Raw genomic sequence first — 113813 nt, 5'->3', positions numbered from 1 at the left:
ATGACCGACATCTACGGCAAGACCATCACGGCCAAGAACATCAAACTGCTCCCGCAGCAGAAGCAGACCACATCGGTACGGTTCGCCAACGGCACCAGCACCAACGTCGAAGCAGCGCCGAAGCCGGCCAAGAAGAAGGCCACGCCGTCCCCGAAGCCGAAGAAGGCATCCCCGTCCCCGAGCGTCACATCCTCGTCGGCGGCGCCGGCCCCGGTGCTGGAAGCGACGGAAGCGGCGCCGGATCAGGCCGGCGACGTGGCGCTGGCCGCGGCGGAACCGGCCGTGAAAGCGGCATCCTGCGGCTGACCCAGATCCAGCCACATGAACAGCTCATCCCGATCATCACCGGGGGCGATGCGCAGCGCACCCGGGACGCGGCCGACCTCGCGATAGCCGAGACGACGGTAGAAACCGTCCAACCCGTGCCCGTCCCGGACGGTGACCTGAAGGCCTGCGAGGCCGAGCCCTGAGGCAACGGCGGCGGCCTCGCGCATGAGGGCAGCGCCGTAGCCCCGGCCCTGACTGCCGGGTAGGACCATGACGCGCTTGAGGACGCGCCAGTGCGCCTTGAGCGGGAACCGGTTGTCGGCGATGAAAAGCAGCGCGACCAGGCGGCCGTCGTCGACGCCGATCAGCAGCCGGTCGATCCCCTGGGCGACTCCGGCGAGGGTGGTCTCGGCAACCGGCCGCACATCATCCTGGGTGACAGGAGCGACGAAACCAACGGCACCGCCGGCGTTGGTGACATCGGTCCAGAGCGTGACGATGTCGGCCCGCAGGGCATCGGTCAACGGCGGATCAAGGACGAACGACAACGGCATGGGGCCATCCTTGCGCCCGCCGATCCGAACGGACCGACGGGCGACCAGGATGGTGCGCGGCACCACACGGTGCGGAAGGGGGGACTTGAACCCCCACTCTCTCTCGAGAACCAAATCCTAAGTCTGGCGCGTCTGCCTGTTCCGCCACTTCCGCCCGATTTGCCCATCTGGGCTATCGTGCCGAACATTCTAGACGGTGGCCGGCGGGTCAAGCTTCGCAGCTGCGGCCTTCCGGTCCTCCGCCTTAGACAATCCGACAGTCTTGAGAATGTTGTGGATCGTCGTTGACGACACGGAGATGCCACCGTCTTCCCCCTGGCGCAGTGCCGCGGCAATGTTCCGGTCGCCCATCGAGGGGTGCTGGAGAGCGAAGGCGACGACGGCATCGCGATGGGCTTGCGAGATCCGGTTGCTGCGCGGACTGCGGGCAAGTGAGCCACGTTCTTTGAGCCGGCGTTGAAGGTTGTAGACATGGTTGCGATCGCAGCCGATCAGTCTCGCGGCGTCTGTCACCGTGACTTCCTTCAGGTCGACGCGCGCCAGCACCTCAACCTTCTCCTCATCGCTGAGTGCCTGGACCGGTCCGCTCAGGTCCACGGCGTTGCCCTGAGCGTCCACCCGAATGGTGCTGGCTGAGGATCGCTGCCGGTTGCGTCCGGCATATGTGGCCGTCTGACCGTGGCAATTCGGGCACAGGAACCGCAGGTTGTCGATGCGGCAATCCCAGAACTGTCCGTCGATGTGATCGACATGCAGGGTAAGGGGCGGCCGTTCCAGCTGTCGCCGATGCCGCATTCCGCGCAGATATACGGGCGGCCCGTTTCCTCCAGGGCTCGCCTGAGGGCCTTCGGCTTCTCGCGCTTGGCCTCCACCGGCCGCAGCACCAGGACCTGGGTGTGGTGGCGCCGCCTCGGACCGCCGCCGTTCTGGGGTAGGCCGAGATGGCGCAGAACCCCGGCCATGGAGGTCGAGGCGGCGACCGCCTCGCTCAGCATTTCCCGGGTGTACTTGACGTAAGCCATGTGGAGTTTGTCCCTACCAGTTCGTGACGACAAAGGCAGGTGGTCGATGTGGTGCACTGACCGGCGGGGGCGCGGCATGGTTCTCGGGGTGACGCCCGACCACTAGTCACGGGTAAAGGCTACTCCGGCACTCATCGCGGTGTCCATCCCGCATGCGCACGGCACGGCGGCCGCCTCGCGGATCGAGCCGCATGACGGCCGCCGTGGGATGGCGGTCCCCGCAGGGATCAGTAGCGGAACATCGCCAGGCTCTGCTGCAGGTCGTGGGCCACCCGGGCGAGTTCGTCCGCCGCCGCGGCCGTGTTCGCCGCCGCGCTCGTCGTTTCCGCCGCCGCTTCGGCCACCTCGGCCACGTTCGAGGAGATCTCGGTGGAGCCCGCGGCCACCTCGCCCACGTTGCGGCCCATCTCGTTGGTGGTCGCGGTCTGTTCCTCGACCGCGGCCGCGATCGCCGTCTGGGTCGCGTTGATCTGGTCGATGACCGCGCCGATCTCGGCGATGGCGGCGACGGCCGCGGTCGAGTCGGTCTGGATCGCGTCGACCCGGGTGCGGATGTCCTCGGTGGCCCGGGCGGTTTCCTGGGCCAGTTCCTTGACCTCGCCGGCCACGACGGCGAAGCCCTTGCCCATCTCGCCGGCGCGGGCCGCCTCGATGGTCGCGTTCAGGGCCAGCAGGTTGGTCTGGGCCGCGATTCCGGTGATGATTTTGATGACCGAGACGATCTCGGCCGAGGACTCGCCGAGTTTGCGCAGGATCGCGTCGGCCTCGCCGGAGATCCGGACCGCCTGGCCGGCCACGTCGGCCGCGTTGGAGGTGCTGCGGGCGATCTCGGTGATCGAGCTGCCGATCTCGTCGGCGCCGGCGGAGACCGTGGCGATGTTGGCGCTGATCTCCTCGGAGGCGGTGGACACCGCGTGGGCGCGGCCGGCCGAGCGGGCCGCGGACGCGTTCATCCGGCCGGCCACGCCGGTGAGGTCCTCCGAGGAGGACGCCAGGGTGGTGACGTTGGTGCCGATGTCGCGCAGGGCCGCGGTGAGCCGGTCGAGGGCGGTGTTGAGCGCCTCGCCCATCCGGCCGACCTCGTCGCGGCCCCTGACCTCGAGGCGCTGGTCCAGGCGGCCTTCGGCGAGTGCTTCGAGGACCTTGACCGTCTGGCCGAGCGGGCGGGCGATGGCCCGGCTGACCACGACGGCGATGACGGCGGCGAAGGCCATGGCGCCGGCGATCAGCGCCAGGATGAGGATGCGGGCCATGGTGGCGTTGCTGCGGGCGTCCGCCATCTGCTGCTGGGCGGCTTTGTCCTCGATGCCGGCCAGGTTGTTCAGCGCCACGGTGATCTTGCTGGTGAGCGGGTCGATGTAGTTGTTCTGTACGCCCAGGTAGGTGCCGAGGCTGTTGGCCGTGGCCGCCGGGACGAGCTGCTGGTCGCGGATCTTGCGGTATTCGGCCAGGCCGGCCGTGAACGCGCCGCGGTCGGTCTCGGTGCCGGCGGCCGGGTTGGCCGTGTACGCCGCCCAGGTGGCGTCGATGTCGCTGTCGAGCCGTTCGATCGCCATCCGCACGTTGCTGACGTCGGCCAGCGGGGAGCGCAGGATCAGTTTGGCGGACAGCGAGGTGGCCTGCTGGACGTCGGCGCGGACCTCGCCGAGCCGGGCGATGGCCTGCACGTTCTCCCGGTACATGGTTTCGAGCCGGTTGTTGGAGCCACGCAGCTGGGCGAGGCCGGTCAGCCCGACCGCGATGACGAGCAGGCTGAGCACGCCGAAGGAGGCGAACAGCTTCTGCGACACCCGCAGGTTCCGCAGCAGACCGCCGCCCTGGCCCTTCTCGCCGGAGGAGGGCCGGGTGCGGGGACGGCGGGGCTTGGCGAGCGGCATCGTCAGTCTCCGGAGGGGCTGGTCAACAGGTGCCGCTCTAATCGGCACCGGCCCTCAGCATCCGCGAAGTTTGCCGCAAAAGTCAGTCGATACCGAGATCCCGGCGCAGCTTGGCGACGTGCCCGGTGGCCTTGACGTTGTAGAAGGCGTGCTCAATGGCGCCGTCGGTGTTGATGACGAACGTGGACCGGATGACGCCGGTCACCGTCTTGCCGTACATCTGCTTCTCACCGAAGGCGCCGTACGCGGTCAGCACGCTCTTGTCCTGGTCGCTGACCAGCGGGAAGGTGATCGAATCGCGCTCGCGGAACTTGGCCAGCTTGGCCGGGACGTCCGGGGAGATGCCGACGACCTCGTAGCCGGCCGCCTGGAGCGAGCCCAGCGAGTCGCGGAAGTCGCACGCCTGGGTGGTGCAGCCGGGGGTCATCGCCGCCGGGTACACGTACAGGATGACCTTGCGGCCGCGGAGGTCCTTCAGCGTCAGGGTGTCGCCGTTGTCGGTGGGCAGGGTGAACTCGGGGGCCGGGTCTCCCGGGGTGAGGCGCTCAGTCATGGTCCGAAGATAGCGGGGCTGCCCGCAGCCGCAGCACGCCCGTCGCCGCCATAGCCACGCCGGCCCCGATCGCGACCAGCACGGCGGCCCGGGCGGTCCAGGACGGGCCGGGGAACGCGACCACGGCCTGGCGGAGAACCCCCGCGTCGGCGAAGCCGCCGAAGACGGTCAGCAGCGCGCCGGCCAGGGCCAGCAAAAACGGCGTACGGCCGCGCAGGGTCAGCACGCCCGCGGCCACGGCCAGCAGCGCCGCCACGATCGCCGGGGCCTGGCCGCCCGCGCCGAGGGTCATCCGCGTCACCGCGTACCCCAGGGTGATCGTGCCCGCGATCAGCGCGACCGGTCCCAGCAGCCGGGCGCGGCGCCGGCCCAGGGCCGTCAGGCCGGCAGCCAGCGCGAGCGCGCCGACCCACCACAGCCAGGCCGGGGGCGGCGGCTCCCAGGTCAGGGTGCCGCGGACCTCGATCATTCGCACGCCGTCGCGCAGCGGCACGACCCAGTCGCTGATCCGGTGGCTGCGGGACGGGTCGGCCTGCGCCTGCGGCGGCAGTTCGTCGTCGAGCCAGCGGGTGCGCTGGTCGTGCCAGCGCACGGTGGTGCCGGTGGAGACGCGGCGCCACTGCGGGGCCGCGGTGGGGGAGGCGCCGGCGGGCACCGGGGTGTCGCCGTCGAGGGTCCGGTTCGTGTACGTGGCCGGCGAGTTCACGTTCTCGTACGTGCCGTCGGGCCGTACCTCCAGGTAGGGCTCCTCCTGGTAACCGAGCACCTCGACCGTACGGCCGGTGTCGTTGACCAGCTCCAGCCGCGCGCCGGCCTCGACGACCCGGACGCTCAGTCCGGGCTCGGCCGGGCTGAGCCCGGTCACCTCCGTGCGGTACGCGGTCGCGTCCGGGCCCTCACCGCCGTGGGCGGAGGCCGGGCCGGCCGGCACGAGCAACGCACCGGCCAGCACGGCGACGAACAGGGTGGTACGCCTCACGCGCCGGCCGCCCCCACCGCGGCGATCAGGGCCTGCGCCGTGGGCGACTCGAGGGCCTTGCCGCCGACCATGACGGTCGGTGTGCTGTTGACCCCGCGCGCGCCCGCGGTGTCGGTCACCTTGGTGGCCCAAGCCTTGTACGTGCCGTTGTCGATCGCGTCGGCGAACGCGGCGTCGGTGAGGCCGACGGATTTGCCCAGCTCGATCAGCTTGGCGTCGTCGAGGCCGGCGCTGCCCTCGGCGGGCTGGTTGGCGAACAGCACCTTGTGGTACTCGGCGAACTTGCCGCCCTGTGCCGCGGCGGCCGAGGCGGCGGCGGCCCGGGTCGAGTATTCGGTGCTGGAGGCGCGGTCCAGGATCGCGATCGGGTGGTACTGCACCGTCACCTTGTTCGCGGCGACGAGCTGGTCGATCGTGCTCGCCGCGCCGGCCTCGAACTGGCCGCAGGCGGGACAGATGAAGTCCTCGTAGATGTCGATCTTCACGGGGCCGGTGCCGACCGCGAAGGCCGTACCCTCGTCGACCGCCACGCTCGGCGTGGTCAGGCCGGCCGTCTTGTCGCTCTCCTGGTTGGCCGCCACGCCCCAGCCGATCAGGCCGACGACGACCAGCAGGACCACGACGCCGAGGCTGGTCCAGAGGGTGACCCGGCGCCGGCGTTCCTTGGCCAGCTGCTCCTGGACGACCCGCTTGGCCTTGGCCTTGTCTCGGTTGCCGCTCACTGTTCCCCCATCAGGACACCATCGATCGAGTAGCGGGTCCGCGGTCGCCACAGCAGGATCCCGGCGAGCAGCAGGAAACCGGCGTCCCGGACGAGATCCCACGTGTACTGCGGGGTCTGCCCCGCGCCCAGCTCCCCGCCCGTGCTGAAGCAGCCGCAGTCGATCTGCAGGCCGCGCGCCCAGGCGGAGATGATGCCGGCGATGAAGATCACCAGCAGGCCGGCGGAGATGCCGGCGCTGAGCCGCACCGCGAGCCCGGCCAGCAGCAGCAGGCCGAGGGCGATCTCCAGGAACGGCTGGGCCGCCCCGATGACCTTCGCCACCTCGTACGGGAAGAGGTCGTAGGCGTTCACCGCCCGGCCTGAAGCGGCCAGGTCACCGACCTTGAGCCCGCCGGCGATCAGCCACACCGCGGCCAGACCCAGCCGGGCGGCCGTGGAGATCCACAGCCAGCCGGTCGTCGTGCGGGCGGACTGCCCGATCTCCATGCTCACGCCCCCTTAGTCGGCGCTCGCCGCCGCCTGGTTCCGTCCTACCGCCTGGGGGTTTGCTGTGTGATGGGCCGAAAGTCCCGGAATGATCAGCTGGCCTGGGCGGCGGCAACCGCGGCGACCAGTTCCTCGCGGGCCCGGGCGACCCGGGAGCGGATGGTGCCCACCGGGACCTCCTCGACCTCCGCGGCCTCGGCGTAGGACATGCCGAGCACCTGGGTGAGCACGAACGCGGTGCGGCGTTCCTCGCCGAGCCGGCTCAGCAGGTCGGCGGCGCCGAGCCGGTGCGCGGGATCCGGCTGCCGCGGCACATCGGCCCAGGCCTGCGCGGCCAGCCGGGCGTCGAGCCGGCGCCGGCGCACCACGGCCCGCAGGTGGTCGGCGCAGGTGCGCCGGGCGATGCCGAGCAGCCAGGTGCGGACCGTGGCCCGGCCCTCGAAGCCGGGCAGCGCCTTGAAGGCGCGCAGGTAGGTCTCCTGGGTGAGATCGTCGGCGGCGCCGGGATCCACCAGCGCGGCGGTGAACCGCCACACCTCGGCCTGGGTGCCGCGCACGAGCGCGGCCTGCGCGTCCGCGTCGCCGCTGCGGGCGGCGAGGGCGAGCGCGGTGAGGGGGTCGGCCGCTGTCACAACCGGAGATGGTACGCCGGAGGAAAATGTCAGAGGTTCCGGGAACTATCGACCCCGTGCCGACGACAATCTCCTGTCCTCACATTTCCGCCCGCCGCGGGCCTGTGCCGCGACCTTGGTGCGGGGGCCGCCGAGCCATCGGGGAGCATTGCCCGCATGACCGTTGATCGACCCGGCGCAATCGAACGACTCCGGCGAGCCCGCGCGGTTGCCGGCGGGCCCCCCGGCCGGACCGTCTCGGCTGCCTCCTCTGTCGGCTCTTCCGCCCGGTTGGGGCCGGCGGTGCGGGCCGGGCGGGGTCGGCGGCTCGCCGCCGCGGCGGCCGGGCTGCTGGTCGGGTTGTTCTGTGTGCTGCTCGGGCCGACGGCGCCGGCCAGCGCGCATGCCGCGCTGGTGGGCAGCGACCCGGCGAACGGCACGATCGTGCCCGACGCGCCCAACAAGATCACGCTCAGCTTCAGCGAGTCCGTCCAACTGGTCTCCGGCAAGATCCAGGTGCTGGCCCCGGACGGCAGCCGCGCCGACCAGGGCGAACCGCAGGCTGCGGGCGGCACGGTCACCGTCCCGCTGCGCACGGGCAGCGGCCGGGGCACCTACCTGGTGAGCTACCGGGTCGTCTCGGCGGACAGCCACCCCGTCGCGGGCAGCCTGACCTTCTCGGTCGGCGCCGCCTCCACCCCACCGACGGAGTCCGCGGCCGCCGAGTCGGTCGACCCGGTGGTGCGGGCCCTGATCCCGGTCGGCAAATACCTGGGGTACGCCGGCCTGGTGCTGCTCGTCGGCCCGGTGCTGGTGCTGGCCCTGCTGTGGCCGCACCGGCTGTCCCGGCAGGGCGCGTCCCGGCTGGTCTGGACCGGTGTCGGCCTGGTTCTCGGCAGCACGGTGCTGGCCCTGTGGCTGCAAGCGCCGTACACGACGGGAAGCGGGTTGTTCGGGGTCTCCGGTGACGACCTGCAGGATGTGCTGGGCAGCACGTTCGGCGCGGTCATGCTGGTCCGGCTCGGGGTGATCGTGGCGGCCGGCTTCCTGCTGCGCCCGCTGCTGCGCGGCGAGGGCGGCGAGTCGAAGGCCGACCTGGCCCTGCTCGGCGTCCTGGGCGTGGCCGCGCTGGCCACCTGGCCGCTGACCGGGCACCCGACGGCGTCCCCGGTGGCCGGGGTCTCCGTGGTCGTCGACGCGATCCACCTGGCCGCGATGTCGGTCTGGCTGGGTGGGCTGGTCATGCTGGTCGGCTTCCTGCTGCGCCGGGCCAACGAGCGTGAGCTGGGCGCGATCCTGCCGATCTGGTCCCGCTGGGCGGCGACCGCGGTGGCCGCGCTGATCATCGCGGGCTCGGTGCAGGCGCTGATCGAGGTCGCCTCGTTCAAGGGGCTCTACGCCAGCACGTACGGGCGGCTGATCCTGGTCAAGATCGGGCTGGCCGCGGTGGTGATCGGCATGGCGGCGTTCTCCCGGCGGCTGGTCCGCAGCCGGACCGCCGAGACCGGGCCGGGGCTGCTGCGCAAGATCGTGGTGGCCGAGCTGGCGGTCACCGCGGTGGTGCTGGGAGTCACCGCGGCGCTGGTCCAGATCCCGCCGCCGCGGACGGCCAGCGCGGCGGAGAGCGCCTCCACGTCGACGACCATCTCGCAGACGATCACCGACAAATCGGTGTCGTTGCAGGTGGACGTGTTCCCGGCGACCGTGGGCAACAATTCACTGCACCTGTATGCGTACACGCCGGACAACAAGCCGCTGCCGGTCGTCGAGTGGACCGCCACGGCGGCGCTGCCGGCCAAGGGGATCGAACCGATCGAGGTGCCGCTGCTGCGGATCACCGACTTCCACGCGATCGGGGACATCGCGCTGCCGGCCGCGGGGGACTGGACGCTGAAGTTCACCGTACGCACGAGCGACATCGACCAGTCCACCCTGACCATGACCGCCAAGATCTCCTGACACCCGCTCTTCCCGATGGCCCGGTCCGCACCCGCGGACCGGGCCATCGTCATACCTCTCGGGGCCTAAGTAACTGTTTATCCAATTTGGTGTTATTTCGGTCTGTATGGTCTGCGCAGTACCACCGAGAAGGGGGAGATCGAGATGCGGGTGTTCCGCACGATCCTCGGCATGCTGTTGCTGACAGCCGGACTACCGACGCTGCTGGTGGGGTCCGCATTCTGGGCCGCCATGCAGCACCGCGACCCGGGCGGCGCCTTCACCGGCGACCTGCAGCGCGTGGCCACATCCGGGTACGCCCTGGTCGTCGACGACTTCGACGGGCTGCTCCGCAAGGACGCCCCGTTCGTCCGGCTCGGCGACACCCGCCTGCGCCTGACGGCCGAGTCCAGCGGCGCACCGGCGTTCCTGGGCATCGCCCCCGCCGCGGCGGTCGACCGCTACCTGGCCGACGTGCCGCACATCGCGGTCTCCTCGATCGACCTGGGCACCGGCGCGCTGCCCGTGACCGGCAAACTGCGCCCGGGCACCATCGCCCCGGAACAGCTGCCGGGCCGCCAGGCCTTCTGGCTGAAGGCGGGCACGGGCACCCTCGACTGGAACCCGAGCGAACTGCGCGACACCCGGTACAGCCTGGTGGTGATGAACCCGGCGGCCCAGCCCGGCGTACGCCTGGAAAGCTCGGCCAGCATCCTGCCCGGCTGGCTCAACCAGGCGACCTGGGCCCTGCTGATCCTGGGCAGCCTCCTGGTGATGATCGGCATGATCGTCCTGGGCTGGCCGTCCCGCCGCCGCGAGGTCGTCTACGTGGTGGAGCCGAGCCAGGTCCCGGACCTGATGCAGGCGATCGGCGCACCCCTGCCCCTGAGCCGTACGGGCGGCGGCCGGCACGCGGGCACCCACCGCCCCCGCACCCTGGCGGACTCCCAGCCGCGATCCCGCCCACCGCTGAGCTGGCCGCCCTCCTCGTCCTCGCGGCCGTCCTCCGGCCACGGCGCGGCGATCCCGATGCCGGCCGCCGCGACCATGACGTCGCCGGCCCCTGCCCAGGTCGGCGCGTCGTCGCCCATTTCGCCCCCGGCAGCCCGTCCCGCCGCCGAAATGGTCGAGGCCGCCGCGTCGTCGCCCGTTTCGGCGCCGGCAGCGCGTCCCGCGGCCGAAACGGTCGAGGTCGCCGCGTCCGTCGAGTCGACGCCGGCACCCGGTGAGCCGCTCGACCTCATCGCGAACCGCCCGGCGCCGGGCTCTGCGGCGGACCCGTCGCCGCTGAACGACCCGCTGTTCGGCCGCGGAACCGACCGCCAGGGCCGGCGCCGCACAACGACCCCGCAACCGACCAACCTCCCGATCTTCGAGGCGTCGGCGGTGGGTGCGTGGGTGGCGGAGACGGCGGCGGCTCGGGCCCGCGAGACCGAGGTACGGGCCGCGGCGGCGATCAACGCGGCTCGTAAGCCGACGGCTACGTCGGAGATCTTGAACACCCCGCAGGGCGTTGTGAAGCCGGCCGAGACTCAGTTGCCGGTGGAGACCTCACCTTCGGACGAGCAGGCGGTTGCTGCCTCGTCGGAAGCGCCGGAATCGGCTGAGGTCGGCGCCAAGGGTGGTCAGGCGTCTGGGCCTGGTGTTGCGGTGTCCCAGGCGGCTGCGGCCAGCAGCGCTGCGCTGCGGGCTACTGCTGCGGGTGCTGCGGCTGTTCGGGCTGCTGCTGCAGCACCGGACGAATCGGCGGCGAAGGCAGCAGTCGGCTCGTCCGAAGCTGCCGCATCTCCGGCTGCTGGCGGATCATCGGCTACCGGGGCTCGGGCAGCCGGCGGATCTTCCGCCGCCGTCGCATCTCCGGCGGCTGGTGAGTCTTCCTCGACTGCAGGGTCCCGGGCGGCTGGTGCTTCTCCGTCGGCCCCCGCGACTTCGGCTGCTGGTGCGTCTCTCCCGGCCGCCACGTCTTCGGTTGCTGGTGCGTCTCTCCCGGCCGCCACGTCTTCGGTTGCTGGTGCGTCTCTCCCGGCCGCCACGTCTTCGGCTGCTGGTGCGTCTCTCCCGGCCGCCACGTCTTCGGCTGCTGGTGGGTCACCCTCGGCTGCCGCGTCTTCGGCTGCTGGTGGGTCACCCTCGGCTGCCGCATCTCAGGCTGCTGGCGCTCCTTCTGCGGCTCCCGCGCACAAACTCACCGGCACCTCTTCGGAGGCCGCCGGGTCCCAGGTGCCTGGTGGTTCGCCCGCAGCTGCGGCGTCCCAGGCGGCAGTTGGTGGGCCCTCGGCTGCCGCGCCTCGGGTGGCTGGCTCTTCAGCTGAAGCTCCGGCGGCCAAGACAGCTGTGGGTTCGCCCAAGGCTGCCGCTGACTCTGCCGCGCCGGCAGCATCCAAGGCTGTTGCCGGCACGGCCGGCCCGCTTGCTGCTTCTGGCGTCGAATCCCGTGAGCCCGAGGTCGCGGGGACGGACGTCGGATCCGGTGCGGTAGCGCCGGCCAAGGCTGCGCGACCGGCGGATGCCACGCCACGGAATGCCCTGTTCGGCGGGTCCTCTTCGCCGGGATGGGCGGCCACCGGCCTGACCCGCGCAGACTCCGGGCGGGTCGGCCTGACCAGGAACCAGCCCAAGAGCGCTGACCAGGCAGCGACCGCTTCGCGCCGCCCCGAGGACAAGCCCGCTGCCGGCCAACCGGCTGCCTCGGGTGACGGCTCAGCAGCGGCAAGCGCCACCAGCCCGGCCACCAAGGGACCAGCTCCGGACAAGAACAGCCCGGAATCGAACGCTCGGACGGCGCCGACGACACCGCGCCCCGCTGTCCCCGCATCGACGGCGAAGCCGACAGGGCCGGTTTCCACGCCGGCCAAGCCCGGTCGACCGGCGGCCGAGCAAGTTCAGCCCCGGGATCCGGCGAAGGCTGCCCAGCCCGAGCCGGCAACGACGGCAGGCAAGTCGATCCGGCCGGAGGCCCCGGCCACCCGGCCCGGCACTCCGGCTCCGGCTCCGGCTCCGGCTCCGGTCCAGCCTGCGGCATCGAGTGCGAACCCGGTCGCGCCGGGCGGAACGACGACCCCGACCCAGCCGACCGGCTCGGCCCGGACCTCGTTGACCACCACGCCGCAGCCGCACCACGTCGCTCCCGCTGCATCCGGCGGGGCTTCGGGGCCGGCCAGCTCCGGATCTCAGCCGGTCGCAGCGCAGACCCAGGCGCAGCCGGGGCCGAGGGGCACTGCGCCGACCCCCACCAGGCCGGCGCCGACGGGGCCGACTCCGGTCCCGCCGAGCAGTCCCACGACCCCGCGCCCGTCGGTGCCCGGCCCGTCCCGGCCGGCCGACCCGGACCGCGAGCCGGTGCCGTCCAGCTCTGGCAGCACCACCACTACGGTTCGGCCCCCGGCCTCCTCCACGACCACGGACCAGCAGGCGACTGCCGGCCGCACGCCGCCGGCGTGGCCCGCGGCGAGGCCGAGCACGCCGAGCAGCCCGGCCCCGCGAACGGAGCAGACTGCGGCTCAGACGTCTCGGGCCGAGCCGACGCAATCAGTGACGGCGCGGTCCGAGCCGATGCAGGCGGAGCGGATCCGGGCAGAGGCCACCCAAGCGGAGACGGCCGGGGCAGAGGCGGTCAAGGCGGGGAAGTCCGAACCGCACATCACCGAGCAGCGCACCCGCCCGATCAGCGCGCAGGCGCAGCCGGACGCCGTCACCCGCCCGGCTGACACCCGCGCAGTGGATGCCCGCCCGGCTGACACCCGCGCAGCGGATGGCCGCCCGGCTGACGCCCGCGCAGTGGATGCCCGCCCGGCTGACACCCGCGCAGCGGATGGCCGCCCGGCGGATGCCCGCCCGGCGGATGCCCGTCCGGCTGACGCCCGCCCGGCGGATGCCCGCCTGGCGGATGCCCGCCCTGCCGATGGTGCGGAAGCGACCGACAAGGCCAAGTCGACCGGGCTTGACGCTGACAAGGTCGGAGCGCACCAGGTCGATGCAGACAAGGCCGAGCGGGACAGGGCTGAGCAGGACAAGGTCGAGCGAGACAAGGCTGAGGCGGACAAGGCGGCGGCGGGCAAGGCTGAGGCCGACAAGGGCGACAAGGTCAAGCGCAAGCCGGACGGTTCTCTTTCGCGGCTGGCCGCGTACAAGGCGGAGGTTGCGGAGTTGCTCGGGGGTGACTCGGCCGCTCGGCGGCGGCGGAAGAATGTCACCGCTTCCGGGCTTCCCGCGCCTGATCCGGCTACCCAGGAGCCGCCGATCAAGGTCACCCGGCCGCCGCGTAAGGGTGGCTCGCGTTCGAAGGACTGACCGGGCGTAAGCCGGGGCGGCCGTCACCCTTTGCGGTTACGGCCGCCCAGTGCGTCCGGCGTCACAACTTCAGACATCCGAAAAGGGCCCTCCGCGCTGCCGACGCGGAGGGCCCTTTTACCGGGGGAACGGAGTAACCGAAGGGGGGCTTCGTCCGTTAAGTACACTTTAGCTCCTGGACGGCCGAACTGGGTAGTCCTGGGGCTAATACGGACAATCCAGGGTGAACGTGCCCGGTGCGGGTGTGGTGTCCCCGGCGGGTGGGTACGGCGGACGCGGCGACACGGTTTCCGCCCGGCGCGTAGGCTGAGCGGGTGGCGGATCTTCTGGTGTGGATCGACTGTGAGATGACGGGTCTCGACCTGGGCAAAGACGCCTTGATCGAGGTGGCCGCGTTGGTGACCGGTCCCGATCTCGACGTTCTCGGCGACGGCATTGACCTCGTCATCCATGCCGACGACGCGGCCCTGGACGCGATGCCGGAGGTCGTGCGCGACATGCACGCCAAGTCCGGCCTCACCGACGAGGTACGCCGTTCCACCGTCACCATGGCGGAGGCCGAAGAGGCCGTCCTCGCGTACATCAAGCAGTTTGTGCCCAATCCCCGCTCGGCGCCGCTGTGTGGCAATTCCATCGCCACCGACCGGGGTTTCCTGGCCCGCGACATGCCGGCGCTGGACGATTTCCTGCACTACCGCATGATCGACGTCTCCTCGATCAAGGAACTGGCCCGCCGCTGGTACCCGCGGGTGTACTTCGGCCAGCCGCAGAAGGGCCTGGCGCACCGGGCCCTCGCCGACATCCGCGAGAGCATCCGCGAGCTGGAGTACTACCGCCGCACGGTGTTCGTGCCGCTGCCGGGACCGGACGTCGACCAGGCCCGGGCCATCGCGGCGGAGCTCTGAGCCACGCCGAGCGGTAACCCGGTCGACGACTCGGCGGGTACTGCCGCTATGCTTGTCCGGCACGCGCCGCGGGGTTCCGCGGCAAGGCGGCATGGTGGTCGTAGCTCAGCTGGTAGAGCACCGGGTTGTGGTCCCGGGGGTCGCGGGTTCAAGTCCCGTCGGTCACCCCAGAGCAGTCAGGTCGGAAGGGTCAGTCGCGTGATGCGGCTGACCCTTCCGCCGTTTGTGCGTGAGCGGGTCGCTGATGAGGTCGCTCGGCGCGCTGAGGTGGGGATCCGAGTCGCCGTTGACCGCAGGATCCAGCGCGCTGGGAGTTGCCCCGAAAGCATGTCAGCAGCGCCCGATCGATCACCCGACGGTCGTGAGGCCGCCGGGGACAGCGACAGGACGACCGCGGCGGGGCGCCGATCGGCAAAAGATCGACGCCCGCGGGAAAGCGCCGCCTACTCGCCCGCGCGATCCCGGAAAGTCCAAGCAGCCCCACCCGTCGGCATCCGCCGCCCGTTGGGTCCCTGCTGCGGCGCCGGCTCGTACAGGTCGTCGTCGTTCTCGCGCTCCAGCCGCGCGGCCAGGTACGCGGCCGCCGCCCGGTCTTCCTCGGTCGGTGCCGCCATCAGGGCGTACACCAGGCCCAGGACGCCGAAGATCACCGTCAGGCCGATCGGGATGAGCAGCGTGCTCGCGTTCGCCCCCGTCACCGACGCCCCGGTTGCTCCGGGGTCCGGCTGGACCGACATCGCCGACATGCCCGTGAAGTGCATGCCGTTGACCGCGATACCCATGACCAGCGCGGACGCCAGAATCGCCAGGGGGCGCTGGACCGTCATGGCCAGCCACAGCGCCACGGTCGCCGCCACCACCGCGATCGCCACGGCCGCTACGACTCGGCTGGTCATGTAGTCGATGGTGCCGTCGAGGTGCATCGCGTACATGCCGGTGAAGTGCATCGCTGCCACGCCCAGGCCGGCGAAGAGGCCGCCGATGATCAGGCGGGCGCCCTGGATCTTTGTGCCGCGGGCGGCGATCGACAGGCCGATGGCGACGGCGCCGATGGCGATCAGGGCGCTCAGGGCGGTCACCGGGACGTCGTACCGGATCGGCATGCCCACCACGCTGAAGCCCAGCATCGCCACGAAGTGCATGGTCCAGATGCCGGTGCCGCCGATCGCCACCGCAGCGAGGGTGAGCCACCAGGCGCGCCAGCCGGCGCTCGGCGCCGTGCGCAGCCGGACGGCGCACACCAGCCCGAGCAGTGAGCCCAGCACGGACAGCGTGTAGCTGAACGTCGGCGTCAGCCAACCGTGCTCGAAGTGGTGGATCTGCGCCATGCCTGGTCACTCCCTTGATGGACCTACCGATGCATCCTCCCTGGCTTATTCACGTTCGGCACCGTGCTGAAGGGCGCCCGGGGCGGAAATCGACGTTGGTAGGGGGCATTCCTGACTGTTCGGTGGCCCGGGGTGACCGTCGACCGGAACGATCGGTCAGGATGGACGAGGAGGTTGTTGCCCGAGGTAATCGGCGACTGGACCGAGGGTGATCACGCCGCTGCCGGCTCCGGCGAGCTCTCCGGCGGCTGGGCGGAGTTCCGCGCGGACCCGGGCGAGGGTGTCCTGCTCGTCGAGGGCCTGGGCGGCGCGGGCCACCAGACACAGTCGCGCTTCCCATAGGAGGTCGTGCGGCGACTCAGGGACCGCGCGTAGGGCAGTGGCCGCCCGCTCCCGATCGCTGTCGGCGGCCACGCCGCCGGTGACCGCGTGGCCAGCGGGCGCGTGGCCGGCGAGCAGGACCAAGGGCCGGGCCCAAGGCTCGTACGGGCCGAAGTCACCATCAGGCGCACCGTCCAGGTCCAGGCTCAGCAGGGCCAGCGCAAGCAGCCCGTCCGCCATCCCCGGCATGCCGCTGCCGTTCAACCGGGCCTGAGCCGCCCGGTACGCGACCGCCGCCTCGCCGGTCCGCCTGTCCATGGCCAGCCGCAGCGCGCGGTACCACTGGGTCAGCACCCCGACCAGCGGCAGGTCGTAGCGCTCGGCAAGCTGGTCGGCGGCCTGCGCGTGGGTATCGGCGACAGCGGGCTCGCCGAGCGCGCTGTGTGCCTGGACCAGGATGAGATGACCGAGCACCTCGAAGGTGACCAGCTCATGCCGGGCGGCCACCGCGACCAGTTCAGCGCCGATCCCGGCCCGCTCCCGAGCCAGCCCGGTCCGGCTGAACGTGTGCATGAACCGCGCGTTGAGCGCAAACGCCAGCAGCCCCGGATCCCCGGTACGCCGGGCGATGGCCTCGGCCTCCCGTGCTGCCCGGTCTCCGCGGTCGGTGGTGGTGCCGCGCAGCTCCAGCGCGATCGTGCTGAGCAGCCGGCTGCGCTGCTCCGGCCGGTCCGGGCCGAGGGCGGCCAGGGTGCGTTCGGCCAGCTCGACGATCCGCGCGGAGAGCCGGTCGTCGTCGTTGCGGGTCCAGACCGCCGGCACGTCGAAGGCGGCGAGGACGCTCGCGGCCAGGTCCGGGTCGTCGACCTGCTGGACGGCGGCGACAGCCTCGGCCCGGTGCCGGCGCGCCTCATCCAGATGCCCGGTCACGGCCAGGGCCCGCCCCAACCCCATAACAGCCGCCAACCGCCCCCGGCCGCCGTCAGCGAACTGGTCCGGGCCGCCGTCAGTGAGCCCGCCCGGGCCGCCGCCAGCCGACCGGCCCGGACCGCCGTAAGCGAGCTGGTCCGGGCCGCCGTCAGCCGGCCGGCCCTGGCCGTCGGCCATCCGGGCGGGGCCGCTGGCGGCGAGCCGGGCGGCGCCACGGTCAGCCGACGGGCCCGGGCCGCCTTCAGCCAGGCGGCCCGGGCCGTCCGCCTGCGCAATGCGGTCGTACGCGTCCAGCGCCTGTCGCCACAACCGAACCGCCTCATGCGGCCGTGAGCCACGCTCCGCCAGCTCAGCCGCCACCCCGCTGTAGTGGGCAGCCCTCACCGCAGTCCCCGGCGTCCCCGCGCGGGAGAAGTGATGGGCAAGCGCAGTGACGTCCTGAGGACGCAGCCGTTCCAACACCGCACCCGCAGCGGCATGCCAATGAGCGCGGCGCAACGCCGACAGGTCGCCATAAACCGTGTCCCGAACCAGCACATGAGTGAACCGGAGCTGCCCACCAGGCCCGTCCTCGGCAAGCAGACCGGCCCGCAGACCGGCGTCGAGGCCATCCAAGGCGTCTTCGGCCAGCCCGGGGAGCGCCGCCAACACGTCCGCGTCAACGTCACGGCCGAGCACCGAAGCCTGTCGCAGCACGGCCTGCGCGGGCTCAGGCAGCCGGGCGAGGCGGTGCCGGATGACGTCGCGAACCCCGGCCGGCACCTGCTCCAGGGCCGCTTCACCCTCGGCGACGACCAGCCGCGCCAGCTCACGCACGAAGAACGGATTCCCACCGCTCCGGCGATGGATCAACCGCGCTGCCGGCGCGTCCAGGCCGGCCCCCGCGACGGTACGGGCCAGCGCCACCGTCCCCGCCTCGTCAAGCCCGCTCAGGTACACCCGCACCGGCTCGGTCCGAGCGAACCTGGCCAGCGCCGCCGTCAGCTCCGGCGTGATCTCGGTCGCCCGGAACGTCCCCACCACCAGCACCGGCACCGGCTCCACCGCCAGCGCGGCGACCAGATCCAGTGTCGCCTCATCGGCCAGGTGCAGGTCGTCAGCGACCAGCAGCACCGGCCCGTGCGCCGCGGGTGCGGTCAACTGGGCCACCGCAGCCTGCCGCCGCCGAAGCCGGGCCACGGCGGGATCCCCGGCCGGCTCCGCCGCGTCCCGCAGTCCCGGCCAGGTCACCGGCGCGCCCTCGTAGTCGGGGCTGCGTCCCCAGGTGGCCGTCCAGCCGAGCTTGGCCAGCCGGTGGCTCAAAGCCTCGGCCAGGGCGGTCTTGCCGGCACCGGCTTCCCCGGAGATCAGCGCGAGCCCGGACCGGCCGCGCGCGGCGACGCCCTCGGCCGCCCGCACCAACTGGGCCAGCTCGTCCTCACGGCCTACGAGCGCCGGTTCAGGCGACGCGACGGGCTCGGGCGACGCGCCGGGCTCGGGCGACGCGCCGGGCTCGGGCGGCGTGGCGGGCTCGGGCGGCGTGGCGGGCTCGGGCGGCGTGGCGGGCTCGGGCGGCGTGACGGGCTCAGGCGGCGTGACGGGCTCGGGCGGGCTCAGGTGCGGCGCCTGGGCCAGGATGTCGGTCTCGAGTTTGCGCAGGCGCGGGCCGGGATCCACGCCGAGCTCGGTGGCCAGCGTCGTGCGGATCCGGCGGAGGGCGGCCAGCGCCTCGCCCTGGCGTCCGGCCCGGTAGAGGGCGGTGGCCAGCAGCTGCCAGGCGTCCTCGCGGAGCGGCTGGGCGGTGGCGTGGGCCTGCAGGTCGGAGGCGGCGTCGGCGGGCCGGCCCAGGGCGAGCAGGGCCTCGGCGCGGCGTTCGGTCGCCAGCATGCGCAGCTCGTCGAGGCGGTCGGTCTCGGCGCGGGCCCAGTGCTGGTCGGCGTACTCCGCGTACGCGGGTCCTTGCCAGAGCGCGAGCGCCGCGTCCAGCTCGGCCAGCGCCCGGGCCGCGTCGCCGGCGGTGAGCAGATCGCCCGACGCGAGCACCGCCGCCTCGAACCGCCAGGCGTCCACCGCGTCCGCGGCCGCCGTCAGCGCGTACCCCGGCGGTGCGGTGACCAGCAGCCGGGCCGGCTGCCGCGGTGGGCGGTCGGGCTCCAGCGCCCGGCGCAGGTCCGACACGAAGGTGCGCAGGGCCGGGACCGCCCCCGGCGGGGGCTGCTCCCACAGGTCGTCGACCAGCAGGTCGACCGGCACGACCCGGCCGCGGGCGATCAGCAGGCGGGCCAGCACGGCCCGGTGCCGGGGACCCTTCAGCGGTACGGGGCCCAGCGCGGTGCTCGCCCGCACGGGTCCGAGCACGCCGAAGGCCACCATGACCCCATCTAAGCAGCGTGCTGATCCGTTGCTGATCCACTGCTGATCACGCCTGGGCAGCCTGGTCGGCATGAACCCTTCGATCACCGGATTCGACTACCAGCGGGTCACCGTCGCCGAGGACGTGGCGCTCAACGTCGCGGTCGGCGGCTCGGGCAGCCCGATCGTGCTGCTGCACGGCTTCCCGCAGACCCACCTGATGTGGCGGCACGTCGCCGCCGACCTCGCCGCCGACCACACCGTGATCTGCCCCGACCTGCGTGGCTACGGCGCGAGTGACAAGCCCGCCGGCGACGCGTACGCGAAGCGGACCATGGCCGCCGACATCGTGGCGCTGGCCCGCGCGCTGGGCCACGACCGTTTCGCCCTGGCCGGGCACGACCGTGGTGCGCTGGTCGCCATCCGGGCCGGGCTCGACCACCCGGAAGCGGTCACCCACCTGGCCTCGCTGGACGTGCTTCCGACGCTGGACATGTGGGACGTCATGCACGGCGTCAGCGCCGCGGTGGGCTTCCACCTGTACCTGATGGCGCAGCCGCCCGGCCTGCCCGAGGAGCTGATCGGTGCCGCCCCGGACGCCTTCTTCGGCCACTTCCTCGACATCTGGACCCAGGACCCGCAGGCGATCCCGCCCGAGATTCGCGCCGCGTACCTGCGGGCCTGCCGCGAGGCGGTCCCGTCGATCGTCGCGGACTACCGCGCCTCGGCCGGCGTCGACGTGGAGCACGACCGCGCCGACCGGGCGGCCGGCAGGCAGCTGCGGATGCCGGTCACGGTGCTGCAGCAGGACTGGGGTGCGGCGCTGGGCTTCGACGCGGCGGCGATCTGGCGGGCCTGGGCGCCGGACCTGGAGCACCGTACGGTCTCGTGCGGCCACTACATGGCGGAGGAGGCCCCGGCCGAGGTGGTCAAGGCGTTGCGCGGTCTGCTGAGCCGGTAGCGGAACGGGCGGCCAGGTGGTCCTGCAGCAGGTTGTGGCGGAACTGGTAGACGCCACCGGCCTGCCGCAGGACCCCGCGGTCGTGCGCCTCGGCGAGGAAGCCCATCAGCCGTAGGGGAGCCTGTCCGCACAGGAACAGCGCAGCACGGGCCGCGCAGAACTGACCCCAGGCGCTGGAGAGCACCACCGCGGCCGGCAGGAGAAGCCACAGGACGCCGAAGAACACGGCGTCGAGCACCGGCTCGCCGCTGGACGCCCCCAGGCTGAACCAGACCGTGGCGGCGAACAGGAGAGTGGGCGCCAGAGCCACGAAAGCGGAGGCGCGGTCGTCGGCCAGCAGCGCAGCGGGACTCAGCCCGCGCTGCTCGTTGCCGCCCGCGTGGATGCTTCCGGACACCAGGGGTGCGCCCAGCCCCGCGGTCAGGGTGCCGAGGATGGCTGCCACCGGCTCCCCGGCGAGGACGGCCACCACTCCGATCGGGCAGGCGAGCAACAGCCAGGCGGCGCGGCTCTGCGAGAACTGGATGCGCCGCGGATGGCGCGGACTCTCGAAGACCCGGCGGATCAGACCCGTCGCGACCGCGACGGCGAGGCCCGCGTTGAGCCCGCTCCACAGCCAGCCCAGATGGGGGTACATCCCCCGGATGTCCACCACGCCGATGATGCCGATGAGGCAGGCGGTCAGAGCTATGAGAGTGGCGACACCGGTGACCGGGATCATCATGGCCTGCACGGCGGGGCCGGGCGGAACCTCGTTCAGCTGCCACCAGGCCAGGTCGTAGGTCTGCTCGCGACGCAGGTGCCGGGCCAGCGTGGTGAGGCGGCGCCGGGCCCGGTCCGCCTCTGCGGGGGTACGGCCGGGACGACCGCCGACCGCCGCCGTGTACGCCGCCGGGACCAGCTGTTGCAGCAGATGCTTCTCGATGCCGGCCCGCGAGGTCGCCCAGCCGGCGCTGACCAGCTCGCCGGGATCGCTGTCGCGGTGCTGGTGGACCACCCGAGCGAGCCAGATCATCAGCGGCGTGGACAGGGTCTGCGCCAGCGGCGAGTCGTCACCGGCGGCCAGCTGGGCCAGCACCGGGTTCCACCGGGGGATCGGCTGGTCGGTGCCGTCCGTCAGGTAGCGGGCCGCGTCGCCGGGGGTCATCGGTTGCAGCTCGACCACCGGCGTACGGGCCAGCGGCGTCGAGTCGTGCACCGCCCGCTCGTACGCTCTGGTGCGGCTGGTCAGCACGAACCTGGCGCCGGACCCGGCGGCCGAGGAGATCGCGGTGAGCGCGCGGCTGTGGTGGCTCGGGCCGATTTCGTCGAGGCCGTCCAGGATCGGCAGGATCATGCCGCGGGCCACCATTTCGCGGGCCAGCGTGCGCCGGGTGCCGCCGGGGGCCTCGACCACCGTGGACAGCAGCCGGTGATCGGTGGCCAGCCGGGCGGCGATCCACTCGTCCAGCGGCTGCGCCGGGTCCCAGCCCGCCACCGGCAGCAGCACCGGCACCGGATCGTGCTCGCCCCGGCGGTGCAGCAGTTGCAGCGTCAGGTGCAGGACCAGCATGGACTTGCCGGCCCCGGGCTCGCCGAGCACGACCAGGCGGCGCGGCGAGTCCGGGTGGTCGAAGACGTCGGCGACCCGGTCGTAGGTGCCCTCGAGCGGGATCTCGCCGGCGTCCGGCGCGCCCCGGACCGCCGCCCAGCTGGCCATGACCAGCCGGGCCCGGCGGCTCACCCGCCATCGCACCCGCAGCGGCCACGGGTCCTGGATCTGGCGCGCGACCTCCTCGGCCGTCCACTGCTCGATCTGGGCGCGGGCCAGCACGGCCTGGGCCGCCGCCAGCCGGTCCGGGGTCACCGTCCCGGCCGGGCCGGCGTCCTGCAACCACAGCCAGCGCAGGGCCGTCACCAGCACGGCGGCGGCCGCGGTGCCGCCGAAGATGATGCTCGACCACTGGTCGGCGTGCTGGCGGCCCTCCCCGGTGAGGAACCAGGACAGCGCCGCCGCGGCGGAGACGGCGATGATCAAAAGGACGAAGAACCACACCCGGGGACGTTTCCACCACATCGGCACCACGACATGATGGCCAAGCGGCTCGTGCGGGCGTACCGGCCGTACGGCCAGTCTCAGGAGTCGAAGCCGAGGCCGACCTTGTCCAATGTGCGCAGCCAGACGTTGCGGCGGCCCTCGTGGGAGTCGGCCCGGGCGATCGACCAGCGGGTCAGCTCGATCACCCCGGACCGCACCGGCTCCGGCGGGAACGGGACCGGCTTGCGGCGCACCATCTTCAGCCGGGTCAGCTCGGTACGTTCGCCGGTGAGCAGGTCCAGCATCACGTTGGCGCCGAAGCGGGTGGCTCCCACGCCCAGCCCGGTGTAGCCCACCGCGTAGGCGAGCCGGCCGCTGTGCGCCGTACCGAAGAATCCGCTGAACCGGCTGCACGTGTCGATCACGCCGCCCCACTTGTGCGTGAAACGCACGCCGTCGAGCTGCGGGAAGGTCTGCGCGAAGTGCTCGGCCAGCAGCGCGAAGGTGGCCTCGCGCTGGTCGCGTTCCGGGCTGATCCGCCCGCCCCGGTAGTAGATCGCGTCGTAGCCGCCCCACAGGATCCGGTTGTCCGCGGTGAGCCGGTAGTAGTGGAACTGGTTGCCCGCGTCGCCCACCCCCTGCCGCCGCTGCCAGCCCACCGACGCGAGCTGCGCGGCCGTCAGCGGCTCGGTCATCAGCACGTAGTCGTAGATCGGGACCACGTAGTGGTGCAGCCGGCGCAGCAGGTTGCCGTGCGCGCCGGTGGCCAGCGCGACCTTCGCCGCGTCCAGCCGGCCGCGCCAGGTGTGCAGGCTGAGCCCGGTGCGGGTGGTGCTGATCCGCTCGACCGGGGAGTTCTCGTGGATCCGGACGCCCAGCTCCAGGCAGGCCCGGCGCAGCCCCCAGACCAGGCGGGCCGGGTCAACCATCGCGCAGCCGGTACGGTCCCAGACCCCGCCGAGATAGGTGGGGGAGTGGACCTCGGCGCGGACCTGGTCGCGGTCCAGCAGCGTGACGTCCAGCCCCCGGGCGGTCGCCTCGGCGTGGTACGCGGCCAGCTCCCGTACCTGCCAGTCCGCGGTCGCCACGTTGAGTTCCCCGGTACGGGCGAAGTCGCACTCGATCCCGTACCGGTGCACGGTCTGCTCGATGTCGTCCAGGTTCGCCCGGCCGAGCCGCTCGAGGGTGTCCATCTCGTCGGGGAAACGGCTCAGTCCGTTGTCGAAGCCGTGGGTGAGGCTGGCCGCGCAGAACCCGCCGTTGCGCCCCGAGGCCGCCCAGCCCGCCGTACCGGCCTCGATCACCACGACGTCGCGGCCGGGGTCGCGTTCCTTGGCCAGCAGCGCCGACCACAGTCCGCTGTAGCCGGCGCCGACCACGGCCAGGTCCGCCGTGCCGATCCCGTCCAGCGGGTCGGCGGCCGGCGGCGCGTCCGCCTGCCCGAGCCAGTAGGGCTCGGGCACCGCGTCGGCGAGCGCGCGCGCCACCATGCTCAGGAGTTCCTCCGGGGCCGCGACCGCACGCTGCTCACCACCGCGATCAGCACCCCGCCCACGAAGATCAGCGTGCCCATCACGTTGACCTGCGGCGGCAGGCCGACCCGGGTCGCGCCCCAGATCCACAGCGGGAACGTCGTGGTGGTGCCGGCGGTGAAGTTGGTGACCACGAAGTCGTCGATGCTCAGGGCGAAGGCCAGCAGCATGCCCGACATCACCGCGGGCATGATGATCGGGAAGGTGATCCGCCAGAACGTGGTCCACGGGTTGGCGCCCAGGTCCGCCGCGGCCTCCTCGACCGAGCGGTCCAGGGTGAGCACCCGGGCCCGCACCACCACCGCGACGAACGAGATCGAGAACATGATGTGCGCGATGGTGATCGTCGTTGTGCCCAGCCCGACGCCCAGGGAGACGAAGAGCGTCAGCAGCGAGGCGCCCATCACCAGCTCGGGTGAGGACATGGTGGCGAACATGATCAGGTTCACCGTGCCCGAGCCGCGGAACCGGTAGCGGCCCAGCGCATAGCCGATGCCGGTGCCCAGCGCGCCCGCGACGACCGCGGTGAGCACGGCTACGACCAGCGAGATCACCAAGGCCTTGGTCAGCTCGTCGAGGGCGAAGACCCGGCCGTACCACTTGAGCGTGAAGCCCTCCCAGGTCTGGTTGTAGCGGCCCGGGGTGTCGTTGAAGCCGAACAGGATCATGATGAGCACCGGCAGCGTCAGCCACGCGATGATCACCCAGGTGTAGATGTACAGGGCCCGCCCGCCGGTCAGCCGGGACCGGCGCGGGGTGACCGCGGGGGCTTCCTCGACCATGGTCATCGCGCGGCCACCTTCATCACGTCCTCCGTGCCCAGCGCCCGGGCGTAGGCGAAGACACCGATCAGCAGCACCGCCATCAGCGTGAAGGACAGAGCCGAGGCCGTCGGATAGTTGGAGCTGGTCAGGTACTGCGACTGGATGACCTGCCCGATCATCGTGGTCGACGAGCTGCCCAGCACCGCCGAGTTGACGTAGTCGGAGCTGGCCGGCACGAACGTCATCAGCACACCGGCGAAGACCCCGGGCAGGGCCAGCGGCAGGATCACCTTGCGGAAAGCGGTCGCCGGGTCCGCGTACAGGTCCCGGGCGGCCTCGACCACCCGCGGGTCGATGCGTTCCAGGGCCACGTAGACCGGCAGGATCATGAACGGCAGGAAGTTGTAGACCAGCCCGCCGATCACCGCCACCGGGGTGCCGAGGATGTGGAAGCTGTCCGGCAGCACCCCGGCGCTCTTCAACGGGCCGAGCAGCATGCCCTCGTCGGTGAGGATGTAGCGCCACGAGATGGTGCGCAGCACGAACGACACGAAGAACGGCAGCAGCAGCAGGAACAGGTAGGTCGGCTTGCGCCGGCCCCCGTAGAACGCGATCCAGTACGCCACCGGGAACGCCAGCACGATCAGGATGACCGTGGTGATCGCCCCGTAGATCAGCGAGCGGACCAGTTGCGTGCGGTAGTTGCCGATCGCGTCCACGTAGGTCTGCCAGTGACCGGTGAACACGTACCCGGAGACGACGTCACCCTCTTGCAGCGACAGCGACAGCATCGTCACCATCGGGATCACGAAGAACAGCAGCAGCCACAGACCCCCCGGCAGGATCAGCAGGTAGGGCGCGAGCACCCGGCGTGAACGCGACACGGCTCAGGCCAGCACGATCGGTTCGAAGATGCTCTGGAACTGCTGCTGCTCGGCGGTCGTCTTGAAGTCGACGTAGTAGTGCAGCTTCGCGTAGTCGCTCTGCGCCGGGAAGACGAGCGGGCTGGTGGCGACCGCCTCCATGGCCTTTTTGTCGTCGCCCGACAGCTTGGCCGCGTCCTTCTTGATCTGCTCCTGCGCGGCCGGCACCGGGCAGACGTAGTTGATGTACTCGGCCAGCGTGGCCGCGTTCTCCACGTCGTAGAAGAAGTCCATCAGCTTGATCGCGTCCAGCGGGTTCTGCGCGGTGATCGGGATGGCGAAGTTGTCCGTCCAGATCGTGCCGCCCTCCTCCGGGATCACGAACTTGAAGTCGGTGCCGTCGGAGACGTTCTTCTGGAAGATGTCGCCGGACCAGGCCTGGGTGATCCACACCTCGCCCTTGCCGAGGGCGTCCACGTAGCTCTGGTCGTAGTAGTTGCGCACCAGGCCCGCGCTCTTCTGCTCCTTGAGCTTCTCGGCGGCCTTCTTCCAGTCCTCCGGGGTGGACTCGTCCGGGTTGAGGCCGAGCGCCATCAGGCCGAAGTTGGCCAGCTCCTGGGTGTCGGAGTACATGCCGACCTTGCCCTTGAACGCGGGGTCCCATAGGTCGGCCAGCTTGGTGATGGGCCGGGTGATCTTCTTCGGGTCGTACGCGATGCCGGTGATCCCGGAGGTCCACGGCACGGAGTAGACGTTGCCCTTGTCGTAGGCGCTGTTGGCGTACGACGGGTCGGCGTTGGCCACGTAGTTCGGCAGCTTGGAGTGGTCCAGCGGGGCCAGGAAGCCGGAGTCCACGAACTGCTTGAACTGGATGCCGTTGGTGATCACCATGAGGTCGTAGCCGATCGACTGACCGGCCGCGAGCTGCGGCTGGACCTTGGCGAACCAGGGCCCCATCTCCTGGATGACCTCCTGGTACTTCACCGTGACGCCGGTGGCCTTGGTGAACTTCTTCAGCTCCGGCTGCTCGGGGTCCATGTAGAGCGGCCAGTTGGCGAAGTTCACGTTGCCGTTGCTGGTCTTGCCGGCCCAGTACTTGGCCACCGCGTCGGGGGCGGGGGCGCTCGGCGCGGTCGATCCGGTGCCCTTGACGCCGCAGGCGGCCAGCGCCATGGCGAACGCCGACAGGCCGGACACCCGCAAGGCGTCGCGGCGGCCGAGCCGCCGCTGGGTCATGCCGCGGATCAGGGAGGGGTCGGGGAGGTTCGACTGCACGATCAGACTCCGATCGGGTAAGAGTGCTGAGGGCTCCAGCTGAGGTACACGCGGTCGCCGGGGCCGGCGAGGTCCTCGGCGGAGTAGGCGTTCTGATCGAAGATGACCAGGTCGGGGCCGGCCGAGGTCTTGACCGTGTAGTTGGTCGAGGTGCCGTGGTAGACGACCTCGGTCACCACGCCGGTGAGCACGCTGGTGCCGGTCCCGGCGGGGGCTTCCTGGGACAGGTCGATCTTCTCCGGCCGCACGGAGACCTCGAGGTCGTCGCCGGCCTCCATGGCCCCGCTCACCGGGACCAGCACCCGCTCGCCCTCGCCGTAGCTCAGCAGGGCGACGTCGCCGGCGATGCTCTCCACCGTGCCGTCGAGCAGGTTCGAGGTGCCGATGAAGCCGGCCACGAAGCGGGTCGCCGGCCGTTCGTAGATCTCGCGCGGTGAGCCGAGCTGGTCGATGCGGCCCGCGTCCATGACCGCGATGCGGTCCGACATGGTCAGCGCCTCGCCCTGGTCGTGCGTCACGTAGACGAAGGTGATGCCCACCTCGCGCTGGATGCGCTTGAGCTCGACCTGCATCTGCTGGCGCAGCTTGAGGTCCAGCGCGCCCAGCGGCTCGTCGAGCAGCAGCGCCCGCGGCCGGTTGACCAGCGCCCGGGCCAGCGCCACCCGCTGTTGCTGGCCGCCGGACATCTCCCGCGGGGCCCGCTTCTCCATGCCGGTCAGCGAGACGATCTCCATGATCTCGCCGCACCGGCGGCGGATCTCGGCCTTGTCGACCTTCTTGCGCTCCAACCCGAAAGCCACGTTCTGGTACGCGTTCAGGTGCGGGAACAACGCGTACGACTGGAACACCATGTTGACGTCGCGCTTGTTGGGCGAGACGCGGGTGACGTCCCGGCCGTCCAGGAACACGGTGCCGCCGGTGGGCTCCTCGAAGCCGGCGATCATCCGCATCGTGGTGGTCTTGCCGCAGCCCGACGGGCCCAGCAGGGAGAAGAACTCGCCCTGGGCGATGCTCAGGTCCAGCCGGCGGACGGCCTGCACCGTCTCGCCGTGCGACAGGTAGTCCTTGTGCACGCCGGCGAGCTCGATGGCCGGCCGGCCGGGGTCCTCGTCAACAGCAGTGGTCATTCATACCTCTTCAGGCCAGATTGCTCATCACGTGCTTGATCCGGGTGTATTCCTCGAAGCCGTACATGGACAGGTCCTTGCCGTAACCGGAGTGGCCGTAGCCACCGTGCGGCATCTCCGACACGAACGGCAGATGGGTGTTGATCCACACCGCGCCGAAGTTCAGCCGGCGCGACACCCGCATCGCCCGGCCGTGGTCGCGGGTCCAGACGCTGGCGCTCAGGCCGAAGCGCACGTCGTTGGCCCAGCGCACGGCGCCGTCCTCGGAGTCGAACTCCTGCACCGTGATGACCGGGCCGAAGATCTCGTCCTGGATCATCTCGTCGCGCTGGCGCAGTCCGGCCACGACGGTCGGCTCGACGAAGTACCCGCGGTCACCGATGCGCCGTCCGCCGGCGACCACCCGGGCGTGGTCGGGCGTGCGGTCCAGGAAGCCGCGCACCCGGTCCAGCTGGGCGACGTTGTTGACCGGCCCGAAGTAGGCGTCCGGGTCGGCCGGGCCGCCGACCTTGGTGTCCCTGGCCGCGGCGGCCAGGGCGTCGGTGAAGTCGGCCGCGACCCGGGCGTGCACCAGCACGCGGGTGGCGGCGGTGCAGTCCTGCCCGGCGTTGAAGTAGCCGGCGCCGGCCACGGCGGCGGCGGTCGCTTCCAGGTCGACGTCGTCGAAGACGATGACCGGAGCCTTGCCGCCCAGCTCCAGGTGGACCTTCTTGAGGTCGGCGGCGGCCGCGGCGGCGACCTCCATACCGGCCCGGGTGGAGCCGGTGATCGAGACGAGCTGCGGGGTGGGGTGCACCACCAGCGCGCGGCCGGTGTCGCGGTCACCGCAGACGACGTTCAGCACGCCCGGCGGCAGGAACTCGGCGGCGATCTCGGCGAGCAGCAGGGTGCTGACCGGCGTGGTGTCGGAGGGCTTGAGCACCACCGCGTTGCCGGCCGCGATCGCCGGGGCGAACTTCCACACGGCCATGACCATCGGATAGTTCCACGGCGTCACCTGGGCGCAGACGCCGATCGGCTCCCGCCGGACCCACGAGGTGTGGTCGCGCAGGTACTCCCCGGCGGACTTGCCCTCCAGCATCCGGGCGGCGCCGGCGAAGAAGCGCAGCTCGTCCAGCAGCGGTGCCATCTCCTCCTGTCGGGTGGCCTCGACCGGTTTGCCGGTGTTGCGGCATTCGGCGGCGATGATCTCGTCGGCCCGAGCCTCGACGGCGTCGGCGATGCGCAACAGGGCGCGCTGCCGTTCGGCCGGTGTGCTGTCCCGCCACACCTCGAAGCCGGCCTCCGCGGCCTGCATCGCCTCGGCGACATCGCCGGCGGAGGAGACCGGGGCGTACGCGTACGCGTCACCGGTGCACGGGTCGACGACCGCTGACGTCACGCCGTCGGCGGTGTCCGAGCCGGACCCGCCGATGAAGTTGCGCAGGACCGGTAGGTCGGTGCTCACGGAAATCGGACCTCCCGCCCCGGGGCTTGTGACAGCCCCCACACGAAGAGGTGGACCTTGACATAGCCGAAGACCTAAAGACAAGGGAATCCGAGGGATTTTGCAAGACCGAAACGGAATCAGGAGCGCGCACCCACGCGCAACTACGCAATCCGGCGCGGGTGAGCGTTGTTGAACCCGTTTCCGCAGCGCGATCCGGGCGTCCGCGCCGGCCCGACAATCCGGTGCATCTCGCTCCCTTGCCAAGCCGATGTACCGTCTGCGAGCGCCGTTCGGATCGGAGATCATCTCTGGACGGCTATCGATGTGCCGAGGATCGGCTCGAACAGCTAAGGGGAACCGGTGGACGGACGCAGGCTCCTGCCCCGCGCGCTCGTGGGAATGTCGGTCGTGGCGGCGCTGGCCGGCTGCTCCGGGTCGTCCGACGAGGCCGAGACTCCCGGACTGGAGCCCCGCGGCACCGTGCTGACCACGGTCCAGCCGACCCGCCAGGACCTCACCAACAAGATCAGCCTCAGCGGCAAGGTGGCGATCAACCCGGTCTACGGCATCGTCGCGCCGGCCGACGGGGAGCTGCGCTACGTGCAGCGGCAGCCCTCGACCACGGCCAGCACCCAGGCGACCTGGGTGGCCACGGTCTGGGACCACGGCACGCCGCACAAGGTGCTCATGCCCAAGAACTCCATCCTGGCCGGCCGGCTGCTCGACGACCGGACCACGGTCACCGCGGGGATGCCGGTGATCTCCGCCAAGCGCGCCGGGTATGCGGTCGTCGCGGACATCGACAGCGCGCTGGCGTACCGGATCTCCGGCTCGGCGAAATCCGTCCAGGGCCAGATCAAGAACGGGCCGGGACCGTTCCCCTGCAAGCCGCTCGGCACCATCGCCGCCCTGCCGGCCGGGACCATCCCCGAGCCGCCGCCGGCCACGCCGTCCCCGGGCGCCACCGGCGAGCCCGCCGCGCAGCCCGAGCAGCCGCCCGCGGGCGGCGGCGAAGGTTCCGAGCCGACCGGCCTGCGGCTGGTCTGCACCGCCAGCAAAGGCATCAAGCTCATCAACGGCGCCGCGGTGACCCTGGAGATGGTCACCGGCAAGGCCAGCGACGTGCTGGTGCTGCCGGTCGAGGCGGTCGCCGGCACCCAGGGCAAGGGCAAGGTCGACGTGGTCGGGGCGGATCGGGTCCGCAAGACCGTCGACGTGGTGCTGGGCCTCACCGACGGCAAGGTCGTGGAGATCAAGAAGGGCCTCAAGGGCGACGAGACCGTGGCGATCCCCGGCCCCAACCTGCCCGCCGCTCCCGAGAACCCGAACCCCGGCGACCAGCCCTCCGGGGCCGTGGGATGACCGCGCTGATCGAGCTCACCGGCATCACCAAGGTCCTCAAGGGCCAGCAGCAGCCGCGCACCATCCTCGACGGCGTCGACCTGACCGTGCATTCCGGCGAGAGCGTGGCCATCGTCGGCCGGTCCGGCTCCGGCAAGAGCACCCTGCTCAGCGTCCTGGGCCTGTTCGACCGCCCGGACGCGGGCAGCTACCTGCTCGCCGGCCAGGACATCAGCCGGCTGCCCGAGCGCAAGGCCGCGAAGCTGCGCAGCTCCCACTTCGGCTTCGTGTTCCAGCGCTTCTTCCTCCTCAAGCACCTGACCGCGGCCCAGAACGTATCCATGGCGCTGGTCAACGGCCAGGGCTGGCTGCCCCGGCGGGAACGCCGGGCCCGCGTCCTGCAGGCCCTCGACCAGGTCGGCATCGCCCACCTGGCCAAGAACCGCCCGGCCCGGATGTCCGGCGGTGAGCAGCAGCGGGTGGCGATCGCCCGGGCCCTGGTCCGCGACCCGGTGGTGCTGCTGGCCGACGAGCCGACCGGCGCCCTGGACACCGAGACCGGCACCGCGGTGATCGACGCCCTGCTCGCCGCGACCACGCGGGGCTGCGGCCTGGTGCTGGTCACCCACGACCGGGACCACGCCGCCCGGATGGGCCGCACGCTGGACCTGGTCGACGGCGTCCTCACCGAGCGGGTGAGCGCGTGAGGCGGCTCTCCGGCCGGTTCCGGTCGGCGCTGATCATCGGCCTGCAGGGCATCCGCGCCCGCAAGATGCGCACCCTGCTGTCGATGGTGAGCCTCTTCCTCGGCGTGCTCGCCGTTGTCGTCGTGCAGGCCGGCGCCAGCATCGCGGACAAGGCGCTGCTGTCGGACATCGAGCTCACCTCGGCCGTCGACGGCACCACCATCATCAACCTGCCGATGCAGCCCAAGGCCACCGACATCGTGCTCGACACGGTGGACGGCCGCACCGACGCGGTGGCCATGCTCGGCCTCCAGGCGATCATCGGCGAGCCGAACGTCGCGCCGGTCAATCCGGGCGCCTCGCCGTTCGACGAGGACTGGGGCGGTGGCATGGTCTGCTACGGCAACGGGCCCTGCGAGCCGGCCGACGCCCAGCCCAAGGGCCAGGCGGTCGAGGTCCGGCTGACCGCCATGACCGGTGACGTGCGCCCGTTCCGGCCGCTGCGCCCGCGTACCGGCGAGTGGCTCGAGTTCAGCTCGGTGCCGTCGATGGCGCCGCGGATCATCGTCAACCGGGAGGCCGCGAAGGGCTTCGAGCGGTACAAGGTGCCCGCCGAGATGCGGATCCCCGGCGCGTCCGCCAACATCACCCCGCAATTCGTCGGCGTGGTCGACGACGGTGACATCCAGCCGCGCGCGTACGTCCGCCTCGACGAGCTGACCACGTGGCTGCCGGGCGGCACCGCGGCCGACCCGAACGCCGGCGGCGAGATGCAGGTGCTGGTGTCGCCGGGCAGCCCGGTCGAGCAGGTGCTCAGCACCAAGCTCAAGGCCATCGGCTCGGAGACCTGGGTCGAGACCGTCGACGCCAAGAAGCAGATGGAGAGCCAGCTCAAGCTGCTGCGCCTGGTCTTCCTCGCGATGGCCAGCCTGGTGCTGCTCATCGGCGTGGCCGGCATCCTCAACGTCGGCCTGGCCACCGTGGGGGAACGGGTCGAGGAGTTCGCCCTGCGCCGGGCGGTCGGCACCCCGCGGATGCTGCTGGCCGGCATCGTGCTTGCTGAGACGTTGCTCACCGGCCTGTTCACCGCGGCCGTGGCGATCGGGCTCAGCGCGGCCGGCCTGCGGGCCGTCTCGATGCTGTTCGGCGACTCCGAGCCGTTCCTGCAGGACCTGCAGTTCCCGTGGGAGGCCGGCATCGCCGGCATCATCGCGGGTCTGGTCGCCGGCATCCTCGGCGGTTTCATCCCGGCGCTGCGGGCCGCCGGCATCCCGATCGCCACCGTCATGCGTGCTTGACCCGGCGGCCGATCACCGGAGAATGCACCAGTGGACTACGTGAACTTCGGCTCGACCGGCCTGCGGGTCTCCCGCCTCTGCCTCGGCGCGATGAGCTACGGCGCCCCCGACCGCGGCAACCACCCGTGGTCACTGCCCGAGGAGCAGGCCCGGCCGTTCATCCGGCAGGCGCTGGACCTGGGTGTCACGTTCTTCGACACGGCCAACGTCTACTCCGACGGCACCAGCGAGGAGATCCTCGGGCGCGCGCTGAAGGACTTCGCCGACCGGGACGACGTGGTGATCGCGACCAAGGTCCACGGCCGGATGCGCCCGGGCCCGAACGGCGCCGGCCTGTCCCGCAAGCACATCATGACCGAGATCGACAACAGCCTGCGCCGGCTCGGCACCGACTACGTCGACCTCTACCAGATCCACCGCCTGGACCCCGGCACCCCGATCGAGGAGACCCTCGAGGCGCTGCACGACCTGGTCAAGGCGGGCAAGGTCCGCTACCTCGGCGCCTCGTCGATGTGGGCGTGGCAGTTCGCCCAGGCGCTGTACCTGGCCGACCGGCACGGCTGGACCCGGTTCGCGTCCATGCAGAACCACTACAACCTGCTCTACCGCGAGGAGGAACGGGAGATGCTGCCGCTTTGCCTGGACCAGGGCGTCGCGGTGATCCCGTGGAGCCCGCTGGCCCGCGGCAAGCTGACCCGGCCCTGGCAGCAGGACACCACCCGCTCCGGCACGGACGAATTCGGCAAGACCCTGTACGCGGGCGCCGAGGACAACGACCGGCAGATCGTCGACGCCGTGGCCACGGTCGCGGAGAGGCGCGGAGTCCCGCGGGCGCAGGTCGCCCTGGCCTGGGTGGCCAGCAACCCGGCCGTGACGGCACCGATCGTGGGCGCGACCGAACCGCACCACCTCGACGACGCGGTCGCCGCCCTGGAGCTGACCCTCACCGACGACGAGGTGGCGCTGCTCGAACGCGGTTACGCGCCCCGGCCCGTCGCCGGCTTCAACTGAGGCCCGCGATGACCATCACCATCGGCCTGGTCACCACCGACACCGAGCTGGTCAAGCAGCACGACCCGGACACCGCCGTGCTGCTGCGCGGCCTGACCGAGGCGGGCTTCCGGGCCACCGCCCCGCGCTGGCACGACCCGGCGGTCGACTGGGCGGCCTTCGACCTGCTGGTCATCCGCTCACCGTGGGACTACCCCGAGCGGTACGCGGAGTTCACCGCCTGGCTGGACCGTACGGCGGGGCGTACCCGCATCCTCAACGCGCCCGAGCTGATCCGCTGGAACATCGACAAGCGCTACCTCGATGACTTCCGCGCGCTGGACGTGCCGTGCGTGCCGTACACGTTCGGCACGACACCCGCCGAGGCCGAGGCCGCGATCGCCGCGCTGGCCGACAGCCGGGTGGTGGTCAAGCCGTCGGTCTCGGCCGGCGCCCGCGACACCGGCCTGTTCCAGCCGGACGATCCCCGGGCGGCCAAGCTGGCGGCCCACATCATCGCCTCGGGCAAGACAGCGATGATCCAGCCGGCTGTGGAATCGGTGATCGAGCACGGCGAGAACGCCCTGTTCTTCCTCAACGGCGAGTTCGCCTACGCCTGCCACAAGGGCCCCCTCCTGGCCCCGGGCGGCGGGTATCTGGGCGGCGAATACACCGAGGTCATCACTCGCGCGGACCCGTCCGCCGAGGAGATCGAGCTGGGCCGCCGGACGGTCGCCGCCATCGCCGGCATCGCGGCCCGCAAGGGTTATGGCGAGGACGCCGGACTGCCGCTCTACGCCCGCGTCGACATCGCCTCGCAGCAGGGCCGCGACCCGCTGATCCTCGAGGTCGAAGTGTTCGAGCCGTCCTACTTCACCGACGTGATCCCCGAAGCCACCGGCCACTTCGTGCAAGCCGTCGAGCGCCGCTGCCGATCGTGAGCCGAGCCGCGACGGGCGTCTCCCGCGCCGGCGTCCGCGTGGTTGCCCTCGGCGACGGCTCCGACGCCCTGCTGGAGGCGGCCGGACTGGTGGTCCGGGCCGGCAGCGACCGCGCGCCGGGCACACGCTGGAGCTACTACAACGGTAACTACTTCCTGGCCGGAGCGCTCCTCGCGGCGGTCAGCGGATCGACGGACGAGCAGGCCGTCGACCGGTTCGTGCGGGAACCGTGGGGGCTCGCGCACACCCGCTTCGCCACGCCGGACTACCCGCGCGGGCGCCGACCCAGCGGTGGCCTCTCGTCCACAGTCGCCGACCTGTTGACACTCGGCGAGCGGATCCTTGCCGACCAGCCGCTGCTGGAGCAGCTGCGCCGCGCGCGGACCACCCCCGAGGACCCGATGCGGTACGGCCTCGGCTGGGCTTTGGGACCGTCCGGCCAGATGTACCTCAACGGGCGCCTGCCCGGTTCCCGCGCGGCCCTGCTGATGCTGCCGGACCACGATTTCGTGGCGGTCGCCCTGGCCGACGACGAGCAGGCGCTGCCGGCGCTGGCCCGTACGCTCGACGACCTGCAACGCCCCCTGACCGTCGACCGCCTCGCGGCCGCGATCGAGGCCTTCGCCGCCTGAAAATGCCTTCTCACCGCGAGCGACGCGGTGGTACGGTCCCCGGCGATGAATACCTCGTGTGTGCGATTGGGGGTCCTGTCCGCCAAAGGTGAGTGCTGATGCCCTCACGGAACGCGGACGGAGAATCCCGTCTGTCCCTCTGGCTGCGCGTGCGCGAGTTCGCCGTGCCGCCTTCGATGATCGAGGCTGCGACCGCCCGCCGGGCCGAGCACGACTGGGCGGCGGCGTGTGCGGCGGCCCGGATCGATGTCGAGTTCAACCTGCGGCTGCTGGCCCGTACCCGGGGCGCGGAGCTCGCCGCCCGGATCCGGGCCGATCTGCGGAATCTCGCTCCTGACCTGCTGCGCTGGCATCTGCCGAGGATCGCCCCGGACGGGTTGCTGCGGCCCGGTCTGACGATCTCCCTGGCCCGCTACGACGGCCTGCATCTCGTCGTGCGTACCCCGCCGGCCTGGGCGAACGCCGGGCAGCGGTGCAGCCTCGCGCTGTGGGACCGGGCCGGTCCGGGCGGTCCGCGTCCTGACCGGCGGTTCCGGCTGGATCTGCACCGCCACCTGTGGGACGCGAGCCGGGCCGGTGAGCTCTGCGAGCGGTCCATCGTGGATCGGGAGGCCCGCTGGGCGGCCGAGGCGGCGATTCTGCTGCGCTCGGAGGGGCGGAGCAGCGGTGCGGTGACCGTACGGTTCGGCGGCCGGCGGCGGCTGCTGCTGGAGCTCTCCGGGACAAGCGCACTCACGGTGTCGCCGTATCCGGGGTGGGGCTGGGCGGCTGCGTTGCCGGTGCTGCCGGACGCGGCGACCTGGGAGCTGCCCGATCGGGCGTTGCTGCGGCACGGGCTGATCGAGCCGGACCGGTTGCATCCGCTGGTCGCGGCCGCGCTCGCTCCGGCCCATCCCCGGGGTACGGCCCCAGCACCGCAGCCCGGAGCCGGTCCCCGCCTGGTGGAGTGCCGGGGCGCCACCCACCGGATCGCTCTCGTGGACGGGGTGCTGGCCCCGCTGGACCACAGCCCGGACGAGATCCGCCGCGAGGAGTTGCTGGCCGCTCTGACCGGCACCCCGGTGGCCTGCCTGGAGGCCATCGACGAGGCGCACCGCGGCCCGGCGGAGCTCGCCGACGTCCGCGCCCGCCTCGATCACGGCGACGCCGCCGGGGCTCTGGCCGTCGTCGAGTCGCTGCTGGGGCCGGAGGCGGTCCTGCGCGGCGGTGGCCTGCGCGACGAACTCGAGACCGCCGTCCTGCGGCGGATCACCCACGGACTGTTCCGGGCCGGGCTGACCGGGCGCGGACCGCTGTCGACCTGTCGCGAGCAGCGCAGCCGGCATCGCGGCCATCCGCGTCTGGCCGGCGCCCGCTGACCTCACCCGTTCCTTCTCTCTTCCACCTCTCTTCCACCCAAGGTGATCACCATGTCTTCCGCTGCCCGGAACTCCGCCCTGGACACCGCCGCCGACCTGCTGGCGTTACTGCGCGACACGACCACCGAGCCCCGCCGCGACCCGCAGCTGGAGGCGCTGACCCTGGCCGTGGCCGCCGATCTGCCCGTACTGCTGTGGGGTGAGCCGGGGATCGGCAAGACCGCGGCCCTGCAGCAGCTCGCCACCTCCCTTGATCTGCCCCTGACCACGGTGATCGCCAGCGTGCACGAGCCGTCCGACTTCTCCGGGCTGCCCGTGGTCGGTGATGATCCGGCCGTGCAGGGTGTCCCGATGGCCCCGCCGGACTGGGCCGTGCGCCTGGTCCGCGAGGGCCGTGGCCTGCTCTTCCTGGACGAGCTCTCGACCGCGCCGCCGGCGGTGCAGGCCGCGCTGCTGCGGCTGGTGCTGGAGCGCCGGGTCGGCGCCCTGAAACTGCCGCCGGGGGTACGGATCGTCGCCGCCGCCAACCCGCGATCCTCGGCGGCCGACGGCTGGGAGCTGAGTCCGCCGCTGGCCAACCGTTTCGTGCATCTCCAGTGGCTGCACGACCACGACGTCGTCGTCCGGGGCCTTGGCGGGACGTGGCCGCGGGCCGCCCTGCCCGAACTCGATCCGCGGCGGCTGGCCGAGGCCGTGACGTTCGCCCGCCGGGCGGTGTGCGGGTTCCTCGGCGTACGGCCCGCCCTGGTGCACAAGCTGCCGGCCAACGAGCCTCGGCGCGGCGGCCCGTGGCCCTCGCCGCGGAGCTGGGAGATGGCCCTGTCGCTCACGGCCTTCGCCACTGCCGCGGGCACTTCCCGCGAGGTGCTGTCCATGCTGGTCCGCGGCACGGTCGGGGACGGACCCGGGCTGGAACTGCTGGCCTTCCTGGACCGGATGGACCTGCCCGACCCCGAGACGCTGCTGGCCGACCCGGCCGCGGCTCCGCTGCCCGAGCGCGGAGACCTGCGCCAGATCGTCCTCGACGGAGTGGTCGAGGCGCTGCGCAAGCGGCCGGACCGGCAGCGCTGGGACGCGGCGTGGGCCGTCATGGTCCGCGCCCTGGAGACCGGACCGCCGGACCTGGTGGTCGTGCCCGCCAGTGCGCTGGCGGCCCTGCGCCAGGACGGCTGGGACGTGCCGGCGGCGATCGACCGCCTGGCCGGAGCGGTCGCGCTGTCGCGGCGGGCGGACCGGGCCGGTGCCCGCGTCGTGGCCGCGGCGGGGAGCGGCCGATGAAGCTGGACCGCGACAAACTGTTCGCCGCCCGGTTGCAGGCCGTCCGGGCCCGGCCGTACCTGGCCACCGCGTTGTTCGCCCTGCACACGGTGGAGTCGCCGCGGGTGCCCACGATGGCCGTCGACCGGTACTGGCGGTGCTACGTCTCGCCGACGTTCGTCGCCCGGACCCCGGTCGAGGAGCTGGCCGGGGTGTGGGTGCACGAGGTCGCCCACCTGCTGCGTGACCATCACGGCCGCAGCGACCGGTACGCCGCGAAGCACGGCCTGAGCGGGCCGGGGGAGCGGCTGCGGATGAACATCGCCGCCGACTTCGAGATCAACGACGACGTGTACGGCGACGGGCTGGCCCGGCCGGCCGGCGTCGTCCTGCCCCGGCTGCTGCACCTGCCCGAGGACGAGCTGATGGAGGACTACCTGCACAGCGTGCAGCTGCGGTCGTACAGCCGGGACCTGATGTGGCTCGACTGCGGCAGTGGGGCCGACGGGCTGGACCGGGAGTGGGAGCTGGGACCGGAGGGCGCCGACGGTCTCACCGAGCAGGAACAGGACGCGGTGCGCTTCCGGGTGGCGCAGGGCATCAACGGCCGGCCGGGTGACGTCTCGAAGGGCTGGCGGCGGTGGGCGCAGGAGGCGTTGCATCCCCCGCAGCCGTGGCGGGACCTGCTGGGGGCGGCCATCCGGTCGGCCGCCGCGAGCTCCGGGGCGGGTGACGACTACTCGTACGGGCGTCCGGCGCGCCGGTCCGCCGGCCTGCCCGGCGTCGTCCTGCCCAGCCTGCGCCGCCGGCCGCCGCGGGTGTCCGTGGTCATCGACACGTCCGGCTCGGTCAGCGACGCCGAGCTGGGCAGCGCCGTCCTCGAGGTCGCGGCGATCGGTCATGCCGTGGGTGGCCGACGCGACCTGGTCACCGTGCTGCCGTGCGACGCGGCACCCCGGGTGGTGCACACGTTGTGCCGGGCCGAGGGCATCCCGCTGCTCGGCGGCGGCGGTACGGACATGCGCGCCGGCTTCTCCCGGGCGTTGCGCACGACGCCGAGGCCGGACGTCGTCGTGATCCTGACCGACGGGCAGACCCCGTGGCCGGTGGCGCAGCCGGCGTGCCGGACGGTGGTCGGCCTGTTCCGCCGGGGCCGCCAGGCGGAGTCGTGGGACGAGGCCTCCGAGTACGTGCCGTCCCGCCCGCCCACCTGGGCGCGGGTGGTCACCATCGCCTCGTGACCGGGACCTCCGTCTCGGCCGGCTGGTCCAGGTCGTACCAGGGGCGCTGCCGGGGCCCGGCGGGCTCCGCGGGGCGCGCCGGGACAGCGTCGCCGTCGGGGCGCTGCGGCTGGGTCCAGATCGGAGCCACCCGCGGGGGCGGGTGCCAGCCCAGCTGGGCCATCGGCTGCGTGGCGAGCGCCGCCTGGGCCCGCTGCGGCGGCTTCCAGATCGGTGGTGCTCCCCACCAGATGACCCGTTCGGCGTGCGGCTTCGGCGCGGGCTGCGCGGGCTGCGCGGCGGCGGCGATGGCGAGCGGCACCGGGGCGGCCTCGATGGCCTCCGGCGGCTGCGCGGTCTGCTCGTGTCCCGAAGCGCCGGCCAGCAGCACGGCGGCCCCGACGGTGACGAGGCCGGCCAGTAGGGCCGGCAGTTCCCAGCCCGGGCGTACGGCGTCGCCCATGACCAGCAGCGCGACGGCGGAGGGCGCGATGACCTCGGCGATCCACAGCACAGCCGTGACCGGCCCGACCGCGCCGTGCTGCAACGCGTGGGTGTAGAGCAACATGCCGCCGATCGCGAACACCAGCAGCGCCCAGATCAGTGGTTCGGTGGCGATACCCAGGGCCATGCCGCCCGGGTTCTCCATCCCGTGCGCGGGCATCGGCAGCGCCCGGCCGGCCAGCGCCGCCCCGCCCAGCGAGAGCCCGGCCAGGGCCGCGACGGCGCCGGGTGAGCCGCTGATCCGGGCCGTGCCCCAGCCGATCACGGCGATGCCGAGGGCGGCCGAGCAGAGCGCCCACCGCAGGCCGCCCGACGCGGCGACCTCCTCCTGCGGCCCGGCCGACATGGCCAGCACGGTCAGCGCGCCGACCGAGACCACGACAGCCACGACGTCGCGGGTGCGCAGCCGGGCCTTGAGGAAGATCCGGGCGGCCACCACGGTGATCGCCAGCGAGCTGGCCAGCACCGACTCGACCAGGTAGACCGCCAGCTCGCGCAGCGCGACCATCGACCCGACGAAGGACAGGATGTCCAGGCCGACGCCGATCAGATACAGCGGGTGGCCGAGGGCGCGGACGGTGGTGGTGCTGCGCCGGGCCCCGACGGCCTGCAGGATCGAGCCGGCGGCGTAACAGATGGCACCGAAGACGGCGATGGCCAGGGCGGCCCAGCCGGCGCCCGTCACGACGCGGTCCGCAGCACGGAGATGGTGTCGTCGTCGCCGTTGGACACGTACGCCATCCGGCCGTCGGGTGACACCGCGATCGTCCGCGGACTGCGCCCGACCCGGACGGTGGCGGTCACCGCGCCGGTGTGACCGTCCAGCACGGACACCGAGTTCCCACCCTCGTTGACCACGTACGCGTGCTCGCCGTCGGTGGCGAAGGCCACGCTCTGCGGCTGCTTGCCGACCTTGAACGGCCCGATGCGCCGCAGAGTGGCCGCGTCGATCAGGTCGGCGGCGTCCGCCTCGTACCCGGCGACCAGCACGGTCTTGCCGTCCGGGGAGACGGCGATGCTGTGCGGTGCCTTGCTGACCGGCACCGACTTGACCAGCCGGTCGTTGCGCATGTCGATGATCGCGACCGCGTTCGACTCGTGGTTCGGGGTGAACGCGCGCTTGAGCGGCCCGGAGAAGGCGACGGCGTGCGGGTTGGGCGGCACCAGCACCTCGCCCCGGGCCCGCATCCCGTCGGCGCCGTAGATCTCCACCCGCCGCTCACTGTGGATCGGCACCCAGACGCGCCCGTCGGGACCGACCGCCAACGTGTACGGCTGCACGCCGGTGTTCATGTACCGCAGCACCTTGCGGCTCGCGGCGTCCACCACGGCGACCCCGCTGCCGGTCTTGTCGTCCTCGTACATCGAGACGAAGACGAGGCGCCCGTCGCGGGACGTGGCGACGAATCGAGGGGTGTTGCGCAGCCGTACGGAGGTCACCCGCTCGCTGGCCACGTCCAGCACGGAGAGGATGCGGGAGCTCTGGTTGGCGATGTAGACCGTACGGTTGTCGGGCGAGACCACGACGCCCTCCGGCTCGTCGCCGACCCGGATCGTGCCCACCATCGTCGGCTTGGCCAGGCTGGAAACGCTCAGCGCCAGCGGTACCCGCGCCACCCCGGTCGGCCCGGGCGCGGCATTCTCAGCGGCCGGCGCTGTCGCCTCCGCGGTGGTCGGCGCCAGCGCGAGCGCCGGCGTGGGGACGGGCTCCTCCCCTCGGCTCAGCGCCACAGCGACGCCCGCGCCGCCGAGCAGCACTCCAGCGGCCAGCGCGGCGAGCAGGACCGGTGCCCGCCGCTGCCGACGGGCGGGCGGCGTGGACAGCACGGTCACGCGCGTCGCACCGGGAACCTCGGCGGGCTCGAACTGCTCCTCGACCTCACTCCGCGACATCGGTGCGGGTGCGGTGACCTGGCCGGTGACCTGGACATCGGCCCAACCGGCGGGACCACGCACGGTGACGGTGCCGTCGAGCCAGTCCGACGCGGGCAGCCAGCCGATCCGCAACCGGCGGCCGTTCAGCACGGCTCGCAACCCTGGCCCGGAGACGGTGACGGCGGCCGCGGCGGCCAGCGGCGGTCCTTCGACGAGGACCTCCGCGACCAGCCGGGGCGTTCCCGGTGCGACCCGGCCGAAGTGGACCTGATCCGGATTGAGCCGCAAGGCGGTCCGCTCCAGGGCGGCGGCAGCGGCAGCGGCGATGCTGCGACTGTCCTCCTGGGTCAGCCGCATCAACGTACGCCGGGCGGCAGCTGCCATGGCGAGATCGGACCCGTTCGCGAGCCGCTCCAGCTCGCCCACACCTTTCAGGCGAGTCTCACGGACCGAACTGTCGATCTCGGTCAGCACCTGCGTCGGCAAGACATTTTCACTCATAGTGTCCCCGGAGTCATTCTGCGTGACGATCGCCATCGACGGAACCCTCAGCCCGAAATTGGCACCTGACGATCAATCGACGCCACGGCGGCGCTCCGGCTATATTCAGTAGAGCTTTACTCTATTCAACTAGCGGGACGGGATCCGAACACGTGACCACACTCCAGCGCACGTCAGCGCTCACGGCCCTGATCCTCGGCGGCGTCACTGTCCTGTCCGGCTGCGGCGGCGCTGCGGAGCAGGCCGCCGACAAGGCCCCGCCCCCGGCGCAGGCGACGACCGCACCGGCCGAGGGGGACTGCGGCGACGTCGCGGCCACGGTCCGGAAGCACCTGGGCAGCTCCGACGTCTCCGACGTGATCGTGGAAGGGCAGTGCACGACCGTGGTGATCGCCACCGAGCTGGACGACGAGGACACCGCGACCGGCAAGGAACTGTGCGAGGCGGCCGGGAAGGTGGCGTACATCGGCGACATCAACTCGGTCAACGTGGTGAGCAAGGCGGGCACCGAGCTCTCCACCGGCATCCCCGGCGCGAGCTGCCTGCCGTAGCCCCGCTGGGGCAGACTGGGCGCGTGGTGACCTACGTCCGCTCGTACTGGCCGGAGCGCCGGCCGGAACGCAAGCGCCGCCGGGCCGACCGGGACGCGGCCCGGTGGACGTACGACGAGCTGGGCGCCGACGGGAAAGTGCTGCGCCACATCGAGATGCGCGCGGACGACGGGACCTACCTTGCCGCGGTGGACCACGTCGAGGAGCGCGGGGTCGGGGCGGACCCGCAGGAGATGGCGGCCGAGGGCTTCGAGGAGTTGTGGCGACTGGCCCGCTGTCAGCTCAACGGCGAGGTGGAGGTCCGGATCGAGGAGGTCTGCCCGGCCGTGGCGGACGGACTCCCGGTGGTCGTCCGCTGCGTCGGGGGCCGGGTCCGGCCGGGCAGCCGGTTCCTCCGGGTACGCGAGACCGGCGAGCCCGTGACCGTCACCGTGGCCCGGATCCAGCGCTACGACCGCGACGTCGACGAGCTGACCCCGCCGCACACCGGAGTGCTCATCCTGTCGGCGACCGGCGCCCCGCGGATACGAGCGGGCCACCACCTCGAGGGCCGTACGGTCTGATCGACGTCGGCCTATTGACACCGCTGCCTCCCCGGCGCAGAGTTCGCTGCACTGTGTGACGTGCTCGTTACGTGATCAGGGGGTCGGCCATGTCCCGGCATGTCGGTGGCACCCGTTTCGCGGGCCTTCTCGCCTTCTTGTTGCTCCTGGTGGCCACTCCCGGCACCGCGCTCGCCGCGCCCCGGGCGCCGGAGGTCCGCGGGCAGACTGTCCGGGCCGGTCACCTGCGCGTGCAGGTGCTCACTCCCTCCCTGCTGCGGCTGGAGTACGCGGCCGACGACGCTTTCGAGAACCGTCCGACCTTCAACGCCGTCAACCGCGATCCCGGGCGTACCTGGTTCACCGCCTCGACGCGGGGCGGTGAGCTGCGGGTGCGTACCGCCGCGGTGACCTTGCGCTATCGGCTCGGCAGCGGCCCGGTGTCAGCGGCGAACACCACGATGGAGCTGCGGGTCGGCCGGCGGACGACCAGCGTGCATCCGGAGTTCGGCTCGCCCGCGCGGGACGACGCGCTCGGAGGCTGGTACCGGGGCATGGACTACTACGAGGGGCAGGCCGGGCCGGTCGACCAGCTGATCCTGCACCCGGGCATGCTCAACCGCAGCGGCTGGTATCTGCTCGACGACACCCGCACCGCGGTGCGTACCGGTCAGGACTGGGTCGCCGCGCGGCCGGCGCGCACCGGCGCCTACCAGGACGGCTATCTGTTCGGTTACGGCCACGACTACCGGCACGGGCTGGCCGACCTCCGCACGCTCACCGGGCCGTCGCTGCTTCCGCCGAAGTGGGCGTTCGGCACCTGGTTCTCCAAGTACCAGGCCTACAGCGCCGAGGACTACGAGGAGCGGCTGCTGCCCGCCTTCCGCGAGCACGACGTGCCGCTCGACTCGCTGGTGCTCGACACGGACTGGAAGGCGCCGAACCAGTGGGCCGGCTGGAACTGGAACACCGAGCTCTTCCCGAAACCTGACGAGTTCCTCGACGGCCTGGACCGCCGGGGCATCGCCGCGACCCTGAACGTGCACGCCGCCATCTCCGGCGACGACCCGCGTTTCGCCGACGCGCAGGCCACCGCGAAGGGCAAGCTCACGCCGGCGGCGAGCAGCTTCGCGCCGAACCCGTACCGCTTCGACTGGACCGATCCGGACCAGGCCGCGGCCTGGACCCAGCTGCACAAACCCTTCGAGAATCAGGGCGTACGCCAGTGGTGGCTGGACTACTGCTGCGACGACAGCACAGTGGGCACGCCCGGTGTCACCGCTGACAGCTGGGTCAACGAGCTGTACCGGCGCGACGGGGAGGCACGCGGGCTGCGGGGTTTCTCGCTGTCGCGGATCGGGGCTTCCTTCCCGGCGTACACGACGCCCGGCCCGTCCGGCCCGTGGGCCGAGCACCGCAGCACCGTGCACTTCACCGGCGACACCCGGCCGGACTGGGAGACCCTGCGGTTCGCCGCGGCGATGACCCCGGCCGAGGCCAGCATCGGGGTGTCGTACGTCAGCCACGACATCGGCAGCTTCGCCGGCAAGCACCTGCCCGACGACCTCTACCTGCGGTGGGTGCAGCTGGGCGCGTTCCAGCCGATCCTGCGGCTGCACTCCGACCACGGCGACCGGCTGCCCTGGGAGTACGCGGACACGGTCGGCGAGCCGGCCGAGGACTTCCTGCGCCTGCGCGAGTCGCTGGTGCCGTACCTGTACACGGCGGCGCGGCAGACCTACGACACCGGACTGCCGATGGCCCGGGCGCTGTACCTCGACTGGCCCGAGCTCGGCGAGGCGTACCGGCACGACACCCAGTACCTGCTCGGCGATTCGCTGCTGGTCGCGCCGGTGACCGCGCCGGGGCTGAGCACCACCGCGCCGGTGTGGTTCCCGCCCGGCACGTGGACCGACATCTTCACCGGGGAGACGTTCCCCGGGCCGGCCACCCGTACGGTCGCCGCGACCCCGGACCACATGCCGGTGTACGCCCGCGCCGGCGGCATCGTGGCCGGAGCACACCCGGCCGCCAACGTGGCCGGGCAGGCCCGCGACCGCCTCCGGCTCACCGTCTACCCGCACGCGTCAGGCCGCACCACTGTGTACGACGACGCGGGCGAGGGCCTCGGCTACCGCAGCGGGCAGCACGCCCGGATCCCGGTGCGCTACGACGAAGGCCGCCGCTCGGCCCTCACCGTCGGCCCGGTCGCCGGCACCTACCCGGGTGCTCCGGCCGCCCGCCGCTACTCGGTCGAGTTCGCCGGCGTCTCGCGCCCGCACGTCGTCACCGTCGCCGGGCGTCCCGCACGGTTCACCTACGACACCGGCAAGCGCCTGCTCACCGTGGAGGTACCGGCCACGGCGGGCACCCGGTCGGTGACCGTCACCCACGACGGCCGCCCGCTCACCGTGGCGCAGCAGCCCGCCGTCGACCTGACCTTCACCGCACCGGACGGGCTGCAGTCGGGTGCGACCAGCCGGCTGGTGACGACCGCGCGCAATGCGGGGCCGGGGGCGATCAGCGCGCTCGCGGCCACGGTGACCGCGCCTTCGGGCTGGGTGATCACCCCGCGGACGCCGGTCACTGCGGCGTCGCTCGCGCCCGGTGCCACCTTCACCGTCACGTACGACGTCACGCCGGTGGGCCCGTCACCGCGTACCGCGAATGTCGTCGCCCGGCTCGCGTACCGCAATCCCGACGGCAGCAGCGCGAGCCTGCCGGCCTCCCTGAGCGTCCCGGTCCGGCCCGTCGATGTCACGTTCCGCGTGCGCGCCCCGGCGGGCACGCCGGCGGACGCGACGCTGTACGTGCCGGGCAACATCGCCCAGCTGGGCCCGTGGGATCCCGCCAAGCAGGCGATGACCAACCGCGGCGACGGGATCTGGGAGGCCACCATCACCGTGCTGGACGGCACCGACATCCAGTACAAGTACACCCGTGGCAGCTGGGAGACCGTCGAGGAGTGGGGATCGATCACCGGCACCAACAATCGCAACGTCACAGTGGACGGTGGCATCACCCGGACCATGCTGGTCGACGACACCTCCACCGCGTGGGGCGAGCCCGGCGTGCCGGACACCCACCTGGCCGTCCAGTACTGGCGTGATCCGCTGGTCGTGACCACCACCACGACCGCGACCGCGGCGACGATCGTGTTCCAGCGCGACATCCAGCCGGCCGGCGCCGACTACACCGGCTCGGTGACGGTCACCGGCCCGGGCGGCGCGGTGCCGGGCACGGTGGCCGAGACCACGCCGGGGACGTTGGTGTGGACGCCGTCGACCCCGCTGACGGCCGGTTCGTACACGATCACGGTCGCGCAGGTGAGCAGCACCGGAGCCGCGGGCGTGCCGATCCGCGAGCCGTACACGTCAACCTTCACGGTGGGCTGAGCGGCGGCCCTTTCAGTTCGTGGAACCCGGGCGTCGCGGCGACGAGGACAACGCCGTCCCACAACCGGCCGGCCGCCTCCCCGCGCGGCACCTCGGAGATCACCGGGCCGAAGAACGCGATCCGCTCACCGCCTGGGCCGTCGGTGGCGATCACCGGGGTGCCGACGTGCTCGCCGACCAGCGAGATCCCCTCGGCGTGCGAGGCCCGGACGGCTTCGTCGTACTCGTGCGTCCACGCCACCGTGGCGAGGTCCGGCGGCAGTCCCGCATCGGCCAGCGCACCCCGGAACTCGCCCCACTCGCCGCGCTCATGCACCCGGGTGCCGTACGCGGCGAAGAAGCGGGCCAGCGCCTCCTGCCCGTGCCCGCGTTCCACCGCGGCGCACACCCGTACCGGCCCCCACAGGTATCCGCCGGGGTCGCCTTCCGGGTCGACCTCGCGTCCCTCGTTGAGCACCGACAGGCTCATGACGTGCCAGCGGACGGCGAGCGGCCGTACCGTCGCGACCTCGACCACCCACCGCGACGTGAGCCACGTGTAAGGGCAGCTCGGGTCGAACCAGAACTCCACCGCCCGCGCGGTCACGGGCTGCCGCCGGCCAGTTCCGTGACGGCGTCGATGAGCTGCCGCCCGTCGAGTAGCGAAGCATCGTTGTGGTCCGCGCCCTCGACCACGACAACTCGTACCGGTCCCGCCGCGCTGTCAGCGACAGCTCTGCTCTGCGCCGGTGGGACGACGGAGTCGGCCGTTCCGTAGACGACGAGCGTCGGTGCCGTGATCCCGCCGATGTGGTCCCGCACCGGGAACCGGTCGCGCGCGAGCAGCCGTACCGGAAGGAACGGGTAGTGCTCCTGACCAGCCGCCGGCAGGTCGATGAACGGTGACCGCAGGATCAGCCCGGCCGGCGGCTGCCGGGTCGCCAGGGCCGTCACCACCGCCGCGCCCAAGCTCTCGCCGAAGTAGTACAGGCGCTCGGCGGGGATCCCGGCCCGGTCGACGAGGTAGGCCCGGGCCGCGTCGACGTCCTGGGCCAGGCCCTTCTCGGTCGGGCTGCCGGGATTGCCGCCGTAGCCGCGGTAGTCGACGAGCAGCACGGTGAGACCGCGGCCGGCCAGCGCCGCGGCGAGCGGCACGCGGGCGAGCCTGTTCCCGGCATTGCCGGGCGCCACGAGCACGCCCACCCGCCGGTCGGTCGTCCCCGGCGGGGGCCGGACCAGCCAGGCGCCCAGGTCCAACCCGTCACCGGTACGCAGGGAGACGTCCTGACCTCCGGCCAGCACCTGGGCCGCGGGCGGCGGCGCGGACCGGTCCGGGAAGTAGATCAGCCGCCGTTGCAGCAGCCACGCCAGTGCGATGAGCAGGGCCAGGAGCAGCAGCACGACGAGCGCTACGCGTACCACGACGGAAACTCTGACCACCATCCTATTGTCGCCGGGCACCATGGGGTCCGTGGATATCCGGGGACCCGCACGTTACCTCTGGTGGCTCGCCAGACAACTGAAAGGCCGGGTTCTGCTCGGCGCCATGTTCGGCTCGCTCTGGTTCGCCAGCCTCGCGTTCACGCCCTTCCTGCTGTCCCAGGCCATCGACCGTGGTCTCGGTCCGCGCCGGCCCGGCACCCTGCTCGCCTGGACGGCGGCGGTCCTGCTCGTCGGCCTGTCCAGTGCGGGGCTGGGCATCATGCGGCACCGGTCCATGACCAAGCTGCGGCTGGCCGCCGCGCTGCGGACCGCCGATGCGGTGCTGACCCACGCGACCCGGCTCGGCGCCGCCCTGCCCCGCCGGGTCACCTCCGGCGAGGTGGTCACCATCGGGATCGCCGACGTGTGGACGATCGGGCGGGCGATGAACGTCGGCGGCGTCGGGGTGGCCAGCGTGCTCGCGTACGCGGTGGTCGCGGTCCTGTTGTTCCGCACGTCGCCGCTGCTGGCGGTCGTCGTGCTGGCCGGCGTGCCGGTCCTCGCCCTGGCCGTGGGTCCGTTGCTGGTCCGGGTGCAGGCGGCCGGGGCCCGGTACCGGCGGCGGCAGGGCGCGCTGGCCACCCAGCTCGTCGACGTGCTCACCGGGCTGCGCATCCTCAACGGCCTCGGCGGCAAGGAGGGTCATCTGGCGCGGTACCGGAGCAACTCCGCCGGCCTGCGCGACCTCGGTTACCGGGTGGGCCGGGCGAGCAGCTGGGTCGGCGCGTTCGGTGAGGGCCTGCCCGGGGTCTTCCTCGCCGTGGTGGTCTGGCTGGCGGCGCGGCAGGCGGCCGCGGGTGAGCTCACGGCCGGCGAGCTGATCGCGGTGTACGGCTACACGGCCATGCTGGTCATCCCGGTCAACGTCATGATCTTCTGCGGGTTCGACATCACCCGCGGGCTGGTCGCCGCCCGGCACGTGGTCACCTATCTGCGCCTGCCGCCGGACGACACCACGGGCCGGCCCGCCCCGGACCGGCCCGCCGTCCTGCACGATCCGGTGTCCGGGGTCTCGGCCGAGCCGGGCCGGCTGACCGCGCTCGCGGCGGACCGGCCGGCCGACGCGGCCGCGGTGCTGGAACGGCTGGGCCGGTACGGCCCGACCGACGCGACCTGGGGCGGCGTCCGGCTCGACAGCATCGCGCGCGACGAGGTGCGCGCGCGGATCCTGCTCGCCGAGCACGAGGCCGACCTGTTCGCCGATCCGCTGCGCGACGTGGTCGCCGGCCGCGAAAGCCCGGAGCAGGAACGCTTCCGGGCATCGATCGAGGCCGCGGCGGCCCGTGACGTCGGCGAGCCGGACCATCCCGTCGAGTGGGGCGGCCGCAACCTCTCCGGCGGCCAGCGCCAGCGTGTGCGGCTGGCCCGGGCGCTCTACCAGCAGCCGGAGATGCTGCTGGCCGCCGACCCGACCTCGGCGGTGGACGCGCACACCGAGGCGGCGATCGCCGAACGGCTCCGGGCCGCCCGGGCCGGCCGCGGCACGGTCCTCGCCACCACCTCACCGGCGCTGCTGGACCGGGCCGACGTCGTGCACTACCTGGTCGACGGCCGGGTGGCGGCCAGCGGATCGCACCGGGAACTGCTGCACTCCGCGCCCGGCTACGTCCGGCTGGTCGCCCGGGTCTTCGGGGAGGAAGAGGCATGAGCGAGCTTGCGAGCGAATCATCAACTCTGCGCCCGACGAATGTCATCCCCGGAGCGCCAGCGGAGGGGATGGCATGAGCGAGCTTGCGAGCGAATCATCAACTCTGCGCCCGACGAATGTCATCCCCGGAGCGCCAGCGGAGGGGATGGCATGAGCGCCGCACTGCCGATCGCGGACCAGCGGCTGGTCACGCGGGCGGCCCGGCGGCTGCTGGCCGCCGACCGCCGCACCGTCGTGCTGATGCTCGTCCTCAACGCCCTGGCCGCGCTGGCCGGCCTGGGCGGTCCCTGGCTGCTCGGCCGGATCATCGACACGGTCACCGCCGGGTCCGGCGCCGGCCAGGTCGACCGGCTGGCCCTGGCGGTGCTGGCCTGCGCTGTCGCGCAGATGCTGCTTTCCCGGTACGCGCTCACGGTCGGCTACCGCTTCGGCGAACGCACCGCCGCCCGGGTCCGCGAGGAGTTCCTGCAACGGTCGCTGGACCTGCCGCCCGCGGTGGTCGAACGGGTACCGGCCGGCGACCTGACCGCCCGCGGCACGACCGATGTGGACGCGGTCGCCACGACCCTGCGGGACTCGCTGCCGCAGGTGTTCATCGCCGTCGTGCAGCTGCTGCTGATCGTCGCCGCGGTGGTGGTGGTCAGCCCGCCGCTCGGGGTGGCGGGCCTGCTGGGGTTCTCCGGCATCTGGTTCGTGACCCGCTGGTACCTGCGCCGGGCCCGGGACGCGTACCTCCGTGAAGGCGCGGCCAACTCGGTGATGGCCGACGAGCTCGCGGCCACGACCACGGGCGCCCGCACGATCGAGGCCTTCGACCTGCGCGAGCGCCGGCTGGTCAAGGGACACGCGGCGATCGCCGAGACCCGGCGCACCCGGCTGGCCACGCTGGGCCTGCGGACGGTGTTCTTCCCGGTGGTGGAGATGTCGTACGTGGTGCCGGTCGTGCTGGTGCTCCTGATCGGCGGCCCGCTGTACTTCGCCGGCTCGATCACCCTCGGCACGGTCGCCGCGGCGGTGCTGTACCTGCGCCAGCTCGTCGGGCCGATCGACAGCATCACGCTCTGGATCGAGCAGTTGCAGAGCAGCGCGGCGTCGTTCGCCCGCGTCGAAGGACTCGCCGCGGTGCCCGCGGACCGGACCCGCGCGATCCGGGCGCCGGACGGCGATCGGATCGAGGTACGGGCGGTGCGCTACGCGTACGAGTCGGGCCAGGACGTCCTGCACGACGTGGACCTGACCGTACGGCCGGGGGAGCGGCTCGCGATCGTCGGCCTCTCCGGCGCCGGCAAGTCGACCCTGGCCCGCCTGATCGCCGGCGTGGACCGCCCGGACGCCGGATCGGTGACCGTCGGCGGCGTGCCCATCGCCGACCTGCCCCCGGACGAGCTGCGCCGGCAGGTGGTGCTGGTGACGCAGGAACACCACGTCTTCCGCGAGTCCCTGCGGCAGAACCTGATGGTGCCGGCCCCGGACGACGTGCTGCGCCGGGCACTGAAGACGGTCGGCGCCGACTGGGCCGACGACCTCGACCGCGACCTCGGCGTGGACCCGCCCAGCGGCGGCCAGGCCCAGCAGCTCGCCCTGGCCCGGGTGGTGCTGGCCGACCCGCACACCGTGATCCTGGACGAGGCGACCGCATTGCTGGATCCGACGGCTGCCCGCAGCGCGGAACGGGCCCTGGCAGCGGTGCTGCACGACCGTACGGTCATCGCGATCGCCCATCGCCTCCAGACGTCGCACGACGCGGACCGGGTGGCGGTCATGGACGGCGGCCGGATCATCGAGCTGGGCAGCCACGACGAGCTCCTCGAGGCCGGCGGCCCGTACGCGTCCCTGTGGCGCACCTGGCACGGCACGTGAGTCTCCGCGGGGCACCGCGGCCGGCCCGGAGTTGTTAGCGTGCAGCCCATGGCCGATGAGGTGCGTGCCGACCCCGACGCGATCGTCCGGTTGGCGAAGGCCACCCTGGCGGGCGCCGACGCGATGACCGACGGCTGGTCGGCAGCCCAGGGCGGGGTCACGCCGCCGGGTGCCGCGTTCGGCAACGCGCTCGCCGGTCCCGCCTTCGCCGCGTCGGCCGCCGGGGCCGAGGCTGCCATGGACGCCACGTGGCGCCGCATCACCGGTGTCTACGAGGGTGACGTCGACCGGCTCTACCGGGTGGCGTTCGCCTACCAGCAGGCCGACTCCGAGGCCGCCGAACGGCAGCGCCGGGCCGGCGGCGGACGGCAGCCGATCTGATGACGTCCCCGCAGATCCCGCCGCCCGACCCGGTGACCCTCGACAACGTCTGGGAGCTGGAGGCCGACCCCGGCGCTCTGGACCGCGCCGCCGAGCAATGGCGGGGCTTCGCCCGGGCCGCCTCCGCCGCACGCGACTCGGTCGACGACGCGGCCGCACCGCTGCGGGGCGAGGCCTGGTCCGGCGACGCCGCGGATACGTACCACGACCACCGCGAGAAGCTCGGCCGCGCTGTGGACGAGGCGGTGGAGGCGGCCAACGGCTTCGGGGTGGCGCTCGGCAACGTCTCGGGCCTGCTCAGAACGGCCCAGAGCGCCCTGGCCGATGCCCTGGCCCGCGCCACGGCGGCCGTGCCGGCCACGGTGACCAGCGCCGGTGTCACGTTCCGGCCGCGCACCGCCGAGGACTTCGCGCCGATCAACACGGCCATCACCGAGGCCCAGCGGATCCGCGCCGACCTCGACAGCGACCTCGTCGTGCAGAACGGCAAGCTCGACACCGCCCGCCAGGAGGTCCAGAGCCTGGCCGGCACGTGGGAGCCCATCGCCGCCGGCCGGGACGACGGCTGGACCCTGCCACCCGAAGCGCGCGCCACCAGCTGGATCTACGACGGCGAATCCGTGGTCCTCAACACCGGGCCCGGCAACGACTCCGTCCAGGTGCGGGTCGATCCGCGTACGGGTGAACAGATCGTCACCGTGAACGGCGTCAGCACCACCTTCCCGCCGAACTACCAGCTCACCATCCGGGCCGGGGAGGGCAACGACAGCGTGGACGTCGCTCCCGGCACCCGGGTCCGGCTGACCCTGCTCGGCGGCGAGGGCGACGACGTGCTCAAAGGCGGCGACGGCAACGACCGCATCCTGGGCCTGGACGGCCGCGACCACATCGAGGGCCGCGGCGGCGATGACCGCCTCACCACCGGCGCGAGCCGGCAGCGGCTGCCCCACGAGACCGGCCCGGAGTGGAACGGCGTCGAGATCGTCGAGCACGTGCACGGCGGTGACGGCAACGACCGCGTCTACGGCGGCCTCGGCCGTGACTACGTGACCGGCGGCGCCGGCGACGACCTGCTGGAGGGCGGCGACAGCGACGACACCCTGGACGGGCAGGACGGCACGGACACCGTCCGCGGCAACGCCGGCACCGACAACCTGTACGGGCGAGTCGGAGCGGACACCCTCGACGGCGGCGACGGGCGCGACTACCTCGACGGCGGCGACGGCGACGATCGCCTGCGCGGGGGCCTGGGCGACGACACCGCGTACGGCCTGGGCGGCAACGACTCGGTCGACGGCGGCGCCGGCCAGGACTACCTCGAGGGCGGGGCCGGCAACGACGAGCTGACCGGCGGCGCGGGCAACGACATGATCTCCGGCGGCCGCGGCGACGACGTCCTGCGCGGCGGCACCGGCGACGACAAGTTCTACTCCGGCTGGGGCCGCGACACGGTCGTCGCGGGAGCGGGCGACGACCAGGTGTTCGGCCAGAGCGACGACACCGTGAGCGGGGCCGAGCGGGTGGTCAACGTGGAGGTCTCCGACGACGTCGACTTCATCAAGGTGACCGGCTCGCCGGACTTCGTGGCCCGGGTCGAGGCCGACCTGGACATGCTGCGGGCCTCGCCGACCGGTCAGCAGATGCTGGCCAACCTGCAGAAGGCCAGCGACGACAGCGCCAACTGGTTCTACGACGGCAACGGCCTGACGATCTCCGAGCTGACCGAGGAGAACGGCAAGGCCCCGTGGCCGGACGACAATCTGCTGTTCGGCGAGAAGTGGGCCATCGAATACAACCCGTCGTTCGACACCGTGCACAACAGCCCGCCGGTGACGGTCCTCTACCACGAGATGGCCCACGTCTACGACTACGCCAACGACACCCTGGACGAGGACACGTACCAGGGCCCGACCAACCAAGGCGTCCCCAACTACGAACGGGTGGCGGCGGGCCTGCCCATCGACCACGACGACGACCCGTCCACCCCGGAACAGATCGACCCGGACCACCCGCTGCAGTTCACGGAGAACGGCCTCCGCGAGGAACTGGGCGCGCCCCGGCGGCCGTCGTACTGACATGCGCCTCCACTCCCGCGCCGCCTCTGCCGTGCTCGCCACTGCCGTCCTGCTGGGCGCGGCCGCCTGCACCGAAGAAGCTCCCACGCTGCCCGACCGCCCCGGCCCGCCGGTGGCGGCCACCCTCACCGCGACATTCGCCCGTACGCCGACAGCGCTGACCTGGACATACACCCTGCGCAACGACGAACCGGCCGAGATCGCCGTCTTCAACGGCAGCTCCGCCGACACGGACGGCGGCGTGTCGAACTCGCCGGGTGCGTGGGTCGTGCCGCGCGACGAGGACACGATAGAGGTGTCGCAGCGGCTCTTCGCGCAGCCGCCGAAGGTGGGGCTGGCCCGGCCGTACACCCAGTTCGGGACGGTGCTTCCGGCCGGGGCTGAGCTGACCGGGTCGGCCACGGTGCGGCTGCCGCTCAAGGTCGCTCATCCGTACGGGTTCGCCTTCAAGCCCGCGTTGCAGCTCCCGGAGAATGCCGGGAAGGTGGTCTTCTGCGTGGGTGTGGCGCGGGCGAAGGACATTCCGCCGACGCCGTTCGAGACGTCCGCCAGCCCTCAGCCATCCCTCTACGCCTCACCCGACGGCCCGGCGCCGGCGGGGGCCCGCAAGGCCCGGTACGTGCACGCGGGCGGCGACCGCCAGCACCTGGCCTGCGCACCACCCGAAGACCGGCCCTGAACGGCAGCGGAGTCAATACGTTTCCGGTTGGTAGCAGGTCGGAGCGATCCTTGAGAAAGCCGTCGCCGCGACCGATGGGCGACGCATGGTCCAGAGAATTCTTCGTGGTGTGGTCGGCTCTGTCGTGGCTGCAGTGGTGGCCGTCGTGTCCGTGCCGGCGGCTTCGGCAACCGCCGCGCAGGCATTGACGGTCGGCATGGTCACCGGGTCGGCGGCAGCGGATGTCGACACATCGCGAGGGCCGGCCCAGCGGGGCGGCGGGGTCACGCAGAAGACGCTGGAACTGGCCTGGGACGCGTACCAGCCCGCGAACGGTACGTGGTCTGCGACCTATGCGGCAGCGAAACGGGCCGAGCTGGCGACCTACCGGGCTCAGGGGTTCGCCGTGGTGGCGGACCTCGGGATCCACTACACGCCGAAATGGGTCTTCGGGCTCGGCCGGCACACGCGATTCGTCGACCAGTACGGGAATGCGTATTCGTCCCAGGAGCCCGGTAAGGACGTCCCCGACGTCGTGTTCGATCCGGCGGTGCGGGCGGCGCTGGGGACGTACCTCAAGAAGGTTGTTCAAGACCTGGGTGCGGACAACCTGGCCGGGATCCGGGTCGGCGGCGGATGGTACGGGGAGTTGCATTACCCGATCTCCGGGGCCAACTCACTCTGGGGCTACAGCGGGAACGCGCTGAAGAGCAATCCGGTGCCGGGGTGGATCCCGAACCCGGTGGTGAACGGGACCTTCGAGGCCGGAACTGCCGGATGGACCTTGGCGGCGGGTGACAAAGTCGCGCCGAACCTGCAGAAGACAAGCGGCGTGACCAGCCAGAACGTGCGGGTCGCGGTCGGGCGGCAGTACACGCTCACGGCGCGGGTGAAGTCGGCGAACCGGGTCGCGCCCTGCGTGCGGATCGCGGGAACCACCGGCACCTGCGCCAAGGCCGGCACGGCCGGGGTCTGGACGACGGTGCGATCGACCTTCGTTGCGCGCAGTTCGACCGAGACGGTGCAATTGCTGGGCGCGGCGCCGGGCACTTTCTGGTACGACGACGTCTCCATCACGTCGGGCACCAGCGCGGCCGATTTCACCCACGCGAAGGCGCGGGCCTTCTGGAACTGGTACCGCAACGCATTGACCGGCTACCAGAACTGGCAGATCGCGACCTACCGCACGGCGGGTTTCCGCGGCACGTTGTACGTTCTCTACCCGTCGTACGGGGTCCGGACGCGGGCGAAGACGGATCAGGCCGCCGAGGCGATCAGCTTCGACCTCTCGGCGACCAGCACGGCGTCGCTGGGCCAGGACATCAGCCAGGGCACCGACTGGGCGGCGCAGGTGGCGGCCTACCCCGCCGGTGACGCGAACATCACGCCCTATACGACCTGGATCGACGGTCCCACCGCCTATCCGGGCGACGACGAGGGCGGGTGGAGCCCGGCGCGGGAGCTGTCCGCCATCGCCCGTGCGAACGGGCGTCCGGTCGCCGGGGAGAACACTGCCGGCGCGGACAGCGCCACCGTGCGAGCGGCATTCGCTGCCGCGGCGGACTACGGCTACAGCGCGGTCTTCTGGTTCAACGAAGACAAGTTCGCTTCCTAGGCGTTTCGCCGGCGCCGCCGGCCGCGGGCGAGAAGCCACAATGCTGCGGACACGGCGTAGAGGCAGGCGGCGGTGGTCCAGGCAGTCCGGGTGATGTCCGCGGCCATCGGTGTCAGCACCGTCGCCGTCAGCAGGACGCCGGCGCCGAGCAGTGACAACACCAGGCGGTACTGGCCGGTGGCCTGGAACCAGGTGGCGAGCAGGGTGAGCAGGCCGGCAGCGAAGCCGGCCAGCGCGACGGGCAGCAGCAGGTGGTGATGGACGCCGTAGGACGCCGGAAAGATCACGCGAGCGACCCCGGGCGGGAGCAACCCGATGATGAGGGTGAGAGCACCCGCAGCGATCAGATAGGTCCGCAACGATCGCCGGAACAGCGTCCAGGCGCGTCGGCTGCCGGCTTCTCGCGACAGGCGGGGAAACACCGCGATCGCGACGGCGCCCGCCAGGAAGACTGGTGTCCGACCGATCACCTGCATCGCCTGGTAGCCGGCCGCGGCAGTCGTGTTGCCCACCGCCAGCCCCAGAACGATGACGTCCATGGTCTGCAGCAGCGCGACCGCGCCTTGGACAGAGCCGATTCCCGCGGCGTGACGCCACAGGTCCCGGCCGAGCGCCGCATGCAGGGTGGGCCGGGTCAGCTCCGCCCGTACCAGCCAGAGCCCGTACAGCGCGCAGCCGACCGCGGCGACCGCGAATCCGGCGATGCCCGCCGTCGCCGAATGGGTGACGTAGGCGAGGCCCAGGCCCGTGGCCACCTTCGCGGCGACTTCGAGCAGGCGGAAGACGACCAGCCGGCCGAAGCGCTGCTCGCCCTGCAACTGCCCGGCCGCCACGGTCGAGACGAAGATCGCCACGCAGGCGGTGCTGCTGAGTGCCAGTAGTGCCGGGTCGGTGTAGCGCGATTGGAGCAGGGCGATGACGGCAGCGGCGAGCATGCCGCCGGACACCGACGCCACCAGGGCGAAGCTGACAGCTCGGCGCCGCCGCGCTGAGCGCGCGGCGCTGTTGCTGACCTCCCGGGCCACGACCCAGGGAATCGTGGCGGCGGCGACGGTGCCGGCGATCAGCAGCAGCGAGTTGAGCGATGCGACCTTGGCGAACTCGGGCGCCGGCAGCAGGACGATCAGCGCCAGCGAGTACAGGTAGTTCAGACCGCCGGTGAGCAGGGCGCCGGCCATCAGCAGGAAACCGCCCCCGAAGCGCCCGGGCGGCCCGCACGCCGCCGGGGGCAACGCCCGGGACTTCCCGCCGCGATCGAGCAGGGCCGGCAGGCGAGTCGGTCCGCGCCCGCCGATGAGCAGTCGGGTCACCACGAGTCCGGGTCGGTGATCCGGTAAACAGCGACTTCGCCGTAGGACCGGCCGACGTGCGAGAAGACCTTGGGGGAGCGATGGGTGAACCGGTCCACACTCGATCGGGAGGCGAAGGAATAACCCTGGTCGATGATCTTCTCGCAGGTCACCAGGTAGGTGACGTTCGCGCCGGCCATCCGGGCCGGCTTGTCGAGCGGCAACAGCACCAGGCCGGAACCTTGCAGTCCGTACTCCGTCAGCCCGTCGGTCCAGGCGACCTTGGTGCCGGCGGGTGCGTGGTCCTTCAACCACTGCACCGCGAGCTGATGCCCGTTGTCCGCGGTCGACCGGGTTCGCGCCCAGGAGACTGCGTTCAGGCAGAACAGCAGCACCAGGGCGGTGGCGACGACCGGCTTGGCCGCCGCGGTGAGGCGCGGGGTCAGCGTGATCTCATGACGCCAGAGGTGCGCGCCGACGACCGCCAGGGCGGCCAGGGCGGGCAGCTCGAGGAAGTAGAGGAAGTGCTCCTCGAACGTACCGAACAGACCGTTGTACCCGGTCATCAGTGCGGCGGCCGTCGTGAACAGGCCGAGGATCCGTTGCGCGGGGTTCGCCGACCGGACCAGCAGGAGGATGCCGGCCAGAGTGCCCAGGCCGACCAGCAGATAGCTGCCGCCGTAGAAGGATGCCCGGGACCACAGGACGCCGGCGAGCGACGGGGTGCCCGGCGCGTTGAATCCGGTGACGACGTGCGCGCCGAGCAGCCGGGCGAGCCCGGAAGTCTTGGCACTCCAGAAGGCGCCGCCGTATCCGCCGACGACCAGGCTCAGCGTGTACATCAGGTAGGCGGCCACCGGGATCAGCGCGGCGATCAGTGCTTCGGACCGGCGGACAACCGATGAGCGTACGGCGATGACGGCCATGGGGGCACCGGTGACGAGCAGAGCCATGTCCTTGGTCAGGACGGCCGTCGCGAACAGCAAGCCGATACTGAGCGCAACGAGCGTCCGCCGCTTGGTGCGGCCTTCGGCCAGGCGGGTCAGGAGCAGGTAGCCGGCCATGACGAAGGTGACCGTGGCGGTCTCGATCAGGACCCGGCCGTTCTGCCGCAGGATGAAGGCATCCAGCGCGAACAGCGCGGCGGCAACCACCGCCGGGCCGAATCCGGCCAGACGCAGGACGAGCCCGAACAGCAGGAGCGCGGTGGCGACAGCGAACGGCTGCTGCATCAGCCGCATCAGAATCATGTCGTGGTACAGGTCGCCGTCGACCGGCACGATGTCGCGCCACAGCGATTCGAGGAGGAAGAATCCGGGTGGGTGCAGCAGAAACGGCGTTCCGAAGTTCAGTGGCGGAAGGTGGCCGGCCGCCACCGACGCGCCCATCTGGGTGTAGAACGGCTCGTCGATGAAGGCGTCATAGGCGGTGCCGAGGCCGGTGACACGCAGTGCGAACACCGCCGCGGCGAGCGTCGCCACGACCAGCCAGAGAAGGTTGCGGGCGACGGGCCGGTGGGTGTCTCGGCGCGTGACCAGTGCCCATGGCCGGGAAACGAACGAGGTTGGCTGGAGGTCGTTCACGGATGGGGCTTTCACGCCAGACTCCGGATCTCGTCGGATGCGGCCGCCCGGCGGAACCGGGACCGGGGGAGAAGGTGGCGCGGGCGGTGCTCGCCCGCGGCCGAGAGATAGACACGTTCCTGCTGTGCGGCGAGGTGGTCCCAGTTGAAGCCGCGCGCGAACTCGCGGCCAGCCGAGCCGAGCCGGGCGGCCGCCGCCTCGTCCTGCAGGAGCGCGCACAACGCCTCGGCCAGCAGATCCGGGCGGTCCACCGGCACCCTGCACCCCACGGAGCCGGGAACCACCTGGCGCAGGCAGTCGATGTCCGAGGCCACCACCGGCGTGCCGGCGGCGAGCGCCTCGACGGCCACCATCCCGAAGGTCTCGAAGCGGGAGGGAACCGCGACGACGCCGGCGGCGGCGAGCAGATCGTATTTGGCCTGCCCCTCGACGCGGCCGAGCCAGCTGATCCGGGTGTCGACGCCGAGCGAGCGAGCGAGGCGCCGCAGCTCCGCCTCGTCGGGACCGTCACCGATCACCGCGAGCGAGCGCGCAGGCAGCAACGGCAGCGCCCGGATCAGTACGTCGAGGCCCTTCTGCGCGGTATCGATCCGGCCCAGGAAAGCGATCGACGGCCGGTCGCGCGGCGCCACGCGCCCGGCATCGGCAGCGAACGCGGCCTCCTCGACTCCGTTGGGGACGACGTCGACCCGGGTGCCAGGGCGCCGCGAGGCGAGGGTGCTCGCCAGGTCCTCCGAGACCGCGATGAAATGGCGGTGGGCCCGCACACCCAGGTGCTCGATCAGGTGCAGCGGTAACCGGTACTTCTTCGCCATGCGATCGGCGAACAGCCACTGCACCATGGCGACCACCGGCGTACCCGTGAACCACGGCAGGCCTACGGTGCTGATCGGGGCGCCGAAATCCTCGACGATCAGATCGGCGTCGGCGGTCATCGCGCGCCAGGGAAGCCGGGCGAAATAGGCCAGCGCCCTCGCCCGCGTGCGGCCCGAGCCGGCGTGCCGATAGCGGACGCCGTCCTCGACCCGGTCCGCCGCGCCCGGCCAGCCGGCGGCGACAACGGTGATGTCGTGGTTACGGGCGAGCCGCTTGTTGATCTCGTGGGTCCGGACCGAGCCACCGCCCGCTCCCGGCTGCCGTTTGTCCTCGTACGCGAAGTGGATGATCCGTAGGCGCCGCGGTCCGGCAGCCGCCTCGGGCGTCGTGCTCAACGTCATTCGATGGCGTTTCTTGATCGTCGGGAGGATCGAGGTCAGGCCGGTGCGGCGGGGGCGAGAATCTCCGGCCGACGAACGTCCAGCAGGTTGTGCGGCCAGCCCAGCAGTTCGAACGGGCGGGCGGGCCGCGCGGTCACGGGTCCTTCGACACCGCTGAGGCGCAGCCGTACGAGTGCGTCGTGCTCGTCACCGCCCAACATCAGCAACCGGACCGAGCCGGCGCCGAATTGGATCTGATCGGTGCCGGGGAGCTTGGTCAGATCCGCGCCGGACAGCCCGCTCACCGGCAGTTCGATGAGGGTGGTGGCATCACTGGCCCGCGCGGGACCGGCCGCACCGGCCCGGAGGCGGCCGGACTCACCGGACAAGACCGCGAACAGCCGGTCGGCGGTGGCTTTCCAGGTGAAGCGGCCGGCCCAGGCGCGGCAACGCTGTTCCATGGCGGCAGCCAGCACGGGATCGGTGAGCCGGTGCAGGGCGTCGACGACAGCGCTGCCCAGGTCGTCCACCTCATCGACCAGCCAGCCGGTGTGCCCGTCCAGGATGGAATCCCGCAGCCCCGGCACCCGCAGTCCGACGGCGGGCACACCGGCCGCGGCGGCCTCCACCATCGACAGGCCCCACCCTTCGCCGACCGAGCTGCCGACCGTGACCCAGGCGCTGCGCAGCAGCCGGTCACGGGCTTCATCACTGACGCGGCCGTGGAAGTGGACGGCGTCGGCGACTCCGCCGGCCTCGGCGAGCTGTCGCAGCTCACCGAGCTGGGCGCCATCACCGACGACGTGCAGCTCCGCGCCGGGGCACCGGGCCAGGATCGTGGGCATCGCCCGGACCAGCACGTCGAAGCGTTTGTGCCCGACCACGCGACCGACGACCACGATGCGCGGGCGCTCCGATCGGACCCGGTCCAGGCCGACGGGGCGGTCCTGCCCGCACGCCGCCACGAAGATCGGCCCGCGCAGGCGCAGCTGGCGGCGAACCTCGGTGCGTGAGGACGGCGAGACCACGCAGATCGCCCGCTCGCGGTACACCCGCCGGCTTGCGGTCTTCTCCAGCCACTGCCCGATCCGGTTCAGCGGCCAGCGGAAGTAAAGCATGAACTGGTGCTGGTGCACGTGATGGATCAGCAGGATCACCGGCGTGCTCCGGCGAACGGCCAGCGGCGAGAAGAACGGGATGCCGTTCTGCGAGTCGATGACGGCGTCGACCGAGCGCCGGTGCCACAGCAGCCACCACAGCGCGAACAGGTAAACGGTGAAGGTTCCGCCGCCGCGTACGGTTCGGCCGAAGTCGGTCTCCTCGGACCGGGCGGCACCCTTGGGACGCGAAGTAAGCAGAGTGACCTGGGCACCTCGTCGGCGCAACTGCTGCGCCACCCGCTCGCAGTAGAGCTCGGCCCCGCCGGCCTGGGTATGCCGGCTGTCGCGCCAGTTGCAGATCACGATATGCGCGTGCGGGTCGAGTCCCGGGTGCGGCTGAGCACGCGTCGTCACACCACCACCTGCGCCCAGGCCGGGGAGATACGCCGCAGCCGCCAGAGATCACCGGCGACTCGTACGCCGTCGCGCATCGGCGCAAAGGTGCTGCCGGGCTGGTCGCGCCACTCGACCGGCAGTTCGACCGTGCTCAGGCCCAGGGCGTGCGCCCGGGCCAGCACCTCGACGTCGAAGGCGAAGCCGTCCAGCTCGATACCGCTGAACAGCACGGACGCGACGAGACCGTCGAAGAACTTGAACCCGCATTGCGTGTCGGAGATCCCTCCCGTGTACCGGCGAGTCGCCCGGTGGAAGGCGGAACTCCCCAACCGCCGTACGAGCGGCTGCCGGGCGACGACCTGGGCCTGAGCGCAGCGACGCGAGCCGACGACCACCTGCCAGCCCCGCTCCAGCAACCGCACGGCGTCGGCGATGGCACTCGGATCGGTCGCGAGGTCCGCGTCGCAGAAGCCGACCCAGCGCGCGGCGCTGGTGACCATGCCGCGCGCGACGGCGGCGCCCTTACCCTGACGCGAGCAGCCGGAGACGGCGACCGGTACGCCGATGTCTCCCGCCTGGTCGACGATCTCGGCCGTCCGGTCGCAACTGCCGTTGTCGACAACACGCAGGCCGGCCGCTATCGGCATGTCCCGCAGCTGCCGTCCCAGGGCCACCAGCGTGGGCAGGATGCGGCGTTCCTCGTTGTAGGCCGGGACGACGATCTCGAGGTCGAGCCCGTCCGGTAGCCGAGGTTGCAGCGGGAGACACCGCATGTCCGCGCTTCGGGTGAACGGTTCGGGGATGGCGGGCTTCGTCGGCGAAGCGGAAGTCATGGAGTCCTCATCCATCAGGGAACGGCACGGCGGTCAGCGCTGGGCAACGAGCATCGTGGGCATCGGACGGAGGAGTCGCGACCGGATGCTTCCCGCCTCGCACCATTCTGCGATGAAATGCGGTTTGCGTGACTTAACACGCTGTATTCACCCTTTCGCCTACCCCCGTAGGCCCCGGCCGGTCCCCCGTTCAGCCATCGCGCTGCGCCGTTCGGTGCCGAGGAGGAACTTCCTGGCCAAGGTGGGTTTCCCGCAGCTCTGGAGTCGCGGAGTCCTGCCCGGCGAAAAGCAATGCCCAATTCAGGACCGGCAATCCCGGATCAGGACGCCATCGGGTGGCCTGTGGTTCGAACGCTATTCGCGCATGGTGGGCACGCGGCCGGTGAGCCCGATCCGGTGGGCGAGCGGCGCGGCCTCGGATGCCTGGAGCGACCGGTAGATCTCCAGTGCCGACCGCCAGTCCGCCATGGCCTGCTCCCGCCGGCCCTGCCCGGCCCGGATGTCGCCGATCGTCTCCAAAGTCCGCGCACGCCAGATGGGTATGTCGAGTTCGGTCCAGATCCGCAGGGCGCGGGTCAGCCCGTCCAGACCGGCGGCCAGATCGCCGGTGCTGCGGTGCAGGCTGCCGATGGCCCGCCAGGCCAGCCCGAGGCCGAACCGTTCACCGATCTCCTCGCACAGCTCACGCGAGGCGTCGAGCAAGGTGCCGGCGACGTCGGTGTCGCCTTGTTCGGCCCGTAACTCGCCGAGGTAACAGAGGGCGTACGCCTCGGTGGGCCGGTGCCCGACACTGCGGCTCAGTTCCAGGCTGCGGAGCAGGCTGGCATTCGCCTCCGCGGTTCGGCCGGCCAGCCGGAACACCACGCCGAGGCTGCAGGCCACCAGCGCCTCGGTGAGCCGGTCGCCGAGGTCCTCGAGCAGTGTGAGCGCGTGCTGGTAGCTGGCCGCGGCCGCGTCCAGGCGGCCCTGCTCGCGGTGGATGGCGCCCAGGCCGTGCTGCGCGCCGGCGATGCCGATCCGGTCATCGTGCTCGACGAACGTGGCCAGGGCGGTGTCGAGGCTCCGGCGGGCCTCGTCGATCTGGCCGACCATGCGCTGCGCCACGCCGGCGCTGCGCAGGACGTGGGCCTCGGCCAGCCGGTCGCCGACCCGGGCGAGGATGTCCCGGGCCTGGGTGAAACAGTCGAGCGCCTCCTCGTACTCGTCCTTGTTGGCATGCAGCTCCCCGAGCCGGTGCAGGATGAGTGCCTGCCCCGCGGCGGCGCCGTCACGACGGGCGGCGGTCAGGGCCGTACGGTGCGTGTTGTGCCAGTCGTCGTTGTGACTGCGGTTCTCGAAGAAGCCGGTCAGCCGGCTGGCCAGATCCCAGCTGAGGGCGTCCGCGCCCTCGTGGTGCGCCTGCTGCACGGCGGCCACCAGGGCGGTGCGTTCGGCTTCGAACCAGGTGAGCGGGTCGGTCCGCTGCCCGGAATCGGGGACGCGGCTGTCGTCGAGATCCCGCGTGGCCGCCGGCTCGCTGAACGCCGGCCGTGGCAGCCGGTGACCGAGCATGCGATCGGCCTGGCGGGCCCGGACGTACCAACCGGTGAGCGCGCGCAGCAGCGTCGTGCGTAGCTCCTCGTCACTGCCCGGCGCGCCGGCCTGCTCACGTGCGTAGATCCGCACCAGGTCGTGCAGACGGTAGCGGCGCTGCCCCAGCGGGTCCGGGGCGGTGACGTCGACGAGGTTGGTGTCGACGAGTTCGTCGACGGTGTCCTCGGCGGACTCGGCCGCGACGTCGAGCATCTCGGCGCAGGCCCAGCCCGGCACTTCGGGTGCCTGCAGCGCACCGAGGCAACGGAACAGCAGGGCCGCCGGCCGGCTCAGCCTGCGGTAGGACAGCTCCAGGCTGGCCCGTACCTCCAGATCCTCGAGGCGCAGCTCGTTGAGCCGCCGCCGGTCGTCGGCGAGGCGGTCGGCGAGCCAGCGCAGTGACCGGTGCGGGAGTCGCGCCAGCCGCCCGCCGGCGATCCGGATGGCGAGCGGGAGCGCCCCGCACAACCGGATGATCTCGTCCGCCGCGCCGGGCTCGGCGGCGACCCGCTGCGCCCCCACGAGGACCCGGAGCAGGTCGAGACCGACCGCATGGTCGAGCACGTCGAGGCGGACGCACCGGGCGCTGAGCCCGGCGAGCTGGCGGCGCCCGGTGGCCAGGACGGCGCAGGACGGGCTTCCGGGGAGCAACCTTCGTACCTGTCCCGCCCCGGCGGCGTTGTCGAGGACGACCAGCATCCGTCGCTGCGCCAGCTCGCCGCGGTAGAGCTCGGCGCGCTCGTCGAGGCGTTGCGGTACGGCGGATCCGTCCATGCCCAGCGCCCGGAGAAATCGGGCCAGCACCTCGGCCGGATCGACCGGCTCGGCCTCGTTGCCGTGCAGGTCGACGTAGAGCTGACCGTCGGGGAACGCCGCGCTCAGCAGGTGACCGGCGCGGGTGGCCAAGGCCGTCTTGCCGACCCCGGCACGCCCGGTGATCGCCACGATCCGGACCGCTGTCGGCGACCTGTCGACGTCCGAACAGTTCGAGAGGATCACTGCGAGCTGCTCGTCGCGCCCGGTGAAGTCCGCGACGTCGGGCGGCAGCTGACCCGGGCGGGGGTGCACCTGCGAACCGCCCGCGCCGGTGACGTCGCGGTCTCCGGCGAGCAGGTCCAGGTATGCCTGCTGGACCTCGTCGCTGGGGCTGACGCCCAGCTCGTCGGCCAGCCGGGTACGCAGGTGCTCATACCGGGCCAGCGCCTCCGCCGGACGGTTGCACGCGGCCAGCACGGTGATCAGCCGGGCGTGAGCCGGCTCGTCGAGCGGTTCCCGGCGGACATGGTCCTCCAGCCAGTCGACCGCCAGCCGGCCGCGGCCGCCGGCCGACGCGGTCTCGGCCAGTGCCAGGCCGGCCGCGCGGACTTCCTCACGGACCCGGCGCAGGAGCGGATCGTACGCCGGAAGGCCCGGAAGGTCTGCCAGCACCGAACCCCGGCACAGTCCGAGGGCGGTCCGCAGCAACTCGCACCGGCTGTCGTCGTCGGCCCGCTCCGCACGGGCGACCAGCTCGCGGAAACACACCAGATCCACCGCCGCCGGTCGGACCTCCAAGCCGTACCCGCCGGGCGAGCGGTTCAGCCGTACCGGCTCACCGGCCGCGCAGGCGGGCAACCCGTCGAGCCACCGCCGCAGCCGGGATATCCCGACATGGACGGACCCCGGCCGTACCCCGTCCGGCGCGTCCGGCCACACCAGGTGCGCGAGCCGGTCCGCGGACAACAGATCATCCCCGGCGGCGAGCAACACCCCGAGCAGACCTCGCAACACCGCGGACTGCGGCAGGGCGACCGGCTTGCCGTCGTATTCCACCGATAACGGTCCGAGAACGCCGAACCGCAGACGCCGCTGATCTGTCACCTGGAACCCCCGTCACAAGGTGAGCAACGCCGCCCTGGCCGTCCCACAAGGACGGACGTTTGCGGTAAGCGATCGGTAAGGCGGCGCGACCGACCATGTGCATTCAAGGGCAATCACGGACCGGTGTGCAGTCCTCAGTCCGCCACCGGACACCGCGACGTCGAAGGAGGAGCAATGTCGAAGATCGATCGGATCGCCACCCATCACCGGGTGCGCTCCCTGGCAGGGATGGGTGACCGGCTGCTCAGCCGCTTCGTCCCCCGGGCCGAGGCACACGCGGCCTGTTGCGGCACCTGCTGCTGCGTCCAGTACCGCTGCAGCGGCGGCTTCATGCAATGCCTGTACACCTGCTACGCCGAGACGTTCGAGGGTTGTTTCGTCTACCGCCAGCAGTGGATCAACCTCCGCGTCTGCTGAAAGGACGGCACATGTACGTCTGGGTGGCCTGCCGCGTCCTGATCGGCGCGGTGTTCCTGGCGGCTGCCGTCGGGAAGCTGCGGAGCCGGTCCGCCTTCGCCGAGTACGTGGAGTCGTTGCGGGCTCTGCGGATGCTGCCCACCATCACGTTGTGGCCGGTCGCCGTCGCACTGGCGGCGACCGAGGTGGCGGTGCCGGTGCTGCTGGCCCGGAACGCCACCGCCCGGCCCGGCGCGGTGCTCGCGGTGGCGCTGCTGGGCGTGTTGACGGCCGGCGTCGCCTGGGCGCTGGTCCGCCGGACCGGGGCCGCCTGCCGGTGCTTCGGCGGTGCGGCGGTGCCGTTGCGCCGGCGCCACCTGCTGCGCAACGGTCTGCTCCTCGTGGTCGCCGTCGCCGCCGTGCTGAGTCCGGCCGGCCGGCCGGCCGCGCAGCCCGGTGGCGTCGCCGTCGCCGTTGCGGCCGGCCTCGTTCTCGCAGCGCTGGCCGTCCGCTTGGACGACCTCGCTGAGCTGTTCTCCGGTACAGCGCGGACACCGGACGCTGTGCACCCGTCATCGACCTGAAAGGGATCACCATGCCGTACGTCGTTTCCGCCGTGGTGTTCGTCGGCGCGCTGTCCTGTCTCAATCTCCTTCTCGTTCTCGGCGTGGTGAAACGGCTGCGCGAACACAGTGCCCTGCTGGCCGGTGGTGCCGGGGCCCACGCCGGCGATCTCGACCTCATGCCGGCCGGTGAGCGGGTCGGCGGGTACCGGGCCACGGCCGTCGACGGTGCGCCGGTCACCCGTGACGACACCGCCGGCGAGCAGCTCGTCGCGTTCGTCAAGCCGGGCTGCGCACCCTGCGAGGAGCACATGCCCACATTCATCGAGCTCGCCGGGAAGGTGGCCGGAGGCCGCGAGCAGGTCCTCGCCGTCGTCGTGGGGACGGACGAGGAGGCGGCGCCGCTGCTGGACCGGCTGTCCCCGGTCGCCCGGGTGGTGATCGAATTGCCGGACGGCCCGTTGTGCCGGGCGTTCCAGGTGCACGGGTACCCCTCCTACTTCCTGCTCGACGGCTCCGGGACGGTGCTCGGGGCCGCGTACCGGCCGGGCCAGCTGCCCGTGACGCAGCCCGCATGACGGTGGGTGGCGTCGCGGACAGGCCGGCGACCCGTACTTCCCTGCGCGGCCTGACCGGCACGTTCGGCCTGGCGTGGGGGTCGGCCCGCGGGTCCCTGCTGGGATACGTATCGGTGACGGTCGTCGGTGCGGTGGTGCCGGTGTCCTCCGCCTGGCTTCTCAAACTGGTCCTGGACAGCCTCACCAGGCAGCCGGTCCCCGAAGCGACCGTGCTCATGCTGGCCATCGGGCTGGCCGTGACCGCGGGGACGGCCGTCACCCTTCCGCTGATCGTCCGGTACCTGCAGGGACGGTTGAGCCGGCGGGTGGGACTGCTCGCGCAGGACCGCCTCTACGCGGCGGTCAACCGGCTGCCCGGACTGGAACCGTTCGAGGATCCGCGGTTCCTCGACCGGGTCAGCCTGGCCCAGCAGGCGGGCAGCAGCCCCACCCAGGTGCTGGAGGGCGCGCTGGGGTTGGCCGGCGCGGTCGCGGTGTCGGCGGGGTTCGTGGTGTCCCTGGCGACCGTCAGCCCGTTCATGATGGCCGCCCTGCTCGGCACCAGCGTGCCCGCCCTCGCCGCCCACCTGTGGCTGTCCCGGCGCCAGGGCCGCGCGTACTGGGAGATCAGTCCGCGTCAGCGGCGGGAGATGTTCTACGCCGGCATGTTGACCGACATACGGGCCGCCCGGGAGATCCGCCTCTTCGGCGCGGGTGACTTCCTGCGCGGCCGGATGCGGAACGAACGGCAGGCGGTCGACGCCATCGAGGAGCATCTGGACCGGCGGACCCTGCTGGTCCAGGGCGCGCTCGCGGCGGTGGCCGCGGTCGTCTCCGGTGCGGGCCTGGTGTGGGCCGTCGGCGCCGCGACGAGCGGCCGCCTGACCGCCGGGGACGTCACCATCTTTCTCGCGTCGGTGGCCGGGGTGCAGTCGGCACTGGCGATGGCGATCGCATCGGCTGCCCGTATGCACCAGTCGCTGTTGCTCTTCGAGCACTACCTCGGTGTGCTGGAGCTCGGTGCTGCCGCACCGGCGGGCGGGCCGGTGGCCGCGGTGCCGGGACTGCGTACCGGCATCGAGCTGCGCGACGTCTGGTTCCGGTACGGCCCGGACCACCCGTGGGTGCTGCGCGGCGTGAGCCTGGTGATCCCGTACGGCCGGACGGTCGCGCTGGTGGGGCGCAACGGCTCCGGCAAGAGCACGCTGGTCAAGCTGCTGTGCCGGTTCTACGACCCGACCCGGGGGGCGGTGCTGTGGGACGGCGTCGATCTGCGCGACCTGCCCCTCGACCTGGTACGGGCCCGGATCAGCGCGGTCTTCCAGGACTTCATGCAGTACGACCTGACGGTGGCGGAGAACGTCGCGTTGGCGGCGGTGGACTCCGCGGAGGATGGGCAGCGCGTGGCCACCGCCGCCGGCCTCGCCGGTGTGCACGAGGCGGTCACCCGGTTGCCCCGTGGGTACGGCACGACGCTGAGCCGGGTCTTCGCCGCCGCAGACGAGGACGTCGACACCGGTGTGACCCTGTCCGGAGGCCAGTGGCAGGGGGTGGCCCTGGCCCGTTCCCTGCTGCGGGAGACCCCGGACCTGTTGATCCTCGACGAGCCCAGTTCCGGCCTGGACGCCGGTGCGGAGTACGACCTGCACGAGCGGCTGGCCCGCCATCGCGCGGGACGGACCACCGTGCTGGTCTCGCACCGGCTCAGCACGGTGCGCGACGCGGACCTGATCGCGGTGCTCGCTGGTGGCCGGGTGGTCGAGACCGGTGACCACGGCTCGCTGATCGGCTCGGGCGGGATCTACGCCGACCTGTTCACCACGCAGGCGCGCGGCTACGCCGACGGTGACGAGCCACCCGCCCGGCCGGACCGGACGGCGGTGGCGCGATGACCGCCCGCGGCGTGGTGACTGTGGCCGCGCTGGTCTGTGCGGCCGCCGGCGTCGTGCTCGTCGTCGCGCGGCGGCGGTTGGTCGTCGTGACCGTACGGGGACGCAGCATGGCTCCGACGCTGGAGGACGGGGACCGGCTGCTGGTCCGGCGGGTCCGCGGCACCGCGGTGCGGCCCGGTCAGATCGTCGTCGTGGAGCATCCCGACGGCGGTGACGGTTCCTACCGCGCCGCTCCGGCGGCCGATCCCGCCGAGCGTCGGGTGTGGATGGTCAAGCGGTGCACGGCGGTGGCCGGTGATCCGGTGCCGGCCGGCCTGCCTGCCCGGTGCGCCACCGAGAACGGCCGGGTCCCGCCGCGCAGCTTCACGGTGCTGAGTGACAACCCCGGCCACCGCAACGATTCCCGCCGGTTCGGCTTCCTCGCGTGCGACCGCGTCCTCGGCGTGGTCGGCCGCGCATCGCCCTTGTGCACCCCGGGTGGGTCCCGTACAAACGTGCTCATGGCGCCCACTGAGGACGAGATCTCCGCCCAGCTGCAGCCCGATGTGCCGCATGCGGCACGGATCTGGAACTACTGGATGGGCGGCAAGGACAACTTCGCCGCCGACCGGGCCGCCGGGGACGCGGTGGCGCAGGTCTACCCCGAGATCGTGCTCATGGCGAAGCACTCCCGTCAGTTCCTCATCCGGGTGGTCCGGTACCTGGCCGCCGAGGCCGGCATCCGGCAGTTCCTCGACATCGGCACAGGACTGCCGACGATGCAGAACACCCACGAGGTCGCCCAGGCGGTCGCACCCGACTCGCGGGTCGTCTACGTGGACAACGACCCGATGGTGCTGGCGCACGCCCAGGCCCTGATGGCCGGGACCGGCGGCAAGGGCCGCGCCACGCATGTGGACGCCGACTACCACGACCCGGAGCTGATCCTCGCCGAGGCGGCGAAGGTGCTCGACTTCTCCCAGCCGGTCGGTGTGATGTTCATGGGCGTCATGGGATACGAGCCCCGCCTCAAGGTGGTGTCGTCGATCGTCAACCGGGTGATGGAGGCGACGCCGCCGGGAAGCTTCCTGGTGTTGTGGGACGGCACGAATACCACCCCGGCCGTGGTGGAGGGTGCCGCACGGCTGGCCCAGAGCGGTGGGGTGCCGTACGTCCTGCGCAGCCCGGACGAGATCGGCAGCTTGTTCGACGGCCTGGAGATGGTGGAGCCGGGCCTGGTGCAGATCACGGATTGGCGCCCGGACGGCAAGGCCGAGTGGCTGGACGCGTACGGGGCGGTAGCGCGGAAGCGATGACATCGAGGTGGCGAAGCCGACGCGTGCGTCCGCAACGCGACGAAAAACGGCCCCACCAAGAGCGGTGGCGCCGTCGGCCCAGGGCTTGCAGTGCCCGTAGAGCTTCCCCGTCGAACCTGTACAGGTTGCACCCCACCTCCGTACGCGAACACCTGCAACGGCTTGGCCCCAAAGGCCGTCATGCAACCTCCAGGGCCCACCGCTGCCGCTGCTCGATGACTGTCCGGGCCGGTCAGGGAGAACCTCCGCTTCCAGAGCATGGTCGCCGGCCATCCTGGCCGGACGCCCGGCCCCGGCGCGGCCGGTGACCAACTGAATGACGAGGTAGCTAACCGAGCGCCTCGGCATCCAGGGAGATCGCATGCACCTGATCCGGAATTTGAGTGTCATCCTGACGGCCACCACCGCGGTGCTGGCCGCCGGCGTTCCCGGGGCGGCAACCGCTGCCCCGGCCGCCGGTGCCGCGCCGCCGCCCGGCACGGGACAGCTGATCCAGCTGAGATCCCTGGGCGGTCAGGGATCGTTCGCGGCCGGCCTGAACGAGCGCGGCGACCTGATCGGCGCGAGCGTCGACGCCGCGGGCAACCACGTGGCCGTGGTGTGGCCGCGCGGCGAGCGTTCGCCCACCGCTCTCGGCATCGACGGCGCGTGGCCGGTCGCTATCAACGAGAAGGGCCACATCGTCGGGTACGCCAAGGACGGCTTGTTCCAGTATCGCGACGGATCGGTCAGCTATCTGCGGCCACGTGCCGGGTCCTCGTTCTCGTCGCCCGTGATCAACGACGGAGACCAGGTCGCCGGAACTGTCACCGACCGGGCCGGCGTCACCCGCACCTTCCTGTGGCAGAACGGCCGCATGACGACGCTGCCCACCCCCAAGGGGATGAACAGCAGGGCCGTGGCCATCAACAACGAGGGTCAGGTCGTCGGCACTGTCACCCGGCCGGATGCCACCGAGCAAGCGGTGCTGTGGCAGCGCGGAAAGATGATCGAGCTGGGAACCCTGGGCGGGGCCGGCAGCATCCCCACGGCAATCAACGATCGCGGTCAGGTGAGCGGCAACAGCATCGTGGCCGAATTCGGCGACGGGCATCCGTTCCTGTGGCAGAACGGTCGGATGACCGACCTGCTGGCGGGCACGAGCGCCACCGCCGCCATGGTGGGGGACCTCAACGACGTCACCGGCACGACCTGGCCGGACCCGCAGGGTATGGCCATGCCGTTCCGCTGGAGCGACGGGCACACCACCCTGTTCCCCGAGCCGGCCACCGACATCGCGATCACCGTCATTGGCATCGACGGGCGCGGCATCGTCCACGTGGACCTGGAGACCTCGCAGTTCGGCACCATCGTGCTCCGCTCGGCCTGAGCCCGTACCCGGCGCGCCGCGCCCACCCGCCTCGGCAGGCGATGAGTATCTGGATGCCGTCGAGGACCAGGTCATGCACGCGGTAGCACCCGAAACCGTCCTCATCAACTTCGACGAACCACGCGCCGCGTGGCACGGATGAGGGCCCGACCGGGGCGTGGCCTACCCGATTCCGACAGGCGTGCGAGAGTGCGCTACCCCTCAGGCCGAGCGCACTTCGCGGCGACAGCCGGGCTGAAGTGGGCTATGAACGGCGATGACGGCCTGTGCCGGGGTGTATCAGTGTCTCCAGATCACGCATGGATCACTTATTCGTCTACAAGGGACGAAAATGGCCCTGACCAGACGTAAAACACCTGGTCAGGGCCATGATCAACTGTGCGCCGCGTAGGACTTGAACCTACAACCCGCGGATTAAGAGTCCGCTGCTCTGCCAGTTGAGCTAGCGGCGCTCGCTGACAACGCAGAAACATTAACACGGGGTTCCCGGGAGCCTGAAATCGGCACCCCCGCATGATCGTCTTGGCGAGTCCCACCGTCGGGATGACCCCTGGCGTTGCGCGGGTAGGGCAGGATGTGCCCGCGGAACGTGGGATCGAGGATCAAGGATGGTCAGCATGCGGCGCTCGCTCGTGGCGGTTGTGGCGTTGGTGGTGGTCACGCCGCTGGCGCTGGCTGCTTGCAGTGGTGATGAGGACAAGCCCACCCCTGCTGCCTGGGTCGGCGCCTCGCCGTCCGCCGCCGCTTCCGGTGGGGTGCCCGAGTCGGGTGTCGCCGAGTCCGGCCAGTCCGGCGGTTCCACCGGCGTCTCGCTCACTGTGACTCCGGCCACCGGTAAGAAGGACGTCCCGGTCAGCGCCGAGATCGGTTTCAAGGTCTCCGGCGGCAAGGTGACGACCGTCGCACTCAAGGATGCTTCCGGCAAGACAGTGGCCGGGGCGCTGCGCGACGACGGTTCGGCCTGGGTGCCGAGCAAGCCCCTCAAGACCAACAAGAAGTACGACGCCACGGTCACCGCTGTCGACTCCGCCGGTGGGACCAAGACCGCCAGCACCTCCTTCACCACCATGGGCAAGCCGGCCCGCAAGACCGGCACCGGCCTCTACCTCTTCGACGACCGCACCTACGGCGTGGCCATGCCGGTCGTGGTCGAGTTCAACCCGGGCATCAAGAAGAAGGACCGGGCCGCCGTCCAGAAGCGGATGTTCGTCAAGACCTCCCCGGAGCAGCCCGGCGCCTGGTCGTGGACCGCGAGCGGCACCCAGGCCTACTACCGCGCGCCGAACTACTGGAAGACCGGCACCGAGCTCAAGGTGCGCATCGCCGTCGGTGGCCTGCCGACCGGTGGCGGCCGGTACGGCGACCAGGACCGCGGCGCGACCGCCAAGATCGGCCGCAGCTTCGTCATGAAGGTCGACAACAAGACCAAGAAGATGACCGTGGTCCAGGACGGCAAGACCGTCCGTACGCTGCCGGTCAGTCTCGGCAAGAAGAGCACTCCCTCGTCGAGCGGCACGATGGTCATCATGGAGAAGAAGGCGGCCACCGTCTTCGACACCACCGCCGAGCTGGGCCCGGACGAGGGCTACCGCACCGAGATCGAGTACGCCCAGCGCATCACCTGGAGCGGCCAGTACGTCCACTCCGCGCCGTGGTCGGTCGGCTCGCAGGGCCGCCGGAACGTGTCGCACGGCTGTGTCAACGTGTCCCCGTCGAACGCCCGCTGGCTTTTCGACAAGACGCTGATCGGTGATCCGATCACCGTTCGGGGTACTGAGGACAAGCTCGACGCCGGTAACGGCTGGACGGCGTGGGACATGAGCTGGAAGGAATTCGTCAAGGGCAGCGCCCTGCCGGTGCCGGCCGAACTGGCCGCCCAGGAAGGCGCCTGAAACTTGAAGCGTAAAGTGGCTTCGGTCGCTTGAACCCGCGGCGCGGCGCCACCCTCCGGGCGCCGCGGCACGAAACCGGGATTGGTGGCCCGGCATTCATGGGGGAAGATGGGCGCCGGGACGACAGCGCGGTGAGAGGGATCATGGGACTTCGTGGAGAACGGTCGACGGGTGCGCGAGCGCTCCGGATGACCAGCCGGGCCGGGCGACGGCCGTGGCAGGTCGCCGTGGCGGCTCTGGCGACCGCGACTGTGCTGGTCACCGCCGGTTGCAGCGGTGACAAGGCCGAGACCCCCTCCTGGCAGGGCGGCGGGCCGGGCGACGCCGCGGCCTCGGGCGCCCCCTCACCGCAGCCCACGCTGAGCACGGTGGCGGTGACCTCGCCGGCGGCGGACGCCAAGGACGTCGAGGCGATCACCGAGATCAAATACGACACCGAGGACGCCGAGAACACCTCCGTCGAGGTCAAGGACGCCGACGGCGCCGAGGTCAAGGGCACGCTCGACAAGGACAAGAAGGTCTTCACACCGGCCAAGGCGCTCGGCTGGGGCAAGACCTACACGGTGACCGTCAACGGCACCCCTTCGGGCGACAAGGGCGGTTCCACCACCAGCACCTTCACGGTGATGAAGAAGCCGGCGAAGCTGGTCCGGGTGACGAGCTTCCTCGGTGACGGGAACGTCGTGGGCGTCGGCATGCCGATGATCGTCCGCTTCGGCCGCTCCGTCCCGGAGAAGTACCGCGACGACGTCCAGCGCCGCATGACGGTCACGGCGACGCCGGCCCAGGAGGGCATCTGGCACTGGACCAGCCCCACCGAGGTGCACTACCGCCCGAAGACGTACTGGAAGGCCTACACCAAGATCTTCTACAAGGTGCAGCTCGCCGGCGTGCCGATGGGCGACGGCTGGTATGGCCGCTCCGACCTGACCGTGGACCTCAAGGTCGGCCGCTCGTTCGTGATGACGGTCTCCAACAAGACCAAGAAGATGACCGTCACGCAGGACGGCAAGGTCGTCAAGACCATCCCGGTCAGCCTGGGCAAGAAGACCACCCCCTCCTCCAGCGGCACGATGGTCGTGATCGAGAAGAAGGAACACACCGTCTTCGACACGACCGACGAACTGCCCGAGGGCGAGGGCTACCGGACGAAGATCGACTACGCGCAGCGGATCACCTGGAGCGGCCAGTTCATCCACGCGGCGCCGTGGTCCGAGGGCGTGCAGGGCAAGCGGAACGTCTCACACGGCTGCGTCAACGTCTCGATGGCCATGGGCAAGTGGCTGTTCTCCCGCACGATGCTCGGCGACCCGATCACGGTCAGCGGCACCGAGGAGAAGCTGAAAAACGGCAACGGCTGGACGGACTGGAACATGAGCTGGGAAGACTACAAGAAGGGCAGCGCCATCTGAGCGCGCTGACAAACCGCGTGACGCGGGCCGGTCGGTTTCCGACCGGCCCGCGTGCCGTTTCCCCGGGGTACGCCCCCAGCGGCCTTACCCTGAGCCGATGCCACGATCACTGCCCGCTTTCACTCGGTCCGTCCTGATAGCCGGCAGCCTGATCGCCGGCGGCCTGGTCGGGGCGAGCATGATCGCCGCCTGTTCGAGCCCGTCCCCGGAGCCCGCCTCCGCCCCGCCGGCCAAATCGAGCAGCGCACCGGTCACCAGCGCCTCGGCACTCCCGGTCGACGAGCCGCCCGGCGCGATCGCCTGCGGCAAGGCCGTCCGCGCGGTCCGCGACGCCTCGCTGATGAACCCCGGCGTGGTCACCGACATCACCGCCGCCTCGGGAACGGCCGACGCCCCGGTCGCCGACGCGGCGCAGGCCCTGTCCGCCGCGTACACGAAGGCGGTGGCCGCCCACGACACCGACGCCGAACCGGACGCGGTGGCCGCGGTCAGCGCGGCGGCAGCGGAACTGGTCAAGATCTGCGGCGACTCAGGCCTGGAAACGGTCGGCTGACCCGAGCTGCGCGGGAGGGCAGGCTCCCAAGCAGGCGCCTGAGGACCGCTCAGACGACGCTCGCGTGGGCCGCGATGATGCGCCAGCCGTGCTCGTCGTCGTGCACCCACGTGCGGGTGTAGCGCATCCGGGCCTCGAACGGCGTGCCGTTGATGCTGCCGCGCAGGTCGCCCAGGAACCAGGTGATCCCGGTCCGCCCGGCGACCAGCACGGACAGCTCCTCCTCGTGCAGCGCGTCGATCACCTGCGTGCCGGTGCGGTGCACGCGCAGGTCGTCCTGTTTGCCGTAGAGCGTGCCGTCGGGCCCGGTGAAGACCAGCCGGTCGTCGAGCAGTTCGTCCAGCGCCGGGACGTCCGACGCCAGCTGGGCAGCCTGCAGGCGGCGTTCCGCCGTGCGCAACTCGTTCTCGTCCACCGGGTACCTCCTGCCGCTGACGCTAGGCCATGGCCTGCCTCGCGGTGGCGAAGGGGAGGCGGTCGAAGATGAAGCGGCTGTAGGTGATCCGGCCGTGCCGCACGGTCAGGCATTCGGCGCCGGGAGCGCTGGCCACGAGCGCGGAGCTGGTGTCGTACATCAGCAGGGCTTTGTCCTCGTCGCCGAAGGCGGCGATCAGGGTGGTGCTGATCAGCGACCGGGCGAACGGCGCGAGGAAGTCGCGGTAGGCGTCGCGGCCGGCGATCCGGCCGGCCGGTGCCTCGCAGATCAGGTCGTCCGCGACAAAGGTCAGGGCCAGCTCGACGTCCTTGCTCGTCCAGGCCCGGTGGTACGCCAGCGCCACGCGCAGGGCGGCACTCTCTTCTTCCGGCATCGGGGTTCCCTTCGGTTCGGTGCTCGGTCCCTTGTTGAGACACCGGGGCGGGGACGATCGGAACGGTCCGGGGATGAGATGCTGCGGGCGTGGACGGTACGGACTTCGGTGAGGTGGTCGAGCCGTACCGCGGTGAGCTGCTGGTGCACTGTTACCGGCTGCTCGGGTCGCTGAGCGATGCCGAGGACGCCCTGCAGGAGACGCTGGTGGCGGCGTGGAATGGGCTGGCGGGCTTCGAGGGCCGCTCCTCGCTGCGTACCTGGCTGTACACGATCGCGACCAACCGCTGTCTCAACCTCCGGCGCTCGGCCACCCGGCGTGTCCCGCCGGCGCCGAAACCTCCGTTCGAGCCACCCGAGCCGACCCGGCGCGACGCGGTGACCTGGCTGCAGCCGTGCCCCGACACCCTGCTGGAGCAGCTTCCCGACACGGCTCCCGGCCCGGAGGCGCGCTACGGCATGAAGGAGGCGGTGGAGCTCGCGTTCATCGCCGCGCTGCAACGGCTCCCGCCCCGGCAGGCCGCCGTCCTGATCCTGCGGGACGTTCTCGGGTATTCGGGCGCCGAGGTCGCCGGGATGCTCGCGACGACTCCCACGGTGGTGAAGGGCGTGCTGCAGCGGGCCCGCTCCGCGGTGGGCGACGGGCGGACGACGCCGCACGACGGCCGGCTGGCGCGACGCTTCGCGGACGCGTTCATGGCCGGTGATGTGGACACAGTCGTCGGGCTGCTGGTCGACGACGCCTGGCTGACCATGCCGCCGGCGCCGCACGAATATCAGGGTCCGGCCGCGATCGGGGCTTTCCTGCGGGCCAGCGACGCGTGGCGGGGGGCGCGGCAGCTGCTGCTCGTCCCGGCCGAGGTCAACACCCAGCCGGCTTACGCCTGCTATCTGGCCGAGCCCGGCGAGACGGTCGCGCGCCCGGCCGGCCTGCTGGCGCTGGCGGTACGCGGGGAGCACATCGCCGGGCTGACCCGCTTCCACGACAACGCCGCGCTTAGCCGCCTCGGACTCCTCGCCGCCGCCGGAGTCACTTCGGCTGGACGAGCCAGTTCCAGGCCCGGCGCAGACCGTCGGTGAAGGAGTCGTCCTCGCCGGCCTTGGCCATCGTCTCCTCGGTGGGCTCGTGCAGCTCAGCCGCGGGGACCGCCACGATGACACCGTGTTCGAAGAGGCCGTCGATCTGGGTCGCGGCGGCGTAGCGGTGGCCCTGCCCGGTCTTCACGACCAGGCCCTGGAAGATCTCGTCCCGGTCGTCGGAGAGGACGTGCGCGACCGTGCCCACCTTGTCGCCCGCGCGGTCGTAGACCGGCGTGCCGTCGGCGAGGACGAGGAAAGACTGCGGGGCCCCGAGGTCCTCGGGGGCGGTGTTGTCCGACATGGCTCTGCTCGTACCCCGCGGGGATGCGCGGTAACCGGCGGTCAGTCGCCCGGCGGGAGCAGCGCCACTTCGCGGTAGAAGCGGTCGATCGTCCGGACCGTCGCCTCGAACTCGTCCAGCCCGAACGGCTTGGTCACGTACGCGTTCGCCCGGTGCTGGTAGCTCGACGCGATGTCCGGCGCCGCGCCCGAGGTGGTCAGGATGACCACCGGGATGGTCTTCAGCCGCTCGTCGGTCTTGATCGCTTCCAGCGTCTCGCGGCCGTCCATGCGGGGCATGTTGAGGTCCAGCAGGATCAGATCGGGGCGCTGGGCGTCCTCGTACGGCGCCGTGCGCAGCAGGTAGTCGAGCGCCTCGCGCCCGTCCGCCACCCGGTTGACCGTCGTCTGCTGCTCGGAGCCCTCGAGCGCCTCTGAGATCATGAGGGCGTCGGCATCGTCGTCGTCGACAACGAGGATCTCGAGACTTCGCACCGCTACCCCTTTGTTTGCAGTTCGGCAAGCATAGGGGGTGCCGGGGTCCGGGGCCACCGGCCCACCCGACGATTGCCCGGTCGTGCCTAGGAGCCGTTGTCCGCTGGTGCGCGGACGTGCTGCGCGAGGCCGGTGGCCAGCGCGCCGAGGTCGCCGCCGAGCAGTGTGACGGCGGCGATGACGATCACCACGATCAGGCCGATGAGCAGGGCGTACTCCTCAGGGCAGCTCGGTGAACCACGCGGCGACCCGGTCGGGTGCCAGGTCGAAGCCGGTGGCGCGGGCGCCGGCCCAGTTGACCCCGACCAGCAGCCCGTCCTGCCGCAGGCCGGGCAGCCAGCTGTCCAGCCAGTCGGCCATCGGGATCTCCACCACGTCGAAGCCCCGGTACGCCGGCACGGCGCCGACCACGCGTTCGGCCCGCGAGGGCTTGGACCAGAACGGCATGGCCCGCCGGCCGGCCTCGTCCTCCGGAGCCGGGTAACCCGCGGCGTCCCGGATCGACCAGACCCGGCCCTCCCGGGGCGCCTCCCGGCGGAACGCCGCCGAATGGGCCGCACTGAGCGACATGCCGTCTCCCTCTGTCGGTAACCACCCCTATCGTCGCGTATTGGGGCTTTACCGGTGATTTGAACGGTCAAATCAAGCGAGCAGGCCCAGGCGGTGCACCAGCTTGTCGATCCGGTTGCGCGGACCGACCAGGCTGACCGCGTGGTACGCCAGCTCGGCGCCGGCAGTCTCCCCGACCTGGCGCAGGTACTCGTCGTACACCCGGGTGGCCTGGCCCTGGACCGGCATGTCGGCGACGAAGACGCCCAGCGAGTCGGCTGCCCGCGTACGGATCTCGGTGAGCCGGGCGACGGGCGCGCCCAGCACCGAGCAGCCCGCCCAGGGCAGGCCGGGGTGCACGGAGCCGTCGGCGTCCTTGGCGTCCGGCCCGAGCAGCCCGGTCACCGCCGCGGTCGTCGCCGCGGCGACGCAGATGGCCGCATTGGTGGCGCGGCCGGCGGGCAGCGCCTCGTCGACGACGATCACCCACTTGAGCCGGGCGGAGCGGGTGGGCTCGTCGGTACGGATCTCCTCGGGCTCGAAGCCCACCTGATTAATGCCGTTCATAGTGGCAAACGGTAGGCATCTGCACGGGTGCCTGACAAGGAACCCGCATTTAATCCGGCTATGCTGTCGTTATGGCACATCTGGACGAACTTGATACGGCGTTGCTGCGCGAACTGCAGATCGATGCACGGCGCACCAACCGCGACATCGCCGCCGCGGTCGGGGTCTCGCCGACCACCGCGCTGGACCGCACCCGGGCGCTGCGCGAGCGTGGCGTCATCCGGGGCGCCAGCCTCACCGTCGACCTGGCCGCGATCGGCCGGCCGGTGCAGGCGCTCATCGCGGTCCGGATCCGGCCCCCGTCGCGGCAGAACATCGAGGCCTTCCGGAACTGGGTGACCGCCCTGCCGGACACGCTCGGCGTCTTCGTCACCACCGGCTCGGAGGACTTCCTGATCCACGTGGCGGTGCCGGACAACGAGAGCCTCTATGCCTTTGTCATCGACCGGCTGACCGGGCACGCGCACGTGGCGGACGTGCGCACCTCCGTGGTCTACGAGCACCTGCGCAACGACCGGATCACTCCCGTGTCGTCCTGAGCCCGGTCAGCTGGCGGTCGTGCCGGCGCGAGAAGAGCAGCTGGCTCACGACCGCACCGCACAGCGCCAGGAACATGTCCCACTGGGTGTCCCACACGTCGCCCTGTGCGCCGAGGAAGTCGTCGGCCGCGCTGCCGCCGATCAGGGCCGACCACCACTCGAAGAACTCCCAGCACGCGCTCACCGCGAGCACCACGCAGACGACCAGCGCGAAGAGCCAGCCGCCGGGACGCAGCGGGGTGCGGCGCAGCAGGATCTCGCGGGCGATGATCGCCGGGGTGATGCCCTGGAAGAGATGCCCGAGCCGGTCGTACGGGTTGCGCTCCAGCGAGAACAGGTCCTGCACCCATTCCCCGGCCGGGACCTGGGCGTAGGTCCAGTGGCCGCCGATCATCAGGATCAGCGCCTGGGCCAGGATCAGCCGGTAGGCGAGCGGGGTCAGCGGGAAGCGCCGGTAGGTCAGCACCAGGACCGGGGCGGCGATCAGCGCCGGCAGCACCTCGAGCAGCCAGGTGCCGTAGGAGTACGGCCGGATCGCGGAGATCGCGAGAGCCAGAATCCCGGCGCCCAGCAGGACGGCCGGCTCGCGGCGTGCCTCAGTCATGCCGCGAATCCTGTCAGTGGGCCCGCCCCGACACCTGGGTACGCGAACTCAAGTCGCCCTAGGGTCGACGTATGTGGATCAGAGAGGCGACAGAGCAGGACTGGCCCCGGATCTATCCGTTCTGGTCGCAGATCGTGGAGGCCGGCGAGACGTACGCGTACCCGCTCGGGCTCGGCCCCGACGAGGCCCGGGCGTTGTGGATGGAGCAGCCACCCGGCCGCACCGTGGTGGCGGTGGAGGGTGACGAGATCCTCGGCTCGGCGAAGATGGGACCGAACCGGCCGGGTCGCGGCGCGCACGTCGCCACCGGCAGTTTCATGGTCGACCCGAGCCGACACGGCCGGGGCGTGGGCCGGGTGCTGGGTGAGCACGTCGTCGAGTGGGCCCGCGCCAACGGCTATCACAGCATCCAGTTCAACGCGGTTGTGCAGGTCAACGCCGTTGCGGTGCACCTTTGGCAGTCGCTCGGCTTCGTGATCATCGGCACCGTTCCGGAAGCATTTGATCATCAGTCGAAAGGACTAGTGGGCCTCCACGTAATGGTTAAAAAGCTATAAATTGTCCCGAAACGCCTCCAAATCCCGTAGTGAGCGGCAAATCGCCCATAACCTCTCTTTCGTCAGGCCAGCCCTCGGCCTGACGACGAACTAGTTTCGGAGGAATGGGATGAACAAGTCTCGGCGTATCGGAGCCCTCGTGGCCGCCACCGTCGCTTCGGTCGGCATGGCGTCGCTGGTGGCCCCCACCGCTGCGGAAGCGGCACCGCGGGGACCGCAGCCCGTCTCCAACTTCGTGCAGCGCGTCCGGGCCCACACCGACACCTGGGTCAGCATCCGCTGGCAGACCGACCGTCGCATCTGTGACGCCCAGGTCTGGGTGAGCGGCCGGCGCGTCGACGTCGACTACCCGCGCAACGCCCGCTCGACGTCCTTCTCGCGGGGCGACTCGCTGCGCCCGGGGCGCACCGACTTCACCGCGTTCCGCGTGAACGCGGACTTCGACCGCTCCGGCGTGGCGCTGCTGCGCGCCACCCTCGTGTACGACAACTGCGGCCGCTTCGACCGCCCCGTGCGCCGCACCTTCGGGATCGCCATGCCGGTGGTCGCGTACCGCCCGGGCAACGGTGGCCCGATCGGTGGCGGCAACGGCCACGGTAACGGCAACCACGGCGGCGGCAACGGTCACCAGGGCGGCGGCAACGGCCACCAGGGCGGCAACGGCCACCAGGGCGGCAACGGCCACCAGGGCGGCAACACCGGCGGCAACACCGGCGGCAACACCGGCGGTGGCACCAACACCGGCGGCGGCACGAACACGGGTGGCGGCACGAACACGGGTGGCGGCACGAACACGGGTGGCGGCACGAACAACGGTGGCGGCAACAACACCGGTGGTGGCAACAACGGCGGTGGCAACAACACCGGCGGCGGCACCAACAACGGTGGCGGCACGAACAACGGTGGCGGCAACAACACCGGTGGTGGCAACAACGGTGGCGGCAACAACACCGGCGGCCCCAACCACGGTGGCGGACACCGCTGACGTCCGGCTCACTGAAGTGACGCGCGGGTGGCCGTCCGGCCACCCGCGCGTTTCCCTTTTCCGGAGCTGATTACGCGCGGCCGGCGGGGGCGGCCGGCCGCGCGTAAGTCCTCATCCCTCAGCGGGTCGCCATGATGAGCCCGGCCGGGTCGGTGCAGACCAGCTCCAGCGCCCGGGCCACCACGGCCGGGTCGTACGTCGAGGCGTGGAACGTCGCCTCCAGGTGCAGCACCCCGCCCATCTCGGACGTGGTGAGCGTGATGCCCTCCGGCCCGTTGAGCGTCGGCACGCTCTGGTTGACCCGGCTCGCGGCCTCGACGGCCCAGGGCAGGTCGGCGAGCACGTCGTGCCGGCCCTGGTTGCTGAACGTCAGCCGGGGCCGCGGCTCGATCGCCACCTCCGACGGGTACGCGTCCGGCAGGCCCGGCGCGCCGGCCACCGCGATCTTGCCCTCGCGCAGCAGCATCATGGTCAGGATCCGGCCGGTGGCCAGTTCCGCCTTGAGCGTCGTGTGGATCGCCTGCGGGTCGGTCAGGCTCGGCGGGCTCAGGAACGGGCCCATGCAGAAGTTGCTGTCGATGCTGACGCCCTGGTCCACGTAACGCCGGGCGTCGGCCAGGAACGTGCCGCCGGACAGGTCCGGGTTCAGACCCAGCTCGCGCAGCGCCGCCGTGAACGCCGCGAACGTGATCGCCGAGGTGGTGACGCCGGGCGCGTACTGGTCGCGCCACGTGCGCATCTTGCCGAGCACCTCCGCCGAGCGGGCGGTCTCCACCGTCAGTCCCGGCGTCCACGGCCGCGTCGGCGACTCCTGCGGGTGCGGCGGCCGCGCGAAGCTCAGCCCCTGCTTCCACCGGCCCGGCTTGGTGCCGAACTGCTTCCACCAGGCCTTCGGCAGCGCCCACCGGTGCCGGACGGACGGGGCGATCTGCGCGGCCCGTTCCTCGCCGGCCGCCCGGACCAGCTCGCGGAGCAGCGTGTTCACCGGGCCCGCGTCGCCGTACGCGTGCGCCACCTTCATGGCCACGTACCCGCCGCCGGCCAGGATCCGCACCGGGTGGTGACCGCGCGGCTCGGCCTGCAGCTCGCGGGTCATCGCGTCGAAGTCGGCCGGCCCGTCACCGAGGTCGGTGACCGCCTCCCGGACGTAGGCCGCGAACGCGGCCGCGTCCATGTGCAGCCACTTGGCGCCGGCGCGGTCGAGACGCGACACCGCCCGGTGGGTCGGGTCGGCGGCGTGCAGGCCGATCAGGGCGGTCCGCAACCGCTCGGCGGTCACCCCGGTCAGCGGGCCGACGGTACGGATGTACTCCAGCGGCAGCCAGGCGCGTTCGCGCAGAGTCAGGCTGGTGGTCGACATGATGTTCTCCTCCAGGGGCGGGCGGGCGAGGACGACCCGCAGCACGGTCGGCGCGACGAGCACCATCTCGGCGGCCATCACCACTGCCACCCAGGTGACGAGTTCGGTGAGGCTGCCACGGCTGCCGCCGTACCAGGCGGCGACGAGCTCGGCGATGCCGGCGAAGACCGAGAAGATGCCGGCGCCCCGGACGCGGCCCTGCACCCGGGAGATCGCCAGGAAGAAGTGGTGGAAGACGAACGGCACGTAGGTCAGCGCCAGGATCATCAGCGCGGTGCCGGCCGACTCGGCGTAGCTCGCCCCGAACAGGCCCATGATCGGCTTGGCGAAGAAGACCACGATCAGCGAGACCGGCAGGCCGCCACCGAGACAGATGAGCAGGCCCATCCGCACCTTGGAGCGCAGCGCGGCCTTGTCGCCGCTGGCCACCGCGAACAGCGTCAGCGCCACGTTGCCGGGCACCATCGCCAGGAAGGACAGCACCATGAACGCGGTGTAGAAGGACGCGTTCGCCTCGGCCGACAGCACCGCGGTGACGACCAGGGGCAGTGCCGCGCGCGGTAGGTAGGTGGCCAGGTTCAGCAGGTTGTGGTCGAACGTCGCCCGGCCCCGGCCGCGGAGCAACGACACGCGCGGGCGTACCGAATCGACCATGCCCTTGCGCCGCAGCCTGCGGCCCAGGATCACCACCGAGAGCACCATCCCGGCGATCCAGGTGAGCAGCAGTTCGCCGCCGGTCAGGGTGAGCGGCAGCACGGCGAGCACGCCGAGCAGCACCAGCTTCACCACCGAGAACCAGGCGTTGCGCATCAGCTGCAACGGCCCCTGCAGGAGCCCGACCAGGGCCTCGTCCAGGACCAGCGTCATCGCGTTGAGCGCGATGCCGAAGACCAGCAGTACGGTGGCGGCCGTGCTGCCGAGCGCGTTCTGCAGGCCGGGGACGGCCAGGTGGGCGAGCGCGACGTAGATCAATCCGCCCAGCGTCGCGGCGCTGCCGGCGACCAGCAGGCAGGTGGAGATCAGTTCCCACTTGCGGCCACGCAGCGCGGGCAGGTCGGAGATCAGCATGGTGCCCATGCCGAACATGCCGATCGTGCCGATCAGCGTCATCGCGGAGACCGCCGCCGACGCCTGGCCGACGGCCTCGGCCGGTGCGGTACGCGCGGCCAGCCACCAGTACGCGAAGCCGAACAGCGAAGTGATCGCCGTCGTGGCCATCAGCGAACCGGCGTTCAGGAACAGGTCCAGATGCCCGCGCAGAACGGTGACCAGGCCACCACGACCCGGACCCTCCGGTCCCGGATCCAGGCTTTCCGGCACGACCTCGGTGACCGTACTTTCCACTACTACCGCCCCCAGTGCAGTGATCGAATCCAAACGGTAGTTACCCGTAGTATTCGACTGCCACGGCAGAGTGGTGCACACTCCGCACACTGTCCGGAGTGGAGAACCTGCGGACCGGGGGACGGGTCCGGGACGTTCGGTGGATCTTTGAGGCGCCTGGGACCTCAGGCGTTATGCCTGGTCACAGCCGTAACGTCCGATGCCGGGAGCGAGCCGGAACCAGGCGGGGCGCCTATTCCTCCCAGACCGGCACGGAGGGTAAACCCCGCTCGGCGCGGGCCGCGTCGGTGAGCTCCTGGATCAGCTCGGTCTTACCCCGCGTGTACGCGTCCCCCGGCCCGAACTTGTCCATCAGCTCGCGCTTGAGGGCGGCGTAGCGGTCCCGGTCGGCGGGATGGGCGAGCAGGTAGTCGCGCAGCAACCGCTCGTTGCGCACCGGCCAGCTCTCCGCCGTGACGACGTGCAGGTGGTACGCCGTGCTGTCGTAGTCCTCACGCCGGAAGAAGAGGCGCTGCGGCATGTCGGTCGGCACCCGGCGGTAGCCGAACGTTCCGAGCGCGCTGGTGTTGACGTCGTCGAGGTCCTCGAGGCTGGCCATCAGGTCGATCACCGGTTTGGCCGGCAGCCCGGGCACGGCGGTGCTGCCGACGTGCTCGACCGCCAGGAACAGCGGGGCCAGCACGACACAGGCCTGCCGGCCCAGGTCGGCCCACCGCTGGTCCGGCTCCGCGATCGTCACAGCCAACCCACCTTCTTCAAGCGCCGGTGCAGCACCACCGCGGCCCCGGCCATCAGCAGCAGCACGCCCGCGTAGCCGTATCTCCAGCCCAGCTCGGGCATGAACTCGAAGTTCATCCCGTAGATGCCGGCGATGGCGGTCTGCACGGCGGCGATCGCGGCCCACGACGCGATCTTGCGCATGTCATTGTTCTGGTCCACCGACACCTGCGCCAGCCGGGCCTGCAGGATCGAGTTCAGCAGATCGTCGAAACCGGCGACCCGGTCCACCGCCCGGTTCAGCCGCCCCCGCACATCCACCAGGTACGGGTACAGCCCCGCCGGTACGACGTCGCGGTCGAGCAGCCGCTGTAACGGCTCCTGCAGCGGCAGCACCGCCCGCTTGAACTCCACCATCTCGCGCTTGAGCTGGTAGATGTGCGCGATGTCGGGCGGCTTGCTGGCGGAGAAGGAGATCTCCTCCAGCGCCTCGAGGTCGTGCTCCACGTGCGCGGCGACCTCCAGGTAGAGGTCGACCATGCGGCTGCTGACCGCGTACGCGACTGCCCACGGCCCCTCGGCCAGCAGGGCGGGCCGCTGCTCCAGCTCCTGGCGGACCGGCCGCAGCGCGCCCGCGGCCCCGTGCCGCACGGTGATGACGAAGCGGTCCCCGATCAGCACGGTGACGTCGCCGGTGTCCACCACCTCGGAGCTCTCGGTCAGCTCCTCGTGCTCGACGTAGCGCGCGGTGCGCAGCACGAGCCGGGTGACCTCGCCGATCACCTCGGCGGCGGGCCGGTGCCCGGCCGCGGCGGCCTGTTCGGCGGTGAGCTCGTGCAGTCCGAAGACCCGGGCGATCGCGGCCATCGTGGGCTCGTCCGGCTCGTGCAGCCCGAGCCAGACGAACGCGTCCTTCTGCCGGTGCGCCTGCCGGACGGCGTGCGCGTAGTGCAGCTGTCCGGGCCGGCGCGCACCAGCGTGATACACGGCACAGTCGACGACGGCGTCGGGATTGCTGCGCCTCTGCTCCGGCTCGGCGGGCACCGGGCGGGTCAGGCCCTCGATGAGCCGGCCGAGCGTACGCGGAAGGGAGCGCGTCTCGCGCCGCCGCAATCCGAACATCCGCGGTTCCCCCATCGATCGCCGGTCGTCCGGGATGACGGTAACGGTTGACCGCCCGCTTACGCCGCACCGTGTGCCCGTACCGGGTTCGGATCCTGCACCGGCGCGGGCCGGGCCGGCTCGGGGAGTCCGGCCCGGCCGCCCGGATCAGGCCGAGCGACGCATCGCCCGGGTGCCGACCAGCAGGCCGAACGCGCCCACCACGGCCGCCGCGATCGCGCCGGTCACGGTCGTCGACGCCCAGACGTCGCCGTTGAACAGGGCCCGTTCCGCGTCGACCACGTAGGTCAGCGGGTTCCACTTCGACAGTGCCTGCAGCCAGCCCGGCCCGGCCTCGACCGGCAGCAGCATGCCCGCGAGCAGCAACAGCGGGAACAGCAGCGTCTGCTGCACGGTCCAGAAGAGCCACTCCTGGTTCTTCGCCGCCAGCGCCAGCGTGTACGACAGCGAGCCGAGTCCCAGGCAGAAGACGGACAGGATGACCAGACCCAGCAGCGCGCCGCCGAGGTGCAGGTCGAAACCGAACGGCAGGCAGATCGCCACGATGATCGCGGCCTGCACGACCACCGGCACGATCTCCTTGAGCGCGCGCCCGATCAGCAGTGCGGGCCGGCGCAACGGGGTGACCAGCATCCGCTCGTGGGACCCGGTCTGGATCTCGAAGAGCAGGTTGGAACCGGTCATCGAGGTGCCGAACAGGCACGACATCACCACGATGCCGGGCACGAACCACTGCAGGCTCAGATCGTCGGGCAGCAGCGGCGCGAACAGGCCCAGGAAGACCAGCGGCTGGACCATCGAGAAGACGACGGTGAACGGGTTGCGCAGGACCGGCCGCAGCTCGCGGCTGAAGACCACGGCGGTGTCGGTGACGAGATTGGTCATGACTCAGGCCTCCACGAGAGCGGGTGCGGTTTCCTCGGTGTCCCCGGCCGACCGGGCGGCGCCGCCCTCGCGCAGGCTGCGGCCGGTCAGCTGGAGGAAGACGTCGTCGAGCGTGGCCCGCCTGACCTCGATCTCGGCCGGGGGCAGCCCCCAGGCGCGCAGATCGTCGAGCAGGCCGGTGACCAGCCGGGGAGCCCCGGCGACGGAGATGGTCACCTCGGTGCCGTGCCGGTGGGACTTGTGCGGGACGCGGGCCGCGGCCGCCGCCGCGTCGGTCTCGTGCTCGAAGCCCAGCACGATCCGGTCGCCGACGTGCTCGTCCTTGAGCCGGGCCGGGGTGTCGTCGGCGATGATCCGGCCGTGGTCGATCACGATGACCCGTTCCGCCATCGCGTCCGCCTCGTCGAGGTAGTGGGTGGTCAGCACGATCGTGGTGCCGTACCGCTCGCGCAGCTCGACGATGTGCTCCTGCAGGTTGGCCCGGTTCTGCGGGTCCAGCCCGGTCGAGGGCTCGTCGAGGAAGAGCAGCTCGGGAGCGTGGATCAGGCCCATCGCGATGTCCAGGCGGCGGCGCTGGCCGCCGGAGAGCGTCGACACGGTCCGGTCGGCGACCTCGCCGAGGTCGAGCGACTCGATCAGCTCGGCGGCGCGCCGCCGGGCGTCGGCGACTTTCATCCCGTACGCGCGACCCTGGCTGATCAGCTCGTCGCGACCGCGCTGGCTGTGCGCGGCGCCGTTGCCCTGACCGATGTAGCCGATCCGGTGGCGTACCTCGCGTTGCGCGCGGACCACGTCGTGGCCGGCGACCCGGGCGGTGCCGGAGGTCGGCGGGATCAGCGTGGTGAGCATGCGCAGGGTGGTCGACTTGCCGGCGCCGTTCGGGCCGAGCAGCGCGACCAGCTCACCCGGGGCGACGGTGAGGTTGATCCCGCGTACCGCCTGCACGTCCTTGAAGTGCCTGGTCAGCTCGTGTGTCTCAATCATGGGCATCACGCTAGGAGCAGATGCGGCCACTTTCTGACCGCAATCGACGGCAAACTGATGACATGGCGAACACGAGTGCCCGGATGCTGCGGCTGCTCTCCCTGCTGCAGACCCACCGCTACTGGCCCGGCACGGAGCTGGCGGACCGGCTGGAGGTCAGCCCGCGGACCCTGCGCCGCGACGTCGACCGGTTGCGCGAGCTCGGCTATCCCGTCGACGCGGCCCGCGGCGTCGCCGGCGGCTACCAACTGCAGGCGGGCGCGGCGGTGCCACCGCTGCTGCTCGACGACGAGGAGGCGGTCGCCATCGCGGTCGGGCTGCGCACCGCGGCGGCCGGGGCGGTGGCCGGCTTCGAGGAGACCTCGGTGCGGGCCCTGGCGAAGGTCATCCAGCTGCTCCCGCCCCGGCTGCGCAAGCGCATCGACGCGTTGCAGGCGGCGACCGCGCCCGGGGTCTTCGGCGGCGGCCCGACCCTGGACGCCGCCAGCCTGACCACGATCGCGCTCGCCTGCCGCGGCGAGGAGCGACTCCGCTTCGCCTACACACCCCGCGAAGGCGCCGGATCCTCCCGCTACGTCGAACCGCACCGCCTCGTCTCGCTCGGCCGCCGCTGGTATCTGGTCGCCTGGGACCTCGACCGCGGTGACTGGCGCAGCTTCCGGATCGACCGGCTGACCGCGCCGCAGCTGACCGGCGCCCGCTTCCGCCCCCGAGAGATCCCCGGCGGCGACCCGGTGGCCTGGATGCGCTCCCGGCTGGCGGCGGTGCCGAGCCGCTACGACGTGTCGGTCGTCATCGGCCGGCCCGCGCCGGAGGTGCAGAGCTTCGTGGGCCAGTGGGGCACGGCGGAGCCGGTGTCGGCGGCGAGCTGCCGGCTGCGGATGAACGTGGACGACCTCGGCTGGCCGGTCATGGTGCTGGGCATGCTGGGCGCCGACTTCACAGTGGAGTCACCTCCGGAATTGCGCGATCAGGCCCGCGCAGCAGGCGAAACCCTGCTGCGCGGAGCCGATCGGTAGCTGGACGGATCGGCGCCCCCGTGGCGCCGATCCGCACGAGAAACCTATCGACCGGGTACGACACTTTTTCGCGTCGCCGGCGGCCGAAACGGTCCTAGGCTGCCGGTATGACTGTCCTCAGAGTCCGGGGCACGGCCGTGGCGACCGGCGAACCCGTCGACCTCTACGCCGACGGCGACCGCTGGACCACCGACCCGGTGCCGGAGGCCGAGATCGTCCCCACCGGCTGGCTGCTCCCGGGCCTGGTCGACGCGCACACCCATCCCGGCTTCGAGGAGGTCGGCGGCCCGCTGGACCACCGCGTGCTCCGCGACCACCTGCACCAGCATGTCGACAGTGGAGTGACGCTGATCCGGGCGCCCGGACTGGCCGGTGACCCGCCCGACTGGTTCGGCACCGATCCGGACGTGCCGCGCGCGGTGCATGCCGGCCCGTGGATCGCCCGGCACGGCGACTTCTTCGACGGCTGGGGCCGCCGCGCCACCCACACCGAACTGCCCGGGCTCGCCGCGGCGCAGGCCGCCCGCACCGGCTGGGCGAAGCTCATCGCCGACTGGAAGAGCGACGCGGACCACATCCCGGCCGACGTGCTGCGCGCGGTCGTCGAGCAGGTCCATGCCGTCGGCGGCCGCGTGGCTGTGCATTCCCAGCAACGATCCGGCGGTACGGCGGCAGTCGAGGCCGGCGTCGACTCCCTGGAACACGGCACCTGGCTCGACACCGAGTTGCTGACCCGGATGGCCGCCCAGGGCACCGCGCTCACCCCGACGTTGTCGGTGCTGCTCAATGGCGTACCGGTGGTCACCGCCCGCCCGGACAGCGAGTTCCGCAGCTGGTGGCTGGCCGGCGTGGCCGCGCACCCGGCGACCGTCGCGGCCGCGGCCGAGGCCGGCGTGACGCTGCTGGCCGGTACGGACTCCCTGCCGCACGGCCGCATCGCCGACGAGGTGCGCGCCCTGGCCGGGGCCGGGGTCAGCGCGCACGACGCGATCGGCGCCGCGTCCTGGACCGCCCGCGCGTACCTCGGCCTGCCGGGCCTGGAAGCCGGCGCACCGGCCGACGCGGTGGTCTATGCCGAGGACCCGCGCACCGACCTGGACCAGCTCGGGCATCCGCTCGCGGTGATCCTGCGCGGTCGCCGGATCCGGTGAAACCCGGCTGAGAATGTCGGTGGTGACCGGCATACTTCCGGTCGTGAACCAGGTGCCGGAAACCGTCGACGACGTCATCGAGCTGGCCCGCTCCGGCCGGCGGCTGAAATATGTCCTCTTCTGGGGCCACCGGCCACAGCGCGACGGCAGCATCGGCACCGGCTGCCTGAGCCAGTGGTGGCCGTCGGCGTTCACTGTGGACGGTGTCCGGTTCAGCTCGGCGGAGCATTACATGATGTGGCGCAAGGCGCTGCTCTTCGGCGACGAGGAGACCGCCCGGCTCATCGTCGCGGCGAGCCACCCCCGCCAGGCCAAGATGCTGGGCCGCCGGGTCCGCGGCTTCGACGAGCAGACCTGGGTCCAGCACCGCTGGTCCATCGTCACGCAGGCCAGTGTGGCGAAGTTCGGCCAGCGTCCCGAGCTGCGCGACTTCCTGGTCGGCACGGGGGAGCGGATCCTCGTCGAGGCCAGTCCCACTGACCGGATCTGGGGCATCGGACTGACCGCCACCGACGAGCGGACGGCCGACCCGGCCCAGTGGCAGGGGCTCAATCTGCTCGGCTTCGCCCTGATGGCGGCCCGCGAGCAGCTCAGGGGATGAGCTTGCGCATCCGCCAGGTCCACACGTCGTCCTCCGGGCCGGCGCCGTAGGCCTTGCGCTTGCCCAGCTGTTCGAAGCCGCGCGCCCGGTAGAACGGGATGCCCTTGATGTTGTCCACGACCACGGAGGCCCACAGCTCCTCGGCGCCGGCCTCGGTCACCTGCTCGATGACTCTGTTCAGCAGCAGGGTGCCGAGCCCGCGCCCGCGTTCGGCCGGGTCCAGATAGATGACGAAGAGCTCTCCGACGCCCGGCGCGGTCGTGCCACCACCGGCCGCGCCGAGCACCCGGCCGTCTTCCTCGACGACCTGGTAGCCCAGCCAGCCGGGCGGGCTCGCGGCGACCTCCCCGGCCACCCGCTCCGGGTCGTAGAACTCGGCGATGACCCGTTCGACGTAGTCGCCGGGCACCAGGCCGGCGTAGGTGTCCCGGTAGGCGTCGGTGCAGATCCGGCAGATGGCCGCCACGTCGCCGGCGGTGGCGTCTCGGACACTCGCGTTCATGCGAGGCAGGTTAACCCGGCCGCGACCGGCCCGCCGGTCAGCACCGGCCCGCCGGTCACCACCGGCGGCGGTGGCCCGCGCGGTCACGGACCGTGGCCCAGACCATCTTGCCGCCCGCGGTCGGGATGGCACCCCAGGCCACCGAGTCGAGGTGCACCACGCGCAGGCCGTGCCCGCGCTCGTTGAGCGGCAGGCCCGGCTCCACCGGGCAGGGGTCGATGATCTGCGGCAGGGTGGGGTCGCGGTCCCGGACCGCCAGGTGCAACGCGGTGCCGCGACGCGAGATCGACACCTCCATTTCCGTACGGGCGTGCTCGACCGCGTTGGCGACCAGCTCGGAGAGCACGGCCCGGCCGGGGTGCAGCAAAGGGGCGAGGTTCCAGGCGTGGCAGGCGCCGCCGACAAGATTGCGCGCGACGCCGGGCGAGACGGGCGAGGGTGGCAGCCGCATCCGGACCACGTCGGTCAGCGGGCGGCTGCCGGTGAGCGACTCGCGGGCCTCCGCGACCGAGGCGAACAGGGGCAGGTAGCGCTGGGCACCGATCTGGCCCAACCGATGCGCGAGCGGCGACTCGGCCGGCAGGCAGAGTGCGAGCCGGGCCGGCGGATCGGCGGCTGCGGCGGCCTGGGTGGCGGACAACCACACCGGCACGCTGTCGGTCGCCGGGTCCGTCACGCCGGACACGTCGATGAGGATCGCGGCGGGACTCTCGGCCAGGCAACGGCCGATCTCCAGGGCCACCGTGGCGCCCAGCTGCGGATGCCAGTCGCCGCGTACCGCGATGTCGATGACCGCCCCGTCCACGTCCGCGGTGACCGACACCTGGGCGCGGTCCCCGTCGAGCGCGGGCAGGAACAGGTACGGAGGGTTCTCCTCCATGGACTCGGCTCCTCAGTCGACACGTCGGTCCGGGTATCAGGCAGTCTCGGCCGCTGTCCGCTGCCGGTCAACGAAGCTCACCCGTACGGGTGCAATCGGTCGCCTCCGCCAGGGAGGATGGGCGGGTGACCGGACTAGGTGCCATCTTCCTGCCCCAGAATCCGCCCGAGCGGCTGCGGAGCATCGCCCGCGCCGCTGACGAGGCCGGCCTCGAACAGCTCTGGCTGTGGGAGGACTGTTTTCTGAACAGCGGTGTCGCGGCCGCCGCGGCCGCGCTGGCCTGGACGACGAGGCTGCGGGTCGGTATCGGCATCCTGCCGGCGCCGCTGCGCAACGTGGCCCTGACCGCGATGGAGGTCGCCACGCTGCACCGGATGTTCGGCGACCGCGCGATCGTCGGCGTGGGGCACGGCGTGCAGGAGTGGATGGCCCAGGTCGGCGTCAAGGCGGCGTCGCCGATGACCATGCTGCGGGAGCAGGTCACCGCCCTGCGGGAACTGCTGCACGGCGAGACCGTGACCACCGAGGGCCGCTACGTGCGGCTGGCCGAGGTCAAGCTCGACTGGCCGCCGGAGCAGCCACCGGCGCTGCTCATCGGCGCGACCGGTCCCAAGACTCTGCAACTCTCGGGTGAACTGGCCGACGGCACGATCCTGACCGGCGGCACCTCCCCGGAGGGCGTCCGGGCGGCCCGGGAGCACATCGGCGGCGCGGACGGCCACCAGCTCGTCGTCTTCCTGCCGGCTGCGTTCGGTCCCACGGCGGCTGACCGCATGGCCCGCCAGCAGGAGCGCTACGGCATGGACTTCCCGGGAGTGGCGGGCGACGCCCAGGCGGTGGCGGCGACGGTCGAGCGCTTCGCCAAGGCCGGGGCGACCACGGTGGTTCTCCAGCCGACGGTGGACGACCCGGACCCGGAAGCGTTCGTCCGGGCCGTGGCGACAGAGGTACGCCCCCTGGTCGGCTGACCCTGCACTATCTTGTCCGACATGCCCATTTCGCCATACCTTCACAGCCTGCGCGAAGTCGTCGGCCACCGGATGCTGCTGCTGCCAGGCGTCACAGCGGTCGTCTTCGACGACGCGGGCCGGCTGCTGCTGGGCCAACGCGCGGACAACGGCACCTGGGCACTCATCGCGGGCACGATGGACCCGGGCGAGCAGCCGGCGGAGACGGTCGTCCGAGAGGTGTACGAGGAGACGGCTGTGCACGTGGTCCCGGAAAGGATCACCAGCGTGCTGACCCAGCCGCCGAACACGTACCCGAACGGCGACGAGACGGAGTTCGTCGACATCACGTTCCGCTGCCGGGCGGTCGGCGGGGAGGCCCGGGTGAACGATGACGAGTCGCTGGCGGTGGGCTGGTTCGAGCTGGGCGACCTGCCCCCGATCAACGACCTGAACCGCCGGCGTATCGAATACGCATTGATGCCCGGTGCGGACGCGTGGTTCAGCGCCCCGGCCGTCCACCAGCCCTGACCTGCGGCGCTGCGGCCGTTCTCCTCCCGGCCGGTCCTCGCCGGGCCCTTTGTGGTTTCAGAGTGGGCGGGCTCGCACGTGGTCGTCGTGCCAGACGTCGCCGACCAGGAACTTCTTCGTGCCGATGATCTCGAAGCCGTGTTTCGCGTAGAACTTGGCCGCCCGCTCGTTGCGCTGGTTGACGCCCAGCCAGCAGAGCCGCGCCCCGGTCGCCGCGGCGGCCTCGAGCGTCGCCGTCATCAGCTTCGCGGCAATGCCGGAGCCGTGGTTCCGCGCGGCGACATAGAACTTGCTGAGTTCGATCGCCGGCGCCGCAGTCGAGTCGTCGGCGGAACGGACCACGGCCGCCAGTTCTGGATCCTGGATCGGGCCGCCGATCAGCATCGCGTACCCGACCGCCTCGCCGGCGTCCTCGGCCAGCAGCAGGATCCGCGCCGGGTCGGCCAGATATTTCTCGAAGCTCGCCAGAGCGAGATGCTCGGCGATGAAAGCGTCGATGTCGGTCTGAAGCGTGCCGGGCGGGGTAGCCAGACCGAAGGTGTCAGCCGCAAGCCGGTGCAGCTCAGCCGCGTCCACCGGGACCGCGCGCCGGATGGTGATCGCCATGGCGTCACGATAACGGCGGCGTGACGCGGGCCATCGGGGCGTCCCGAAACTGGAAAGAGGGTTTAGAGTCGTGCCGACCGACCGATCGACGGTCCGGAACGGGAGGATGAAGCGGTGAGCGAACCGGCATTCCAGCGCAGAGGCCTCGGCGACGTGATCCCGGTGCCGGCCGAGGTGCGGCCCGACCCGGCCGCCGACTTCACGATCGGCGACGGTACGGCGATTCGCACGGCGCCCGGTTCCGCGGAGGCCCGCCGGATCGGTGAGTACCTCGCCGCGCTGCTGCGCCCGGCCACCGGGTACGCACTGCCGGTCGGTGAGTACTCCGGTGAGATCGTCCTGCTGCTCGACCCCGCCCCCGACCTCGACGCGGATGGCGATTTCGATGGCGCCTCGGACGAAAGTTACCGGCTTGAGGTCAGCGCGTCCGGTGTCACGGTGCGGGCTGCCGCGGCGGCTGGGCTGTTCGCCGCCGTGCAGACGCTGCGGCAGCTGCTGCCCGCCGCGATCGATGCGGTCGCCCCGCAGCAAGGCACGTGGGTGGTGCCCGGCGGAGAGATCGTCGACCGCCCCCGGTTCCCGTACCGCGGCGCGATGCTCGACATCGCCCGGCACTTCTTCACCGTCGCCGAGATCAAGGCGTACATCGACTCGCTGGTCCAGTTCAAGATCAATCACCTGCATCTGCACCTGACCGATGACCAGGGCTGGCGGCTGGAGATCGACGGCTGGCCCCGGCTCACCGAGGTCAGCGGCGGCGAAGGCACGGGCGTGGACGGCGCCGGGCCGGGCTTCCTGACCCGCGCGGACTACACCGAGCTGGTCGGCTATGCGGCCGACCGGTTCGTGACGATCGTGCCGGAGATCGACATGCCGGGACACGTGAACGCGGCGCAGGTCGCGTACCCGGAGCTGACCGCGGACGGCGTGGCGGTGACCCCCCGCACCGACATGGAGGTCGGCTACAGCTCGCTGGTCGCGGACAAGGAAGAGACGTACGCGTTCGTCGAGGACGTCATCCGCGAGGTCGCGGCGCTGACCCCGGGCCCGTACCTGCACATCGGCGGCGACGAGGCCCAGGCCACGACGGCGGAGGACTACCGCACGTTCATCCAGCGGGTGCTGCCGCTGGTCGCCAAGTACGGCAAGCGCGTCGTCGGCTGGCACGAGATGGCGGGCGTGGAGCTCCCGGAAACAGCGATCGCCCAGTACTGGCGAATCGAAGCAACCGACGAGGGCACCGCCCGCGCAGCCGCCAACGGCAGCAAGGTGATCATGTCCCCGGCGGACCGCACCTACCTGGACATGAAGTACACCCCGGAAAGCAAGCCCGGCCTGGACTGGGCAGGCGTGATCAACGTCGAACGGTCATACGACTGGGACCCGGCAGACCGCCTCCCGGGCGTATCAGAGCAACACCTCCTCGGCGTCGAGGCGCCGCTGTGGTCGGAAACGCTGCGCAGTCTCACGGACGTGCAGACGATGACATTCCCGCGCCTGCCGGCCGTCGCGGAGATCGGCTGGTCCCCGCGGACCACCCACGACTGGGAGTCGTTCCGGCAGCGGCTGGCGGCTTTCGGTCCCCGCTGGCGTAATCAGGACATCGCCTTCCATGCGTCTCCGGAGATTCCCTGGACGTAGGCCGACCGCACCTCGGGCCACGACGTCCGGGGCGAAGCCGGACGTCATGGTCCGTGAGCGGCGGCAATAGGCGGGCTTGGGAGATGGGTCCCGCTCTGCGGTGGGTCCCGCTCAGCGCGGCAGGGTGCTGCTCTGCGGTGGGTCCCGCTCAGCGCGGCAGGGTGCTGCTCTGCGGTGGGTCCCGCTCAGCGCGGCAGGTGCTGCTCTGCGGTGGGTCCCGCTCAGCGCGGCAGGTGCTGCTCAGCGGTAGGTCCCGCTCAGCGGCCGGTGCCGCCCAGCGGTGGGACCCGCTTCGTTGCAGGACCCCGCTTCGCGGGAGGTCGCCCTGCGGCAGGACCCAGCCCGCTCGGCGGTAGTACCCGGCCGCTCCGCGGTGAAGCCCACCAAGGCCCGTCGCTTGGCAACCACCACCCAACTGCGGTCCCGCCGCTAACCTGCGGCGACCGAGGAGCCAATCCAAGCCACCCCAGCCGGCCAGGGCGTCAGCCGATCCGCTCGACCAGGGCGACGTGGTCCTTCGCCGGATCCGAAACCGCACCAACTCCCCAGAACGCCGACGTCCCAGGAATGTTCTCCACGGCCGAAAGGAACGGATCCGCCGCCCAGAACGGATCGCCGGCCCGGACCTTCGGCCCGTAGACCACACTCCACTTCTTGCCCTGGTACCGCAGGAACAGCGACCCCGGGTACGACACCCCGTACGGCTCGCTCGGGTTGCTCCCGGTCACCCACAGATTCCCCGCTGCGTCGCCGCCGACAGCCCACAGATTGGCCGATTCGGTCGGTGCGGCCACGCGCCGCCACGAGACGCCATCCCAGTGCATGATCAGCGGCTTCGGTCGAGACGAGTCGTACTCGATCGTCCCGACCGCCCACGCGTCGGTGGCCGAGCGCGCGTACACACCGGTCAACCGTGCACTGGGCACCTTCGGCAGCGCCGCCACCCGCCAGATGTCGCCGGTGCGCTGCACGATCAGGGGTTCCGGGTAACCAGCGTTGTCCACATGCCACGAGCCGACCGCGAACGCAGCTCCACCCGGTGCAGTCGCCACCGCCTGCAGGCCGCCGCTCCAAGCGTCACTCCCAGGCACGACCACCTCGTGCAAACGCTGACCGTCCCACTCCATGACGAGAGCGCCACCCGCACGCCGGGCGCCGACGACCAGCGGCTTGCCGTTGCGGGCCGCCACGTCACTGAACCGGCCCTGATCAGCCACTGGATAGCCCCGCCAGGCCGTGCCGTCCCAGCGAGCCGCGTACGGCAACTGCCTGTCGTCCTGCCCGACCGCCCACACGTTCGAGGAATCCACCGCGCTCACCGCCTCCGGTGAGTCGAACGGCGCGGGCAGGAGGCTCTCCGACCACGTCCTGCCGTTCCACCGCACCAGCGCAGCCGGCTGGGCCGGAATGCGCCCGTACGCGTTGTCCTGATATCCCACCGCCCAGGCGTCAGCCGAACCGGTCGCGCTCACGTCGACCAGCCGGCTCGCCGGTTTCAGTGGCGGTTCCGCCGCGATCCGCCAGGTCGCCGCCGCCTCGGCCGGCACCGCACCGGCCAGGCTGACGGCGATCGCACCGACCACTGCCACCACCGGCGCACCCCTCATCGCCCCCATGGACATCTCCCTCGATAGGTGGAATGCCCATCAGCGTCACAGCTGTCGATGGTCGGCGCGAGGTGTGCGGCATGGCCGTAAGGACCTCGTAAGAGATCCCTCGTCGTTCACGGAACTACGATTTCCACGTCGCTGGCCGGTCGGGCCGGGATGCGGCTCAGGTTGATGCTCAGGTCCTGCGGTGGCAGGTAGTAGTCGAGCTGGGCCAGCCGTTGCACCAGGGTGCCCAGCAGGGCGACCGTGATCCGTTCGCCCGGGCAGCGGTGACCCGTGCGGGGATCGCCGCCACCCTGCGGGATCAGGTCGAACTCGCCGATCGGCCGGTCCACGAAACGCTCCGGACGGAATTCGTACGGCTGAGGGAAGAGCAGGTGGTCATGGTTCTGGCCGTAGACATCGAGCAGCACCAGGGCGCCCTTCGGGATGCGCTCGCCGGCGAAGATCAGGTCGGCGATCGCCCGTCCGCCGAGGAACGGGGCGAACGGATAGAAGCGGCGCACCTCGTGCACGAAGGCCGCGGTGAACTCGTGGTCGCCGTCCCGCAACGGGCGGCGGTGCTGCGGCCAGCGGTCCAGGGCGTGCGCGCTGAACGCGACGAACCACGCGACCGCCGTCGCCGGACGGATGATGTTGATCAGTTCCACGGCTGCCGTACGGGGCTTGAGCGGCTCGCCGTCCTCGCGGAAGTGCGCGATCGTGGTGATCGCCGCATCGGCCGGTGCGATGACCTCGCCGCTGCGTACCCCCTCGATCTTCTGGGCCAGCCAGCGCTCGCGCCGGCGGCGGGCCGCCAGGGCGCGCCAGTGCCGTGGGCCCGGGGTCGCGAAGCCGTCCACCATCGCGACCAGGTCGGCGGCCAGTTTCGGCAACTCGGCGTCAGTGACCGGGATGCCGGCCCACCGGGTCACCGCACGGGCGATGACCAGGGCGGACTCGTCGAAGAGAGTCACCGACGGCCGGCCGCGCCAGCTCTCCGCCGCCTCGTCGAACGATTCGCCGACCAGCTTGGCCAGCACGTCGATGCCGTCGTTCATCAGCAGCGCGACGAACAGCGCCTTGCGGTGCCGGTGCGCTTCCCCGTCGAGCGTGTGCACCGCGCCCTTGCCGAACAGCGTGGCCACGACCGGGTGCGGCAGGGCAGTGTGCCGCTCGATGTGGCTCTCGTCGTAGAAGAACCGCACGGCCTCCGGTCCGCAGATCGCCACCGCCCGCTGGCCCAGCACCCGCAGGCGCACGGGCCGGTCGTGATGCCGGCGGCGAAGATCGGGCAGCCAGGCGTAGCCCTTGATGCCGGCCACGAGAGTCTGATCGAGGTCAGTCATGCGGTCGTGGATCCCCACGACGCCGCCGCCGAAACGGCGGCGTTGTGTCACCGGCGTGATCGTCCCGAAATCTTCCTTAAATCTTCTTACCGGTACGGCGGGCCGACACGCCGGATCCGCGCACGTCACCGCCCTTGTTCGGGGCTCAATCGTGACCGTCCGGCGGAGCGGCGGCCATGGCGTTGTCGTAGGCCGGCCCTAGGCTAGCCGCGTGCAGAAGAGGGTGCTGGCATCGGCGACCGCGCTGGCCGGGTTCCTGCTCGTCGCGGCACTGCAGCTCGCGCTGGTCGTGGTGCCGGTCCTGCTGCTGCTCTCGATGCTGCCGGGCGCTGCCGCGCTGCGCCTCGGCGTCCCGGTCTGCATCGCGACGGTCGGCGTGATGGCGTACGCGACCTGGCGCGCCCTGCACACGCGCCGCCCCGAGCCGGTCGGCATCCCGGTGACCCGCGCGGACGCCCCGCGCCTGTGGGAGCTGCTCGACGGTGCCGCGGCAGCCGCGGGCACCCGTACCCCCGACCGGGTGACGATCGTCGCCGACGCGGCCGCGAAGATCATCGAGCGCACCCGCCTGCTCGGCCTGCTCGGCGGCCGCCGCGACCTCTACCTGGGCCTGCCCCTGCTCCAGGCGTGGGACGAAGCACACCTGCGCGCGGTCGCGGCCCACGAGCTCGGCCACTTCTCGCCGCGGCTGGGCCGCCTCGCACCCCTGGCCTACCGCGGCCGCGTGGCGGTGGGCCGGACGGTGCCGCGCATCCCGCCGCGCAATCCCGCCGGACCACTGCTGCGGACGTACGCGAAGTGGTACCGCCGGATCGACGCACCGTTCAGCCGGGCCCAGGAGCTGACCGCCGACCAGATCGCTGCCGAGTACGCCGGCCGTGCCGCCGCCACCGCAGTGCTGCGCGACCTGCCGGCGCTGGACGCTTTGCAACAAATCTTCCACGCTGAGTATCTCGGACCGGGCTGGCAGGCGGGGCACGTGCCGGACGACCTGTTCGGCGGGTTCCTCCGGGTGCTGGCGGCCCGGGCGGACGACGTGGCGGTGCTGCGTGCCCGCGACCCAGGAGTGCCGTCCACTTGGGACACCCATCCGCCGGTCAACGAGCGGCTCGCGGCACTGAGCGCGGCCCAGGTTGTCACGCCACGAACGCCCGGCGCTGACGAGCGAGAGTCGGAGTTGGTCGGCGCGGCGGCCTCGACCTCCAGCGCCTCGATGACCACGGCCGGGCTGAGCACGGGCGGGCCGGTTACTGCAGGTGGGCCGAGCGCCACTGGGTCGGGCGCCGGGGTCGGGCTCAACGCCGGCGAGCCGTCTACTGCAGGAGGGCTGACCGCTAGCGAGCCGGGTGCCGGCGGCGGATCCGGCGCCATTGGGCTGGTTGTTGCAGGCGGGCCGAGCGTCGGCGGGCCGAGCGCTGGAGGTGGATCGAGCGCCGAGGGCCGGTCGAGCGCTGGCGGTTCGGAAACCGACGAAGCCGGGAAGCCGGTGGATTCGCCCGTTGCGGCGGTGCGCGAGGACGCATCGCCGGATCCGGCATCCAGCGGTTTGTCCGTCACCCCAGGCCGGCCGAAGTCGCCGACGGGATCTTCGGCCGCCGCGTCCGAGCTCGATGTGGAAGCTGCGTCCGAGCCCGACCAGGCAACGATCGCGCCGGTCGGCGTGGACGATGCGCAACCGGCCGGGTTCGAGCTCGGCGCCCCGGCCGGAGACCTGGTGCCCGACCTGCCCGGACTCGGGCGGGCGCTGCAAGGCGTCGCCTTCCCCGCCCAAGGCCGCACCACCGTCGACTGGGACTCCTTCTTCGGAGCCGCCCGCACGGTCGAGATGCAGCGAGAGGCCGACGCCGCCCTGGCCACCATCTCCCGCGCCGCCGCCGTCCCCGTCGTGACGGCCGCCGATGTCCTCGACCTCGCCGCCGACGGCCGGCTGCACAAGGCCGCCGAGTCGGTCTTCGCCGGCCTTCCCGCCGACGAGACCGCCGCCCGCGTGGCCGAGCTCGTCACCCTCCTGCTCGCCCTGGCCGCGCTGCGCAGCGGGGCCGCCCGCTGGCGGCACAGCTGGACCGGCAACGCCGAGCTCATCGCCGCCGACGGCGCCCACCTCGACCTCGGTGGCCTCGCCGCACTGGCCAGTGACCCCGCGACGGTCGCCACCGCCCGGGAGCGGCTCGCCGAGCTGCGCATCGATCCCGCCGCCGTGGCCGGCGCTGACACCGCACAGACCCGGCCCGAGGTCGTCGGCGGCGTGGTCAACCTGATCATCGACGGTGCCCGGACCGACCTGCTGATCGTCGACACCGGACTGTTCCTCGTGCCCGGTCTGCCCCGTTCCCAGAACGGCTCGGCCAAGCGCCGACTCGCCCGGTTCGCGGCCGCCGATGTGCCGCAGCGCGACGAGACCGCGCCCGGCAGCCGGTTCGTGCCGTTCGCCGAGGTGGCCGGCGCGACCCGGACGCGGCGCCGCAGCTGGGATCTGAGCCTGCGGGACGGCGGGACGCTCAGCGTGCGGACGGCGCTGGACTCCGACGAGTTGCCGGGTGGCTGGGCGGCGCTCGACGACGCCGTAGCGTTCCTGTCCCGCACCAGATAGTTCGCTGGCCGGCTGAACTGTTGATCGTCGGCGTCCGTGGTGAAGAAAGAGACGTCATTCCGACGGGATGAGTCACGAACTTGTCACCAGGGGTCATCATGGGTGCCATGTTCGTTTGCTTACCCTTCGCCGAATTGGGTAGATGAGGGCCACTCGAAGCGGCGATGATCGTCACTGACAGGGGGGAGGGGCGCTATGGAACGGGGACCGATGGCGCTCTTCGGGGCCATCGTCGCGATTGGCCTCGGACCGGCAATGTGGCTCGGCGTGCAGTTCGGTCAGGTGACGTTGTCGCCTGAGCGTCCGCCCGCCGTGACATCCGTGCAGAACGACGTGGAGGCGCCCCGCGGCGGTTCCGGTGCGGGCGACGCACCGACAGAGGCCGAGGCGATCCGTACCGAACCGAAGTCGAACACCCAACCGCTCACCCGGACCAAGAACGCCCGCCCGGCCACGACCAAGTCGCCGTCGCCATCGCCGTCCGATTCGGAGACGCCGCCGACGTCACCGACCGACCCGGCCTCCTCGGAGACGCCGGATCCCGGTGGCAACGAGACGACCCCGCCGACGGAGTCGTCGACCCCGCCGGACGATCCGCCGCCGGACGACGAGGACCCGGACGTGCCGCCACAGCCGCCGACCAACCCGCAGACCGAGCTGACCGCGAACGACGCCTCACTCGTCTGACGACTGATCCACCCGGAGCCCGGGCCCGAGCGGCCCGGGCTCCGCGCTGTCCGAGGAGCCGTCGGAGAGACGGTCCGAGCAAGCGGCGGAGTGACCATCCGAGGAAGCGGAGGAAAGGGGAGCTGAGGAGAAGGGAGCGGCGGAGAGATAGGTGCGGCTCAGGCCGCGGGCCGTCTCCGCGAAGCATTCCCGCAGCTCCGGCGGATCCAGCACCTCCGCCTCCGCGCCCAGCTTCAACAACTCGATATGCCCGTGCCGCACCGATTCGATCGGCACCGTCGTGGTCAGCCACCCGTCGTCCCCGGCCGGCCCCGCGCAGGCCCGGGCCGTCCGCGCCATCTCCGGCGGGAAAACGTACGCCATCCGGTTGAGGGCCTCGGTCGTCATCCGTACGGTGGCCTGCGCCCGGTAGACGCCGCGCTCGTACTGCTCGGTCCACTCCTGCCAGAACCGCGCCAGATCAAATCCAGCCGGTCGGTGGGCCGGCTCGTCGAGCAGTTCGGCGTCGAGGATGTTCACCACCCGGTACGCCGTGATCCGCTCCCTGGACCCGGCCACCAGATACCAGCGTCCCGCCTTCAGCACCACGCCCAGCGGAGACAGTGTCCGCGTCACCTCGCGAGGCGCCTTCCAGCGCCGGTAACGCACCTCGATCATGCGGGCCCGCCACACCGCGTCCGCCACCGTGGCCAGGTGCGGGGTCGGCTCGTCGGCGCGGAACCAGCCCGGCGCGTCCAGGTGGAAGCGTTCGCGTACCCGGTCCGCCCGGTCCGCCAGCTCACCCGGCAGCGCCGCCCGCAGCTTGAGCTCCGCGGCCGCCAGGACCGAGCCGAGGCCGAGTTCCGCAGCCGGGCCCGGCATCCCGGCGAGGAAGAGCGTGCCGGCCTCGTCGCCGGTGAGGCCGGTCAGCCGGGTGCGGTAGCCGTCGAGCAGCTGGTAGCCGCCGGCCGGGCCGCGGTCGGCGTAGACCGGCACGCCGGACGCGCCGAGCGACTCGACGTCGCGGTAGACCGTCCGGACCGAGACCTCGAGCTCGTCGGCGAGTTCCTGGGCGGTCATCCGCCCGCGGTTCTGCAGCAACAGCAGCAGGGAGAGCAGCCGGGACGCGCGCATCCGCCCAGCATGGCACCGGCCGCGTGCGGTGAGCACGCGGCCGGGAGGCGGGACGGGGTCAGAGGCTGAGGATGCGGTTCAGCATGTCCCGGTATCCGCGCAGCTGCACCCGCAGCTGCTCGGTGTCCTCGGTGTCGTTGTTGAGGCCTTCGCGCTGCGAGCGCAGGCTGGCGGAGAGCTTCTCGACGGCCTCGTCGACCAGCTTGGCGGCGTCGCCGGCGGCGTCCTTGGGGCTGTCGACGAAGCGCAGCTGCACGTCCCGCCACCGCTCCTGGAACGTCCGGGCATCGTCCTGGTCGAACAGGCTGCCGGACTTCTCCGCCGTGCCGGCGGAGGTCGTAGCCGCGGCAGCGGAGGTCGTAGCGGCAGCGGCAGCGGCGACCGGGACGGCCGCTTCGGCGGGCGGCGTGCTGTCGATGGGCGTACCCGTGGCCGGGTCGACGGCCTTGGGATCGTCGAAACCACCATCGTCCTTGAGCGGGGCGGCGTCGGCGGTGTTGCCGTCCGAGGCGGTGCTCTCGAGGGGGGTCTCGGTGGCGGGGTCCACGGCCTTGGGGTCGTCGAAGCCGCCCTCGTCCTTGAGTGCGGCGGACGTGGCCGGGGCCTGGTCGTCGAAGGTGGTGACCGAATCATCCCGGTTGCCGTCCCCGTCGAGGTCGGCCGTGTCCGAAGTGTCCCGGTCGGGGAGGGCGCCGGACCGGGCGGAGACCGCGCCGGGGCCGGTGCTGCTCGTGTCGTCGAGCGGAACGTCCACCACGTCGTCGGGATCGGTGCGGTCGCGCCCGTCGCGGGTGTCCTCGGCCGTCCAGGTGGCCGGGACGGTGTCAGGGGCGGTGACCGTGCCGTGGCCGGGGTGCGGGTCGGTGGCGGAGGTGACCACGCCATCGCCCGGGGCGACGTTGGCGTCGTCGCCGACGCCGGTGTCGGCCGCCGAGTCGCGGTCGGTCGCGTCCCACCGGTCGTTGGTCGGGTTGGCCATGGCCGACGCCGCCACCGCGCCGCCGACGGTGGACGCGCCGAAAGCGGTCGGCTGCGGGCTCGGCTCGTGGAACGGCGGCGGGTCGGTGTCCTCGCGGCGGGTCACGTCATCGACCTCCTGGTCCACGACACCGTCCCGGTCACGGTCGGCTGCCGTGCTGTCGGCTGGGTTGCGGTCGTCGGCTGCGGGCGGCGTGTTCGACCACGGCGACGGCGGCCGCTGGTTCGGTACGGCTACCGGCTCGGACCGTACCCGCTCGGGCCCGTCGTCCTGGGCCTGGTCATCGCTGGACTCGCGCGCGTCGTTGGAGAAGAAACGCATGGTCGGCTCCTCAGCGGCTCGTGGCGTCGGGACGGGAGCCCGCGACGTCGCTGTCGTGGTTGTTGATCTGCTGGTTGGGGACCTTGGGCTCGTCCGCCGGGGTGCTCGCGCCCTCGCTGCGGACCGGGTTCTCGCCGAGCAGATCGGCGAAGAGGGCACGGTAGTGGACCAGCGCCTGCCGCAGGTCCTCGGTGTCCGCCTGGCCGCTCTTGCTGCGCTCGCTGATGGCGTGGGCGTCGCGGTAGTGCTCGAGCGTGCGGGCGTGCTCGACGGAAAGGGTGGCGAGCTGGTCGTCGTAGTCGCCGGTCGGGTAGCCACGCTCGGCGATGAGCCGGGTGGTCAGCTCGTCGGCGGTCGACACGGCGGTCTCGGGTGCGTCCACGAACTGGATCTGCACCTCTTCCCAGGCCACCGAGTACTTCGCCTTGGACTCGGCGGACAGCGGCTTGAGCTCGAGCTCGGCGTGCCGCTTCTCGCGCTCGCGCAGCTCACGCTCGGCATCGGTACGGCTGTCGGCGTCGGCGACGACGCGGTCGTACTCGGGGCCGAAGGTCTGCTGCAGCTTCTTGCGGCGGCCGGCCCGCACCGCGAGCAGAATCGCGGCGACGATCACCAGCACGACGATGATCAGGACGATGGTGAGCCAAGCGGACATGGCGTTCCTCCTTCTTCATCCGGAGGTATGCCCACTCAACCAGGGTCATCAATCCGATTCCAGGTGCCGGGGTGAAATCCTGCTCGCGTGTGTCGTGAGCGCGGGCCCGGACCGCTTCGACCGCTTCGCGGGTGCTTTGTGGAGATCCATGGCACACCGGTGAGGTGGCTGGGAGCGCATCCATTCCGTATTCTGCCGGAGGCGCACGCAGCACCGATGTCAACGGCGGTCAATCCCTCGTCCGTGGTCACCCGGTCCAGCGTGCCGACGGTCCTGTAATCCCCTCGGGCGGAGTCTGATGCGAACCCGCAACTGGTCGATCCGTTCGAAGATCATCGCGCTGGCCGCGGTCCCGCTGACCGCCCTGCTGGCGCTGTGGGTCTTCGCCACGGGCGTGACCGCCGGCCCGGCGATGAAGTTGCTCTCGGCGCAGACCCTGGTCGACAAGGTCGGCTCACCCGGCGAGCGGCTGCTCGGTCAGCTTCAGCTGGAACGCCGGCTCTCTGTCGCGTACCTGTCGGACGACCAGGCCGTCCCGCCGGCGCTGGTCGCCCAGCGCGCCTCGACCGACCGCGCGGCCGCGGATTTCCGCCGCTCGGCGGGCAGCGCCGACGCCCAGGACGCCGCCGACGACGTGCTGCGCACCCGCATCCGGCAGCTCGTCTCCGACCTCGACGGCCTGAGCGAGAACAGGCAGCACATCGATCGCCGAGAGGTCGACGCGCTCGGCGCGCAGAATCTCTACAACAGCATGGTGGAGTCCGGCTTCCGGATGTTCGTCGCCACCGCGGCCTTCGGCGACGAGCGGATCGACCGCAAGATCCGCGCGGTGGTCACCATCGCCCGCGGCCAGGACTATCTCAGCCGGACCAACTCCCTGGTCGGTGGCGCGCTGGCGGCCGGCGAGCTCAGCGCGCCGGCACGTAACGATCTGGTGCAGGCGATCAGCATGTCCCGCTTCCTGCTCGCCGAGGGCGTCACCGACCTGCCCGCGCAGGACCGTACGGCATACCAGAAGCTCAGCACCGGCGCGTCGTTCAGCCGGCTCAGCGAGCTGCAGGACGAACTGCTCAGTGACAGCCGGCCCGGCACCGCGCTGCCGATCACCGCGGCGGAGTGGCGGCCCACGTTCGACACCGCGACCCAGCAGCTGACCGCGTTCGAGGTCAACGCCGTCGCGGCGCTGCCCGGTGACGCCCGGCCGGTCGCCGTGGACGTGCTGGTCCGCCTCGGCCTGGCCGGCCTGCTCGGCCTGATCGCCTTCATCATCTCGATCATCGTGTCGGTGCGGGTCGGCCGATCCATGGTCGGCCGGCTGACCCGGCTGCGCGGCGAGGCCCTGGAGATGGCCGGCGAGCGACTGCCGACGGTGGTCAAGCGCCTGCAACGCGGCGAGGCCGTCGACGTCGAGGTCGAGACGCCACCCCTGGAGTACGGCCGGGACGAGATCGGTCAGCTGGGCCGCGCGTTCAACGAGGTCCAGCGCACGGCCGTGCAGTCAGCGGTCGAGGAGGCGAACGTCCGCCGCGGCATCAACGAGGTCTTCCTCAACATCGCCCGGCGCAGCCAGACCCTGCTGCACCGCCAGCTGGCCCTGCTGGACAAGATGGAACGGCGCGAGACCGAGCCGGACGAGCTCGAGGACCTGTACCGCGTCGACCACCTCGCCACCCGCATGCGCCGGCACGCCGAGGACCTGGTGATCCTGGCCGGCGCCGCCCCGGGCCGCGGCTGGCGCAACCCGGTGCCGGTGATCGACGTCGTCCGCGGCGCGATCAGCGAGGTCGAGGACTACAAGCGGGTCGACATCGTCTCGGTCGAGTCGTCGGCGGTGCTGGGCCGGGCCGTGGGTGACGTCATCCACCTGCTGGCCGAGCTGCTGGAGAACGCGGCGTCGTTCTCGCCGCCGCAGACCCGGGTCCAGGTGGTGGGCCAGGTCCTGCCCAACGGGTACGCGCTGGAGATCGAGGACCGCGGCCTGGGCATGTCCCCCGAGGCGCTCGCCGAGGCCAACCGCAAGTTGCTCGAACCGCCGGACTTCGATCCCGCCGACAGCGCCCGGCTGGGCCTGTTCGTGGTGGCCCAGCTCGCCGACCGGCACAGCATCCGCGTCTCGCTGCGACCCAGCGGCTACGGCGGCGTGACCGCGGTCGTGCTGATCCCGGGCGAGCTGGTCACTACCGGCCAGGGCCAGGTCGCACTGCCGGCCGGCCCCACCCCGCCGGACAACTCCTGGGACAGGCCGCTGGTCGGCACGGGCACCGAGGACCCGGCCCGCAGCTCCCTCGGGGCCCTGCAATGGCAGGGCAGCGAGCCGGTCCGCTCGATCGCGATGACCGGCCGCCCGGTGACCATCAACGGTACGGCGACCGCGGGCCCCGAGCTGACCGACGACACCGTTCAGCCTGGAGCGGACCGCCACGAACCGGCCACCGCGACGGGCGCGGACGTGGGCGATCCGACCCGGCCGCTGAGCAGGCACACCCTCGGTCTGTCCGACACCCCGGCGACCGAGCCGGCCGAGCCGACCGAGCCGGCCGGGACGTTCGGTGGCCCGGCGCCCAGCGCGGTCGTGGACGGGCTGACCGAGGACGGGCTGGTGCAGCGACGGCGCACGAAGCCTCGGCGGGGGAGCGGTCAGCGGGCGGCCCCGCCGGCCATGCTGCCACCCAACCTCACCTCGCCGGACGGTCTCTCCAGCGCGCCCGGTTCCGCCGCGCCCGGTTCTTCCGCGCCTGGTTCTTCCGCGCCTGGATCGGCCGCGCCTGGTTCTCCGGCGCCGGGTTCGGCTGCTGCTGGACCTGCCGTGCCTGGCTCTCCCGCGCCGGCCACCCCGGCGCGGCCGGCGTCGCTGAGCTCGGACTTCCCGTCCGCCGGCAACGGCCGGACAACGACAAACGGCGGCGGTCTTACCGGCGCGGGCCTCAATGTGCCGGGTGTGGGTGGCCCGGCTCTCGACGGTCCCGGTATGGGCGGCTCGGCCTTGGATGGTCCCGGCGTAGGTGGTCCCGCTCTGGACGGCCCGGCCCTGAACGGCCCGGCCCTGAACGGCCCGGCCCTGAACGGCCCGGCCCTGAACGGCCCGGCCCTGAACGGCCCGGCCCTGAACGGCCCGGCCCTGGACGGTGGCGGCCTGAGCGGGCCCGGCCTGAACGGGCCCGGCCTGAACGGGCCCGGCCTGAGCGGGCCCGGCCCGGATGGGCTGAGTCCCGACGGCTCGCTCCGGCACGGTGAGGGTCCGGCGATGCTGGGCACTCCGCCGCAGGTGCCGCCGCGGATCCCGTCACCCCGGATCGCCCCGGACGCGATGCCCGGAGCCCCGAAGGCGATGCCCCCGGTCACCCCGAAGGCGATGCCCAAGGACGCGCCGGCCGACGAACAGTCAGCTGACGAGGCCGACGAGCCACTGCTGCCGCGCCGCGTCCGTCAGGCCAGCCTCGCCCCGCAGCTAAGGGGACCGGTCGCCGAGCAGACCGCGGCCCCGTCGCGCTCACCGGAGCAGGTCAGGTCCCTGATGAGCGCGCTGCAGCAAGGCACCACCCGAGGCCGGCGCGAAGCGGCCGGCCTGACCGACGCGGCGGCCGGCAGTGCACCGGCCGGTAGGGCAAGCAATGGTCCGGAAACTGACAAACAGCAGACGGTTGGGGAGCCGATGTGGTCCGAGGCGGCTACCGTCATTTTCCCGGCAGTGCAGGACCCGGTGGCGGCCGGATCCGACAACAGCACAGACAACGCGCCCGAAAATCACGAGAACCGGCCGGATAAGGACGCATAAGTGGGATACACGACAAACCAGAGTGCCAACCTCACCTGGCTGCTCGACGATCTGATCGAGCGAGTGCCCTCCGCGCAGCAGGCTGTGGTGCTGTCGGCGGACGGGCTCATGATGGGCGCCTCGGCGGCGCTGAGCCGGGAGGACGCCGAGCACCTGTCGGCGATGGCGGCGGGCTTCCAGAGCCTGGCCAAGGGCGCGAGCCGGCACTTCCGGGCCGGCCCGGTACGCCAGACCGTGGTCGAGATGGAGGACGCGTTCCTCTTCGTCACGGCCGCCGGGCTGGGCGCTTGCCTGGCGGTGCTCGCCGCCAGCGACGCGGACCTGGGCCTGATCGCGTACGAGATGGCCATGCTCGTCACCCGGGTCGGGCAGACGATGGATGCGCCGGAACGGCCCGCCGGGTCCGATGCCCGCTGACCGACCGGCCTCGAACGACTGGGTGGGCCGGGACGGGGGTCCGATGCCCGCTGACCGACCGGCCTCGAACGACTGGGTGGGCCGGGGCGGGGGTCCGATGCCCGCTGACCGACCGGCCTCGAACGAGTGGGGCCCGGCGCCGGCGGGACCGCGGGCGTCGCACACCTGGGAAGGCGGGCACCGGGCCGACCCGCTGCGGGCCCCGCACGACTGGATGGATCAGGATGCGGGCCCGGTGGTCCGGCCGTATGCGGTCACCCAGGGCCGGGTCGCCCCCTCCGGCGGCGAGTTCGACCTGGTCGCCTTCGTGGTGGCGACCGTGCCCGACGCCCCGCCGGCACCGTCGCTGCAGCCGGAGCATCATGCTCTGGTCGGCGCGGCGTGGGAGCCCACGTCCGTCGTGGAACTAGCCTCCAAACTGGACCTCTCCATCGGGGTCGTCCGGGTCCTGCTGGGTGATCTACGCTCGGCGGGATTGATTTCGCTCTACGAACCCCCCGCGGCCTCTCAGCCGCACGACGTCGACGTACTCAAGGCGGTTGTCAATGGACTCCGTGCGCTCTGACCGAGACGGCACGCGCTCGCGTATCCCGGTCGCGCTCAAGATCCTCATCGCCGGCGGGTTCGGTGCGGGCAAGACCACCATGGTCGGCTCGGTCAGCGAGATCCGGCCGTTGCAGACCGAGGAGGTGCTGACCGGTGTCGAGGGCGCCGACGACACCTCGGGCATCGAGGAGAAGCGGACCACCACGGTCACGATGGACTTCGGTCGCATCACGATCACCGAGGACCTCCAGCTCTACCTGTTCGGCACGCCGGGGCAGGACCGTTTCTGGTTCCTCTGGGACGAGTTGTCGCAGGGTGCGCTCGGTGCCGTCGTGCTGGCCGACACCCGGCGGCTGGCGGACTGCTTCCCGTCGATCGACTATTTCGAGCAGCGTGGCACGCCGTTCGTCGTGGCGGTGAACTGTTTCGACTCCGACCGTCGCTTCGGCGCGAAGGCGGTTGCCAAGGCGCTCGACCTGGACCCCGATGTGCCGGTGGTGGAGTTCGACGCCCGGGAGCCGCTGGCCGCCCGCAACGTGCTGATCGAGCTGGTGGAATACGTCGCGCGCCGGCAGCTGCTGGCGGCCGGCGCCCGCTGAGGTCGCCGGCGCGGCGTCATCCGTAGTGCTGCGCTGAGGGGTACGGGGACGGCCAGCCGCCGGGCGGGGTGCCGTGCTGCGCGACCGGCAGGCAGATCAGCTTCGAGGAGAGCCGGTTCACCGCGCGCATCGGCAGCACGCCGCGGATGACGAGGTCCTCGGGCTGGGCATAGGGGCCGCGGTTGAGCCGGTCGATCACGATCCCGTGGGCCTGCTCCGAGCTGATCCCGGGCAGCCGGGCCAGCTCGTTGCCGGGCACGTGGTTCACGTCGACCAGGCCGCCGTCGTCGAACGCGCGCATCAGGTCCGGGCGGCCGATGCCGAGGCTGCGGGCCCGTTCCGGGTCGAAGGTGGCGAACTGGCGGGCCTGGTCGCGCAGGGTGCGGCTGCGGGGGCTGTCGCCCGGGTGTGACGCCAGCACCGCGCCGTGCACCGCCGAGGCGATGGCGATCCCGGCGAACATCGTGAAGGCGATCCACTCGGTCGGGTTCAGGTCGGGACTCTCCACCGGGCTCGGATTCGATGCGGCGATCACGAAGGCCACCACGAACAGCACCGCATAGCCCAGGGCGAAGAGGAACTGGCGTCGCTCCTGGCGGCGGATGCCCGCGTACACGAAGTAGATCCAGCTGCCGAACGAACAGATGATGATCGGCAGCACGGCGGCCATGATCACCTCGCCCACCGGGAACCGTTTGCGGGGCGGCGCGTACGCGGGCGGCGCCGGCGGCGCCAGTCCCCAGGCTGCCGCGCCGATGGGGTATCGCGCCGGGCCGGGCGCGGGCCGCCGGTCCGGCACCACCTCGGTGACGTCCGGCGGCACGTACTGCTGCACGTAGCCGCCGGGTGGGGCGACCACGGCCGAGGCCGCGGGCCGGGCGTTCTCCGGCGAGGCGCGCGGCGCCGGGATGTCGTCGCTGTCGGCCCACGGATCGACCGGCTCGGAGTAGAACGGCTCGCCGCGCAGGATCTTTCGGTGCGTCTCCTGCATCCGTTCGCCCGGCTCGACGCCGAACTCCTCGAGGAAGTAGGCCCGGGCGTCGCGGAACGCGGCCAGCGCCTCGGCCTGCCGGCCGCCCTGGTGCAGCGCGATCATCAGCTGCGCGCGCAGCCCCTCGCGCAACGGGAACTGCTCGACCAGCCGTACGAGGTCCGGCATCAGCCCGGTGTGGTTGCCCCGGGCCAGCTCGATGTCGGCCCATTTCTCCCACGCGGTGGCCCGCGCCTCGGTGAGCCGGGTGCGGGCGGAGTCGAAGGCGGGCCCGGTCAGCCCGGCGAGCGCTTCGCCCCGCCACAGCTGCAACGCCCGGCGCAGGGTGTCGGCCGCCTCGGCGAGCTGCCCGGCCTTGCGTTCGGCGGTGGACTGGGCCAGGCCGGCCTGGAACCGGTCGGCGTCCAGGGCTCCCGCGTCGACGCGCAGCACGTACCCGCCGTTGGCCAGAGCGATCAGCTCGCCCGGGGTCCGCGGCGAGCGGTCCGGCTCCAGCACCCGGCGCAGCCCGGCCACGTATTTCTGGACCACATTGGAGCCGTTCTCCGGTGGCTCGTCACCCCAGACGGCGTCGACGATCTGGTGGGTCGGCACCGGCCGTCCGGCGTTCAGCAGCAGCACGGCGAGCACCGCACGCTGCTTCGCCGGCCCGAGATCGACCTCCTCGGTGCCGCGCAGAGCGCGTACGTCACCGAGGATCTCGAACCGCAGCGCGGGGTCCGACGGTGTTCCGGTCACCGCGATACCCCCCTTGAGCAGCCCGTACGGGAAACGGCAGCGGAACGGCAGCCGGCAGCAGCATAGCGGCAGCCCGGCGGCAGCACTGTCACCCAGGCTTCACTGCGTCAACTCGACATGGCGGACCGGCCGGGCCGGCCGCCGCGGGAGAGAAAGCGATGACGTGATGAATGTTTCTGAGGCTCGGCTGGCTGGTCTGGGTGTCCTGCTCGCGGTGAGTGTCGCGGCCGGTGGCTGTGGTGTCGCGGACGCCGTCGAGGACGCGGCGGCGCCCGCGTCGGCCAAGCCGCTCGCCCCGCGGGACGCGCTGCTGAAGTCCCTGCCGGACGCCTCGACCGGCAGCTTCCGGTTCGAGATCGAGGACGGGGAGGCCCCGGCCGAAGGGGAGTTCGACGCGAGCAAGCAGAGCTACCGGGTGGGCTTCCGGTACAAGGAACCGGATGCGGGCTTCACCCTGCACTCGGACTACCTGGTGGTGAAGAAGCAGTCCTGGATCAAGATCCGCTTCACCGGTACGGAGGGACTGAGCGGTCTGCCCAAACTGCCGAAGAAGTGGATGCTGCTCGACCCGGCCAAGGTCAAGTCCAAGGACGTCCCGGTGGCCTACGACAACGAGACGGACCCGGGCGAGGCCGGTGTGGTGCTGCGGGCCGCCGTCGACGTCCAGCAGACCAGCGCCGGGCACTTCGCCGGCACGACCGACCTGACCCAGTTCGGGGACTCGTCGGTCGTCGAGCCCGCCCGGCTGAAGGCGCTGGGGGACCAGGCCAAGGCGGTGCCGTTCGAGGCGACGGTGGACGGCGAGGGACGGCTGACCTCGACGGTCGTGCGGATCCCGGCCGCGGGCAAGGCCAAGGCCAGCAGCTACGAGATCACCTACGCCGACTACGGCAAGACCCCCACGCCGGTCCCGCCGGCCGCGGACGATCAGCAGCCGGCGACCAAGGCCGCCTACGAGCTGATCAACGCCTGAGGTACGGGGGGCAGGGGGGGGGGGGGGGGGGGGGGGGGGGGGGGGGGGGGGGGGGGGGGGGGGGGGGGGGGGGGGGGGGGGGGGGGGGGGGGGGGGGGGGGGGGGGG

100 protein-coding genes and 3 tRNA genes (1 of these 103 running past the window's edge) are annotated in these 113813 nt (G+C 71.8%); 50 read left to right on the top strand and 53 right to left on the bottom strand.

Going from position 1 to position 113813, the window contains the following annotated elements; translation table 11 throughout:
* Positions 1 to 306, top strand: the final stretch of a protein-coding gene (locus ACZ6S4_RS22135) for an expansin EXLX1 family cellulose-binding protein (protein WP_465476740.1). Its footprint begins 630 nt before the window's first position; the window shows 306 of its 936 coding nt (coding positions 631–936); its start codon lies off the left edge, out of view; it ends in the stop codon at positions 304 to 306.
* Here ACZ6S4_RS22135 and ACZ6S4_RS22130 read toward each other — a convergent pair.
* From ACZ6S4_RS22130 to ACZ6S4_RS22090, 9 genes are all read right to left on the bottom strand, one after another.
* The gene (locus tag ACZ6S4_RS22130; protein WP_465476739.1) at positions 243 to 821 is read right to left on the bottom strand and encodes a GNAT family N-acetyltransferase; all 579 of its coding nucleotides are present in this window, start codon (positions 819 to 821) and stop codon (positions 243 to 245) included. The two genes, ACZ6S4_RS22135 and ACZ6S4_RS22130, sit on opposite strands and share 64 nt — an antisense overlap.
* A 70-nt stretch (positions 822 to 891) precedes the next feature.
* Positions 892 to 975 (bottom strand) — tRNA-Leu (locus tag ACZ6S4_RS22125).
* Between the two features lie 35 nt (positions 976 to 1010).
* Positions 1011 to 1616 (bottom strand): helix-turn-helix domain-containing protein, encoded by a 606-nt coding sequence (locus ACZ6S4_RS22120; RefSeq protein WP_465476738.1) that lies wholly within the window; start codon positions 1614 to 1616, stop codon positions 1011 to 1013.
* Between the two features lie 454 nt (positions 1617 to 2070).
* Positions 2071 to 3720 (bottom strand): methyl-accepting chemotaxis protein, encoded by a 1650-nt coding sequence (locus tag ACZ6S4_RS22115; RefSeq protein ID WP_465476737.1) that lies wholly within the window; start codon positions 3718 to 3720, stop codon positions 2071 to 2073.
* A gap of 82 nt (positions 3721 to 3802) precedes the next feature.
* Positions 3803 to 4273, bottom strand: coding sequence for a thioredoxin-dependent thiol peroxidase (gene bcp, locus ACZ6S4_RS22110; RefSeq protein ID WP_465476736.1), 471 nt, complete (start codon positions 4271 to 4273; stop codon positions 3803 to 3805).
* Complete coding sequence (locus ACZ6S4_RS22105) at positions 4266 to 5252, bottom strand: hypothetical protein (protein ID WP_465476735.1); 987 nt, start codon at positions 5250 to 5252, stop codon at positions 4266 to 4268. Before ACZ6S4_RS22105 ends, bcp begins: the two co-directional genes overlap by 8 nt.
* A complete protein-coding gene (locus ACZ6S4_RS22100) occupies positions 5249 to 5974 on the bottom strand; it encodes a DsbA family protein (protein ID WP_465476734.1) in 726 nt (241 codons plus the stop codon). The genes ACZ6S4_RS22105 and ACZ6S4_RS22100 overlap by 4 nt, the downstream gene beginning before the upstream one ends.
* A complete protein-coding gene (locus ACZ6S4_RS22095; RefSeq protein WP_465476924.1) occupies positions 5971 to 6462 on the bottom strand; it encodes a MauE/DoxX family redox-associated membrane protein in 492 nt (163 codons plus the stop codon). Before ACZ6S4_RS22095 ends, ACZ6S4_RS22100 begins: the two co-directional genes overlap by 4 nt.
* Positions 6463 to 6554: 92 nt before the next feature.
* Positions 6555 to 7094 carry a sigma-70 family RNA polymerase sigma factor gene (locus ACZ6S4_RS22090; RefSeq protein ID WP_465476733.1) on the bottom strand — a complete coding sequence of 180 codons (540 nt, stop codon included), beginning with the start codon at positions 7092 to 7094 and terminating at the stop codon, positions 6555 to 6557.
* 282 nt (positions 7095 to 7376) lie between these two features.
* On the opposite strand from ACZ6S4_RS22090, the gene ACZ6S4_RS22085 reads away from it, so the two are divergent.
* Entirely contained in the window at positions 7377 to 9032 is a 1656-nt protein-coding gene (locus ACZ6S4_RS22085) for a copper resistance CopC/CopD family protein (RefSeq protein ID WP_465476732.1), read from the top strand.
* Between the two features lie 440 nt (positions 9033 to 9472).
* On the opposite strand, the gene ACZ6S4_RS22080 is transcribed toward ACZ6S4_RS22085, so the two are convergent.
* The 3 genes from ACZ6S4_RS22080 to ACZ6S4_RS22070 form a co-directional block, all read right to left on the bottom strand.
* Complete coding sequence (locus ACZ6S4_RS22080) at positions 9473 to 9796, bottom strand: hypothetical protein (protein WP_465476731.1); 324 nt, start codon at positions 9794 to 9796, stop codon at positions 9473 to 9475.
* A gap of 39 nt (positions 9797 to 9835) precedes the next feature.
* Entirely contained in the window at positions 9836 to 10102 is a 267-nt protein-coding gene (locus ACZ6S4_RS22075; protein WP_465476730.1) for a hypothetical protein, read from the bottom strand.
* A 2079-nt stretch (positions 10103 to 12181) separates the two neighbouring features.
* Positions 12182 to 12472: a hypothetical protein gene (locus ACZ6S4_RS22070; RefSeq protein ID WP_465476729.1), complete on the bottom strand. Its 291-nt coding sequence runs from the start codon at positions 12470 to 12472 to the stop codon at positions 12182 to 12184.
* Between the two features lie 91 nt (positions 12473 to 12563).
* Between ACZ6S4_RS22070 and ACZ6S4_RS22065 the strand changes: the two genes are divergently transcribed.
* The 3 genes from ACZ6S4_RS22065 to ACZ6S4_RS22055 all read left to right on the top strand — a co-directional run bounded on the left by ACZ6S4_RS22065 (position 12564) and on the right by ACZ6S4_RS22055 (position 14376).
* Positions 12564 to 13301, top strand: a complete 738-nt coding sequence (locus ACZ6S4_RS22065; RefSeq protein ID WP_465476728.1) for a hypothetical protein — start codon at positions 12564 to 12566, stop codon at positions 13299 to 13301.
* 314 nt (positions 13302 to 13615) lie between these two features.
* Entirely contained in the window at positions 13616 to 14206 is a 591-nt protein-coding gene (orn, locus tag ACZ6S4_RS22060; RefSeq protein ID WP_360555146.1) for an oligoribonuclease, read from the top strand.
* A 94-nt stretch (positions 14207 to 14300) separates the two neighbouring features.
* Positions 14301 to 14376 (top strand) — tRNA-His (locus tag ACZ6S4_RS22055).
* Between the two features lie 273 nt (positions 14377 to 14649).
* Here ACZ6S4_RS22055 and ACZ6S4_RS22050 read toward each other — a convergent pair.
* Positions 14650 to 15534: an MHYT domain-containing protein gene (locus ACZ6S4_RS22050; protein ID WP_465476727.1), complete on the bottom strand. Its 885-nt coding sequence runs from the start codon at positions 15532 to 15534 to the stop codon at positions 14650 to 14652.
* A gap of 156 nt (positions 15535 to 15690) precedes the next feature.
* A complete protein-coding gene (locus ACZ6S4_RS22045; protein WP_465476726.1) occupies positions 15691 to 19137 on the bottom strand; it encodes a BTAD domain-containing putative transcriptional regulator in 3447 nt (1148 codons plus the stop codon).
* Positions 19138 to 19207: 70 nt separating this feature from the next.
* Here ACZ6S4_RS22045 and ACZ6S4_RS22040 point away from each other — a divergent pair, with 70 nt between their 5' ends.
* Positions 19208 to 20077, top strand: a complete 870-nt coding sequence (locus tag ACZ6S4_RS22040) for an alpha/beta fold hydrolase (RefSeq protein WP_465476725.1) — start codon at positions 19208 to 19210, stop codon at positions 20075 to 20077.
* On the opposite strand, the gene ACZ6S4_RS22035 is transcribed toward ACZ6S4_RS22040, so the two are convergent.
* From ACZ6S4_RS22035 to ACZ6S4_RS22005, 7 genes are read right to left on the bottom strand one after another with little or no spacing between them, the layout of a single operon-like run.
* The gene (locus ACZ6S4_RS22035) at positions 20046 to 22133 is read right to left on the bottom strand and encodes an NACHT domain-containing protein (protein WP_465476923.1); all 2088 of its coding nucleotides are present in this window, start codon (positions 22131 to 22133) and stop codon (positions 20046 to 20048) included. The genes ACZ6S4_RS22040 and ACZ6S4_RS22035 overlap by 32 nt on opposite strands.
* 59 nt (positions 22134 to 22192) lie before the next feature.
* Positions 22193 to 23584, bottom strand: a complete 1392-nt coding sequence (locus tag ACZ6S4_RS22030; protein ID WP_465476724.1) for an NAD(P)/FAD-dependent oxidoreductase — start codon at positions 23582 to 23584, stop codon at positions 22193 to 22195.
* Positions 23585 to 23586: 2 nt separating this feature from the next.
* Positions 23587 to 24414 (bottom strand): ABC transporter permease, encoded by an 828-nt coding sequence (locus ACZ6S4_RS22025; protein WP_465476723.1) that lies wholly within the window; start codon positions 24412 to 24414, stop codon positions 23587 to 23589.
* Positions 24411 to 25274 carry an ABC transporter permease gene (locus ACZ6S4_RS22020; RefSeq protein ID WP_360817924.1) on the bottom strand — a complete coding sequence of 288 codons (864 nt, stop codon included), beginning with the start codon at positions 25272 to 25274 and terminating at the stop codon, positions 24411 to 24413. Before ACZ6S4_RS22020 ends, ACZ6S4_RS22025 begins: the two co-directional genes overlap by 4 nt.
* 3 nt (positions 25275 to 25277) lie before the next feature.
* The gene (locus tag ACZ6S4_RS22015; protein ID WP_465476922.1) at positions 25278 to 26489 is read right to left on the bottom strand and encodes a polyamine ABC transporter substrate-binding protein; all 1212 of its coding nucleotides are present in this window, start codon (positions 26487 to 26489) and stop codon (positions 25278 to 25280) included.
* Between the two features lie 41 nt (positions 26490 to 26530).
* Positions 26531 to 27655 (bottom strand): ABC transporter ATP-binding protein, encoded by a 1125-nt coding sequence (locus ACZ6S4_RS22010; RefSeq protein WP_465476722.1) that lies wholly within the window; start codon positions 27653 to 27655, stop codon positions 26531 to 26533.
* Positions 27656 to 27665: 10 nt separating this feature from the next.
* Positions 27666 to 29102 carry a gamma-aminobutyraldehyde dehydrogenase gene (locus ACZ6S4_RS22005; protein ID WP_465476721.1) on the bottom strand — a complete coding sequence of 479 codons (1437 nt, stop codon included), beginning with the start codon at positions 29100 to 29102 and terminating at the stop codon, positions 27666 to 27668.
* Positions 29103 to 29444: 342 nt separating this feature from the next.
* Here ACZ6S4_RS22005 and ACZ6S4_RS22000 point away from each other — a divergent pair, with 342 nt between their 5' ends.
* The 9 genes from ACZ6S4_RS22000 (at position 29445) to ACZ6S4_RS21960 (ending at position 38828) form a co-directional block, all read left to right on the top strand.
* On the top strand, positions 29445 to 30446 hold the full coding sequence (locus tag ACZ6S4_RS22000) for an efflux RND transporter periplasmic adaptor subunit (protein ID WP_465476720.1): 1002 nt from the start codon (positions 29445 to 29447) through the stop codon (positions 30444 to 30446).
* Positions 30443 to 31132, top strand: coding sequence for an ABC transporter ATP-binding protein (locus ACZ6S4_RS21995; RefSeq protein ID WP_465476719.1), 690 nt, complete (start codon positions 30443 to 30445; stop codon positions 31130 to 31132). The genes ACZ6S4_RS22000 and ACZ6S4_RS21995 overlap by 4 nt, the downstream gene beginning before the upstream one ends.
* Positions 31129 to 32409, top strand: coding sequence for an ABC transporter permease (locus ACZ6S4_RS21990; RefSeq protein WP_465476718.1), 1281 nt, complete (start codon positions 31129 to 31131; stop codon positions 32407 to 32409). The genes ACZ6S4_RS21995 and ACZ6S4_RS21990 overlap by 4 nt, the downstream gene beginning before the upstream one ends.
* A gap of 30 nt (positions 32410 to 32439) precedes the next feature.
* Entirely contained in the window at positions 32440 to 33420 is a 981-nt protein-coding gene (locus tag ACZ6S4_RS21985; RefSeq protein ID WP_465476717.1) for an aldo/keto reductase, read from the top strand.
* 8 nt (positions 33421 to 33428) lie between these two features.
* Positions 33429 to 34340, top strand: a complete 912-nt coding sequence (locus tag ACZ6S4_RS21980; RefSeq protein ID WP_465476716.1) for an ATP-grasp domain-containing protein — start codon at positions 33429 to 33431, stop codon at positions 34338 to 34340.
* Positions 34337 to 34972: a serine hydrolase domain-containing protein gene (locus tag ACZ6S4_RS21975; RefSeq protein ID WP_465476715.1), complete on the top strand. Its 636-nt coding sequence runs from the start codon at positions 34337 to 34339 to the stop codon at positions 34970 to 34972. The genes ACZ6S4_RS21980 and ACZ6S4_RS21975 overlap by 4 nt, the downstream gene beginning before the upstream one ends.
* A gap of 98 nt (positions 34973 to 35070) precedes the next feature.
* Positions 35071 to 36330: a hypothetical protein gene (locus ACZ6S4_RS21970; protein WP_465476714.1), complete on the top strand. Its 1260-nt coding sequence runs from the start codon at positions 35071 to 35073 to the stop codon at positions 36328 to 36330.
* 51 nt (positions 36331 to 36381) lie between these two features.
* Positions 36382 to 37608 carry an AAA family ATPase gene (locus ACZ6S4_RS21965; RefSeq protein WP_465476713.1) on the top strand — a complete coding sequence of 409 codons (1227 nt, stop codon included), beginning with the start codon at positions 36382 to 36384 and terminating at the stop codon, positions 37606 to 37608.
* Positions 37605 to 38828: a vWA domain-containing protein gene (locus tag ACZ6S4_RS21960; RefSeq protein ID WP_465476712.1), complete on the top strand. Its 1224-nt coding sequence runs from the start codon at positions 37605 to 37607 to the stop codon at positions 38826 to 38828. Before ACZ6S4_RS21965 ends, ACZ6S4_RS21960 begins: the two co-directional genes overlap by 4 nt.
* Here ACZ6S4_RS21960 and ACZ6S4_RS21955 read toward each other — a convergent pair.
* Together ACZ6S4_RS21955 and ACZ6S4_RS21950 are read right to left on the bottom strand one after the other, a co-directional pair.
* On the bottom strand, positions 38812 to 39996 hold the full coding sequence (locus ACZ6S4_RS21955; RefSeq protein ID WP_465476711.1) for a hypothetical protein: 1185 nt from the start codon (positions 39994 to 39996) through the stop codon (positions 38812 to 38814). The two genes, ACZ6S4_RS21960 and ACZ6S4_RS21955, sit on opposite strands and share 17 nt — an antisense overlap.
* Complete coding sequence (locus tag ACZ6S4_RS21950; protein WP_465476710.1) at positions 39993 to 41687, bottom strand: YVTN family beta-propeller repeat protein; 1695 nt, start codon at positions 41685 to 41687, stop codon at positions 39993 to 39995. Before ACZ6S4_RS21950 ends, ACZ6S4_RS21955 begins: the two co-directional genes overlap by 4 nt.
* Before the next feature lie 152 nt (positions 41688 to 41839).
* On the opposite strand from ACZ6S4_RS21950, the gene ACZ6S4_RS21945 reads away from it, so the two are divergent.
* The 3 genes from ACZ6S4_RS21945 (at position 41840) to ACZ6S4_RS21935 (ending at position 46175) form a co-directional block, all read left to right on the top strand.
* Positions 41840 to 42238 carry a hypothetical protein gene (locus ACZ6S4_RS21945; protein WP_465476709.1) on the top strand — a complete coding sequence of 133 codons (399 nt, stop codon included), beginning with the start codon at positions 41840 to 41842 and terminating at the stop codon, positions 42236 to 42238.
* A 23-nt stretch (positions 42239 to 42261) separates the two neighbouring features.
* The gene (locus tag ACZ6S4_RS21940) at positions 42262 to 42801 is read left to right on the top strand and encodes a hypothetical protein (RefSeq protein ID WP_465476708.1); all 540 of its coding nucleotides are present in this window, start codon (positions 42262 to 42264) and stop codon (positions 42799 to 42801) included.
* Between the two features lie 89 nt (positions 42802 to 42890).
* A complete protein-coding gene (locus ACZ6S4_RS21935; protein ID WP_465476707.1) occupies positions 42891 to 46175 on the top strand; it encodes a TIM-barrel domain-containing protein in 3285 nt (1094 codons plus the stop codon).
* Here ACZ6S4_RS21935 and ACZ6S4_RS21930 read toward each other — a convergent pair.
* Positions 46162 to 46761: a mycothiol-dependent nitroreductase Rv2466c family protein gene (locus tag ACZ6S4_RS21930; protein WP_465476706.1), complete on the bottom strand. Its 600-nt coding sequence runs from the start codon at positions 46759 to 46761 to the stop codon at positions 46162 to 46164. The genes ACZ6S4_RS21935 and ACZ6S4_RS21930 overlap by 14 nt on opposite strands.
* Positions 46758 to 47576 carry an alpha/beta hydrolase gene (locus tag ACZ6S4_RS21925; RefSeq protein ID WP_465476705.1) on the bottom strand — a complete coding sequence of 273 codons (819 nt, stop codon included), beginning with the start codon at positions 47574 to 47576 and terminating at the stop codon, positions 46758 to 46760. The genes ACZ6S4_RS21930 and ACZ6S4_RS21925 overlap by 4 nt, the downstream gene beginning before the upstream one ends.
* Before the next feature lie 124 nt (positions 47577 to 47700).
* Between ACZ6S4_RS21925 and ACZ6S4_RS21920 the strand changes: the two genes are divergently transcribed.
* The 6 genes from ACZ6S4_RS21920 (at position 47701) to ACZ6S4_RS21895 (ending at position 55873) form a co-directional block, all read left to right on the top strand.
* Entirely contained in the window at positions 47701 to 49284 is a 1584-nt protein-coding gene (locus tag ACZ6S4_RS21920) for an ABC transporter transmembrane domain-containing protein (protein WP_465476704.1), read from the top strand.
* Between the two features lie 150 nt (positions 49285 to 49434).
* Positions 49435 to 51144 (top strand): ABC transporter ATP-binding protein, encoded by a 1710-nt coding sequence (locus ACZ6S4_RS21915; protein WP_465476703.1) that lies wholly within the window; start codon positions 49435 to 49437, stop codon positions 51142 to 51144.
* Positions 51145 to 51192: 48 nt separating this feature from the next.
* Positions 51193 to 51525, top strand: coding sequence for a hypothetical protein (locus ACZ6S4_RS21910; protein WP_451910802.1), 333 nt, complete (start codon positions 51193 to 51195; stop codon positions 51523 to 51525).
* A complete protein-coding gene (locus ACZ6S4_RS21905) occupies positions 51525 to 53600 on the top strand; it encodes a M91 family zinc metallopeptidase (protein WP_465476702.1) in 2076 nt (691 codons plus the stop codon). Before ACZ6S4_RS21910 ends, ACZ6S4_RS21905 begins: the two co-directional genes overlap by 1 nt.
* A 1-nt stretch (position 53601) precedes the next feature.
* Positions 53602 to 54279, top strand: a complete 678-nt coding sequence (locus tag ACZ6S4_RS21900; RefSeq protein ID WP_465476701.1) for a hypothetical protein — start codon at positions 53602 to 53604, stop codon at positions 54277 to 54279.
* Between the two features lie 145 nt (positions 54280 to 54424).
* Positions 54425 to 55873 (top strand): hypothetical protein, encoded by a 1449-nt coding sequence (locus ACZ6S4_RS21895; RefSeq protein WP_465476700.1) that lies wholly within the window; start codon positions 54425 to 54427, stop codon positions 55871 to 55873.
* Here ACZ6S4_RS21895 and ACZ6S4_RS21890 read toward each other — a convergent pair.
* The 6 genes from ACZ6S4_RS21890 to ACZ6S4_RS21865 all read right to left on the bottom strand — a co-directional run bounded on the left by ACZ6S4_RS21890 (position 55870) and on the right by ACZ6S4_RS21865 (position 65654).
* Positions 55870 to 57183, bottom strand: a complete 1314-nt coding sequence (locus ACZ6S4_RS21890) for a lipopolysaccharide biosynthesis protein (RefSeq protein WP_465476699.1) — start codon at positions 57181 to 57183, stop codon at positions 55870 to 55872. The two genes, ACZ6S4_RS21895 and ACZ6S4_RS21890, sit on opposite strands and share 4 nt — an antisense overlap.
* The gene (locus ACZ6S4_RS21885) at positions 57180 to 58760 is read right to left on the bottom strand and encodes a hypothetical protein (RefSeq protein WP_465476698.1); all 1581 of its coding nucleotides are present in this window, start codon (positions 58758 to 58760) and stop codon (positions 57180 to 57182) included. The genes ACZ6S4_RS21890 and ACZ6S4_RS21885 overlap by 4 nt, the downstream gene beginning before the upstream one ends.
* Complete coding sequence (locus ACZ6S4_RS21880; protein ID WP_465476697.1) at positions 58757 to 59962, bottom strand: glycosyltransferase family 4 protein; 1206 nt, start codon at positions 59960 to 59962, stop codon at positions 58757 to 58759. Before ACZ6S4_RS21880 ends, ACZ6S4_RS21885 begins: the two co-directional genes overlap by 4 nt.
* A gap of 35 nt (positions 59963 to 59997) precedes the next feature.
* Complete coding sequence (locus ACZ6S4_RS21875; protein WP_465476696.1) at positions 59998 to 61455, bottom strand: glycosyltransferase family 4 protein; 1458 nt, start codon at positions 61453 to 61455, stop codon at positions 59998 to 60000.
* On the bottom strand, positions 61452 to 62270 hold the full coding sequence (locus ACZ6S4_RS21870) for a glycosyltransferase (RefSeq protein ID WP_465476695.1): 819 nt from the start codon (positions 62268 to 62270) through the stop codon (positions 61452 to 61454). The genes ACZ6S4_RS21875 and ACZ6S4_RS21870 overlap by 4 nt, the downstream gene beginning before the upstream one ends.
* Positions 62271 to 62624: 354 nt before the next feature.
* Positions 62625 to 65654 (bottom strand): ATP-binding protein, encoded by a 3030-nt coding sequence (locus tag ACZ6S4_RS21865; RefSeq protein WP_465476694.1) that lies wholly within the window; start codon positions 65652 to 65654, stop codon positions 62625 to 62627.
* A 222-nt stretch (positions 65655 to 65876) separates the two neighbouring features.
* On the opposite strand from ACZ6S4_RS21865, the gene ACZ6S4_RS21860 reads away from it, so the two are divergent.
* The 6 genes from ACZ6S4_RS21860 (at position 65877) to ACZ6S4_RS21835 (ending at position 71774) form a co-directional block, all read left to right on the top strand.
* A complete protein-coding gene (locus tag ACZ6S4_RS21860) occupies positions 65877 to 66119 on the top strand; it encodes a hypothetical protein (protein ID WP_360555079.1) in 243 nt (80 codons plus the stop codon).
* An 11-nt stretch (positions 66120 to 66130) separates the two neighbouring features.
* A complete protein-coding gene (locus ACZ6S4_RS21855) occupies positions 66131 to 66682 on the top strand; it encodes a MauE/DoxX family redox-associated membrane protein (RefSeq protein ID WP_465476693.1) in 552 nt (183 codons plus the stop codon).
* Between the two features lie 11 nt (positions 66683 to 66693).
* Positions 66694 to 67239 carry a TlpA family protein disulfide reductase gene (locus ACZ6S4_RS21850; RefSeq protein WP_465476692.1) on the top strand — a complete coding sequence of 182 codons (546 nt, stop codon included), beginning with the start codon at positions 66694 to 66696 and terminating at the stop codon, positions 67237 to 67239.
* Entirely contained in the window at positions 67236 to 69110 is a 1875-nt protein-coding gene (locus ACZ6S4_RS21845) for an ABC transporter ATP-binding protein (protein ID WP_465476691.1), read from the top strand. Before ACZ6S4_RS21850 ends, ACZ6S4_RS21845 begins: the two co-directional genes overlap by 4 nt.
* A complete protein-coding gene (locus tag ACZ6S4_RS21840; protein ID WP_465476690.1) occupies positions 69107 to 70405 on the top strand; it encodes an SAM-dependent methyltransferase in 1299 nt (432 codons plus the stop codon). Before ACZ6S4_RS21845 ends, ACZ6S4_RS21840 begins: the two co-directional genes overlap by 4 nt.
* A 361-nt stretch (positions 70406 to 70766) precedes the next feature.
* The gene (locus tag ACZ6S4_RS21835) at positions 70767 to 71774 is read left to right on the top strand and encodes a hypothetical protein (protein ID WP_465476689.1); all 1008 of its coding nucleotides are present in this window, start codon (positions 70767 to 70769) and stop codon (positions 71772 to 71774) included.
* A 379-nt stretch (positions 71775 to 72153) separates the two neighbouring features.
* On the opposite strand, the gene ACZ6S4_RS21830 is transcribed toward ACZ6S4_RS21835, so the two are convergent.
* Positions 72154 to 72226: transfer RNA gene (locus ACZ6S4_RS21830), tRNA-Lys, on the bottom strand.
* 156 nt (positions 72227 to 72382) lie between these two features.
* Here ACZ6S4_RS21830 and ACZ6S4_RS21825 point away from each other — a divergent pair.
* The 3 genes from ACZ6S4_RS21825 (at position 72383) to ACZ6S4_RS21815 (ending at position 75631) form a co-directional block, all read left to right on the top strand.
* Entirely contained in the window at positions 72383 to 73666 is a 1284-nt protein-coding gene (locus tag ACZ6S4_RS21825; RefSeq protein WP_465476688.1) for a L,D-transpeptidase, read from the top strand.
* A gap of 188 nt (positions 73667 to 73854) precedes the next feature.
* Positions 73855 to 75078, top strand: coding sequence for a L,D-transpeptidase (locus ACZ6S4_RS21820; RefSeq protein WP_465476687.1), 1224 nt, complete (start codon positions 73855 to 73857; stop codon positions 75076 to 75078).
* A 97-nt stretch (positions 75079 to 75175) separates the two neighbouring features.
* Positions 75176 to 75631, top strand: coding sequence for a hypothetical protein (locus ACZ6S4_RS21815; protein ID WP_465476686.1), 456 nt, complete (start codon positions 75176 to 75178; stop codon positions 75629 to 75631).
* Positions 75632 to 75680: 49 nt separating this feature from the next.
* Here ACZ6S4_RS21815 and ACZ6S4_RS21810 read toward each other — a convergent pair whose 3' ends face one another.
* Both ACZ6S4_RS21810 and ACZ6S4_RS21805 read right to left on the bottom strand, forming a co-directional pair.
* A complete protein-coding gene (locus ACZ6S4_RS21810) occupies positions 75681 to 76046 on the bottom strand; it encodes a nuclear transport factor 2 family protein (protein WP_465476685.1) in 366 nt (121 codons plus the stop codon).
* Positions 76047 to 76068: 22 nt separating this feature from the next.
* Positions 76069 to 76440: a nuclear transport factor 2 family protein gene (locus tag ACZ6S4_RS21805; protein ID WP_465476684.1), complete on the bottom strand. Its 372-nt coding sequence runs from the start codon at positions 76438 to 76440 to the stop codon at positions 76069 to 76071.
* Positions 76441 to 76529: 89 nt separating this feature from the next.
* Here ACZ6S4_RS21805 and ACZ6S4_RS21800 point away from each other — a divergent pair, with 89 nt between their 5' ends.
* Positions 76530 to 77519, top strand: coding sequence for an RNA polymerase subunit sigma-70 (locus tag ACZ6S4_RS21800; protein WP_465476683.1), 990 nt, complete (start codon positions 76530 to 76532; stop codon positions 77517 to 77519).
* Here the strand turns inward: ACZ6S4_RS21800 and ACZ6S4_RS21795 are convergent.
* From ACZ6S4_RS21795 to ACZ6S4_RS21780, 4 genes are all read right to left on the bottom strand, one after another.
* Positions 77470 to 77820 (bottom strand): PRC-barrel domain-containing protein, encoded by a 351-nt coding sequence (locus tag ACZ6S4_RS21795; protein ID WP_465476682.1) that lies wholly within the window; start codon positions 77818 to 77820, stop codon positions 77470 to 77472. The two genes, ACZ6S4_RS21800 and ACZ6S4_RS21795, sit on opposite strands and share 50 nt — an antisense overlap.
* A 41-nt stretch (positions 77821 to 77861) precedes the next feature.
* Complete coding sequence (locus ACZ6S4_RS21790; RefSeq protein WP_465476681.1) at positions 77862 to 78293, bottom strand: response regulator; 432 nt, start codon at positions 78291 to 78293, stop codon at positions 77862 to 77864.
* A 219-nt stretch (positions 78294 to 78512) separates the two neighbouring features.
* On the bottom strand, positions 78513 to 78863 hold the full coding sequence (locus ACZ6S4_RS21785) for a DUF2750 domain-containing protein (protein WP_465476680.1): 351 nt from the start codon (positions 78861 to 78863) through the stop codon (positions 78513 to 78515).
* 72 nt (positions 78864 to 78935) lie between these two features.
* Positions 78936 to 79409: a DUF2000 domain-containing protein gene (locus ACZ6S4_RS21780; protein ID WP_465476679.1), complete on the bottom strand. Its 474-nt coding sequence runs from the start codon at positions 79407 to 79409 to the stop codon at positions 78936 to 78938.
* Positions 79410 to 79480: 71 nt separating this feature from the next.
* Here ACZ6S4_RS21780 and ACZ6S4_RS21775 point away from each other — a divergent pair, with 71 nt between their 5' ends.
* The gene (locus ACZ6S4_RS21775; RefSeq protein ID WP_465476678.1) at positions 79481 to 79948 is read left to right on the top strand and encodes an Lrp/AsnC family transcriptional regulator; all 468 of its coding nucleotides are present in this window, start codon (positions 79481 to 79483) and stop codon (positions 79946 to 79948) included.
* Here the strand turns inward: ACZ6S4_RS21775 and ACZ6S4_RS21770 are convergent.
* Positions 79929 to 80552, bottom strand: coding sequence for a DUF2238 domain-containing protein (locus ACZ6S4_RS21770; RefSeq protein ID WP_465476677.1), 624 nt, complete (start codon positions 80550 to 80552; stop codon positions 79929 to 79931). The genes ACZ6S4_RS21775 and ACZ6S4_RS21770 overlap by 20 nt on opposite strands.
* 71 nt (positions 80553 to 80623) lie before the next feature.
* Between ACZ6S4_RS21770 and ACZ6S4_RS21765 the strand changes: the two genes are divergently transcribed.
* Together ACZ6S4_RS21765 and ACZ6S4_RS21760 are read left to right on the top strand one after the other, a co-directional pair.
* Positions 80624 to 81109, top strand: a complete 486-nt coding sequence (locus ACZ6S4_RS21765; RefSeq protein WP_465476676.1) for a GNAT family N-acetyltransferase — start codon at positions 80624 to 80626, stop codon at positions 81107 to 81109.
* A gap of 139 nt (positions 81110 to 81248) precedes the next feature.
* A complete protein-coding gene (locus tag ACZ6S4_RS21760; protein ID WP_465476675.1) occupies positions 81249 to 82094 on the top strand; it encodes a hypothetical protein in 846 nt (281 codons plus the stop codon).
* 118 nt (positions 82095 to 82212) lie between these two features.
* On the opposite strand, the gene ACZ6S4_RS21755 is transcribed toward ACZ6S4_RS21760, so the two are convergent.
* The 5 genes from ACZ6S4_RS21755 to ACZ6S4_RS21735 form a co-directional block, all read right to left on the bottom strand.
* Complete coding sequence (locus tag ACZ6S4_RS21755) at positions 82213 to 84798, bottom strand: lipopolysaccharide biosynthesis protein (RefSeq protein ID WP_465476674.1); 2586 nt, start codon at positions 84796 to 84798, stop codon at positions 82213 to 82215.
* A 232-nt stretch (positions 84799 to 85030) separates the two neighbouring features.
* Positions 85031 to 85537, bottom strand: a complete 507-nt coding sequence (locus ACZ6S4_RS21750; RefSeq protein ID WP_465476673.1) for a GrpB family protein — start codon at positions 85535 to 85537, stop codon at positions 85031 to 85033.
* The gene (locus ACZ6S4_RS21745) at positions 85534 to 86637 is read right to left on the bottom strand and encodes a magnesium and cobalt transport protein CorA (RefSeq protein WP_465476672.1); all 1104 of its coding nucleotides are present in this window, start codon (positions 86635 to 86637) and stop codon (positions 85534 to 85536) included. The genes ACZ6S4_RS21750 and ACZ6S4_RS21745 overlap by 4 nt, the downstream gene beginning before the upstream one ends.
* A 147-nt stretch (positions 86638 to 86784) precedes the next feature.
* Positions 86785 to 87522 (bottom strand): ABC transporter permease, encoded by a 738-nt coding sequence (locus ACZ6S4_RS21740; protein WP_465476671.1) that lies wholly within the window; start codon positions 87520 to 87522, stop codon positions 86785 to 86787.
* Positions 87523 to 87525: 3 nt separating this feature from the next.
* Positions 87526 to 88506 carry an ABC transporter ATP-binding protein gene (locus ACZ6S4_RS21735; RefSeq protein WP_465476670.1) on the bottom strand — a complete coding sequence of 327 codons (981 nt, stop codon included), beginning with the start codon at positions 88504 to 88506 and terminating at the stop codon, positions 87526 to 87528.
* Positions 88507 to 88568: 62 nt separating this feature from the next.
* Here ACZ6S4_RS21735 and ACZ6S4_RS21730 point away from each other — a divergent pair, with 62 nt between their 5' ends.
* The 3 genes from ACZ6S4_RS21730 to ACZ6S4_RS21720 all read left to right on the top strand — a co-directional run bounded on the left by ACZ6S4_RS21730 (position 88569) and on the right by ACZ6S4_RS21720 (position 91277).
* The gene (locus tag ACZ6S4_RS21730) at positions 88569 to 89525 is read left to right on the top strand and encodes a helix-turn-helix transcriptional regulator (RefSeq protein ID WP_465476669.1); all 957 of its coding nucleotides are present in this window, start codon (positions 88569 to 88571) and stop codon (positions 89523 to 89525) included.
* A 107-nt stretch (positions 89526 to 89632) separates the two neighbouring features.
* A complete protein-coding gene (locus ACZ6S4_RS21725; RefSeq protein ID WP_465476668.1) occupies positions 89633 to 90676 on the top strand; it encodes an amidohydrolase family protein in 1044 nt (347 codons plus the stop codon).
* Positions 90677 to 90719: 43 nt separating this feature from the next.
* Complete coding sequence (locus ACZ6S4_RS21720; protein ID WP_465476667.1) at positions 90720 to 91277, top strand: NADAR family protein; 558 nt, start codon at positions 90720 to 90722, stop codon at positions 91275 to 91277.
* On the opposite strand, the gene ACZ6S4_RS21715 is transcribed toward ACZ6S4_RS21720, so the two are convergent.
* Entirely contained in the window at positions 91267 to 91779 is a 513-nt protein-coding gene (locus ACZ6S4_RS21715) for a GNAT family N-acetyltransferase (RefSeq protein WP_465476666.1), read from the bottom strand. The two genes, ACZ6S4_RS21720 and ACZ6S4_RS21715, sit on opposite strands and share 11 nt — an antisense overlap.
* Before the next feature lie 55 nt (positions 91780 to 91834).
* Positions 91835 to 92659, bottom strand: coding sequence for an ATP-binding protein (locus ACZ6S4_RS21710; RefSeq protein WP_465476665.1), 825 nt, complete (start codon positions 92657 to 92659; stop codon positions 91835 to 91837).
* Positions 92660 to 92784: 125 nt separating this feature from the next.
* Here ACZ6S4_RS21710 and ACZ6S4_RS21705 point away from each other — a divergent pair, with 125 nt between their 5' ends.
* On the top strand, positions 92785 to 93627 hold the full coding sequence (locus tag ACZ6S4_RS21705; protein ID WP_465476664.1) for an LLM class flavin-dependent oxidoreductase: 843 nt from the start codon (positions 92785 to 92787) through the stop codon (positions 93625 to 93627).
* 21 nt (positions 93628 to 93648) lie between these two features.
* Positions 93649 to 94137 (top strand): NUDIX hydrolase, encoded by a 489-nt coding sequence (locus ACZ6S4_RS21700; protein WP_465476663.1) that lies wholly within the window; start codon positions 93649 to 93651, stop codon positions 94135 to 94137.
* A 57-nt stretch (positions 94138 to 94194) separates the two neighbouring features.
* Here the strand turns inward: ACZ6S4_RS21700 and ACZ6S4_RS21695 are convergent, their stop codons facing one another.
* Positions 94195 to 94743, bottom strand: a complete 549-nt coding sequence (locus ACZ6S4_RS21695; protein WP_465476662.1) for a GNAT family N-acetyltransferase — start codon at positions 94741 to 94743, stop codon at positions 94195 to 94197.
* A 114-nt stretch (positions 94744 to 94857) separates the two neighbouring features.
* Between ACZ6S4_RS21695 and ACZ6S4_RS21690 the strand changes: the two genes are divergently transcribed.
* Entirely contained in the window at positions 94858 to 96384 is a 1527-nt protein-coding gene (locus ACZ6S4_RS21690) for a family 20 glycosylhydrolase (protein WP_465476661.1), read from the top strand.
* A 482-nt stretch (positions 96385 to 96866) separates the two neighbouring features.
* On the opposite strand, the gene ACZ6S4_RS21685 is transcribed toward ACZ6S4_RS21690, so the two are convergent.
* The gene (locus ACZ6S4_RS21685; RefSeq protein WP_465476660.1) at positions 96867 to 98000 is read right to left on the bottom strand and encodes a hypothetical protein; all 1134 of its coding nucleotides are present in this window, start codon (positions 97998 to 98000) and stop codon (positions 96867 to 96869) included.
* Between the two features lie 107 nt (positions 98001 to 98107).
* On the bottom strand, positions 98108 to 99322 hold the full coding sequence (locus ACZ6S4_RS21680; protein WP_465476659.1) for a cytochrome P450: 1215 nt from the start codon (positions 99320 to 99322) through the stop codon (positions 98108 to 98110).
* Between the two features lie 211 nt (positions 99323 to 99533).
* Between ACZ6S4_RS21680 and ACZ6S4_RS21675 the strand changes: the two genes are divergently transcribed.
* Positions 99534 to 101912 (top strand): M48 family metalloprotease, encoded by a 2379-nt coding sequence (locus ACZ6S4_RS21675; RefSeq protein ID WP_465476658.1) that lies wholly within the window; start codon positions 99534 to 99536, stop codon positions 101910 to 101912.
* 195 nt (positions 101913 to 102107) lie between these two features.
* Positions 102108 to 102599, top strand: coding sequence for a hypothetical protein (locus ACZ6S4_RS21670; protein ID WP_465476657.1), 492 nt, complete (start codon positions 102108 to 102110; stop codon positions 102597 to 102599).
* Here the strand turns inward: ACZ6S4_RS21670 and ACZ6S4_RS21665 are convergent.
* Genes ACZ6S4_RS21665 through ACZ6S4_RS21655 form a run of 3 tightly spaced genes read right to left on the bottom strand, consistent with a single transcriptional unit; the run spans position 102588 to position 105667 of the window.
* On the bottom strand, positions 102588 to 103712 hold the full coding sequence (locus ACZ6S4_RS21665) for a helix-turn-helix transcriptional regulator (RefSeq protein WP_465476656.1): 1125 nt from the start codon (positions 103710 to 103712) through the stop codon (positions 102588 to 102590). The two genes, ACZ6S4_RS21670 and ACZ6S4_RS21665, sit on opposite strands and share 12 nt — an antisense overlap.
* A 58-nt stretch (positions 103713 to 103770) precedes the next feature.
* Positions 103771 to 105012, bottom strand: a complete 1242-nt coding sequence (locus tag ACZ6S4_RS21660) for a hypothetical protein (protein WP_465476655.1) — start codon at positions 105010 to 105012, stop codon at positions 103771 to 103773.
* A gap of 10 nt (positions 105013 to 105022) precedes the next feature.
* The gene (locus ACZ6S4_RS21655) at positions 105023 to 105667 is read right to left on the bottom strand and encodes a hypothetical protein (RefSeq protein WP_433725655.1); all 645 of its coding nucleotides are present in this window, start codon (positions 105665 to 105667) and stop codon (positions 105023 to 105025) included.
* Positions 105668 to 105965: 298 nt separating this feature from the next.
* On the opposite strand from ACZ6S4_RS21655, the gene ACZ6S4_RS21650 reads away from it, so the two are divergent.
* The 4 genes from ACZ6S4_RS21650 (at position 105966) to ACZ6S4_RS21635 (ending at position 111004) form a co-directional block, all read left to right on the top strand.
* Positions 105966 to 109442: a sensor histidine kinase gene (locus ACZ6S4_RS21650; protein WP_465476654.1), complete on the top strand. Its 3477-nt coding sequence runs from the start codon at positions 105966 to 105968 to the stop codon at positions 109440 to 109442.
* Complete coding sequence (locus ACZ6S4_RS21645) at positions 109443 to 109859, top strand: roadblock/LC7 domain-containing protein (protein WP_212989688.1); 417 nt, start codon at positions 109443 to 109445, stop codon at positions 109857 to 109859.
* 214 nt (positions 109860 to 110073) lie between these two features.
* Positions 110074 to 110424 carry a DUF742 domain-containing protein gene (locus ACZ6S4_RS21640; RefSeq protein ID WP_360555403.1) on the top strand — a complete coding sequence of 117 codons (351 nt, stop codon included), beginning with the start codon at positions 110074 to 110076 and terminating at the stop codon, positions 110422 to 110424.
* Positions 110405 to 111004, top strand: a complete 600-nt coding sequence (locus ACZ6S4_RS21635) for a GTP-binding protein (protein WP_433725659.1) — start codon at positions 110405 to 110407, stop codon at positions 111002 to 111004. The genes ACZ6S4_RS21640 and ACZ6S4_RS21635 overlap by 20 nt, the downstream gene beginning before the upstream one ends.
* A 16-nt stretch (positions 111005 to 111020) precedes the next feature.
* On the opposite strand, the gene ACZ6S4_RS21630 is transcribed toward ACZ6S4_RS21635, so the two are convergent.
* The gene (locus ACZ6S4_RS21630) at positions 111021 to 112733 is read right to left on the bottom strand and encodes a BTAD domain-containing putative transcriptional regulator (RefSeq protein ID WP_465476653.1); all 1713 of its coding nucleotides are present in this window, start codon (positions 112731 to 112733) and stop codon (positions 111021 to 111023) included.
* 166 nt (positions 112734 to 112899) lie between these two features.
* On the opposite strand from ACZ6S4_RS21630, the gene ACZ6S4_RS21625 reads away from it, so the two are divergent.
* Positions 112900 to 113706: a hypothetical protein gene (locus ACZ6S4_RS21625; protein ID WP_465476652.1), complete on the top strand. Its 807-nt coding sequence runs from the start codon at positions 112900 to 112902 to the stop codon at positions 113704 to 113706.
* Positions 113707 to 113813: the final 107 nt, after the last annotated feature.

This window comes from Actinoplanes sp. NPDC051405 (genome assembly GCF_055586185.1).
This window is presented reverse-complemented; position numbering and strand designations above follow the sequence as displayed.

Coding starts and splice junctions, on each gene's coding strand:
- ACZ6S4_RS22040 (WP_465476725.1), top strand. CDS start 19,208: ATGAACCCTTCGATCACCGGATTCGACTACCAGCGGGTCACCGTCGCC.
- ACZ6S4_RS21820 (WP_465476687.1), top strand. CDS start 73,855: ATGACCAGCCGGGCCGGGCGACGGCCGTGGCAGGTCGCCGTGGCGGCT.
- ACZ6S4_RS21715 (WP_465476666.1), bottom strand. CDS start 91,779: ATGAACGCGAGTGTCCGAGACGCCACCGCCGGCGACGTGGCGGCCATC.
- ACZ6S4_RS22050 (WP_465476727.1), bottom strand. CDS start 15,534: ATGGCGCAGATCCACCACTTCGAGCACGGTTGGCTGACGCCGACGTTC.
- ACZ6S4_RS21680 (WP_465476659.1), bottom strand. CDS start 99,322: ATGACTGACCTCGATCAGACTCTCGTGGCCGGCATCAAGGGCTACGCC.
- ACZ6S4_RS22115 (WP_465476737.1), bottom strand. CDS start 3,720: ATGCCGCTCGCCAAGCCCCGCCGTCCCCGCACCCGGCCCTCCTCCGGC.
- ACZ6S4_RS22065 (WP_465476728.1), top strand. CDS start 12,564: ATGCAGGCGGAGCGGATCCGGGCAGAGGCCACCCAAGCGGAGACGGCC.
- ACZ6S4_RS21835 (WP_465476689.1), top strand. CDS start 70,767: ATGCACCTGATCCGGAATTTGAGTGTCATCCTGACGGCCACCACCGCG.
- ACZ6S4_RS21625 (WP_465476652.1), top strand. CDS start 112,900: ATGAATGTTTCTGAGGCTCGGCTGGCTGGTCTGGGTGTCCTGCTCGCG.
- ACZ6S4_RS22035 (WP_465476923.1), bottom strand. CDS start 22,133: ATGTGGTGGAAACGTCCCCGGGTGTGGTTCTTCGTCCTTTTGATCATC.
- ACZ6S4_RS21905 (WP_465476702.1), top strand. CDS start 51,525: ATGACGTCCCCGCAGATCCCGCCGCCCGACCCGGTGACCCTCGACAAC.
- ACZ6S4_RS21745 (WP_465476672.1), bottom strand. CDS start 86,637: ATGTTCGGATTGCGGCGGCGCGAGACGCGCTCCCTTCCGCGTACGCTC.
- ACZ6S4_RS21860 (WP_360555079.1), top strand. CDS start 65,877: ATGTCGAAGATCGATCGGATCGCCACCCATCACCGGGTGCGCTCCCTG.
- ACZ6S4_RS21685 (WP_465476660.1), bottom strand. CDS start 98,000: ATGGGGGCGATGAGGGGTGCGCCGGTGGTGGCAGTGGTCGGTGCGATC.
- ACZ6S4_RS21825 (WP_465476688.1), top strand. CDS start 72,383: ATGGTCAGCATGCGGCGCTCGCTCGTGGCGGTTGTGGCGTTGGTGGTG.
- ACZ6S4_RS21995 (WP_465476719.1), top strand. CDS start 30,443: ATGACCGCGCTGATCGAGCTCACCGGCATCACCAAGGTCCTCAAGGGC.
- ACZ6S4_RS22010 (WP_465476722.1), bottom strand. CDS start 27,655: ATGACCACTGCTGTTGACGAGGACCCCGGCCGGCCGGCCATCGAGCTC.
- ACZ6S4_RS21700 (WP_465476663.1), top strand. CDS start 93,649: ATGCCCATTTCGCCATACCTTCACAGCCTGCGCGAAGTCGTCGGCCAC.
- ACZ6S4_RS22095 (WP_465476924.1), bottom strand. CDS start 6,462: ATGGAGATCGGGCAGTCCGCCCGCACGACGACCGGCTGGCTGTGGATC.
- ACZ6S4_RS21725 (WP_465476668.1), top strand. CDS start 89,633: ATGACTGTCCTCAGAGTCCGGGGCACGGCCGTGGCGACCGGCGAACCC.
- ACZ6S4_RS21840 (WP_465476690.1), top strand. CDS start 69,107: ATGACCGCCCGCGGCGTGGTGACTGTGGCCGCGCTGGTCTGTGCGGCC.
- ACZ6S4_RS21815 (WP_465476686.1), top strand. CDS start 75,176: ATGCCACGATCACTGCCCGCTTTCACTCGGTCCGTCCTGATAGCCGGC.
- ACZ6S4_RS21765 (WP_465476676.1), top strand. CDS start 80,624: ATGTGGATCAGAGAGGCGACAGAGCAGGACTGGCCCCGGATCTATCCG.
- ACZ6S4_RS22015 (WP_465476922.1), bottom strand. CDS start 26,489: ATGACCCAGCGGCGGCTCGGCCGCCGCGACGCCTTGCGGGTGTCCGGC.
- ACZ6S4_RS21845 (WP_465476691.1), top strand. CDS start 67,236: ATGACGGTGGGTGGCGTCGCGGACAGGCCGGCGACCCGTACTTCCCTG.
- ACZ6S4_RS21970 (WP_465476714.1), top strand. CDS start 35,071: ATGCCCTCACGGAACGCGGACGGAGAATCCCGTCTGTCCCTCTGGCTG.
- ACZ6S4_RS21665 (WP_465476656.1), bottom strand. CDS start 103,712: ATGCGCGCGTCCCGGCTGCTCTCCCTGCTGCTGTTGCTGCAGAACCGC.
- ACZ6S4_RS21910 (WP_451910802.1), top strand. CDS start 51,193: ATGGCCGATGAGGTGCGTGCCGACCCCGACGCGATCGTCCGGTTGGCG.
- ACZ6S4_RS21850 (WP_465476692.1), top strand. CDS start 66,694: ATGCCGTACGTCGTTTCCGCCGTGGTGTTCGTCGGCGCGCTGTCCTGT.
- ACZ6S4_RS21785 (WP_465476680.1), bottom strand. CDS start 78,863: ATGTCGCTCAGTGCGGCCCATTCGGCGGCGTTCCGCCGGGAGGCGCCC.
- ACZ6S4_RS21880 (WP_465476697.1), bottom strand. CDS start 59,962: ATGACGTTGAGCACGACGCCCGAGGCGGCTGCCGGACCGCGGCGCCTA.
- ACZ6S4_RS22120 (WP_465476738.1), bottom strand. CDS start 1,616: ATGCGGCATCGGCGACAGCTGGAACGGCCGCCCCTTACCCTGCATGTC.
- ACZ6S4_RS21770 (WP_465476677.1), bottom strand. CDS start 80,552: ATGACTGAGGCACGCCGCGAGCCGGCCGTCCTGCTGGGCGCCGGGATT.
- ACZ6S4_RS21935 (WP_465476707.1), top strand. CDS start 42,891: ATGTCCCGGCATGTCGGTGGCACCCGTTTCGCGGGCCTTCTCGCCTTC.
- ACZ6S4_RS21730 (WP_465476669.1), top strand. CDS start 88,569: ATGGCGAACACGAGTGCCCGGATGCTGCGGCTGCTCTCCCTGCTGCAG.
- ACZ6S4_RS21950 (WP_465476710.1), bottom strand. CDS start 41,687: ATGAGTGAAAATGTCTTGCCGACGCAGGTGCTGACCGAGATCGACAGT.
- ACZ6S4_RS21655 (WP_433725655.1), bottom strand. CDS start 105,667: ATGTCCGCTTGGCTCACCATCGTCCTGATCATCGTCGTGCTGGTGATC.
- ACZ6S4_RS21650 (WP_465476654.1), top strand. CDS start 105,966: ATGCGAACCCGCAACTGGTCGATCCGTTCGAAGATCATCGCGCTGGCC.
- ACZ6S4_RS21635 (WP_433725659.1), top strand. CDS start 110,405: ATGGACTCCGTGCGCTCTGACCGAGACGGCACGCGCTCGCGTATCCCG.
- ACZ6S4_RS21670 (WP_465476657.1), top strand. CDS start 102,108: ATGGAACGGGGACCGATGGCGCTCTTCGGGGCCATCGTCGCGATTGGC.
- ACZ6S4_RS21805 (WP_465476684.1), bottom strand. CDS start 76,440: ATGCCGGAAGAAGAGAGTGCCGCCCTGCGCGTGGCGCTGGCGTACCAC.
- ACZ6S4_RS21795 (WP_465476682.1), bottom strand. CDS start 77,820: ATGTCGGACAACACCGCCCCCGAGGACCTCGGGGCCCCGCAGTCTTTC.
- ACZ6S4_RS21960 (WP_465476712.1), top strand. CDS start 37,605: ATGAAGCTGGACCGCGACAAACTGTTCGCCGCCCGGTTGCAGGCCGTC.
- ACZ6S4_RS22030 (WP_465476724.1), bottom strand. CDS start 23,584: ATGGTGGCGCGCGCGCTCGCCGACGCGGTGCCCGAGCCCTACTGGCTC.
- ACZ6S4_RS21915 (WP_465476703.1), top strand. CDS start 49,435: ATGAGCGCCGCACTGCCGATCGCGGACCAGCGGCTGGTCACGCGGGCG.
- ACZ6S4_RS21710 (WP_465476665.1), bottom strand. CDS start 92,659: ATGGAGGAGAACCCTCCGTACCTGTTCCTGCCCGCGCTCGACGGGGAC.
- ACZ6S4_RS21780 (WP_465476679.1), bottom strand. CDS start 79,409: ATGAACGGCATTAATCAGGTGGGCTTCGAGCCCGAGGAGATCCGTACC.
- ACZ6S4_RS22130 (WP_465476739.1), bottom strand. CDS start 821: ATGCCGTTGTCGTTCGTCCTTGATCCGCCGTTGACCGATGCCCTGCGG.
- bcp (WP_465476736.1), bottom strand. CDS start 4,273: ATGACTGAGCGCCTCACCCCGGGAGACCCGGCCCCCGAGTTCACCCTG.
- ACZ6S4_RS22045 (WP_465476726.1), bottom strand. CDS start 19,137: ATGGTGGCCTTCGGCGTGCTCGGACCCGTGCGGGCGAGCACCGCGCTG.
- ACZ6S4_RS21735 (WP_465476670.1), bottom strand. CDS start 88,506: ATGATTGAGACACACGAGCTGACCAGGCACTTCAAGGACGTGCAGGCG.
- ACZ6S4_RS22025 (WP_465476723.1), bottom strand. CDS start 24,414: ATGACCATGGTCGAGGAAGCCCCCGCGGTCACCCCGCGCCGGTCCCGG.
- ACZ6S4_RS21695 (WP_465476662.1), bottom strand. CDS start 94,743: ATGGCGATCACCATCCGGCGCGCGGTCCCGGTGGACGCGGCTGAGCTG.
- ACZ6S4_RS21920 (WP_465476704.1), top strand. CDS start 47,701: ATGTTCGGCTCGCTCTGGTTCGCCAGCCTCGCGTTCACGCCCTTCCTG.
- ACZ6S4_RS22075 (WP_465476730.1), bottom strand. CDS start 10,102: ATGGGCGACGACGCGCCGACCTGGGCAGGGGCCGGCGACGTCATGGTC.
- ACZ6S4_RS22080 (WP_465476731.1), bottom strand. CDS start 9,796: ATGCCGATCATCACCAGGAGGCTGCCCAGGATCAGCAGGGCCCAGGTC.
- ACZ6S4_RS21775 (WP_465476678.1), top strand. CDS start 79,481: ATGGCACATCTGGACGAACTTGATACGGCGTTGCTGCGCGAACTGCAG.
- ACZ6S4_RS21980 (WP_465476716.1), top strand. CDS start 33,429: ATGACCATCACCATCGGCCTGGTCACCACCGACACCGAGCTGGTCAAG.
- ACZ6S4_RS21870 (WP_465476695.1), bottom strand. CDS start 62,270: ATGACTTCCGCTTCGCCGACGAAGCCCGCCATCCCCGAACCGTTCACC.
- ACZ6S4_RS21740 (WP_465476671.1), bottom strand. CDS start 87,522: ATGACCAATCTCGTCACCGACACCGCCGTGGTCTTCAGCCGCGAGCTG.
- ACZ6S4_RS21965 (WP_465476713.1), top strand. CDS start 36,382: ATGTCTTCCGCTGCCCGGAACTCCGCCCTGGACACCGCCGCCGACCTG.
- ACZ6S4_RS21640 (WP_360555403.1), top strand. CDS start 110,074: ATGGATCAGGATGCGGGCCCGGTGGTCCGGCCGTATGCGGTCACCCAG.
- ACZ6S4_RS21855 (WP_465476693.1), top strand. CDS start 66,131: ATGTACGTCTGGGTGGCCTGCCGCGTCCTGATCGGCGCGGTGTTCCTG.
- ACZ6S4_RS21900 (WP_465476701.1), top strand. CDS start 53,602: ATGCGCCTCCACTCCCGCGCCGCCTCTGCCGTGCTCGCCACTGCCGTC.
- ACZ6S4_RS21660 (WP_465476655.1), bottom strand. CDS start 105,012: ATGCGTTTCTTCTCCAACGACGCGCGCGAGTCCAGCGATGACCAGGCC.